Origin of the sequence: Bradyrhizobium sp. LMTR 3, from assembly GCF_001693485.1 — a bacterium.
Lineage (GTDB): Bacteria > Pseudomonadota > Alphaproteobacteria > Rhizobiales > Xanthobacteraceae > Bradyrhizobium.
This window is the reverse complement of sequence record NZ_MAXC01000012.1, coordinates 902,554-1,005,583: the sequence shown is the minus strand read 5'-3', so window position 1 is coordinate 1,005,583 and position 103,030 is coordinate 902,554. Positions and strand designations below refer to the sequence as shown.

82 protein-coding genes and 8 pseudogenes (1 of these 90 cut by a window edge) are annotated in these 103,030 nt (G+C 57.9%); 54 read left to right on the top strand and 36 right to left on the bottom strand.

The window, feature by feature from the left end:
* The 5 genes and pseudogenes from LMTR3_RS14045 to LMTR3_RS38905 all read left to right on the top strand — a co-directional run.
* Positions 1 to 114, top strand: a 114-nt coding sequence (locus LMTR3_RS14045) for a transposase domain-containing protein (RefSeq protein WP_065745549.1), incomplete at its 5' end; no start/stop codon positions are given.
* A gap of 996 nt (positions 115 to 1,110) precedes the next feature.
* Entirely contained in the window at positions 1,111 to 1,959 is an 849-nt protein-coding gene (locus LMTR3_RS14040) for an acyl-CoA thioesterase (protein ID WP_065745682.1), read from the top strand.
* Between the two features lie 315 nt (positions 1,960 to 2,274).
* On the top strand, positions 2,275 to 2,802 hold the full coding sequence (locus LMTR3_RS36400) for an isocitrate lyase/phosphoenolpyruvate mutase family protein (protein ID WP_084029594.1): 528 nt from the start codon (positions 2,275 to 2,277) through the stop codon (positions 2,800 to 2,802).
* A gap of 52 nt (positions 2,803 to 2,854) precedes the next feature.
* Positions 2,855 to 4,213, top strand: a complete 1,359-nt coding sequence (locus tag LMTR3_RS14030) for an LLM class flavin-dependent oxidoreductase (protein ID WP_065745547.1) — start codon at positions 2,855 to 2,857, stop codon at positions 4,211 to 4,213.
* A 219-nt stretch (positions 4,214 to 4,432) separates the two neighbouring features.
* Positions 4,433 to 5,337 (top strand): annotated as a pseudogene (locus tag LMTR3_RS38905) (IS3 family transposase); the annotation flags it as partial.
* Between the two features lie 297 nt (positions 5,338 to 5,634).
* Here LMTR3_RS38905 and LMTR3_RS14020 read toward each other — a convergent pair.
* Positions 5,635 to 5,970: a transposase gene (locus LMTR3_RS14020; protein WP_245319880.1), complete on the bottom strand. Its 336-nt coding sequence runs from the start codon at positions 5,968 to 5,970 to the stop codon at positions 5,635 to 5,637.
* Positions 5,971 to 6,323: 353 nt separating this feature from the next.
* Here LMTR3_RS14020 and LMTR3_RS37570 point away from each other — a divergent pair.
* A pseudogene (locus tag LMTR3_RS37570) lies at positions 6,324 to 6,626 on the top strand (integrase core domain-containing protein); the annotation flags it as partial.
* 693 nt (positions 6,627 to 7,319) lie between these two features.
* On the opposite strand, the gene LMTR3_RS14015 reads toward LMTR3_RS37570, so the two are convergent.
* Positions 7,320 to 7,640 (bottom strand): hypothetical protein, encoded by a 321-nt coding sequence (locus LMTR3_RS14015; RefSeq protein WP_141686595.1) that lies wholly within the window; start codon positions 7,638 to 7,640, stop codon positions 7,320 to 7,322.
* Positions 7,641 to 8,536: 896 nt separating this feature from the next.
* On the opposite strand from LMTR3_RS14015, the gene LMTR3_RS14010 reads away from it, so the two are divergent.
* The 7 genes and pseudogenes from LMTR3_RS14010 (at position 8,537) to LMTR3_RS39230 (ending at position 13,548) form a co-directional block, all read left to right on the top strand.
* A complete protein-coding gene (locus LMTR3_RS14010; protein ID WP_065745544.1) occupies positions 8,537 to 9,814 on the top strand; it encodes an aminotransferase class I/II-fold pyridoxal phosphate-dependent enzyme in 1,278 nt (425 codons plus the stop codon).
* A 629-nt stretch (positions 9,815 to 10,443) separates the two neighbouring features.
* Complete coding sequence (locus LMTR3_RS14005) at positions 10,444 to 11,232, top strand: SDR family NAD(P)-dependent oxidoreductase (protein WP_065745543.1); 789 nt, start codon at positions 10,444 to 10,446, stop codon at positions 11,230 to 11,232.
* Between the two features lie 140 nt (positions 11,233 to 11,372).
* Positions 11,373 to 11,840 carry a CoA transferase gene (locus tag LMTR3_RS39250; protein WP_245319864.1) on the top strand — a complete coding sequence of 156 codons (468 nt, stop codon included), beginning with the start codon at positions 11,373 to 11,375 and terminating at the stop codon, positions 11,838 to 11,840.
* On the top strand, positions 11,815 to 12,219 hold the full coding sequence (locus tag LMTR3_RS40000) for a CoA transferase (RefSeq protein ID WP_349643803.1): 405 nt from the start codon (positions 11,815 to 11,817) through the stop codon (positions 12,217 to 12,219). The genes LMTR3_RS39250 and LMTR3_RS40000 overlap by 26 nt, the downstream gene beginning before the upstream one ends.
* Before the next feature lie 46 nt (positions 12,220 to 12,265).
* Complete coding sequence (locus LMTR3_RS39240) at positions 12,266 to 12,574, top strand: CoA transferase (protein ID WP_245319862.1); 309 nt, start codon at positions 12,266 to 12,268, stop codon at positions 12,572 to 12,574.
* Positions 12,575 to 13,054: 480 nt separating this feature from the next.
* Positions 13,055 to 13,240: pseudogene (locus LMTR3_RS39235) on the top strand (CoA transferase); the annotation flags it as partial.
* A gap of 116 nt (positions 13,241 to 13,356) precedes the next feature.
* Positions 13,357 to 13,548 carry a hypothetical protein gene (locus tag LMTR3_RS39230; protein ID WP_245319881.1) on the top strand — a complete coding sequence of 64 codons (192 nt, stop codon included), beginning with the start codon at positions 13,357 to 13,359 and terminating at the stop codon, positions 13,546 to 13,548.
* Between the two features lie 206 nt (positions 13,549 to 13,754).
* Here LMTR3_RS39230 and LMTR3_RS13980 read toward each other — a convergent pair whose 3' ends face one another.
* A complete protein-coding gene (locus tag LMTR3_RS13980; RefSeq protein WP_065745538.1) occupies positions 13,755 to 14,006 on the bottom strand; it encodes a hypothetical protein in 252 nt (83 codons plus the stop codon).
* Between the two features lie 953 nt (positions 14,007 to 14,959).
* Between LMTR3_RS13980 and LMTR3_RS40235 the strand changes: the two genes are divergently transcribed.
* A complete protein-coding gene (locus LMTR3_RS40235; RefSeq protein WP_084029591.1) occupies positions 14,960 to 15,319 on the top strand; it encodes a radical SAM family protein in 360 nt (119 codons plus the stop codon).
* Positions 15,320 to 16,411: 1,092 nt separating this feature from the next.
* On the opposite strand, the gene LMTR3_RS13970 is transcribed toward LMTR3_RS40235, so the two are convergent.
* The 8 genes and pseudogenes from LMTR3_RS13970 to LMTR3_RS13940 all read right to left on the bottom strand — a co-directional run bounded on the left by LMTR3_RS13970 (position 16,412) and on the right by LMTR3_RS13940 (position 24,403).
* On the bottom strand, positions 16,412 to 17,020 hold the full coding sequence (locus LMTR3_RS13970) for an aminotransferase class IV (RefSeq protein WP_065745536.1): 609 nt from the start codon (positions 17,018 to 17,020) through the stop codon (positions 16,412 to 16,414).
* Positions 17,021 to 17,484: 464 nt separating this feature from the next.
* On the bottom strand, positions 17,485 to 18,990 hold the full coding sequence (locus LMTR3_RS13965; protein ID WP_065745535.1) for an alkaline phosphatase family protein: 1,506 nt from the start codon (positions 18,988 to 18,990) through the stop codon (positions 17,485 to 17,487).
* The gene (locus LMTR3_RS13960) at positions 18,990 to 19,829 is read right to left on the bottom strand and encodes an ABC transporter permease (protein ID WP_065745534.1); all 840 of its coding nucleotides are present in this window, start codon (positions 19,827 to 19,829) and stop codon (positions 18,990 to 18,992) included. Before LMTR3_RS13960 ends, LMTR3_RS13965 begins: the two co-directional genes overlap by 1 nt.
* A gap of 39 nt (positions 19,830 to 19,868) precedes the next feature.
* Positions 19,869 to 20,794: pseudogene (locus tag LMTR3_RS13955) on the bottom strand (ABC transporter permease).
* Positions 20,794 to 21,784, bottom strand: a pseudogene (locus tag LMTR3_RS13950) (ABC transporter ATP-binding protein). The pseudogenes LMTR3_RS13955 and LMTR3_RS13950 overlap by 1 nt, the downstream one beginning before the upstream one ends.
* A gap of 41 nt (positions 21,785 to 21,825) precedes the next feature.
* Positions 21,826 to 22,764, bottom strand: a complete 939-nt coding sequence (locus tag LMTR3_RS13945; protein WP_065745533.1) for an ABC transporter ATP-binding protein — start codon at positions 22,762 to 22,764, stop codon at positions 21,826 to 21,828.
* A 53-nt stretch (positions 22,765 to 22,817) separates the two neighbouring features.
* Positions 22,818 to 23,213, bottom strand: coding sequence for a periplasmic substrate-binding domain-containing protein (locus LMTR3_RS39225; RefSeq protein WP_245319861.1), 396 nt, complete (start codon positions 23,211 to 23,213; stop codon positions 22,818 to 22,820).
* Positions 23,204 to 24,403, bottom strand: coding sequence for an ABC transporter substrate-binding protein (locus LMTR3_RS13940; protein ID WP_245319860.1), 1,200 nt, complete (start codon positions 24,401 to 24,403; stop codon positions 23,204 to 23,206). Before LMTR3_RS13940 ends, LMTR3_RS39225 begins: the two co-directional genes overlap by 10 nt.
* 1,286 nt (positions 24,404 to 25,689) lie before the next feature.
* Between LMTR3_RS13940 and LMTR3_RS13930 the strand changes: the two genes are divergently transcribed.
* Together LMTR3_RS13930 and LMTR3_RS13925 are read left to right on the top strand one after the other, a co-directional pair.
* The gene (locus tag LMTR3_RS13930) at positions 25,690 to 26,532 is read left to right on the top strand and encodes an isocitrate lyase/phosphoenolpyruvate mutase family protein (protein WP_245319859.1); all 843 of its coding nucleotides are present in this window, start codon (positions 25,690 to 25,692) and stop codon (positions 26,530 to 26,532) included.
* Between the two features lie 377 nt (positions 26,533 to 26,909).
* Positions 26,910 to 27,819: pseudogene (locus tag LMTR3_RS13925) on the top strand (LysR family transcriptional regulator).
* A 506-nt stretch (positions 27,820 to 28,325) separates the two neighbouring features.
* Here LMTR3_RS13925 and LMTR3_RS13920 read toward each other — a convergent pair.
* The 7 genes from LMTR3_RS13920 to aepX all read right to left on the bottom strand — a co-directional run bounded on the left by LMTR3_RS13920 (position 28,326) and on the right by aepX (position 35,974).
* Complete coding sequence (locus LMTR3_RS13920; protein ID WP_084029619.1) at positions 28,326 to 29,681, bottom strand: aminotransferase-like domain-containing protein; 1,356 nt, start codon at positions 29,679 to 29,681, stop codon at positions 28,326 to 28,328.
* A gap of 199 nt (positions 29,682 to 29,880) precedes the next feature.
* Complete coding sequence (locus LMTR3_RS38540; protein ID WP_176721893.1) at positions 29,881 to 30,528, bottom strand: hypothetical protein; 648 nt, start codon at positions 30,526 to 30,528, stop codon at positions 29,881 to 29,883.
* 22 nt (positions 30,529 to 30,550) lie between these two features.
* A complete protein-coding gene (locus tag LMTR3_RS38535) occupies positions 30,551 to 31,447 on the bottom strand; it encodes a PLP-dependent transferase (RefSeq protein WP_176721892.1) in 897 nt (298 codons plus the stop codon).
* Positions 31,448 to 31,713: 266 nt separating this feature from the next.
* Positions 31,714 to 32,319 carry a CDP-alcohol phosphatidyltransferase family protein gene (locus LMTR3_RS13905; protein WP_065745527.1) on the bottom strand — a complete coding sequence of 202 codons (606 nt, stop codon included), beginning with the start codon at positions 32,317 to 32,319 and terminating at the stop codon, positions 31,714 to 31,716.
* A 7-nt stretch (positions 32,320 to 32,326) separates the two neighbouring features.
* Positions 32,327 to 33,127 carry a phosphocholine cytidylyltransferase family protein gene (locus LMTR3_RS13900; protein ID WP_065745681.1) on the bottom strand — a complete coding sequence of 267 codons (801 nt, stop codon included), beginning with the start codon at positions 33,125 to 33,127 and terminating at the stop codon, positions 32,327 to 32,329.
* A 1-nt stretch (position 33,128) separates the two neighbouring features.
* Positions 33,129 to 34,646, bottom strand: coding sequence for a pyridoxal phosphate-dependent aminotransferase (locus LMTR3_RS39995; protein ID WP_349643802.1), 1,518 nt, complete (start codon positions 34,644 to 34,646; stop codon positions 33,129 to 33,131).
* A 458-nt stretch (positions 34,647 to 35,104) separates the two neighbouring features.
* A complete protein-coding gene (aepX, locus tag LMTR3_RS13890) occupies positions 35,105 to 35,974 on the bottom strand; it encodes a phosphoenolpyruvate mutase (protein WP_065745526.1) in 870 nt (289 codons plus the stop codon).
* Positions 35,975 to 36,731: 757 nt separating this feature from the next.
* Between aepX and LMTR3_RS40230 the strand changes: the two genes are divergently transcribed.
* From LMTR3_RS40230 to LMTR3_RS37560, 5 genes are all read left to right on the top strand, one after another.
* The gene (locus tag LMTR3_RS40230; RefSeq protein ID WP_502686628.1) at positions 36,732 to 37,832 is read left to right on the top strand and encodes an FAD-binding protein; all 1,101 of its coding nucleotides are present in this window, start codon (positions 36,732 to 36,734) and stop codon (positions 37,830 to 37,832) included.
* Positions 37,833 to 37,900: 68 nt separating this feature from the next.
* Positions 37,901 to 38,194: a ferredoxin family protein gene (locus tag LMTR3_RS13880; protein WP_245319858.1), complete on the top strand. Its 294-nt coding sequence runs from the start codon at positions 37,901 to 37,903 to the stop codon at positions 38,192 to 38,194.
* Between the two features lie 205 nt (positions 38,195 to 38,399).
* The gene (locus LMTR3_RS13875; protein ID WP_065745524.1) at positions 38,400 to 39,152 is read left to right on the top strand and encodes a helix-turn-helix transcriptional regulator; all 753 of its coding nucleotides are present in this window, start codon (positions 38,400 to 38,402) and stop codon (positions 39,150 to 39,152) included.
* Between the two features lie 356 nt (positions 39,153 to 39,508).
* Positions 39,509 to 40,588 (top strand): cytochrome-c peroxidase, encoded by a 1,080-nt coding sequence (locus LMTR3_RS13870; protein ID WP_176721904.1) that lies wholly within the window; start codon positions 39,509 to 39,511, stop codon positions 40,586 to 40,588.
* Position 40,589: 1 nt separating this feature from the next.
* Positions 40,590 to 40,796 carry a hypothetical protein gene (locus tag LMTR3_RS37560; RefSeq protein ID WP_141686594.1) on the top strand — a complete coding sequence of 69 codons (207 nt, stop codon included), beginning with the start codon at positions 40,590 to 40,592 and terminating at the stop codon, positions 40,794 to 40,796.
* A gap of 467 nt (positions 40,797 to 41,263) precedes the next feature.
* Here LMTR3_RS37560 and LMTR3_RS13865 read toward each other — a convergent pair whose 3' ends face one another.
* The gene (locus tag LMTR3_RS13865; RefSeq protein WP_065745522.1) at positions 41,264 to 41,959 is read right to left on the bottom strand and encodes an outer membrane protein; all 696 of its coding nucleotides are present in this window, start codon (positions 41,957 to 41,959) and stop codon (positions 41,264 to 41,266) included.
* 1,360 nt (positions 41,960 to 43,319) lie between these two features.
* On the opposite strand from LMTR3_RS13865, the gene LMTR3_RS13860 reads away from it, so the two are divergent.
* The 7 genes from LMTR3_RS13860 (at position 43,320) to istB (ending at position 49,242) form a co-directional block, all read left to right on the top strand.
* Entirely contained in the window at positions 43,320 to 43,556 is a 237-nt protein-coding gene (locus LMTR3_RS13860; protein WP_065745521.1) for a hypothetical protein, read from the top strand.
* A 141-nt stretch (positions 43,557 to 43,697) separates the two neighbouring features.
* Entirely contained in the window at positions 43,698 to 43,937 is a 240-nt protein-coding gene (locus LMTR3_RS37550; protein WP_141686593.1) for a hypothetical protein, read from the top strand.
* The gene (locus tag LMTR3_RS39210; RefSeq protein ID WP_245319857.1) at positions 43,927 to 44,904 is read left to right on the top strand and encodes a recombinase family protein; all 978 of its coding nucleotides are present in this window, start codon (positions 43,927 to 43,929) and stop codon (positions 44,902 to 44,904) included. Before LMTR3_RS37550 ends, LMTR3_RS39210 begins: the two co-directional genes overlap by 11 nt.
* 49 nt (positions 44,905 to 44,953) lie before the next feature.
* A complete protein-coding gene (locus tag LMTR3_RS39205; RefSeq protein ID WP_245319856.1) occupies positions 44,954 to 45,607 on the top strand; it encodes a hypothetical protein in 654 nt (217 codons plus the stop codon).
* Positions 45,601 to 45,996 (top strand): hypothetical protein, encoded by a 396-nt coding sequence (locus tag LMTR3_RS39200; protein WP_245319855.1) that lies wholly within the window; start codon positions 45,601 to 45,603, stop codon positions 45,994 to 45,996. The genes LMTR3_RS39205 and LMTR3_RS39200 overlap by 7 nt, the downstream gene beginning before the upstream one ends.
* A 910-nt stretch (positions 45,997 to 46,906) precedes the next feature.
* A complete protein-coding gene (gene istA / locus LMTR3_RS13845; RefSeq protein ID WP_084029588.1) occupies positions 46,907 to 48,457 on the top strand; it encodes an IS21 family transposase in 1,551 nt (516 codons plus the stop codon).
* Positions 48,454 to 49,242, top strand: a complete 789-nt coding sequence (gene istB, locus LMTR3_RS13840) for an IS21-like element helper ATPase IstB (protein ID WP_065745518.1) — start codon at positions 48,454 to 48,456, stop codon at positions 49,240 to 49,242. The genes istA and istB overlap by 4 nt, the downstream gene beginning before the upstream one ends.
* A gap of 800 nt (positions 49,243 to 50,042) precedes the next feature.
* On the opposite strand, the gene LMTR3_RS13835 is transcribed toward istB, so the two are convergent.
* Positions 50,043 to 51,175, bottom strand: a protein-coding gene (locus LMTR3_RS13835; protein WP_141686592.1) for an IS3 family transposase whose coding sequence is annotated in 2 segments (ribosomal slippage) — positions 50,043 to 50,920 and positions 50,920 to 51,175 — 1,134 coding nt in all. Because the reading frame shifts where the segments join, the coding sequence is not laid out codon by codon here.
* A gap of 584 nt (positions 51,176 to 51,759) precedes the next feature.
* On the opposite strand from LMTR3_RS13835, the gene LMTR3_RS13820 reads away from it, so the two are divergent.
* The 8 genes from LMTR3_RS13820 to LMTR3_RS13785 all read left to right on the top strand — a co-directional run bounded on the left by LMTR3_RS13820 (position 51,760) and on the right by LMTR3_RS13785 (position 60,736).
* Complete coding sequence (locus LMTR3_RS13820; protein ID WP_065745514.1) at positions 51,760 to 53,529, top strand: DNA methyltransferase; 1,770 nt, start codon at positions 51,760 to 51,762, stop codon at positions 53,527 to 53,529.
* A 113-nt stretch (positions 53,530 to 53,642) separates the two neighbouring features.
* Positions 53,643 to 55,466 carry an ATP-binding protein gene (locus LMTR3_RS13815; RefSeq protein ID WP_065745513.1) on the top strand — a complete coding sequence of 608 codons (1,824 nt, stop codon included), beginning with the start codon at positions 53,643 to 53,645 and terminating at the stop codon, positions 55,464 to 55,466.
* On the top strand, positions 55,423 to 55,875 hold the full coding sequence (locus tag LMTR3_RS13810) for a sensor histidine kinase (RefSeq protein WP_141686591.1): 453 nt from the start codon (positions 55,423 to 55,425) through the stop codon (positions 55,873 to 55,875). Before LMTR3_RS13815 ends, LMTR3_RS13810 begins: the two co-directional genes overlap by 44 nt.
* A gap of 5 nt (positions 55,876 to 55,880) precedes the next feature.
* Positions 55,881 to 56,987: a hypothetical protein gene (locus LMTR3_RS13805; RefSeq protein WP_065745511.1), complete on the top strand. Its 1,107-nt coding sequence runs from the start codon at positions 55,881 to 55,883 to the stop codon at positions 56,985 to 56,987.
* A gap of 4 nt (positions 56,988 to 56,991) precedes the next feature.
* A complete protein-coding gene (locus tag LMTR3_RS13800) occupies positions 56,992 to 57,714 on the top strand; it encodes a hypothetical protein (protein WP_065745510.1) in 723 nt (240 codons plus the stop codon).
* 660 nt (positions 57,715 to 58,374) lie between these two features.
* Positions 58,375 to 58,692, top strand: a complete 318-nt coding sequence (locus LMTR3_RS13795) for a hypothetical protein (protein WP_065745509.1) — start codon at positions 58,375 to 58,377, stop codon at positions 58,690 to 58,692.
* Between the two features lie 438 nt (positions 58,693 to 59,130).
* Positions 59,131 to 59,466 carry a helix-turn-helix transcriptional regulator gene (locus LMTR3_RS13790; RefSeq protein ID WP_065745508.1) on the top strand — a complete coding sequence of 112 codons (336 nt, stop codon included), beginning with the start codon at positions 59,131 to 59,133 and terminating at the stop codon, positions 59,464 to 59,466.
* Positions 59,456 to 60,736: a type II toxin-antitoxin system HipA family toxin gene (locus tag LMTR3_RS13785; RefSeq protein ID WP_065745507.1), complete on the top strand. Its 1,281-nt coding sequence runs from the start codon at positions 59,456 to 59,458 to the stop codon at positions 60,734 to 60,736. Before LMTR3_RS13790 ends, LMTR3_RS13785 begins: the two co-directional genes overlap by 11 nt.
* A 1,228-nt stretch (positions 60,737 to 61,964) precedes the next feature.
* On the opposite strand, the gene LMTR3_RS37535 is transcribed toward LMTR3_RS13785, so the two are convergent.
* The 3 genes from LMTR3_RS37535 to LMTR3_RS13765 form a co-directional block, all read right to left on the bottom strand.
* Positions 61,965 to 63,416 (bottom strand): hypothetical protein, encoded by a 1,452-nt coding sequence (locus tag LMTR3_RS37535; RefSeq protein WP_141686589.1) that lies wholly within the window; start codon positions 63,414 to 63,416, stop codon positions 61,965 to 61,967.
* Positions 63,417 to 64,593: 1,177 nt separating this feature from the next.
* A complete protein-coding gene (locus tag LMTR3_RS38530; RefSeq protein ID WP_176721891.1) occupies positions 64,594 to 64,761 on the bottom strand; it encodes a hypothetical protein in 168 nt (55 codons plus the stop codon).
* A gap of 193 nt (positions 64,762 to 64,954) precedes the next feature.
* On the bottom strand, positions 64,955 to 65,287 hold the full coding sequence (locus tag LMTR3_RS13765) for a hypothetical protein (protein ID WP_065745503.1): 333 nt from the start codon (positions 65,285 to 65,287) through the stop codon (positions 64,955 to 64,957).
* 1,799 nt (positions 65,288 to 67,086) lie between these two features.
* On the opposite strand from LMTR3_RS13765, the gene LMTR3_RS13760 reads away from it, so the two are divergent.
* The 5 genes from LMTR3_RS13760 (at position 67,087) to LMTR3_RS13745 (ending at position 70,627) form a co-directional block, all read left to right on the top strand.
* Entirely contained in the window at positions 67,087 to 67,404 is a 318-nt protein-coding gene (locus tag LMTR3_RS13760; protein ID WP_084029585.1) for a DUF6894 family protein, read from the top strand.
* Between the two features lie 382 nt (positions 67,405 to 67,786).
* A complete protein-coding gene (locus LMTR3_RS13755) occupies positions 67,787 to 68,035 on the top strand; it encodes a hypothetical protein (protein ID WP_065745502.1) in 249 nt (82 codons plus the stop codon).
* A gap of 1,618 nt (positions 68,036 to 69,653) precedes the next feature.
* Positions 69,654 to 69,821: a hypothetical protein gene (locus LMTR3_RS38525; RefSeq protein WP_176721890.1), complete on the top strand. Its 168-nt coding sequence runs from the start codon at positions 69,654 to 69,656 to the stop codon at positions 69,819 to 69,821.
* Between the two features lie 141 nt (positions 69,822 to 69,962).
* Complete coding sequence (locus LMTR3_RS37530; RefSeq protein ID WP_141686588.1) at positions 69,963 to 70,196, top strand: hypothetical protein; 234 nt, start codon at positions 69,963 to 69,965, stop codon at positions 70,194 to 70,196.
* A 203-nt stretch (positions 70,197 to 70,399) separates the two neighbouring features.
* A complete protein-coding gene (locus tag LMTR3_RS13745; protein ID WP_065745500.1) occupies positions 70,400 to 70,627 on the top strand; it encodes a hypothetical protein in 228 nt (75 codons plus the stop codon).
* Between the two features lie 72 nt (positions 70,628 to 70,699).
* Here the strand turns inward: LMTR3_RS13745 and LMTR3_RS13740 are convergent, their stop codons facing one another.
* Positions 70,700 to 72,418, bottom strand: coding sequence for an outer membrane beta-barrel protein (locus LMTR3_RS13740; RefSeq protein ID WP_065745499.1), 1,719 nt, complete (start codon positions 72,416 to 72,418; stop codon positions 70,700 to 70,702).
* A 1,313-nt stretch (positions 72,419 to 73,731) separates the two neighbouring features.
* Here LMTR3_RS13740 and LMTR3_RS13735 point away from each other — a divergent pair.
* Entirely contained in the window at positions 73,732 to 74,010 is a 279-nt protein-coding gene (locus LMTR3_RS13735; protein WP_065745498.1) for a DNA -binding domain-containing protein, read from the top strand.
* Between the two features lie 294 nt (positions 74,011 to 74,304).
* Here the strand turns inward: LMTR3_RS13735 and LMTR3_RS13730 are convergent, their stop codons facing one another.
* The 11 genes and pseudogenes from LMTR3_RS13730 to nodD1 all read right to left on the bottom strand — a co-directional run bounded on the left by LMTR3_RS13730 (position 74,305) and on the right by nodD1 (position 88,107).
* The gene (locus tag LMTR3_RS13730; RefSeq protein WP_065745497.1) at positions 74,305 to 74,490 is read right to left on the bottom strand and encodes a hypothetical protein; all 186 of its coding nucleotides are present in this window, start codon (positions 74,488 to 74,490) and stop codon (positions 74,305 to 74,307) included.
* A 705-nt stretch (positions 74,491 to 75,195) separates the two neighbouring features.
* A complete protein-coding gene (locus tag LMTR3_RS37525; protein WP_141686587.1) occupies positions 75,196 to 75,615 on the bottom strand; it encodes a hypothetical protein in 420 nt (139 codons plus the stop codon).
* Positions 75,616 to 76,409: 794 nt separating this feature from the next.
* Positions 76,410 to 77,121: pseudogene (locus LMTR3_RS39190) on the bottom strand (PLP-dependent transferase); the annotation flags it as partial.
* 128 nt (positions 77,122 to 77,249) lie between these two features.
* Positions 77,250 to 77,675, bottom strand: a complete 426-nt coding sequence (locus tag LMTR3_RS13715) for a hypothetical protein (RefSeq protein WP_065745494.1) — start codon at positions 77,673 to 77,675, stop codon at positions 77,250 to 77,252.
* Between the two features lie 193 nt (positions 77,676 to 77,868).
* Complete coding sequence (locus LMTR3_RS13710; RefSeq protein ID WP_065745493.1) at positions 77,869 to 78,903, bottom strand: LLM class flavin-dependent oxidoreductase; 1,035 nt, start codon at positions 78,901 to 78,903, stop codon at positions 77,869 to 77,871.
* A 306-nt stretch (positions 78,904 to 79,209) separates the two neighbouring features.
* The gene (hisC, locus tag LMTR3_RS13705) at positions 79,210 to 80,301 is read right to left on the bottom strand and encodes a histidinol-phosphate transaminase (protein ID WP_065745679.1); all 1,092 of its coding nucleotides are present in this window, start codon (positions 80,299 to 80,301) and stop codon (positions 79,210 to 79,212) included.
* Positions 80,302 to 80,930: 629 nt separating this feature from the next.
* Positions 80,931 to 82,037, bottom strand: coding sequence for a branched-chain amino acid ABC transporter substrate-binding protein (locus LMTR3_RS13700; protein WP_084029583.1), 1,107 nt, complete (start codon positions 82,035 to 82,037; stop codon positions 80,931 to 80,933).
* Between the two features lie 1,221 nt (positions 82,038 to 83,258).
* On the bottom strand, positions 83,259 to 83,966 hold the full coding sequence (locus LMTR3_RS36350; protein ID WP_084029582.1) for a MerR family transcriptional regulator: 708 nt from the start codon (positions 83,964 to 83,966) through the stop codon (positions 83,259 to 83,261).
* 144 nt (positions 83,967 to 84,110) lie between these two features.
* Positions 84,111 to 84,323, bottom strand: coding sequence for a hypothetical protein (locus LMTR3_RS36345; protein WP_245319854.1), 213 nt, complete (start codon positions 84,321 to 84,323; stop codon positions 84,111 to 84,113).
* A 1,094-nt stretch (positions 84,324 to 85,417) separates the two neighbouring features.
* Positions 85,418 to 86,371 carry a LysR family transcriptional regulator gene (locus LMTR3_RS13695; RefSeq protein WP_065745492.1) on the bottom strand — a complete coding sequence of 318 codons (954 nt, stop codon included), beginning with the start codon at positions 86,369 to 86,371 and terminating at the stop codon, positions 85,418 to 85,420.
* Between the two features lie 791 nt (positions 86,372 to 87,162).
* Complete coding sequence (gene nodD1, locus LMTR3_RS13690) at positions 87,163 to 88,107, bottom strand: transcriptional regulator NodD1 (protein ID WP_065745491.1); 945 nt, start codon at positions 88,105 to 88,107, stop codon at positions 87,163 to 87,165.
* 400 nt (positions 88,108 to 88,507) lie between these two features.
* Between nodD1 and LMTR3_RS13685 the strand changes: the two genes are divergently transcribed.
* From LMTR3_RS13685 to LMTR3_RS13640, 10 genes are all read left to right on the top strand, one after another.
* Positions 88,508 to 88,936 carry a response regulator gene (locus LMTR3_RS13685; RefSeq protein WP_141686586.1) on the top strand — a complete coding sequence of 143 codons (429 nt, stop codon included), beginning with the start codon at positions 88,508 to 88,510 and terminating at the stop codon, positions 88,934 to 88,936.
* Complete coding sequence (locus LMTR3_RS13680) at positions 88,933 to 89,565, top strand: NodA family N-acyltransferase (protein ID WP_065745489.1); 633 nt, start codon at positions 88,933 to 88,935, stop codon at positions 89,563 to 89,565. Before LMTR3_RS13685 ends, LMTR3_RS13680 begins: the two co-directional genes overlap by 4 nt.
* The gene (gene nodB, locus LMTR3_RS13675; protein ID WP_065745488.1) at positions 89,562 to 90,221 is read left to right on the top strand and encodes a chitooligosaccharide deacetylase NodB; all 660 of its coding nucleotides are present in this window, start codon (positions 89,562 to 89,564) and stop codon (positions 90,219 to 90,221) included. The genes LMTR3_RS13680 and nodB overlap by 4 nt, the downstream gene beginning before the upstream one ends.
* Before the next feature lie 16 nt (positions 90,222 to 90,237).
* On the top strand, positions 90,238 to 91,581 hold the full coding sequence (gene nodC, locus LMTR3_RS13670) for a chitooligosaccharide synthase NodC (RefSeq protein WP_065745487.1): 1,344 nt from the start codon (positions 90,238 to 90,240) through the stop codon (positions 91,579 to 91,581).
* Positions 91,582 to 91,609: 28 nt separating this feature from the next.
* Entirely contained in the window at positions 91,610 to 92,233 is a 624-nt protein-coding gene (gene nodS / locus LMTR3_RS13665; protein WP_065745486.1) for a nodulation methyltransferase NodS, read from the top strand.
* A gap of 9 nt (positions 92,234 to 92,242) precedes the next feature.
* The gene (nodU, locus tag LMTR3_RS13660; protein ID WP_065745485.1) at positions 92,243 to 93,952 is read left to right on the top strand and encodes a nodulation protein NodU; all 1,710 of its coding nucleotides are present in this window, start codon (positions 92,243 to 92,245) and stop codon (positions 93,950 to 93,952) included.
* A gap of 9 nt (positions 93,953 to 93,961) precedes the next feature.
* Positions 93,962 to 94,876, top strand: coding sequence for a nodulation factor ABC transporter ATP-binding protein NodI (gene nodI, locus LMTR3_RS13655; protein WP_065745484.1), 915 nt, complete (start codon positions 93,962 to 93,964; stop codon positions 94,874 to 94,876).
* Positions 94,877 to 94,879: 3 nt separating this feature from the next.
* The gene (locus LMTR3_RS13650) at positions 94,880 to 95,668 is read left to right on the top strand and encodes an ABC transporter permease (RefSeq protein ID WP_065745483.1); all 789 of its coding nucleotides are present in this window, start codon (positions 94,880 to 94,882) and stop codon (positions 95,666 to 95,668) included.
* Positions 95,669 to 95,760: 92 nt separating this feature from the next.
* Positions 95,761 to 97,806 (top strand): carbamoyltransferase family protein, encoded by a 2,046-nt coding sequence (locus tag LMTR3_RS13645; RefSeq protein ID WP_065745677.1) that lies wholly within the window; start codon positions 95,761 to 95,763, stop codon positions 97,804 to 97,806.
* Between the two features lie 388 nt (positions 97,807 to 98,194).
* Positions 98,195 to 99,184, top strand: a complete 990-nt coding sequence (locus tag LMTR3_RS13640) for a nodulation protein NodZ (protein WP_065745482.1) — start codon at positions 98,195 to 98,197, stop codon at positions 99,182 to 99,184.
* A 622-nt stretch (positions 99,185 to 99,806) separates the two neighbouring features.
* Here the strand turns inward: LMTR3_RS13640 and noeE are convergent.
* A complete protein-coding gene (gene noeE, locus LMTR3_RS13630; RefSeq protein ID WP_065745480.1) occupies positions 99,807 to 100,769 on the bottom strand; it encodes a nodulation protein NoeE in 963 nt (320 codons plus the stop codon).
* Positions 100,770 to 101,563: 794 nt separating this feature from the next.
* Between noeE and LMTR3_RS36340 the strand changes: the two are divergent.
* Positions 101,564 to 101,763: pseudogene (locus LMTR3_RS36340) on the top strand (IS66 family transposase); the annotation flags it as partial.
* A gap of 434 nt (positions 101,764 to 102,197) precedes the next feature.
* Positions 102,198 to 103,030, top strand: the 5' end (the start) of a protein-coding gene (locus tag LMTR3_RS13625; protein WP_065745479.1) for an NEL-type E3 ubiquitin ligase domain-containing protein. 1,003 nt of this gene lie beyond the right edge of the window; the window shows 833 of its 1,836 coding nt (coding positions 1-833); the start codon lies at positions 102,198 to 102,200; its stop codon lies off the right edge, out of view.

Here is a 103,030-nt window from a genome sequence, read left to right as displayed (position 1 = left end):
CTCGCCTATCTCACCGACGTCCTGACCAAGATCGTCAACGGTCATCCGAACCGCGACATCGACCAGCTACTGCCCTGGGCCTACCGCGCTCAAGCCCTCAAAGCCGTGGCCTGAGAACGACGCTTACCTTGTTAGTGCCCGCTTTCGCCGAGATCTTCGGCCCCGTTCTGGCCGCCCTGCGATTCAGGGGTAACGCGCCATCACTGTCCTCTCCGCACTCTACGCCGGATCACACGTGCAGGAGATCGCAAACCTGCATCCGACCCTGCTCGGTCCTCGAGTGGCGGTACATAGGTTTTAGCCATGTCATCGAACTGACTGAGCGCCTTCGGTGGTCGCAATTCCACTCTCGATCTCACCCGGAACATGTCGGCATCGACGGTAGCGCGCAAGACATGGCCTTTGGTCCTCGCGTTGAAATTGAGGCCGAGCAGGAAATGGGCGGGGAGGCCCGTCACAACCACCAGATGCATTGCAGATCACGCAGCACCGCGCGTTCCCTTACATCACGGTTCTGCTGATTCGACAGCCCAAGACTCCACAGAACCTCGGGATTCCCTGTCGGCGTAACCTGCCACGTGAATAAACACCTGTCCGATGGTGTGAGGGCGCTCTGTTGCTAAAGTTTGAACACAAGAGGCGACTGTCGTGGCTTAACGCGCGTTGTTGTCGTGTTCAGCCTTGTCCAGGTGAAGACGTCTATGTTCGGAACTTGACACTAAGGCTTGAATATTACGCCGGTGCACCATGGAGTAGATGAATTTGTATCTCCTCAAGCAAGGCTCGCGGCCTTTTTTGGCACGGCGATTGCTCGGAGCGGTGACCTTTGCCAATTCGCGGCCTCGCGGTCCTGACCCAGGAGTCCAAAATGAAACCTCTCGATACATCCAAATCAATAGTATCGACGCAGCACTCCTGAGTGCGGCTCCGATAATTGAAGTTGACTGTTTACGTAACAGCGAAAGAGATGCAAGAGACGGGGCTCAAAAAGGGCCGTCACTGTCATTCCGGGCGGCTCAAAAGAGCAGAACCCTGATTCTGGAGATTTTCGGGTTTGTCCATGGCTGCGCCATGCCCACGAATTACGCCGAAGATAGCGAAAGCACGTTAATGTCCCACAGCCCGATCGACCTGCTCGCCATCCTTGACCTCGAACCAATCGAGGTAAACCTGTTTCGTGGCAGAAGCCCGAAGACAGGTTTGCAGCGGGTCTTCGGCGGACAAGTAATCGGGCAGGCGATGGTCGCGGCGTGCCTAACGGTCGAGAGCTGGCTGCCGCATTCGCTGCATTGCTATTTCATGCTGCCCGGCGACCCGCAGAGTCCGATCATCTATCGGGTCGAGCGTCTGCGCGACGGCAAGAGCTATTCGACGCGCCGCGTCACCGCGATCCAGCGTGGCAACGCTATTTTCTCAATTATCGCCTCTTTTCACGCTGAAGAGCAAGGGCCCTTCGATCATCAGGACAAAATGCCCGACATGCCGTCGCCGGAAAAACTCACGGCGGGGGAATTGTCCAACCGGCCGATATTTCCCGAATCGCCGGAATTCATCCGCGACTATTATGCGATCGAGTTGCGCCCGGTCGAGATCGGCCGTTATTTCGGTCAGAAGATCGACGATGGCCGCATTCATGTCTGGATCAAGATTTCCGCTAAACTGCCCGACGATCCGGCGCTGCATAGGTGCGCGCTGGCTTATGCCTCGGATTTCTCGTTGCTCGATGCGGTGATGGCGCGCCATGGCAGCACGCTTTTCGACGAGCGCTTGAGGCGGACAAGTCTCGACCACGCAATGTGGTTTCACCGCCCGTTCCGCGCCGACGACTGGCTGCTCTACGCTAGGGATTCGCCAAGCGCACAAGGCGGACGCGGTCTCGCGCGCGGGCTGATATTCAAGCGCGACGGCAGGCTGGTGGCGTCCGTCATCCAGGAGGGCTCGATACGCGAGCGCCGCTGAGCCTTAGAATGCAAGAGAGACCCTTAAGGTGCTTAGCGCGTGTCACGGATCTCAAAAGCGCACCGAGAGCTGCAGACTCAACGTTGATAAGCTCAATCAATGGATGCATTGACGTTCGAACGCCTGCGCTGCCTTGAGTGCTCACATGAACATTCGAAGGTCTTGTGGTGATCGGGCTCGGCGCGACTCCTGCACCATCCGCTAGGGGATGCAACAATTCGCGCCCTAGTCGACTACCAATGCTAGTAATTGACCTACATAACACATGCATGTCAATGATGAGCGGGCCGGCCAAGCGTAACCAAGGAGTTCGGCATGCAGCATGAACCACAATCTGTTGTCGCCTGCTGCCCTGATCGATGCGCGGCCTCGTCGCGTGCAGAAATCCTGTCCACTGAGGTCTGCTCCAACCGTGACCTCTCCTTTCTCATGGAAGCGCATGATAGGCTCTCCGGCGCGGTCACCGAGCGCGCCGATCTGAAAGCGCTCTGGACAACTAGCCTATCGATAACATGCTCTCATGGTTACCACAATTCGAACGAAGCGTCAGCCGACGAGCTCGTCGACCGGGTCGAGCGCATCATAGGTTCGACCGATCCGCGTGTGCTGGTTTATGGCTATGGCGACTTCGGAAATTTTGACAATGAGCGCCTCCTGGCACGCAAGCTCATCAGTCGCGCTCGTTGGAAACGAACAGCCTCGAGTTGGCCCGTATCGACCCATCGAGGCAGGCAATTCGTTTTCGAAGTCCGCTCGGACATCAATGGATCCAAAGATCACACTCGTCGAGATCTCTGGCGGCTGCAGAAAGTAAGGAGGCGGGCTGTTCTGTGGCACCAATGAACAGGCCCCACCAGCTGAGTCTGCGAGGATAGCTCGATAAGGGAGATACGGCATGCGGAGCAATGACGAAATGAAGCTCGGACTGTACCTCGTTCAGACTGGATATCACGAGGGTGCATGGCGCGATCCGAGCGCCCCACCGAATGGTGGAATTGATATCGACCACTATGTTCATCTGGCAGCCCTTGCCGAAGGTGCGGCATTTCACTTCGTATTTTTCGCAGATACCCCAAGCGTAGTAGAACGAGATAACGCAAGTATAGCTCGTGCAGGCCGAAACGATGGGTTCGAGCCAATCACACTGTTGTCAGCGCTTTCATCGAGAACGCAGAACATCGGCCTTGTCGCGACAGCGACGACGACGTACCAGCAGCCTTATCATCTTGCGCGCATGCTCGCATCACTTGACCACCTATCGCGGGGACGCGCTGCCTGGAACATTGTAACCTCGGGATTTAAATCCGAAGCCCCAAATTTTGGCTACAAGGAACTTCCAGATCATGACACGCGCTATGCACGAGCGAGAGAATTCGTAGAAGTTGTCAAGGGGCTTTGGGACTCCTGGGAAGACGGCGCTTTCATTCGAGACAAGCAAAGTGGGATTTTTGCTGATACATCGAAGCTACATTTGCTTAACCACCGAGGCGACTACTTATCAGTTAGAGGGCCACTGAACACCGCAAGACCGCCGCAAGGCTATCCCGTGTTGGTTCAGGCTGGCGCATCGGAGGCCGGAATAGCGTTCGCTTCAGAACTCGGCGAGGTTGTGTTCACCGCCGAACCTTCTTTGGAAAACGGTAAGCGATACTACGCAACACTCAAAGACAAAGCGCGCGCGCTTGGGCGGGAGGACGATCAGGTGCTAGTTATGCCGGGCATCGTCCCGATCGTTGGGAGGACCAAGCAAGAAGCGCTTGAGAAGCTTCAAAGACTACAATCCTATACGCACATTGACCTTCAAATTGAGACGGCCGATCGTTGGCTGGGGTTTGTCACCGACCTGCATTCGATAAATCTCGATTCATTGGTCCCTGCTGCGTTACCGCAGACGAATTTGATCCAGAGTCGTCAGAAAGTGCTCCTCGACCTGGCCGCTCGCCAGAAATTCACCTGGAGACAACTGATCCGCTTTATATCCGACAGCAAAGGCCATCTTATAGTTGTTGGAACACCGGACGAAATAGCCAACGCAATGGTGGATACATTTGATGAACGTGCGGCCGACGGATTCAACGTATTGCCGGCGACCGTTCCCGGAGGACTCAGGGACTTTGTTGAGCTCGTCGTTCCCGAATTGCGCCGACGGGGCAAATTCAGATCCAGATACTCCGGACGAACACTAAGAGAGAACCTCGGTCTCAAGCGGCCAATCAATCGGTTCACGCAGACAGATGTAAGCGGTCGTCCGTGAGAAAGTGCCGAGGCCGGTCAGCGAGATTCGACTCGGCCTTGGGTCTTGAGATTGCCGGCTTTCGGGGTCTGGAGGCTCGAAAGCTTACAATTCATTTGGACTGAAGCCGTTGGCGCGGCATGTGAGGAGAGGTGAGAACGGCTGCCTCCCGTCTGGGATGACCTTGCCCCACGACTTATTCAGGTTGAAGTTGCTCTGGCCCAAGACAGGGACCAGAGCATGAAGCGCAGCCGTTTTTCGGAAATGCAGATCATCGGGATTTTGAAGGAGCACGAGGCTGGTGTTTCGGTTGCCGATCTATGCCGGAAGCATGGCGTCAGTGACGCCAGTATCTAGAAATGGAAAGCCAAGTTTGGCGGGACGGCGGTCTCAGAGGCCAAGCGGCTGAAGACGCTGGAGGACGAGAACACGCGGCTGAAGCGGCTGCTGGCCGACGCCATGCTGGACAACGCGGCGCTGAAGGACCTCTGGGAAAGAAGTGGTGATGCCCGCGGGGAAGCGGAAAGCTGTCGTCCATCGGCGCGAGGCACTCGGGATGAGCGAACGGCGGGCGAAAGCCATCGGCTGCTGCCGCATGACCATGATACGAGACGACCCGGGCTGACGACGCCGGCCTTCGCCAGCCCATGACGGCGATTGCCCAGGAACGCCGCCGCTTCGGCTATCGGCGCCTGCACGTTCTGCTCAAGCGGGAGGGCTATCTGATCAACCACAAGAATCTCTTCCGGCTCTATCGGGAAGAGAAGCTGACGGTGCGCCCCGTGGCCGCCGCAAGCGGGCGATCGGGATCCGGGCGCCGATGACGATGGCACCGAACGACCGCTGATCGCTTGACTTCGTATCGGATCAGCTCACCAATGGCCGCCGCTTCCGCATCCCGACCGTAGTCGATGATTGCACGCGCGAGTACCTAGCGCTGCTGGCCGACACCTCGCTGTCGGGCACCCGGGTCGCGCGAGAACTGGAGCGGCTGGCGATGGAGCGCTGCAAGCCGAAGATCGTGGTCAGCGACAACGGCAGCGAACTGACCCAACGCCATCCTGACCTGGGCCGACCACAGCCGCGTCGCATGGCACTACATCACGCCGGGCAAGGCGATGCAGAATGCCTTCATCGAGAGCTTCATGTATAGATGGCCCCGCGGATGCAAGGGAATTCGTCATCATTTTGGATAACGGTCCGGTGCGTTCATGTATAGGGCCTGTTACTGCGACCGAAGCCATGGCTGATCCCGATGGAGATCGCGAATTGAGGCCTCATGAAGAGGGCGCGCTTGTTGCACTTAAAGCTCTTGGCTTGTTCGATCCAGCTCCGCCGGTTTCCATCATGCTGTCAATTGCTCTCACACGTGGCCAGGATACGCGGCAGCTCAAGCCGCGAGCTTAGGCCGATAGAATTCCGTCATCATCGCCCAGATGATCCTAGCCAACTTGTTGCAACGGCGATAGCGACGACCATGGCCGACGTCGTTCAAGCAGAGCTTCGATCCAACCGCCTCCGACCCGTGAGCGTGCCTTTGGGTACCGAACGACGTTACGTGCTCCGATGAAAAGCAGGTGCCTGAGATAGGAATCGCCCTGTTTCGTTATCCGGCCGAGTAGGTCCTTCCCGCCGGTGGAATTCTGCTTAGGCGTCACGCCCAGCCAAGCCGCGAACTCTCGCCCGCAGCGGAATATGGTCGGGTCCGCCGCGGTCGCGGCGAGGGCCGTGGCCGTTCTGGGACCAATGCCAGGAATCGAGGAAAGGAACTTCGCCATCGGATTTACTCTCTGGATGTGAGCCAGCTCACCATCGATAGCATCGACCTGCTGGTCCAATTCCTTCAGTTGGTTCACAAGAACAGCCAGTGCCATACGGGCAATGGCAGCTAGCGTCAGCCCCTCGCATCCAACAAGTTCACCAGACCGTCCCCCTTTGGTCCCACAATGATTCCGAACTCAGCAAAATGAGCTCGGATGGCGCAAGACGTTATGGTTCTCGCTGCATGGATGTGAAACACGTGTTTTGAAATATTCAACCTGACTGTCTGACTTCCATTGGTAAATTGCTCCTGTTGGTGGTTCCGTACATTGCCAGTATATCGCCGGCTCCGAGGGAGCGGGGACCCTCTTTGCGGGATGATTTGTTGAACGAGACGCAGTTCACGTCACTGGCCCAAGCCCGCGTCGCACTCGAATGCTGGCGGGTCGATTACAACGACGCGCCACCACACTCGTAGCTCGGATGGAAGACGCCGCCCGAGTTCGCCTTCACCTGCCATCCGCGCCGGGATCTGGCGCTGCGCTATGCCGAAGGCTCCGCGCCAGCTCCAGTAGCTCCCACCGCCCAACCGGGCAAATCCAACGACGGGGGAGCGGACGGCGCTCAGCGAGCGGCCTCGAAGAAGGTGTTCAGAACTCCTTCTGGGATCTGATCCTGGTGAACTTACGCGGCGACCAGCGGTCGACGAATGTACGGTCTGCGGGATATTCGGGGAGGACGCATTTTGGTGGGTCACCCTCTTCTCCTTCCTCTTTTTGGCACTCAACCGTGCCGGTCGAAATAGGCTGAACGCATCATAGAAAAGATACGCGCAAACTGCAGTCTTGACGTTGGCCATTTGTACGCCGCGGCCATATATGGCCGCTCGTCAATTCACTCAGCTGATCGCGGTTGGCGGCGATCTAGTGTAATTGCAAAGCGCTTCCAAATTCGCAGCGATCTGTTTTAATGAATGTGGTGAGCAGATCGAGTAAGCGCAGCCACTCGACCATCCTCTCCGCGCCAACACATCGGGTCACCAGCCTCATATTACCGATGGCCTGCAGATTGGCAGGAATATCGAGTTCGATTTCGAGGACATCTGGCTTCTGGATGATGGCCGTTCTCGAACAGCGCGTATTTGAACGCTTGGACGCGATTCACGAACAGGCCGTCGAAATGCCATTCTATTCGCGGTCGACCCAGACTTCATAACGAATCCTGCCAACAAAGACGGTCGACGCTGCGTGGCTGCACAAAGGAGGTTCGACGAGCTTCATGTTCCTAATCCTTCCATGACCTTCGAATCGTGTGCTCCTTGACCGGCCGTTCCCAAATCCAGGTAGCCATTTTCAAATGTGTCAGCCTACAGAATCCTCGACTTACCGCGATCAAACCCATCAAATACGAGTTCGACGGGAACGGCATGCCGATCTCGTAAGAGCAGCATCAGGCCACATCTCCGACAAACGTCGTAGGCGAGGTGACTTGAGTCTCTCCACCTCACGAATTCGCGGTCTTCAAATATCACGAGCATGGCGCGGCCTTCCTGAAGGTTCCTGAACCGCGAGACCATCGCTCGACCGGTTTCCTCGGGGCCGGAGTCTTCGGCCGACAGAAACGCCCGGAACGGCACGCTTTGCGTCATCTGAAGCTTCCGCTTGCGTCGAAGTTCAGCAAGACGCATGACCGTTCTCCTGTTTGAACGCTGTAATTAATCTCCTTCGATTCGCTGAACTTCGCCGCAACCGCGACATTGATTTTCGCCGCTTCGGCCCGGCCGAGCAGGAGCCGCATCATGGCGAATTGGCAAGCTTCATCGCCAACTCCTGAAACGATCCGCAGAGTTTGTCGACGACCGTTCCTTATTACCTTAGCAATCGGCGGGCCATCCGCGGCATGTGATGCGTGCCTTGCTTGACGAAAGAAGCACACGGCCCGCCAATTCCTGGGTTATGGCCTGCGGTCATTGTCCGCCTTCTCACATATCGGACATGCATGCCACGATGAAGATGGAGGAAGACGATCCCGGTCGCCTCTCGTACCGGGCTTGACCATTGCTTGAGGCCTAGGGCCCCGCGGTGTTCTCGCCTCGATCCGCTTTGCATTGGTGGCGCGTCATCCGGCATCAACGGTCCGGCGATTCCCATGCTGCCCCGCCGGAATGGCGGGGCTGGCAGCCGAGCCAAGAGAAAGTTGAAACCGCGATTGCGCTCGACATCGCACGCTTGGACATCATCCATGAGTAAGAGATATCAAGCGGGGCGCAGATTAAGGCGCGCTCAGCTACAGTTACCAAAGACTGCGCGGTCAGGCCACGAATTGACCGGCCATCTCGTTCGTGGCGCGGCTCCAACGGGAGGCGTCTTACTCCGCTCTGTCGCGCTATAGCCTGTCTGATTTGGTGGGTACCCAAGCGGACCTAGGCAGTGTTTAGTATGGTTGAAGCAATAGGGACCGATTCAGCTGCTCGTAAGCATTGTACAGAGCCACAACTGAGGCCCGGTGTTGTCAAGGCACCCCGTCGTGCCCACTCATCTAAGCGGTCGCTGCGTATGCTTGGCAGATGCAACGGAGAATGAAATGCAACAGCGGAACCCGTTTTCTAGTGGTGGTCGGCCGATCGGACATTTTCGGAACACCGCGTACATGGTCAATAAGAGCCGCCCGTACTTCGATGCAGCCCACGCGGCTGGCCTGATGGCCGTCCAGGGACGTTCCACGACCGGGCGCACGTTTGTTTTGGGGACTGGTCCACTTGGCAGCCGACCGCAGATTGTTGACTTCGTGCGATGCTCCTACCTGGGCTTGGACAATCATCCCGTCATCATCGCTGGCGCGATCGAGGCGATTGAGGCGCATCGGTCGTTGCACTGGTCGTGCGCACGAACGCGGCTCAATTTCGATCTTCTGGCAGAGCTTGAAGTAAAACTGTCGGAGATTTTCCGCTCGCGCGTGCTGGCCTTTTCCACTGTCATGCTCGCCAATCTGGGCGCCATGCCCCTTCTTGCTTCGGGCCAATTGACTGGTGGAAGGAAGCCGGTCGTCGTGTTCGATCGCATCGCACACATGTCGCTGGCCTATCACAAGCCGGTGGTCGCTGATGAAACGCGGGTTGAAACGATTGCGCACAACGACATCGACGCTCTCGAGCGTTTGTGCCGCGAACATCCAGTGGTTGCCTATGTATGCGATGGTGTTTACTCCATGGGTGGCAATTCGCCCATCAAAGAACTGCGCCAGCTCCAGGAACGTTATGGGCTTTTTCTCTATATCGACGATGCTCACGGCATATCGGTGTTCGGGCGCCAAGGCGAAGGATTTGCTCGCTCTCAATTTCCGCAAGTGCTTGGTGACCGCACGATTATAGCAGCTTCGCTGGCCAAGGGATTCGGCGCATCGGGCGGCATGTTGATGCTCGGGACGGCTGACCACGAGGCTCTGTTTCGACGATACTCCATTCCCTATGCTTTTTCGGTAGCGCCCAATCTGGCGGCAGTTGGCGCGGCGCTTGGTTCGTACAAGATCCACCGCTCGCCAGAACTCGGCGAACGGCAGAGGCGGTTGGCGCAACGGATCAAGACCTTTGACCGTCTTGTCGCAACTGCCGAGCAAGGCAGTTCACTTCCGATCAGAATGATAGCTATTGGATCGGAAGCCAAGGCGATTGCAATCGCAAGAGAGCTTCTCGATGTCGGCTTCTATACTTCGGTAACGTTCTTTCCGATTGTAGCACAAGAGAGAGCAGGGATTCGGGTGTGTATTACGGCCGATCATGAAGCCAGCGATATAGAGCGGCTGTGTGACTGCATCTTGGAAAGGGCACCGGACACAACCGCAAACACACGTACGACGTCCTGAGGTGATGAGGGCAAATCAATGGAGGGAATTCATGGAGCTGCCCGCACGACCCAACTTGCTATCACCTTATGCTGACAAGAAGGATGAAAGCGCGCCAACGTTCTTTGTTCGACTTCGAAGGATCTCCGAGCCGTTGAAGCCTCTGTACACGAAGATGAATACTCGTCCCGAGCGCACCTGTGTCCGACTGAGATACGCGCTCATTTTCGGTCTTCTTGCCCAAGGCAGATTTCTCGCGATCGTGGCATCGGCGCGACTGTTCAGAACTACTTTCACGCCATTGAGCGAAGCTCTTTCGCCGCCCGTTCCAGCCGATGCGCTACACGCAAAACGATGACCGGAGAGCTTGTAGCGGTACTCAAGCCGCCCGAATCGACGAAATGGTCAACCCTTCGCCTTCTCGAACGTTTGGCGTTCTTGACCGCAACACCGCTCTTATCGCATGTCCGACCGCTGCGGAGTCAAAATCTTCCACGTGAATATTTAGGCGGCCAGTGCGCTCGAAACCCCAGTGCTGCTTCCAGAATGAGGCACCGAGAACGACGATATTTCCATCTGAGTCGTGCCCTACTGTGCCTTCCCGGCGCTCTGGGCGAACTGGTTGCGCCGTTGGCGAACGTTTGAAGATCATGCTGAAACCAGGAAAACGCAGCCGCCAAAGCGACCGGCGCATTGCTCTCGTGACCGGAGGAGCACGCGGGATTGGACTTGAGATCGTACGTCGGTTCTTGGCCGATGGCCATCGGGTCGCTTTTGCAGCGACAAGAGCAGAAAACGTAGAGCGGGCACTTGATATTCTTAGATGTCCGGAAGATCGGCTCTATGCCGAGGCGATCGACGTAACGCGACAGCACGAGGTCGGAGCATTCGTTGATCGCATCCGGGCGCGTTGGGGCGAGATTGCGATTTTGGTGAACAATGCAGGCATCTCCCCCAAGCGGGCGGACCAGAACGCACCCTGGCTTTCGCAGACGTCCCTTGAGGAATGGGCGCGGGTCATCGATGTTAATCTCCACGGCCCCTTCATTCTCATACGGCTCTTGGCGCCAGCAATGATTGCGATAGGCTATGGACGCATTATCAATGTCGGATCGCTCGCGGGCCGTGCGATCCCGTTGATCGCAGGGCCGCATTATGCCGCGTCGAAGGCGGGATTGGTCGGATTAACCCGCGCTGCTGCGCGGGATCTCGCTCCACACGGTATTACGGTCAATTGTATCGCTCCTGGGCGGATTCTCAGCGATCTGACTGGGCCACCCGAGTCCGCGGTCAACCGCTCTGCTCTCAGGCGGATTCCAGTTGGCCGTTTCGGAAGGGCTGAAGAAGTGGCGCACGTCGTAGCCTTTCTGGCCTCGCCGACGGCGGGCTTTATCACCGGTGCAACCATCGATATCACGGGCGGCGAGTTCGCTGCCTAAGCCGATGCAGTCGCATTTCAGCGCGAGCCTGCGGGTCTGCGCTCGGTCCCAGTGCGGTCACCTGGCACCAATCGCAAACACCCGTGCATCGATGCCTGGTAAGCAGTGCCGCTTTGATGGTGGTCACAGGTTCATACAGCATGGCCGATGCTGTTCGGAAGCATCAGCGTGGCCGGGAAAAATGGACCCCTCGACGCGAGTGTTATCGCATCTGCAGGTCATCGAGATCGGTAGCTCGGCTGCAGCCAGCTATTGCGCGCGGTAGTTTGCGGATTTCGGCGCCGATGTGCAGAAAGTCGAGCGACCAGCAGGCGATCCATTTTCGTCGCAGCGCGCCACTTACAGCCGGCGGCCAGAGCGCTTGGTTCGCATTCCTGAACTTCAACAAATCGAGCATCATCCATGCCACCGACGCGGATGCGATCACACGGTTGACCGCACTGATCGAGAATTGCGACATTCTGGTCGAGGGCGGCGATGTTGATCCCGTGGATTGCCCATCCCTTGATATTGCCGCGATCCGGGAGCGGCGCCCCGGGTTGATCTACCTCGAAGCGAGCTGGTTCGGCCGCGAAGGGCCCTATGCAGGATTCGCTGCAAACGATTAACGGTCCGCGCCCTCGCCGGTCTCATCAAGCTGGTCGGACCGGTCGAGGGCCCGCCATTGCATGCACCGGATTTCCAAACCGGTGTCCTGGCCGGCCCGTGGGGCTTCATCGCCGCGGCCTCTTCGGCAGTCGCCGAATGCAAGGTAGCGAGACGCGGTCGTGGTCGCTCAATATCTTCGAGTCGAGTGTCACTTTGTCCGAGTACCAGATGTTCGAGGCGTTCGCGCGCGGCGACGTGATGCGGCGGATTAGGATTAATCCGTCTTGGCCGCACTTTCCGGTTAGCATCTACGAAACCAAAAAGGGATGGCTCGACGTTACGACAATTACTCCGGCACAATGGCGCGCATTCTGCGACGTGCTCGGCCTAGCCGAATAATACCTATCTCTTCGAGGATACAGAGAAGAAAGTACGCGGCGCAATCGTGCCCCTCCCGGCTTGGCGTAGAGGAGGGCATGACTGCTGGCTCGATGCAGCGGCTGACATTGACGCCGCCGCGCAGCGGCGGCAAAGTTCCGGCTCCTGGCGAGCAGCAGGCTTTCGCGAATACGTGAAGCCGTTTGACGGAACCACGCCTCGTTCGTCCGGCTACATCACCGAGGACCGGCAGCCGTTACAGGGGGCCGTCATCGATTTCTCGATGGGCTGGGCAGGCCCGTTTGTATACCCGCATACTGGCGATATCGGTGCGGACGTAGTCAAGATCGAAGCCATCCAGTATTCGGACTGGTAGCGCGGCGTTGACCGCGGCCTGATTACGTGAACGGCCAAATGTATGAAATGACGCCGCGCTTTTGCACCAAGAACCGGAATAAGCGCGGCATCACTGAGGCGACCGCGGGGACTCCGTATCGCCAGACGGCTTAGCAGGAGCTGATATTTTGTCGGCAATCATTCGGTCAATTTGCTGCCGAAGCTCGGGCTCGGCTACGACGTGCTCAAAACGCTCAACCCAAAGCTCGACATGATGTCAATGTTTAGCCTTCGGCACGAACAGCGTCCATCGCGATTGCCGGGCCTATGGCTCGACCCCTCGAGCAGGGCTCGGGGTTTCCGAGCATGATCGGAAAACGCCGGCGGGCGCCCCGCCCGTGATGAGCCACATTGCCTTCGGCGACGCCGTCGGCCGGCTGAACGGCTGCGCTGCAGTTCTGGTGCACTCATCCGCAAAACCGGGAACGGACAGTTCATTGATCTGGCGCAGGTCGAATGGATGATTCCGTTTGTAGCACCATGGATCACCGTTCACTCGATCGGCGGTATGGCGCCACCAAGATATGGCGATCGACATCCGCAGTTCGTGCTGCATGGCTGCTTCCGGTGTGCGGGTGAGGACAATTGCATCGTGATAGCTGCGACGGGTGCGGAGATGTGGCAGAGGCTTGCGATCCTTATTGGCCGGCCGGACTGGGCCACGCACGCTTCGCTGAAATCTGCGGAAGCTCGTCGCCGTATCAAGGATCCAATCGAGAGAGGGATCGAGCCTGGACGCTCACCCGCGATGCGGATCAGGCCATGTCCGAGTTGCAGGCTGCCAACGCTGCGGCCGGAGTGGTCCGCCTGCCAATTTACCTGCTCAACGATCTGCATCTCGGCTCGCGCGGATTTCTGCAGCAGGTCGAACGGGCTTTCATAAGATTGCATCCGCAGCCCTCGATTCCGATTCGCGAAGACGCGCGGCCCTACGTTTCCGCACAGCTGCGCTGACGCTAGGACAACAACCCAGAGTCTATCAGTGCTACTCGGGCCCTCCGAGGCGAGATCGTACAACTGGTGAGCGAGGCCATAATCGGTACGAAGATGCTCTCCGAAGAGGATCTCGCAACAACAAAGAAGGTGGCGTCAGACGTAGGTCCACGCTACGGCCCAGCACCAAAACTCAGCCACTTCACCCCCTCAATTGCGCCAACATATCAGGCCACACGCTTGGTGCCGGCGATCTCCGGATTGGCCGGAATATCGAGTTCGACCCGCGGCACCTCGACGATGGTTTCTGGATGGTGGCCATTCTCAAACAGCGCGTACTTGAACGCTTGGGCTCGGTTCACGAATAGGCCGCCAAAGATGCCGTTCTGTTCGCGGGCAACCCAGTTGCCATGACGATTCCTGCCGACAAAGATGGTCGATGTTGTGGGGCTGCACGAAGGATGTTCCACGAGCTTCATGACGATAATCGTTCCATGACTGTCGAGAGGGTGTGCTCCTCAGCCGACACTTGCCAAAATCATCTGTGGCTGTTCAAAGGTGTCAGCCTGCAGGATGGTTGACTTACCGCATTCGAATATTGTTCCATCGAACATGCCTTCGGGGGAAGCCATGCCGATCTCATGTATTGTTTATCCGACGTGCCGTTCGCAACCCTGAGCTCGATCTGATTCTTGAACATCCGGATCTCCGTTACGTACCGGCCTCTGGAGAGCTCTCACGATCTCTACTCGTCTCGAACCATCATGTCCCGAGTCGCTCCACTTGCAAATTGTGGCGCTTTTGTCGCGCGCGTTCGATAGTGAAGAATACAGCAAAGGGAAGGGAATCCTCCTACCAATTCTGAGGGAACCGCAAGATCACTCTCGCTTTACGCATTCGCTCGATCTTTCATCCTATTCATCATGAGACGGGAGACTGGGACAGCGTTGCGCCCACCGCCGACTTGGATGTGATCGTCCGTATGCGGCCGTGCGTGAGAGGGCCCACGACACTCTCGTACCGCTACTGAAGCGCGCCGATGTATCCGTCAGGATCGGCAACTCGGTTTTAGCCGGCGCGCCGGTGGCTGCTTTCAGGATTCGGAAGGACAGTACCAGCCAGATAGGACTAGAGATGGCGTGCCGCACGGATGAACTAATCGAAATCGAACGGCTGCTAGGAGGCGATGCGAGCCTGTTCGCAGAGCTCGCCGCCGCCAACTGCAGCTTGCTTGGTCGCTCTCTGCGTGCGGATCACCGCCGATCCGGTGCGCGCAGCAGGCATCGTGCTGGCGACTTTTTGGGACGTCGTAAATCGGCTGGGTGCCAGGGTGGGTGCGTGCTTCTGTTTCAAAGCAAACGCGCGGCATCGCGCCTCTAAGAACCGGTAGCATTGCGCTGCAGTCGCGCTTGTCCAAACTGTTGCGCCTTCAGTGTACAAACTCCGGAGGGCGCCATGCCTCTCGCCAAGCCGCTTCCCATTGTCTTTGACCGCAAAAAATCGTGTGTCGTTTTACTGCAATCTTCATTGCGCACATTGCTATGTTCCCGAAGAATATCGAGATCAATACAAGAGACGATTGGAGCCTTCGCAGTTATCTGTCGAGGAGATAACAGAGTTCGTCGACCTTCTCGTCGAGAAATATTCCTTAAGAAAGATCACGGTAGCCGGTGGTGAGCCGCTTCTCAAAATCGTGTTTCCGCGCTCCGCAGCCTTGATAGCCCATGCGAGCAAGCGAGGGCTTCACGTCCAGTTGAACACAGGGTGTCTTGGCCAGGTCCCAATTCCCTGATGTCGTCTCGATCTTCGACGATCATAAGAAATTAGTGTTCCAATTTAGCTTTGACGTGCAGAGAGGGACACCGTGGATCGCTTCTGCCGCAAAGCCAGGCGTTTGCGAATCTGCACTCCGTCGAGCTCGAGCGCGCGAGACGATGCGGATGACTTCTTTCGGACCCGCGCATGCAAGCCGGCGAGTGTCTCATGGCTACTCGATCTCCGGCGACAGGGCATCTGGTCTTCCGGCCATCGAAAGGACGTCCTTACGGCGTTGCAGGTCCACGCACAAAAGTAATCGTCTCGACCGACCCGAAGTGCCCATCTAGGTTATCTTCGCGCCGCCCTCGGTCTTGGCTTTGACTGCCTGGTCAACAAGCCCGTTGTTCTTCCCATGGAGTCGAATGGAGGCCCCGCAGCGAACCGTCTGGTTGGTGCGGCGGCGGAGCTCAAGGCGATCTGTAATCCGACTGGCGGCCGTTACGTCGTCATGGCGCCACGCCGCTACAGCGCAGCCTACCAGCTGATTGGACAGTATGCGCGCCGCACTCCCGTAATACCGGCACGCGGGTGACCTGTATTGGTATGGAGCATCACGAGGGCGTGTGGAACACGGAGGAGGAGGTCCTCTCTCGCGAAGACCATCCCTGCCGGTACAGGTATGAATGCTTTGCCATTCCGGTTATCATTACATCGACATTCTCTCCAGCCTCCTGGCTCACACAATGAAGACAATTTTGGAAGCCCGGCGGTCGAACTGGATGTCCACCGGGCGACGGCCGCCGACCAAGTAAGGCAGATCGGCCTGGATCCGGTGCGCAGGCTTAGCGACCCCGCGCCAGTCCCTGGACTGTTTCCCGCTCCACTGTTCTGGGGGGAGACGGATCTCGTCTCATCTGGAGCCGCACGCCATCATGGTAGCCGCGATACCGTCTGCCTGTTCCGGCTCGACCTTCCGCAGACCAGCGTATCGCTTCGAAACGGGCGGTGATTCCAACCAATGTCTACAATAAGAACGGCCGGTGCGTCCGAGACTCTTCGCTTGAACGTCGGCCCCTTCGTTGCGTCGAGGCTAGAACCTGAAGCGCCCGCATTCAGGCACTGAAGGTCATCTGCAATTGACCAGACATGCGCACATCACACTGTCGCGATCAACAGCAAACACGGAAGTCGATCCACCCTCGGTAATTATCCCGTTTTCGTGCAGTAGCGCTTCTGCCGCACCTTTCAAGGAAGCGTGTTGTTTCGCCAGGACCTGGGCAAGGAGAGACGTTGATTTGATATCTCTGCGTTTCCACCGCAAGTCATCAACGAGCTCTGTGGAGATACCTTTCTGCAATCGGTCTCCCGTGCACAAATGCTTTTCTTGAGTGAAACCAAAGATCAGCGGGGTAACACTCTGTCCAAATGTGAACTCCCTCTCGGCCGCACCTCGGGTTACCTGAACATAGACTATGCCTTCGGTAAGGCCATTCGAACAAACCAGTCGCTCGTGGAGTTCGCGCCACTCAGGTTTGGAAATCGAAAGGGGTAGGCCAATGTCATCAGCTGACCGAAAGAGCCGATCAATATGAAGAGCGAAATCAAGGAGTCGGCCACCGACAACAGCCGTTACTTCATAGATGCCATCGCCAAAAAGGAGCCCTCTGTCAAACAAGGATACTTTAGCGAAATCGCTGCCGAGAAACTCGCCGTTCAAGTAAATTGTTCTATTCATGACTGCCGGGCCTTATTGTCCAATTCGTCTAGGAGCCGCTGTGCTACGACATGAGGTCGGGACGGTCTCAACCGGCCCGGGTCGCAGTTCGAACTGCTCATGACCAGTAGGCCGCGCCGATCATGCACATCCAATGTCCGCGAGTCGCCCGCGCTTGCACCAGAGCTCTCCAAGTTGGACGACAATTCCGAACGGTGGTTCCCTGAGCGGGTGTCATGGTGTTCTTCCTTCATTGTAGGCGCTAGCCCTAGTTCCCCATCCTCATGATTTCACGGGACGCGGCAATCAGATCGGATACCTCGTTTAGACAACTCATTTTATGCAAGACATTCGATGGGGCGCAGTTGCGAGTGCGACCAACGTTCGAAGCCGGACCTTGTCTGCATAGTGAGGGGTTCCTTTATGTTTAAACCAAATTCCTGGTGGCGACTCGCAAAGTCAACACATTCGACAACAACCGTCTGTCACGGGGTGCCAGTGGCCCAACCGCCCTCGATGTAAGTGGCCATCCCTACCTGAACGCGGCGTAAGGTTTGGCGGTAGGCGGAGGTACTTGCTTCATGCACAGTCTCTACGATCGAAGCAGGCGCAACACCCGCCGCTGCCGCAAACGTTTCTGTAAGAACCCGTCCTTCCATTCCGTTTGGCGCGGCAATCCCTAGGAGATGCAGAATGGTCGGTGCGATGTCGCAGAGTCCCGACGCGATCTCTGAAATGCTGTCGGAGCGGAAAGCCGGCCCGGCAAGAATGCCGAATGAAGCCATCTCCCTCGGGTGTAGCCCGCCGTGGACTCCAAGACCGATTGGCGCGTCATTACTCCAGCTTCGGCCAACGAGACCGAATGGATCGAGTTGGTCGTCTGCGCGATAGGAGAACAGGATATCGCCAGACCGAACATGATCCATCATAACAAGCTGGCGCGCGAAACTGCCGGGCGCCACGCCGTCGAGCTCATTGTGGCCGGCGGTGAAGATCGGTCCGCACCAGGGCGCCTCGGTCATGGCCGCCACGGCCCGTCGAATGTTGCTCACGGACGGATCGGCCAGATAGATGGCGCCCACGTGTCCTGGAACGAGAACCGCGTCTACATCTTGCCCCGGGGCAGGGCCGCACCGAAAGCCAGCAGCTTTCAGGGTCCCTTGCACATCAGCATGCGCGTGAACCGTTACATGGCCATGATCGGAGAGCGCGACGAGATGTACGTTTTGCTGCCTGCCTTCCGTTTCCCACCACTCCAGCACGCGGCCGAATTGATTGTCGACCCAAGAGAGGGCTTCCAAGGTTCGCGTCTCGGCTGTTCCGCAATAATGAGACGAATTATCGGGCTCCCCGAACGACAGGATAGCGACGTCGGGCCGAAGCTGGGGCCAGACCGTGTCCAGCAAAGCCGACGTCAGGAAGTTCTGGGAGGCCAGATCGGGCGTGCCGTGAGGCGGCGGCGGTGGGAGCGGGCCGAGCCGAGCCTCAAGGGCCTGGAGAAGCGGCCGAGAAGTGGCGAGGCGCTTATAATGGCCAGAGACGGTGAAATGGCCCAGCAAGCGCGCCTTGTGATTGAGTAGGCAAGTGGTGCCGGCAGAATTCGAGGCGAACACCGTGAGCGTCTTGCCGTGAGCGGCAAGGATTTCACCAAGTGACGACACCCCCATGAGACGTCCGCCACTGGCGCTATCGAGCGCCTCAATGAGCCGATCATCGGCCGTATCGATATAACGCGAGGGCGCCGACGTGCGATCGAGATATTTGTTTCCTATCATGCCGTGGCGTCCCGGTGACGTGCCGGTAACCAGGCTCGGCATGGCGACCCGCGTTTCGCTCGGATACACGGTGCGGTGCCGAGCGAGCGTGATGCCGTTGCGCCGTAGCCTCTCAAGATGCGGCGTTGTGGCCGGGCTGATGAGATCGGGACGAAGCCCGTCGAAGCTTACCAGAATGACGCGTCGTTGTTCGGCAGGATTGGTCACAGAAGCCATCAGGATAATGTCTTGTCGAGTCGATCGCGCAGCCAGTCTCCGAGAAGTGAGATGGACAGCGTTGTGAGCGAGATGACTAGTGAGGGCAGCACGAGGATCCACGGCGCACGGGTCAGATAGTCGCGTCCGTAGCCGACCATGTTGCCAAGGGAGGTGAGCGGCGGCTGCACGCCAAGACCGAGGAAGCTGAGCCCACTCTCGAGCAGGATGATCTCCGGAAAGGCGAGCGTCATGGTAACGATCAGGGTGGAGGCGATATTCGGCAGGACATGGCGCAGATAGAGGCGCCATGGTCCTGCGCCGAGCTGGCGTACAGCCATCACATAGCCCTGCGCGGTCGAGCTCATAGCAAGCGCCCGACTGACGCGAGCATAGCGCTCCCAGCCGTGGAGGCCAAGAAGAGCTACGAACAGCGGCAGAGAATTACCGAAGAAGGCAAGTACTGCGAGCGCCAAAATGAGGAATGGCATGCTTGCCTGAAAATCAACGCACGCGAGGATGAGCTGCTCGACCCAGCCGCGGAAATGAGCGGCCAGAAAGCCCAGCAGGGTGCCGACGAAGGCACCAACCAAGGTCGCGCCGAAGGCAATGAGAAGACTCATGCGAATCGATATCAGCAGGCGCGCCAGCACATCCCTGCCCAGTTCATCCGAGCCGAGCAGATGTTCGACGTTGCCGCCGAAGATTATGTGCGCAGCGAGCCGGTTGCGAAGATCAAGCGCCGCGTAGTCGTAAGGAGCCAGGCGGTCGGCGAAGACGGCGATAGCCAGCATGAGAACCAGCCAGAGGATCGCGATCTGGACGGCGCGATCGCGCCGCCACAACAGTTTCCGCGTCATCGAAGGCGATGGGACCTGTCCAGCGGAGATGTCCGACATCTAGGCTCCTCCTGCCGGGTAGAAGGTATCGCGCAGACGCGGATCGAGCACGCCGTAAAGCAAGTCAACAGCGAGGTTGGTCACGATCATGGCAGCCGCCACGATGAGCAGGATGCACTGCACCACAGCAAGATCGCGGCTCACGACCGAGACGACGAGCAGGCTGCCCAGGCCCGGCCAGGAAAACACCGTTCCTGCGATGAGGTTGCCGACCATGAACCCGACGATGGTCACGACCGGAATGGCGGCATTGGGCAGTGCATGGCCGGTCACAACTCTACGCCATGGCACGCCCTTGGCGCTAGCAGTCCTGATATAGGGCTGCCCGAGCACCTCAAGCATCGCGCTAAGAGTGAAGCGGGCAAGAACGGCCGCGCCGCCCAGGCCAAGTGTGACGATAGGCAGCACCATGTGGCGCAAGTTGCCTGTTCCCCCTCGGAGGGAAACCAGCTCAGCTCGACCGCAAAGGCAAGTACGAGCAAGAGGCCAAGTACGAAAGAGGGGACGGTGAATCCTGCCACCGCCAGTGCCATGACCAGACGGTCCGAGAGTGTGTCGCGCTTAAGGGCTGCGTAGATCCCGGCCGGGATACCGAGCAGGAGATTGAGCAGAAGGGCTGGTACCGTGAGCATCAGCGTCACAGGAATACGCTCGGCAACAACCGTGACGGCGCCGCGCCCGTCGCGCATCGATTGGCCGAGATCTCCATGAACGAGGGCGAGAAGATATTTCGCAAATTGGACCCAGAGTGGCGCATCGAGACCCCAGGCCTTGCGAAAGGCCTCGACCGCCGCGGCGGGGGCTTCCGGCGAGAGCATCGCACGCGCGGGATCGCCTGAGGCACGCAGCACGATGACGGCGAAGGTGACCACCATGGCAATGGTGAGCAGCGCGCGCGCTAGCCGGACCGCAAAGAATCGCGCCATCAGATTGCGTCCTCAGTTTCCTGACCGAGGCCATTAACGATGTGGCAGGCGACCCGCCGTCCCGTTCCGGCTCAATCTGAGCTCGGGCACGATCTGCGCGCAGAGAGGGAGTGCTGCCGGACAGCGCGGATGAAAGGCGCAACCGCTCGGCCGCGCAGCAGGGTTGGGTGGATCGCCCCGTAGAATTGTGCGCTCCCGGCGATGCCCCGGTACGGGCACGGCGGAGACGAGCGCCCGCGAATAGGGATGCAAAGGATCCCGCAGGACCAAGTCGGACAAGCCTTCTTCAACGATCCTGCCGAGATACATCACAGCAATACGATCGCTGATCTGCCGCACCACGCGCAGGTCATGGCTGATGAAGATCATCGCCATGCGCCGACGGTCCTTCAGATCGGCAAGAAGATTGATCACTTGCGCCTGGATCGAGACATTGAGCGCTGAGACCGGTTCATCGCAGACGATAAGGTCCGGATCCGTGGCAAGTGCCCGCGCCAAGACAGCGCGCTGTCGCTGGCCTCCAGAGAGCTCGTGCGGATAGCGCGCGGCGTGATCTGGCCTAAGCCCGACATCTGCGAGCAGCACGTTAACCCGCTCCGCACGTTCGCTCTTGCAGCCGAGCCGGTGAATATCGAGAGGCTCTGCGATCTGAGTGCCAACCGTCAGGCGGCGATTGAGCGCTCCGAGCGGATCCTGAAACACCATCTGAATACGCGTTCTGAGACGCCGCCAGCGAGCATGGCCTTCGGGCGGCATAGTCTCGCCGGCAAAGTTGATGGTGCCGGCATCCGGCCGTTCCAGGCCGATGAGGAGTCGGCCGGTCGTGGATTTACCGCAGCCAGATTCCCCAACCAGTCCGAGCGTCTCGCCCCTCTCCAGCAAGAGAGAAAGACCATCGACAGCCCGAACCATGGCTGAATGACCGAACGTGCCATGTCGTAGGCGGTAGTGGCGGACGAGCCCGTCCGCCTGCAGGAGGGGCGCAGCCATCATGCGGCCACCACCTCGGTGGCCGCGAATTGACCTGCGAGTCAAGCGGCTTTGTGTCCACAATCAACGCTCACGGAAGAAAGCTCGACGGCCCATTGGGCGCATCGTTCGACCCGCAGCTCGCAGCGGGCAGCGAAGGCACAGCCTGATGGAAGATCGGCCGCACTCGGAACGACACCCGGAATCGCAGATAGCCGGCGCTGCGGCCTCTCCAGGCTTGGCAGGGCCCCAATAAGACCCCGTGTGTAAGGATGCGACGGGTGAGCAAATAGGCGATCGACGGGTGCCTCCTCCACGATCCTCCCGGCATAAAAGACGAGGACGCGCTCGCACACCTCGCCGACGATGCCGAGATCATGTGAGATTAAGACAAGTGCCATGCCTGTCTCGCGCTGGATCTGCTGCAGGAGCTCAAGGATCTGCGCCTGGATAGTGACATCCAGAGCGGTCGTCGGCTCATCTGCGATCAAGACATCCGGCCGTCCAGCCAGCGCCATGGCGATCATGATGCGCTGGTTCTGCCCGCCGGAGAATTCGTGCGGGTAGGCATCAAGTCGTCGCGCTGCGTCCGGAATGCCGACCTGGTCGAACAGGCGCCGGGCCTCGGCCTTTGCGGCATGCCGCTCCAGCCCGCGATGAAGCCGCAACACCTCGGCGATCTGGTCGCCCACCTTGTGGACGGGATTGAGCGCGCTTGCCGGATCCTGAAAGATCATGGCGATGCGGCCGCCGCGAACTTTGTCGAGGCAGGACGCTGGCGCACGAAGAAGCTCCTCGCCAGCCAGCCTCACGCTGCCCGCTGTCCGGGCGCGCTGCGGCAAAAGGCCGAGCGCAGCTAGCCAAGTCACAGATTTTCCGCAGCCGCTTTCGCCGACCATACCCACCGATTCGCCACGCCTGATGCTGAGGTCGACGCCGTGCAGCACCGGCAGGCCGTCAAAGGCGACACGCAGATCAACAATCTCGACGATCGGCTCCATCGGAGGCCTTTCAGTTCCTTGCGTGTCGCGGGATGGCGGATTGGTGGTGTCCGTCATCTAGCTCGTGTCCGGGACAGGGCTTGATTGAACGGGCCAAAGTTGAGGTCGAGCGTCAGCCCCGGCAACCATGGCACGTCGCGGCGCTTGCCGTAGAACTGGCCAGACACATGCAGAATCACGCAGGGTGGATCGACGTCATTGACGATCTCCAGCATGCGCCGAATGAGCGTCCAGCGCTTATCGGGTTCGACCGTGTCCTGAAGTTTCGCGCCCAGCACGAAGTATTCTTCGTTCCGCCAGATGCCGCCCCGCTTCGGCAGCGTGCCGTTCGGGCCATATTCGCGCCAGGGATGGCCGAGATGATCGAGAAAGAGCGCGGTGTTTGACGTGTCGTAAATCGCATGCACCGGCTGCCGCTGGATTTGGGCGAAATTCTCCATCACCTGCATTTTGACGTCAGGCCTACGGCACGCCACATCTCGATCATCGTCTGAGCGCCAGACACCTGATTGGGGTAGTAGTTGTTGAGCAGCCGATAAGTGATCCGCTCACCCATGTAACCTGCGGCTGCGAGAAGCTCCCTAGCCTTGTCGGGATCGTACGCAAGCGGTGGGAAATCTTCGATATAGCCCTCCCCATAGCTTGGCAGCTGATAACCATTGGGGATCGGGAGCCGATTCTCCCACAAGCTTTCCACGATCAGCTTGCGGTCGAGCGCGAGACTCATGGCGCGGCGAATCCGCGCATCCTTTAGTACCGGATCAGACTGGTCGAGGACGAGCGAGCGTATGTTCTGCACAGCACCGCCCAAAACCTCCAGATCGGGGCGCTTGTGGATACCTGCGAACTGGTCCGGCGGGATGTCGGTGATGAGGTCGAGCTCGCCGGCGAGCAGACCGTTCACGCGCGCGGAGAGCTCAGGAATAATCCGGTACTCGACACCATCGAATGGCGGGCGCCCGCCCCAATAGGCGTTATGCCCGGCCAAGGTGATATGGACATCGAGCTTGTGACCAACGAGCCTGTACGGGCCGCTGCCGACCGGGGCCGCCGTCCAGCGCTCCCACGAGCCTGCCGCCGTGAAGGCCTGCTTGCTGACAATTTCCGATCCCCAGGCGGCAAGGCGCTGCTCGAGGAGGGCGTCGCCGCCCTGTGCGTGCACGATGATGGTGTAGGGATCGACGATCTCCACGGTCCTAAGCCTATCGAGCGACTGCAGCGCCTCGGATATTCCGCTCCGTCCGGGTCCCAACAGATGATCGGGGCCGAGGCTGAACGCAACATCTTCGGCCGTCAGCGGACTTCCATCATGGAAGATCACGTCCTTGCGCAACGAGAGCCGCAGCGACTGCGCATCGATCCGCTCCCAACGTTCCGCAAGGGCTGGCCGCAGCGCCATGCCATGGGTGTGATCGAATGCGATGAGCGTATCGAAAAGCTGCGGCATAATGCGGCGAATGGCGGTGTCAGTCGCAATGGCGGGATCGAATGTGTTAGGAAATCCGGACATTCCGACTCTCAGTCGGCGACGCGAATTCTTTACGTCGCCCTCGGCGGCATTGATGCGCGTGCTGCCCAACATGCTTGCCGCAAGAGCGCCAGTCAGGGCTTGCCGTCGTGTCAGGTCGATAGGGGGCATCACTGTCTCCTGAAAAGAGTTGATTTGGCAGTGCCAAGACCGCCCATCTCGAGAAGAGAAGCACACGCATTATCGATCAATGCGGACGCTCAACTCGACCATTAAATCGCGTATTGCGCTTGGAAGTGCTCGCTCATATGCGAGACCTTAGAGGCTCGAATTGCTACGTCGGAATGACGATCATCGAAAAGTCGATGTGAGCTTGCGAACATGCGATGTGTAGCGCCGTTCACGCTGTCGCCGTCTCACGCGCGGCTCCTCGCCGGCGTGCAGGAACGCGCCTATACGGTCAATCGTGACCGCGATCCTCATGCGAATCCTCTTCCACTGGATGAGGCGCGCGGCAAAAAGACCTGACGGACGACTGCTAGGATGAGATCATATTTTTCGATCATTTCACTCAATAAGGCGATAGCCCGATTGGCTCGAACGTTTGAAAGCGATTAGAGGCTCTTGAAAACCCTTCTTCGGAGTGCGGAGGTATTCGGTCTTGGCTCTCGTTGCAGAACGGCTCAGCTCGTCCGCTCCTTTGAAGCGGAGCCATGACGGCTCGCGCCGCCTTGCTGTGCGATCAGGGCATTAATGTGAGCACACTTAGGCGGGCCGAGCGGATTTCGATACGCCGTCCCCGATTTGCGAGGGCGGCATCTGGGCTATCCACGCCGGCGGACGAAATACACACAGGCCGCAAGGATCGAGCCGCTCCGCGATGTCCAGGTGGTGCAAGACGACATCTGTCAAAGCTTACCTATGAAGGAGAGTTCGCTACGATGGCCGCAGTCGCGCGGGACTTGTATGGGCGCACGCTGTTAGTCAACGGGGTGTCCATGGCCGACGCAATGAGCGGGGCGCGGATTGATTATGGCGCAGGGCTTCTGGCGCTGAGCAGGGCCGTAAACCCGATCGAGGCCCAGACGTACTCGCAAAGCAGTTCAATTTCACAATGCGCTGCCATGGAGGTGGTATCCGAGGACGGGCGCAGAAGCCCAGCCAAGACGAGGGGCATCGTGCTACGTTCCCGACGGTGCGTTCTCTCTGCGCAGGTGTTATCCGCAAGCACACTCCGGAAGGAAGGTGATCCTAACCGGCTGCGATTTCGCCATGCATCTGCTCGCTGTCTTTGGCGTGGCAATTGTGCCCGGCACCATGGCCTGGCCGCATATCCGCATTTCCTATGCCTCGTCCGCCGGGGATCTCGCCCGCGCTTGCGACGCCCATCATTGCCGCCTGTGCGGCGCTGACCTGAAAGATCTCCCATGTCACCTGCCAAACGCCTCCGCGCCCGCATGGCCGAGACCGGCCTTGTCCACATCATGGCCGCACATAGCCCGCTTTCGGCGATCCTCGCAGAAGAAGCCAGATTTGATGGTCTTTGGGCCTCCGGCTTCGAGCTATCAGCCCTCTACGGGCTGCCGGACATGAGCCTCATCTCGATGACACAGCATCTCGATATGCTGCGGGCGATCGCCGGACGCACGACGCTGCCAATCGTTGCCGACATCGATACGGGCTATGGCAATGCGATCAATGTCATCCATGCCGTCGGGGAATACGAGCGGGCCGGTGCCAGCGCGGTCGTTATCGAGGACAAGACCTTTCCGAAAGTAACGAGTCTTGTTGCCGACGGGCGCCAGGAGCTGCTGCGAATTGAAGAGTTTCAGGGCAAGATCAAGGCCGCGGTCGCGACAAGACGGGACCCAGATTTCCTCGTCATCGCCCGCACCGAAGCTCTGATCGCAGGGGGCGGCGAAGCAGAAGCCCTGCATCGGGCGAAAGTCTACACGGATGCTGGCGCCGACCTGATCCTGATCCATTCGAAAAAGAAGGATCCCTCGGAAATCGTAAGCTTTTCGCGCGCCTGGACCGGAACGGTTCCGTTGGTGGTCGTGCCGAACGCTTACCCGGATCTCGATGCTGAGCGCGTCAAAGCGCTCGGCAACATCCGCATGATGATCTACGGCAACTACGGCATCCGTGCTGCTGCAACAGCCATGAAAGAGACCTTCCGCCGGATCATGGCCGACGGCGGCGTCCAGAACGTCCATAAGGACATTCTGCCGGTCGAGGAGATTTTCAGACTTCAAAAGATGGACGAGGTTAAGGCAGCTGAAGCTCGCTTCCTCCGCTAAACATCATTTCATCATAGCCGTGACCATCGAATTTCTAACGTAATAGATAGCCGCTTAGCTCCGCAGAGGCGCCATCTCGGCGCGCTCTTGATCGGAAAATTGAGTTAACGGCCTTCTCGTTTAGAAAGCCGCGGAGTGTCGACTGCAAGAAGAGCTATCGCGCCGACCGCTTCACTCGCGCCTTAAGGTGCGTCTCGGGAAAACGCTGTCAACGCACCGACCCTATCGGCTGAGGCTGGAATCCGATTTCGCGCGTGGAATATCGCTAATAAGCAGAAATCCGGCCTATACAATCGAATAATGTGATGGAACATCCATTCTGGAATGGCCTGCCAATGAAAGCTGGCGGAAATTTCAGGAAATTGCCCGAGCAGAAGATGGCTGCCCAAAACGATGAAGTGCCGCTCAACGCAATCCGAGCGTTCGTGATGATCGCGCGGGAAGGAAGCGTGACGCGCGCGGCGAGCGCATTAGGAGCGACCCAGAGCTCGGTCAGCCGCTACTTGGCCGTGCTGCAAGCCTACCTGGGGACAGACCTCGTGCAACGACGCGGTCGTCGGAGCGAATTGACAGAATTCGGCAGGCTTTTCGCGAATGCCGTCGCCGAACCACTAGATACAGTGTGCTTCACCGCCAAACGAATGCGTCGGCGGAATCCTCCCGACGCCAATCGGATTGTGGTTCGCACGTCGCTTTCGACCTTCGCATATTCTTTTCTAATTCCGAACCTTCAGGCATTCTCCGTTGAGATGGGTGGCGTAATTGTGGATGTGATTAGTTCCATTATCTCCGCCGACATCTTCCGATGATTTCGACATCTTGATTACGCGCGACCTTTCTGTCATCGAGCCGGCAGATGATTGGGAAATCTACAATGAGCAACTCGTCTGTGTGGGCGCGCCAAACCACGTAAATGGCAGAATGCTCTCAGTTGTTCGATTGATGCCGGTTCTGAACATCACATCGCGGCCCGACATACTGCCAACATGGCTACGAGCGATGAACCTGAGCCCGAGAGATATAAAGTCGGGTGCGCGATATGATCACAATTACCTTGCCCTGCCGGCGGTCATGACAGGAAAATGCCTTCTGGTAGTTCCCGAGATCATTGTCAGCGATCTTGTGCGCGCGGGCGTTCTGCATGTGATACCAGGATCGCGGACTCCCAGCGGCATGCAATATCGGGCTTATGCTGTCGATCGCAGTCACAACCCCGACATCGCTCGTGCTTTTTGTCGATGGTTGACGCGCCTTTGTAAGAAGGCCGCAATCCCGGAAGCCAATTAGTCGCATGTCTAGACGAAGTGCACACGCCGGTTCTAGGAAGGAGGACGCGCTAGTCAACACCGAACGAACTGCGCTATTCCGTGGCAGACGAAGGCCTCGCGGTAAGTGGACCGACCTGCTTTTCGTACGTTGCTGTAACGAACGCAAATGTTCGTTTCACTCTGTTCTCGGCGAGTAACGATGATTGTCTTCGCGAACTCCTATAGGGAGCTGCGAGGAATTGATCTCGGCTTCCCCCGAACGGCATCGCGGTGAGATGCTGCGCGAGTAACTCTTGAGCTCGGCGCTAAGATCGGCACATTGTCAAGTTATCTTGCTTCAAACTCAAGTAATCCTGCCAGCGAGCTCGGAGCCAAGTCAGCCTGCATTGATGCAAATTGCGAACGGTGCCGATTCAACGATCCTATCTAACGTTAACAATGAAGGTCTGTTGACAGATCGGTTTATCTAGGTAGAGGTCGATATTGCCGCTACTGCGGTGCTTTCCAATTGTTGATCAAGAAAAGCTATCTAGTGGCCGAAGCGAGATCGAAAAGATGTCTGATTTCAGAGTTGACCTTCCGCCCAAGTGGTTTGCAGTCCGGAGTCGCCGAGGTACCTTTGATTTGTCTTCTAGCGCAATGGCGGACGGGAGCTGGCGCGGAACGTTCGGCATAGTGTAAAGCCAGTTTCATCGCGGTCGGAAGGGAAGCCCAATTCGGAAAGCGTCTCGATCCGACCTGCGCGCGCGGTCGTGAGTCGTGAAATATGCTATTCGTGGACGAGGGCTTGAGGGCGATCAAAGCTCGCTCAAGGCTGGCACGGGTTTCCGGGCTACCTAAGACAATCCGAATGGCGTTCGGGGCGTTTTCCTCGTCAAGGGAGAACATGCTTCCGGGGCGAAGTTCTACCCCAGCCCTGGCTGCCGCGGCTATAAAGCTCGATTGTGTCCATCTGCGCGGAAGGGTCAGCCATATGTGTAGTGCCTCCGGCTTGGTCAGGTAAGTTGCACGAGCGAACAGTCTCGCCGCAATTGCCTGTCGGGCTGCCGCTTCACTGCGAATAGCAAGCAACACCTTTTCGGCAGTGCCATCAGAGATCCAGCTTTGAGCCACTGACGCAGACAGGGGAGCGACATGCCAGGTCGAGGTAGCGTGAAAGCGATCGAATGCACTTGCCACCGCGCCCGCGGACGGCGGCAAGAGATAGGCAATCTTCAAGCCTGGAGCAATGCATTTCGCCAAGCCTGCGGCGTACCAGGTGACGTCCGGCGCCAACGCACTAATTGAAGGCGGTGCTTCCTGTGGAAGGAACCTGTAAACATCGTCTTCAATGATCATGACACCATATCGTCTCGCGACATCGGCGAGCGCGAGGCGCCGCTCGCGCGACATGATCATTGTGGTAGGATTGTGAACCGTGGGCATAAGGAATAGAGCTTTGGGATTGAGTGTTTTGCACGCGTGTTCAAACGCGTCTGGCAACGCTCCGTCGTTGTCCATCGCTATGCCCTTGACATTGATATTCAAGAAGCCGGAAATCCGCCGCAAATCATAGTAGCTCAAGTTCTCGGTCAGCAGCAGGTTACCACTTCCTACCACGCATACTAATGTGATTAGGAGCGCGTTCTGCGTTCCATTGGTGACCAGGATACGATCAATTGAGGGCGCAACAGCGAAGCGCTTTGCCAGCCAAGTCGCTCCAGCTTGGCGATCAGCTTCCGTTCCGCCAAAGCGGTGATACCTCAACAATCTGTCGAGCTCATTTCGTTCAGCTAGCTCAACTAGCGTTTTCGATAATTTGGCACCCATCCAATCTGGCGTTGGAGGGGTGGTTCTTATAAGACTAATTGGCTCTCTTTGTTGCTGGGCATGGATGTTCATTTTGGTTTTCCGGGTAAGCAGAACCAGGTCTTCATGGACGTGCACGGGATCCAGCGAGGGCGCCTTCAACAGCCCGAGCTTACATCAGGGGGCGCGGGATCGATCTCGGCATTGCGCCGGTATGTCGGCGCGGATCGCTATAACGAGATGGAAAAGTCGTGTGTCCACGTTCTGAATGGTCATTCGGGTCTTCCCTGGTTTAGGGCGACAGCCTGCGGGACTGAATCATCTGGAGCGAGGTGGGGTCTTGCATGCCTTCCGCAAAACCATATTGACCTTTGAAAACCGGCCCGAAATGTTCTTTGGCGGTGCCGCCCAGCCGAACCTTTCCGCTGATTGAGCCGTCCCCCGCGAAATCGCCCTCGAACCCGTAGAACAGCGAAATCGGTAACTGCTCGTGCGCAGCCTCAAAGTGGACATGGCGGCCATGAACTTCACCAGATACAACTCCGGTGGAGGATCCTGTGTGATGAACGCCCGATATCAATTTGCCGTTCTGCTGAATGTTGATTTGGTGTGTCGCCGAACCATGAAGGAATTGCATTTCGACACACCAGCTGCCCGAGACATTGACTTCTGCAGGGAGGTTGGGGGTAGGTTGAGCTATCGACTGGGGGCTACGGAACGCGGTTGCCAAGGCGCGGCCGACGGTTTCCGCGTCATCCTCAGACAGATTCACGGGATCCAATATGATCGAGATTGGCGTAGACCAAAAATCGTGGATCAGGATCCGCGGCCGTTGTTGCAACAGGGCGAGCCTCAACTGTTCCGCACTAAACGGAATAACATCAGGGTCCCAGATGACCTTCAGTCGGATGGCTGTAACAGAACCAGGCCAGGAAAGCACTTCCGTCCTAACGCCCAGCAGGTTAATGTGAGCCGCAATCCGCTTTAAGCGCGGAAGCCACTGGTCGCGCTCTTCCTTTGCCGATCCAAAATTGATCCAGCGGTCTAGCGCGATTAGTGCGCCGACCACTTCCTCCTTGCCAACCTTCATTGACCGTCCGAATGCCTGGTGAGGCGCTCCAAATCCACCAGATAGCCTTACAAAGCCGTTCGCTGCCAAGCACGATAGCAGTGGATTGGGGCCCACGGATATATTTGCCACCTGCGTAAACCACCAGGTCGGCTCCATACTTGATCCAGCGATCCGGCTTTCCTGGTGAAAGCCCGGCAGCATTGACGAGAATTGGCACGCCGTGTGCGCGCGCCAAAGGCAAGAGTGACCTTATTGGCAATACCGACGCAGCTTCCATGCGACCCAGCATGCAGATCATCGCAACGCTCCCATCAAACGCCTGCGTCAACTCCTGTGTGCTACCAATGCTGACGATCTTGCCGCCCGCGGCGCGGATCGCCTGTTCGTATGAAAAACGCTGATCGCAGGGAATTAACACCTTGTTGCGCAGCCCCGACGTGTCCGGCAATCGCAACATCAGCTCCGGATTATTTCCGGCAATGCACGCCGCAGTGGCTAACGTTAGCGTTGATGCAGTGCCGGCGGTAATGACGCCCCATTCGGCGCCCGTGAGCTCCGCGAGCCTTTTGCCTGCGGCATCAGCGAGCTCATCCAAATCGACGAAAGCCTCGGCAGCGGCGTTCATTGCGGCGATGACCTCGTCGCTCGGATTGCTTGCGCCGTAAATCGTGCGGACACCAGCGCATTGGATAAATGGTTCAACGCCGACTTTTCGATAGATCCAGCCCCTCGTGTGGTCTCGTTCGGACGGATCACATGCATCTATAGAGTCAGGCCGCATATTCATGGCAGCCACCCCATTGCAAGTATGATGCATTCCCCAAAGGCTGATGACAACGACGACCAGGAAACCCGGCGCGAGCCGTCTCCAGCACTCGGGGAACGCAACGTTCTCGACAGCAAGTGCGACGAGGACACACGCGACAAGTTCCGGAAAATCGTGAACATGGGCCGACGAATCGGTCCGCAGCAGGAAGCCCTACCACGAGCCCGTTCACTCGCGCCGATCATGCCACTCTCCTTCGATCTCATCCGAATCTGCCCACGAGCTGCTCAGAGGGAGCGGCCGACTAAAGCGGCCGACGACGCGACGGCGAAAACGCTGATTGCTGCATACATCGCCATGTTCGGTGATGGCACACGAATAGAGGCCACGTGAGCGACAGCGAGCAGCAGGAAGCAGATATTAACAACGCCCACGAATCCTTCAGTAGGGATAAGAGGTCGGAGAAGGAATAAGAGGGCCAGTAGCGGCACGTCGTATGACAAGGGCACACCTAAGAAGCGCCCATCGGACGACCTGCCGAAATTCGCAAAGTAGCTGAGCCGAATTGCCGCGGCCACAAGTAGGGCGGTTGCGGTCGCCAGGGCAAGGAGGGAGGCGTGGCTGAGTTGGATCACAATTGCTGCGGGCAAAACGGCTCCGTAGATAATGTCGCCGAACCCGTCGAGGCTCTTTCCCATCTTCGCAACATCTGGATCACGATTCTTCGTGCGAGCTGCCACGACCCCATCGAGATGATCTGCGAGGACAGCCCAAAGCGCCGCCACCACGGATAGCTCAAGGTGCTCGGAGAGAGCGAGGAATAGGCTGACGGAAGAAAAAAGAAGGCCTCCGGTTGTTATGGCGTTCGCTGGATCCCAAAGGTATTTCAGCATTGGTGGCTCACCTATTCTGCAGCTCACAAGGCAGGCCGAAGGTGTTCGCTCCCGCGAAAATGCGCTCTGCGATGCGCAGATCTTCGGTGCTGTCGATTTCGTACCACCTGAGAGCGTCGCAACGCGCCGCTGCGAGCTGTAGGCCGCGCCGTTCCACCAGATACGCAAGAAGCTCCTCGATGTAGGCCTGAGCAGCTCCGGAGCCGATGATATCGTCCAGCCCTGGAACGATCGTTGCCCTGAGAGTCCGCGCCGAGAATCGTAGCAGGTTCATCGTCTTGAATAGTCGTGGCCCATCCGTGACAAGCTTTGCTGCGGTTTGCTTCATGCGGAAACCTGAGATGAGGCCGCTATCCGACAACAGAACTGCCGACCCTTCCATCAATTCAGAGAAGGGAGCAACTGCAGCCGCATCAGTCGCCTCTCCGATCATCAGGTAGCGCAAAACATCCTCCTCGAAAAAAACGTCGCCCTCGAGAAGAAAGCAGTCTCCGGAAAGAAGCGCGTCGCGCGCGAGCCACAGGGAATAGGCGCTCCCGGTACGGTGGAAGACGGCCGACTCGACATACTTGATTTCGAGCTCACCAAAGCGGCTGCCGCAGGCATATTGAATTGCGTCCTTCCGATAACCGACGACGATCGTCACCTCTTCCACGCCGACGGCTTCCAGATTGCGCAGAGCGTTGTGAAGGATCGGAGTTCCGTTGACTTGGACCAGCGGCTTCGGGCGCAGATTGGTGAGCGGACGCAAGCGGGAGCCGCAGCCGGCGGCGAGAATGACGGCTTTCTTTGGAGCATTGGTGGTCATTTCATCCCCTTTCATCATCGCAGGATTTTCCGCACCGTCGTTCCCGGACGGTGAGGATTGCGACCTGCTGTCTGGGGAAGGTTTCGAGTGTTTCGGATACAATCCGGGGGAGAGGCGATACCTGCGGCGTCTCGAATGCGGTGCCGGATATGGCGCGACGCCGGCTTGCGCAAGCAACGTGCTTAGATGTCGTCGGCTGTCCTTTTAGGCAACGTTTCGCAGCAGATCGGAAGGTTGAGCCAGGGACACAAGAGCGGCCAAATTGCCGAGTGTGTTGTGCAAGATCGGCGTGCCAAGCACTTCGAATAGCGGCTTTGGTCGGGTCTCGGTCAGAGACCGCTGGCGGGAGCCGAGTCCCCGCGGCAAGGGTGACGGCGTGGCTTGGAATGTCGGGCATTATGGTAACCTCTTTAAATGCAGGCACCTTGCCACTCAAAAGGTCAGTTCGTTCAGAGTTGCGGTCAGACGCCGCAAGGCTTTGTCGAGCAATTCGAGATTGATGCCATAGGAGAGTCGAACCCCAGCGGGGTCGCCAAAGGCTGTGCCCGAAACTGTTGCAACACCAGCGTCCATCAGCAACGTTTTCGCGGCCATGGGCCTTCGCGTGCCGCTGCAATTCACTGAGATCGAGATAGAAGTAAAATCCACCTTGGGCGGTAGGTTGGGGTACCGATGTCAGCGTTGAAAGCATCGAGAGGCGGAGCGCCCGCGGGTTGGCAACTTGGCGCTGCAACTGCAATTGGTATGCAGGACCGCCGCACTCGAGATAATGGAGCAGCGCATGCTGTGCAATGACATTGGGATTGGAGGTTGTTTGGCTTTGCAGCGCTTTAACCGCGCCGATGACCGCCTTGGGGCCTGCGAGATAGCCAATCCGCCAGCCGGTCAGGGCCAACGACTTGGAAAACGAATTGACGATCAAAGTACGATCGCGTGCCTGGGGCGCAACCGAGACGATCGGATTATGGGTATGTGGGGCGTGAGCGAAAGCCCCGTAGCATTCATCGAAGATGATCCAGAGATCGCGGTCCATGGCAAGTTGGGCAATGCCAGCAAGAGATTCGCGGTCGTAGATTGCGCCAGTCGGATTATTCGGCGTGTTGACCACGATCGCCTTAGTCCTTGATGTAACGGCCTTCACGAGATCCGTAAGCGTCGGCACATAATTACTATGCCGGGTCCCGATAAAGACCGGCGTGCCGCCGGCAATGACGATCTGGGCCGGGAAAGTAGTCCAGTAGGGGGCGGGGATCAGCACTTCGTCGCCCGGATTCAGAATAACCATGGCCGCATTGAAGAGCGCCTGTTTGGCGCCGCTCGTCACCGCGATTTCGTCCGCCGACCAGGGTTGAGCGGTCTCAGTGGAAATCCTGCGAGCAAGAGCATGTCGCAACTCCATCAGACCGAGCGTGTCAGTGTAGCGGTTGACGTTGCGATTAATTGCGGCGATCGCGCCCTCGCGCACCGAGGGCGCCAAGTCGCTCCACATTTCTCCGGCGGTCAGATCGATGATTTCCATACCGTTCGCGGCAGCTGCTTTGGCGGCCGTTCTCGCCGCAGCCGTGCCCGACAGATTTGAACAGAACTGTTCGTTGCGCCAACATCAGCGCTTTCCGTCGCTCCAATGTCGCCTATGGTTGCTGCTGTGGCGCGAGGTCTAGCGGAGTCCTTGGAAATGAGACCCCACAAATCAAAAAAGACGGATCATCGTCCGTTTCGGCCTTTCTCCGAGAGAGAAATAAGCTACTAGCTCTTCTTTGGAGACTAGGTGGCCATGGAGATAAGAGATCGGGCCGAGATACGGCAGCATGCACAGGTCTGGCCGAGTAAGAGCTGGGGCGCCATTTGATGGTACGCCCAATGCTAGGAGAGCAAACAAGTGCCTCGTTCGCGATTGCAGTGGAGCGTGACGATAGGGCAGGCGGTCGCATGGCAGCAGTCCGTCGAGAACGAGTATCGTGTTGTGTGGATGACAAGTTATTGCCGTGGCTCAGGGGGGTGGAGATATCGCGCTTCCGCACGGGCGAGTTCGTCGTACCTCAACAAATCGAAGACCTCATCGAGCGTCGCGATGTCTGGCTCAATGCCGGCAATGCCTTCCTCGGCGATAATGCGAGCGCAGACGTGCCGCATTGCCGCTATTGCAGCTCGCATGGAGTGGTTGGCCCAGATCACTGTGGAGATGCTGGCATCCCGATATTTAGAGACCGGTGTTCGATAGTATTTCGTTGGAACGATTATGACAGGTAGGCAGTTCTGCCAGGCACTCGCGAATGAGAGGATCTCGTCCGCGGTGCTCTTACGCGAGTGAATGAGGATCGCGTCGGCTCCCGCGGCCGCGTAAGCGCTGGCGCGTAGAATTGCCTCGTCCATTCCATGGCCGGCGATCAGCGCTTCGATCCGGGCCACGAGAACCAATTCGTCCGCAACTGTATCTTTCACTGCCCGCAGACGGCCGGAGAATTCATCGATATCGGCTAGGGGATGCAAATTGCCAACAAACGAGTTCATCTTCGGAAAACAGCTGTCCTCCAGCGCAATCCCGGCAGCGCCACGCTGACGGAGTTTGCGCGCCAAGAGCCGCGCATTGTTGAAATTCCCGAAGCCGCCATCGCCATCAACGAGCACGGGCAGCTCCGTCGAGTCCACGATGCGCTCAACCACGTCGACGAGTTGGTTCCAAGACGCTTCGTTGGCATCGCGGTAGCCGAGAGAGCAGGCAATCGACAGGCCCGACGCCCACAGACCTTTAAAGCCTGCCCGCTTGGCGATTACGCCGGAGAGCGCATCATGAGCTTCCATGAGGAAGGAGAGCTCGCGGTTGGAGCAAATCTCATGGCGCAGCATTTCTGCAAGTGAGGAGTCAGCGCATCGATCAGCGCCGTTGGCGAGAAAAGATTGTGATTGATCTTGCATGCCACTCCTTGCAGGTGCGTTGGACCGGCCGGACGTTCAGGGCTGCTTCGTTCAGTTCTTGATCGAGGCAAGCCGCTCCGGCAATCCGCAGCCCAACCGATAGGTGGCATGCTTCTGTCATCTCGATCAATTATTAGCGTTGGTAGTTGACTGGGGTCGCAACGTGTTGCAAGTCGCAATAGGATGCCGCGGGAGTCGAGGCTAAGCTAAGCCTTAACAATCACAAGATGTTCGATCGTTGGTGGCGGAAATTCAAAGTGCACTCGCTAAACCATCGGCAAACCTCATCAGATCAGCACTTCTTGGCTGCTCGACGTCGAGTACGATCCGACATCTCCACCTGCTCCTGGCGATGCGAAGCGTTGTCCAACGCGAGTGGGGAAAGGGTTTTGGTCCTCGTGAACGCTGCGGCCGCTCACCTTGTGTTACGCGCCCTCACGCAGATAAGGGAAGAACGTATCGCATCGTAGCCCGCGGTCTTCTTGATCTACATCAACTAATGTCGCGGCTGCTGCAAACGGCGATGTCGCATTTGCGACCATGTCGTAATTGCGTCTGATCGCCTACCGTGCCCAATCGATCGCCAATTCTCTCAAGCATTTGTCTTCACGCCCGATTCTCGCGAGCGCCGCAACTGGTACGAGCCTTGCTGTTCTCATCCAGGTTCTCGGAACTTGTGGAGTACCGCATGCACGGTATCGTCTGCATTAAGCAGGCTTCCAATTTCGCTCAGATCCGCGTGCGCGTCGTGGCCAACGACTCCATGAGCCACCGGGAGGTCGACCATTATCAACATCTACGATCTGTTCGCGCTGCGAGCAGTGCCGGAGCTAAGCGCCGAGTGCGGCGGCGAGATAACCGTGCTCATCGATGGCCGCCGAGCCCTACGCAAGGCACTGACCTTCGGCGCCGACCACATCGTGCGATCATTGTTTGCGTATTCGCCACGACGGCACCCTGGCGGGCAGCTATGCGTTGGCGATCGCAATCCGCAAGACTGGGAGGGAGTATGGCCCGGTTGATGTCATCTTTACTGACAAGCGGACGATCGACAGCGACACCGCAGAGGTGGAGCCCGGCATTGCCAGGCGGCCCGGTGTCCTGCAGCTCACCTACGCCGCCAAGACGGGGGCCGCGGATCTCTGCGCACTCACCAGCAAGGCGGAGCAGCACTCCATTCGTGCCGGACTGCGATTCCCCAAACGTCAATGTCGCGTATGCCGATATCGTGGTAGGCGAGGGTCTTGGGCTCCGATCGGCCGAAAATTTGCAAATGATGCGCCAGCTCGCGGCTGTGCTCAGCGCCAAATATGGCTGCTCAGGTCCGCTGGCGCAGAAGGGCTGGGCCACCTCCGCCCGGCAGAGCGGTCACACCGGCAAGATCATCCGGCCAGAGCTCTTTATCGGGGCCGGCAGTTCCGGCGGGATCCTTCATCGGGTCGGTGTCAAGGGCGCCGACCTGATCTTCGCCATTAGCATCGACAAGAACGCGCTGATCTTCGAACTCGCCTATGTTGGTAGTGACGCGAACCGGCTGCTGGCAACGCCGATGGCCGCCTTCGCGCGCGTCTGCGGCCGTATTCGTGCGTTCAGATCGCGAGCAAGAGGAAGCTGTCACGATCGAGGTAAGGTTCGGCGCCATCTTGGTCGGCGCCGGGATAGCCGGCATGCCTCCGTGCTACCTAGGGCCAAGTTGGACATGAAGGCGTTTCGGCCCAAGCGCGGCGAATTTCGCCCGCGCCCAGTGCCGCTGCACGATCCGGAAAAGTGGCCACCGGTTTTCGAATGAGATCATGCATAAGCAAGAGACTGAAGCCGTGTGCTCTATTCGTGGATACCAACTACGGAGACTGAAAGATGCATGTCGAGCTCTCAGTGAGCCTCGAAGAGAAGCTGTCTACAACCGCAATCACATCGATCTCGGTCGTTCCCATACCGGGGTCCGCGCGCACAATGCCGTCACCGCAGCTGCTTACGCTCGTGAAAGTCGGCCCCGCGCGTCGCTTCGAGCCGAAGGCCAAGTGCGACGTGGAGATCACCCTCAACGGCTGTATCGAATGCGATACCCACCTCATCGTTGGCGAGGCCTTTGGCGACACGAAGTGGAGCTACCAGTGCCACGGTTATGGTGTGCTGTTCTACCTTAAATGAGAGTGGCGCTGCAGCTGACGGTTTCGATTCACCTGCTGGGAGAGGTCAACGAATTCGGGAATAGCATTTGCCGAAGCGCGCGAGTGTTCAGGCTGGATGAAGAGCGGAGCAATGGCTTCGCTGAGCGAATAAAACTAGACTCCGCTTAAAACACTCAATCGAACGGCGCAATAGCGGCCTCTTGGCTGCCCTCGTGAGTCGCCACATGGACTTATTCAGCTTCATCGAATGCGCGAAGCAAACGCGCTCTATTAAAGCGCTGTTCGATCTTCTTGTGAGCTGTGCGAGCGAGGAAGGCTTCAGTGAAGTCGCTTACGGAGCGCTTACCTTCGCGGAGCCGCCTCGTCTACCGAGGTACCTACCGCCTACGGGGACCGTGAACTTCCCGCCAGACTGGTGCCGCCGTTATTTTGAACGCAATTACCGTGTCATCGACCCGGTGGTCAGGCGGACACCAACGCTTCCGGGGCCGTTTGTTTGGGACGAACTCGCCAAACTGGAACCCGGCGAGAAGCGCGTACTAGACGAGGCCAAAGAGGCAGGTCTGAAGCATGGCATGAGTGTGCCATTGTTTGGGGCATTGGGCCGAATATCGGTGGTATCTTTTGCATCTCCGTTCGACGAGGCCGATCCTCAGGATCGTATGAGTCACCTCAGCACACTGGCCCTGAACTTTCATCTTGCGTTTGCGGAGATCGCGCGGCCCTCGGATAGCAGCATTAACGGGAAACTTACCCTGTCTGAGCGCGAAAAAGACTGCCTGCGCTGGGTGGCAGAGGGAAAATCGTCTTGGGAAATTGGGAAGATCCTGAAGGTCAGCGAGAATACAGTCAATTTTCATCTTAAGAACGTGATGCGCAAACTGGGTACGACGAATCGCACCCAGGCCATCGTAAAAGCGATTCGCCTCAATCTCATTGAATTCTCGGCGGCGCCAGCGCTGGCAACTGGATGCTAACTGACCTGAGCGTGTGGCGTCCGCTCGCAGGATTCTCGATGGCATGACGATCCAATCTCGTTGAGAATAGCAGCGAGCTGGATGCCGCATCGGTATAATCACAAAAGGCCTGCGCCGCTCGCCCACGAATGGGCCGCCGCCAGTTCGTGGCTGTCGCATTTCTGGCACCGCACGGCTTCTGTCAGGTTCAAGACACCTAACGTTATCCGCTGGTCGCAATTGCTTTGAAAGTTAAATCAGCAGCTTAGCTTTTGCCGAGCGGCACTGGCACGGCGGTTGCTAGTAGATGCAGCCATCACTCGGGCAAGCGTGAGTGCGTGACATAAACAGGGACGATGCTGTGCTGTTTGGCGCCGATGAGAGGTATTGTGAAAAAGTTAGCGTGGGAGCTTCACCTTGTACGCAAGCTATCCGTTGCGGCCGTTGTAGTGTTGGCTTCGTCAGAGGCTAGCCCCGAAGATGATTGGATGAGAGCTGCTAGGCAGATTTTCAAACCGATCCCCTCGATCGTGCCTGCTGTTAAGGACAATCCGGTCACCCACGACAAGGTCGAACTCGGCAAGATGCTGTTCTTCGATCCGCGGCTGTCAGCCAGCGGGATCATCAGCTGCAATAGCTGCCATAATCTTGGTACGGGCGGAGTCGATGCCGGTCCGACCTCGGTCGGGCACGGCTGGCAGCAGGGTCCACGTCGGGCGCCAACTGTTTATAACGCGGTATTCAATCTGGCGCAGTTTTGGGATGGACGCGCCGCAGACCTCAAGGCGCAAGTTAAGGGACCCGTGCAGGCGCGTGTCGAAATGAACGCGACCCCAGATCATGTGCTCGATACGTTGAATTCGATGAGTGACTATGTGGTCAGGTTCAAGAAGGCATTCCCGAACGAGGCGTCGCCGGTCACCTTTGACAACTTCGCGAAGGCAATCGAGGCCTTTGAAGCGACTCTGATTACACCCGCTGCTCCATTCGATCAGTACCTTGAAGGCGATACGACTGCTCTCAATGATCAGCAGAAGGCAGGATTGAAGCTCTTCATTCAAACGGGGTGCTCCTCTTGTCACAACGGAATCAACGTCGGCGGACAGGATTACTTCCCGTTCGGCGTGATCGAAAGACCGGGCGCAACCCTGCTTCCGGCGTCTGACAAGGGCCGATACGCGGTCACCAAGGCGGCTAGCGATGAGTACGTTTTCCGCGCCGCGCCGTTGCGCAACGTCGCGTTGCGGGCCCCATACTTCCATTCAGGCCAGGTTTGGAGCCTTAAGCAAGCGGTTGGCGTGATGGGTGAAACCCAACTTGGCATCGAGCTCAGCGACAAGGAAAAGAACGATATTGTTGCGTTTCTGAATTCGCTGACTGGTCAGCTGCCTAAGATTCAGTATCCGAAATTGCCCACGCGTACCGACGCGACGCCGCGGCCCTCTTTAGGCAGATAGCATGGTTCTTCCCACCGTGGTGGGCATTGCGCTCTTTGAATGCAAAGGAACAAGGCGCAGGCATTCGGGTTCTGCGATGCACAAAGTCGAAAAGGCGGAGCAGGATGGCAGCGGGGACACGAAAGCAGTGCCCGATCAGGTGCCTGATGAAAGTGCAGCTATGACAAAGCATCTGCTAACACCAAGTCCAAAAGGCTATGAAGGCTGACGCATATGACAGGGCTGTTGATGTAGGCAAACAGTGGCTCGGCTTGGGCCTGAATCGTTAACAGACACAAACGGGTTTCGCTTGCCGTGTCTCCACGCGTTCAGCCCAAGAGATGCGTAAGCTGAACAGTGCGTTGCGGACCGCAGAACGGAAGTAGGCCTCGGGTCGAATGTCCGCGGAAGCATGGGAGGCGCTCTTGAACCGGGCAGACTGTCCGGCCGTCTGCGTGCTCATCCCCTGACCATGCATGGCCATTGTGCCGGGCCGTGTCAGGTTCGCGATTGCCATTTAGCCCCTCGAGTTTGGTGGTGATCACCTTGAACATAAAACGGTTTGCAAGCAGAAGTCCTTGCATATTCCCGGAAAATACAGAACGCGGTTAGGTGATCGTTCCGCGGCAGATGACTAGCTCGAAAAAAAAGCCCCGGCCCGACGGCCGGGGCTTTCGATCCGCCGTTTGAAAGAGATCAGTATCGGAGAACCGGCGGGCTAAACTTGTAATTGAGCCGCAGGGTCAGGAGATCGAAATCCTGGCGGATACGATCGGTCGCGACCACACCAGCGGCCGTGGTGAAGCTCACGTTGGCGTCCGGCATGAACAGGTGGTCGTACTCGACGCCGACCGACCAGTTCGGCGCAAAGCCGACCTCCACACCAGCGCCGACCGCTGCGCCCAAACGCGTATTGTCGGTGCTCGCCAGCTGCGCGCCGGTCAGCGTTGAGGTGACCTGATAGGTGTTGCTCGTCACCGCAGCACCGCCCTTGGCGTAAAGCAGAACGTTATTGGAGGTGTAGCCGATAAGGCCGGTGATCAGGCCGAACGCGTCGATCGTGCTGCGGTTGGTATTGAGCGGGAATGTGGTGCTAATATTGGAGCCGCTGAAATCAGCCCAGTTGCCCTGACCTTCGATACCAAACACCGCCTGGCCCATCTGCTGCCGATAGCCGATCTGGCCACCCACGGTGCCACCCGTTGCATCGCTGAAGCCCCAACCGCCGTTGATACCGATGTACAGACCGCTCCAGTCGTAGATCGCGGCCGCGACCTGCGGCGGTGGCGGCGGCGCCTTATAGACGGGCTGCACAGCGAGATCCGCGCCGAATACGGGTGCGACCGCGCCAAGCGCGAGGATGCTGCAAGTCACAAGCAACAAGTTCTTCATTTCCAGTTTCTTTCCTTTCGATGGCCCCCAGGCCGCGCGCGTCTTAGCAACGTCATCGGAGATTGCTGTAACGGCAGCGCAACACTCACTCGAAAGAAAGAGCTTGAAGCTCACGCTGCGTTAGGTTGTAGGCTTGGAAATCATGACCAAATGTGCACAGCGCAAAAGTCGATCGCGTATGGGAGAGATGCGCGTCAATGCCACCGTTGGAGAGAAGGGTGTTTGAATCGAAGCTCGCTGATAAAGGCGCGTGCGTAGGGCGAGAGCAGCGATGAAGCTACTCTCAATAGTGGAGAACGGACGATGTGCTCGAACTTCGCGAGTACCCGCGGATGGCAGTCCTCCAACCGTATACACCGCAGTCGCATGCGCTTATCATTTCAATTTCTCGGGCGAACCGGCGGTTTACGTGGCGCGCGCATCTTCGCAGATGATGGCCGTATGTTGACACATCTCTGCATCCGAGGACCGTCACGACCGATCATGTTATCGGGCTTTCTAATGTGACGGCGAGCCAGCACTAGCACTCCCGTTTCTCACGTTGACGAACATACAATGTGCGGCGCTGGCTGGAGAAGCGCGGCTAGGAGCGACGGCGCGCGCGTTCAACGCCTAGGCAATCTCCCTCAAGGACGTTGCGCCAGTCTTCTGCTCCTCGCGGATGATTGGAGGGACGTTGGCCGCAAACCGTTTAGCCGAAGCAGTCAGGGTCTCCACCGCGTTCCTGCGCACGTGGAGCCTTGGTTGCTAAGGGTCACCTCACGAGCCTTTTGCGGCCGCGAGTGTCTGAATCGTACGGCTGAGATCATCTTATCTCTTTCTCCGCTATCGCAGCGAACGGATGCAAGACCAAAGGGTCCACGTCCGGACCAAGTTCAGCGACCAGGAATGGTACCCTTGTGGGCCATGAGACCTGAGACGAAATGCACGTCATGTCCGAGCCGGTCCGAGCTTTGCAACGCCCACTTGGCACCGGAGTTTCCGTGCGGCTGCGGTGCCGCTTTGAGCTGAGGCCTGCGGTCGCGCGCGTCCGAGCCCTTGCCCCGTTTCCCTCCACGAACTCTCGGGTGATTATGTGAACCAGCAGCATTTTGTGACCGCCACCAAATGTTTCGGAGGCTTCGTCAGGAAATTCCTACATACGATAAGGGGCTGCAGGGGATATTTGATGTAACGGAGACACGCGTTGGGACTGCAACGGCCCGAGTGGAATGGTTGAGAAGGCACTATGGTGGGCCGCATAGCCTCACCGAACCCTACACGGACGTGGACTTGATCTTCCGTCCACCGACCTTCTGCCGAAAAAGTGGACGGGTCTAAGCGGTTTTTAGCTCCATCTCGATCTATATCAGATCCCGGAATGGAGTCGGGTTCGGTTGTACAACAACGTTTGAGAACGCCCACAGGACCGTTCTTCGCGAAGTACTATATCGGCATCATCCTTGGTTTGGTCGCCGAGTTTGCGTTCATGGGACCGTCTCCAAGGCTGATGATGTCGTTTTTCGCTGCACTCTGGACGGGTCGCAAGCAGATCGTTGGCTGGAAGTTCCAGCATGGATGTTCGACCGGACGGCGTGCCCTGACGCTGAGCTTTTGACAGCTCAGCCGTTTGTTAGCATCGATTCAATTGCCGCGCTTTCTGCGCTTCTCGATCTGGCGTTGAAGGCTCGAACGCCATCAGCTGCCCTGGTTTCTGGCGCATCCAAAGGCTCTCACGACCAGAATCGGGGAGCGACTCATGTCACGCCAGACGGCAATGCCAGGGAGCGGATACCGACACAATCAAAAACCGCGGTCGCAGCAGCAGATGGATCTGTTCGGGAGCGGCCTGTTGAACAGCGCCATCGGCGCGCCGGCATGGTCGGAGCTGCCGGCAGAAGCAAGGGCGGCCCTCACGAGCCTGATGACGCAATTGATCCTCGACTACGCTGCGGCGACGGCAACGCCGCGCGCGAAGGAAGTCGGTCATGATCTCTGACAAAGTCAGGCCTCATCATCTCGCGCGCAAGGCAATTCTTTACGTGCGTCAATCCTCAGCACATCAGGTGTTGCACAATCGCGAGAGCAGCGCGTTGCAATACGCCATGCGAGACCGGCTGACGGCGTTCGGGTGGTCAGAGATCGAAGTGATCGATGATGATCTCGGTCGGTCAGCCGCCGGCGGGGTACAAGGCGCAGGCTTCGAGCGAATGGTGGCGGAGGTCTGTCTCGGTAAGGTTGGCGCGGTTTGCGCCCGCGAGGTCTCGCGCTTCGCTCGCAACAGCCGGGATTGGCAGCAACTCATCGAGATGTGCCGTGTGGTCGATACCGTTCTGGTCGATCAGGAGACCATCTATGCGCCAAGGCACGGCAACGACCGCCTGTTGCTCGGGCTCAAGGGCAGCCTCAACGAGTACGAGTTGGATCTGTTGCGCCAGCGCTCGCTCTCGGCCCGCTACGAGAAGGCGCGTCGGGGCGAGTTGGTTGTGGCGGCGCCGGTGGGCTTCGTGAAGTCCGGCGACCGTTATGAGAAAGATCCGGATCGGCGTGTCCAGGAAGCGATCAAGCTGGTGTTCGACAAGGTCGAGGAGCTGGGCAGCGCGCGACAGGCGCTCTGCTGGCTCCACGAGTACAATCTCGATCTGCCGGTGAAGCAGACCAACGGCGACACGGCCTGGCGGCGACCGAGCTACTCCGCCATCCACCGGATCATTGAGAACCCGGTCTACGGCGGCGCCTATGCCTATGGTAAGACGGCTGTGGCGGCGGGATACGGCGCCGAGGGCGTGAGCGTGAAGATCCGCCGCAAGGCGCGGAACGAATGGTTGGCGCTAAAGCCCAACACCCACGATGGGTACGTGAGCTGGGAGAGGTCGAGGCGATCCGCACCATGGTCAGCAGCAACGTTCCCACCGGTCGGCATCACGGCGCGCCCAAGCACGGTGACGCGCTGCTGGCCGGTCTGATCCGCTGCAAGCGCTGCGGTCGCAAGCTCTCACACTCCGGTACTCCGGCATGAAGCACCATATCCCGCGCTACAGCTGCAGCCGCGCCTGGATGGACAATGGCGGCCCTCACTGCATCGGCTTCGGCGGACTGCGCGTTGACGATGCAATCGAGGAAGCGCTGCTTGGGGTCGTCGGTCCGGGCGCTATCGCCGCGGCAACCGCTGCCGCCAACGAGGCCAGCGAACGGCGGGATCAGGTGCGCGAGGCTCTCAGTCGCGACCTCGAAGCGGCGCGCTATGCCGCCGACCGGGCCTTCCGGCAATACGATGCCGCTGACCCCGCGAACCGGCTGGTGGCGGGCGAGCTTGAAGCGCGCTGGAACAGGGCGCTCGCTCACGCGGTGGAGGTCGAGGGCAAGATCGCCATGCATGAGGCGGCGACGCCCGCCCCCATTACTGATCCAGCCTCGCTCGGCGTGTTGGCCTCGAACCTCAAAACGGTCTGGGATGCGCCGACGACGGATACGCGCCTCAAGAAGCGCATTGTGCGCACCCTCATCCATGAGGTCGTGGCCGATATCGAGATGCGACCTCCGAGATCGTCCTCATCATCCACTGGGTCGGCGGCGTTCACAGCGAGATCCGCCTGCCCAAGCGCCGGCGCGGGCAGCGTAACAGTACCTCCGCCAGCATCATCGAAGCTGTGCGCCAACTGGTGCTGATCGCCAACGACGATCTGATCGCCGGCCTCCTCAACCGCAACGGCCTCAAGACCGGTAACGGTCATCGCTGGACGCGCGAGCGTGTCACCTCGATGCGCTCGAACTATCGCATCTCGGTGTTCAAGCCCGCCGAGGACGGGATCGAGCCCTGGCTAAACCTGAGCAACGCGGCAAAGCTCCTAAAGATTGCGCCCAAGACGCTCCGGCTCGCCGCTGAAGCCGGCGAGATCGCAGCCATCCATCCGCTCTCGGATGGCCCGTGGATCTTCGCCCGCACCGAGCTGTTAACAACTGCTGCTCAATCTATTGCCGAACGAGCGCGACAGAACCCAAGATACCCCACAGGATCGCATCCCAATCAGCAAAATCTCTTCTCTTCAACAACATAGACAGATGGGTGTTCTGATGCGCAGTTGTAGAAACTCTCGATGAAGGCGAAGATATCGTGCCGGGCCTCGGCGCGCTTCTTGTAGTTGCGATTGATAAACGAGCTCGGTCTGCGTGGTATGGAAGAAGCTCTCTCCATCAGGCCATTGTCGTAGCAATCGGCCCTTGCGGCTCATCGAAGCGGTTATGCCGGCACCCGAGAGAGCGCCGCGAAAGATGTGTGAGGCGTACTGCACGCCCGATCGGAGTGGTGGATCAGTCCGGCCGGCGGCCGTTGCCGCTGGATAGCCACGTCAGCGCCGCGGATGCGAATTCAACCTGCATGTGATCCCGCATAGCCCAGCCAAAGAGATCCATGACGGCCGCCAAATGGAGCCAACCCTCTGCGGTCGGATGGAGGCAATCTCGGCGAGCGAGACCCGATTCGCGGCTCGGCCATGAAGTGTCGCGTGCGATTAGGTTCGGCGCGATCGGCATGTCGTGACGGCTGTCGGACGCGGCGCGGTTGCACCATAATGGCGCGGATACCGTGCCGGCTCATCAGGTTCAGTCTTGCGCGGCGCAGCAACTGCGGAGCGATAGGTTCGTTGACGTCTTTATCAGTTTCTGCCCGAGCGGCGGAGCGTTTGACCGTCCTAAGTGCGGATCCGGCACAACGTGGGATCGCGCAAGAACATTAGACTGGCACTCACACATCGCGGCGTACCTAGACTAGGCCTTCGAAGCTGTGGCGGCCCGTTACGCCCAAAAGGCTGCCGCGCGGCAATTTGGGTGGAAGCGTAGCGTCAATCAGGATGAGAGAGCTTCGCCGGGCTCGGACGTAGGGAGGGCGTAGCCCGACCGGAGTTACGAGCCCGGCGTCGGCGCGATCCATAGGGGACCGTGCCGACTGGTGATCGCGGCCGGCTGGTTATGCAAGTGGTTCTTCCGCCAAGAGGAATCACTCGCGGGCCCGGCCGACACATCAATGATCACCAGATGAGGCTCTACATGAAGTACCGTCAGACCGATAGCTCGCCAGTGGCCGCTGCCAAGGCGTCGTTCAGTCCGTCAACCGCGTATCGGATCGAGAAGGATCCCCGCCTGCCATCACAGAAGATGGGTGGGCGCGGCCGTCGCCGGCCGGACCCGTTGGCCGATGTGTTTGAGACAGAAGTGGTGCCAATGCTCAAGGCCGCCCCCGGCGTGCGGCCGGTTGCAATCTTCGAGGAGATGTTACGGCGCCATCCTGAGCTCGGAGCTGGAATCCGCCGCACGCTGGAGCGCCGGATCCGCGCCTGGCGGGCGATCCACGGCGAGGAGAAGGAGGTCATCTTCCGCCAGACCCACGAAGTGGGCCACGTCGGCCTGTCCGACTTCACCGACATGGGCGAGCTGGGCGTCACCATCGCTGGCGTGCCGCTCGATCATCGCCTCTATCACTTCCGGTTGGCCTATTGCGGGTTTGAGCACGCCCATGTCGTGCTCGGTGGCGAGAGCTTCGTCGCTTTGGCCGAAGGGCTGCAGAATGCCCTGTGGTCGCTCGGTGGGGCACCGCGGGAGCATCGGACCGACAGCCTGTCGGCCGCCTTCTGCAATCTCGATCGCAATGCGAGGGACGATCTGACCCGGCGGTACGAGGACCTCTGCGCACATTACGGCATGCGGCCTTCCCGCAACAATCGCGGCATCGCCCACGAGAACGGGGCGATCGAGAGCTCGCATGGCCATCTCAAGCGGACGATCGCCGACGCGCTGCTGTTGCGCGGCACCGCCGACTTCGATGATCTCGCCGCTTATCGCGGCTTCATCGACGAGATCGTTAGCCGCCGCAATGCCCGCAACGCCAAGCGGATCGACCACGAGCGCGCCACCCTGCAGGCGTTGCCAGATCGCCGCACCTCGGACTACGAGGAGGTGATTGTCCGCGTGACGTCAAGCGGCGGCTTCACCTTGCGCAAGGTGTTCTACACCGTGCCGTCACGCCTGATCGGCCACCAGCTGCGGGTGCGCCTTTACGACGATCGTCTCGACGTGTTTGTCAGTGGCACTCATCTCGTCACCCTGCCGCGTGGGCGGCCGCATCCCAACGGCAAGCACGACCAGGTCGTCGATTATCGGCACGTGATCCATTCCTTGCGGCGCAAGCCGATGGCGCTGCTCAATCTGGTCTACCGTGATCGGCTGTTCCCGCGCGAGACCTATCGGAGAACCTTCGACTCCTTGCGCGAACGGCTGCCGGACAAGAAGGCTTGCCGGCTCATGGTCGATCTGCTCGCGCTGGCGCATGAGCGCGGTTGCGAGGCCGACCTCGCCGATCAGCTCGCGGCTGACCTCGACGCCGGCCGACTACCCGACCTCAACCGGCTGCGCGCTCACTTCGCCCCTGATCCCGCCCACGTGCCGAACGTCGTGGTGCAGCTCGCGCCGCTCGCCGCCTATGAGTGCCTCATCGGCGCCGGCCAGATCGGAGACGCCGCATGAACACGGCCAACACAGTCGACACTGGGCGCCGGCTACCGGCCATCAAGGTGCTGTGGCCACAGTTCGCCGAACAGTCCGACAAGGAAGGTTGGCCGGCGGCCCGCTTCCTCGCCACCATCGCCGAGCATGAGATCGCCGAACGCGGCCGCCGTCGCGTCGAGCGCCATCTCGTCGAGGCGCGGCTGCCCGCCGGAAAGACCTTCGACACCTTCGACTTCGAGGCCGTGCCGATGATCTCCAAGGCGCAGGTGACCGCGCTCGCCGCCGGCGACAGCTGGTTGGGCAAAGGCGCCAATCTGCTCCTGTTCGGCCCGCCCGGCGGCGGAAAGAGCCATTTGGCGGCAGCCATCGGCCTCGCCCTGATCGAGAACGGATGGCGCGTCCTCTTCACCCGCACCACCGATCTCGTCCAGAAGCTCCAGGTGGCGCGGCGCGAGCTCAACCTCGAGGCCGCCATCAACCGCCTCGATCGCTTCGATCTGCTCATCCTCGATGATCTGGCCTACGTCACCAAGGACCAGGCCGATACCAGCGTGCTGTTCGAGCTCATCAGCGCACGCTACGAGCGGCGCTCAATGCTGATCACCGCCAATCAGCCCTTCGGCGAATGGAACAGGGTCTTCCCGGACCCCGCCATGACGCTCGCCGCCATCGATCACCTCGTTCACCACGCCACCATCGTCGAGATGAACGTCGAAAGCTATCGCAGGCGCACCGCACTCGAACGCAAACGTGGCCCCGGACGACCGCCCTCGCACGCGACACCCAAAACTGTTGCTGATTGACGCTCCGCGACAATCAGAGCCAACAAAACTCCTGCGCGCGACAGTCGTCGCGGCAATCATCACCACGCCGCGACACTGACTCGCCATCCTGATTGTCGCGCGCTCCCCACCCAGATTGTCGCGCTATACAAAAGGCCGCCTCCGATGACCGAACCAAAGCCACCAATGACGCCAAGTTAGCCCGAAATGTTACCGTGCGTCCCCTCAGGCTCAGCGCCTACACCGCATAGGTTGGGCTAGACAAGTCACGGACACCCGCGTGGGCCTCCTCGCGTTGATGTCGACCGTGGGTAGCTCGACCGAACGCAGGAGTACTCTCGACCATCGGCGCGATTTGGTTCTGTTCGTCGCTTCGGGTCCTCGCGGTGTCTCAGATAGAAGCGGGTTTGCCATTGGTCCCTCGCGCTGGTCTCTTTGCGGATCTCATCGAGGGCAGCGGCCATGCGCCGCGCGCAAAAGGCCGGACATATGACCGCACCGTTCCAATGCGTGAAATCGACTGAAAAAGCTCTTGCCACGCGGGCTGTTCCACATATGGGGGCAAGGTCAGGTTGCTCCATGTCGAGCCGATAGAAGCACACCTGGGGCTGGAAAGAGTGGCTCGCCTGAAGGTACATTCTCACGTTTAACGCGACTGAGCTTCGATGATCTTGGGCCAGTCAGGCATACTTGGGCACTTATCCGCGCTGCAAGCAAAACGCACCGCCAATTCCTCGGCAATGAGCTTCTCGCCAATATTTGAGCTGGTCCCGCTGGTCTGAACAGACTCTCCGCGTCGATAAGTGGAGCCTCTGCCGGGATTAGGCCGCCACGCGGAGCGGCGGAAGGTTGAAGTAGGCTTGATCCGGGGTCATGTCGTCAAGGCTCGAATGGGGCCTTCGTCGGTTGTAGAAGTCGAGATACCGGCCGATCGAATGTCGCGCCTCGCCGACGGTTTCGTAGGCTCGCAGATACACCTCCTCGTATTTGACGCTGCGCCATAGCCGCTCGACGAACACGTTGTCCCGCCAGGCGCCCTTGCCGTCCATGCTGATCGCGATGCCATTGCTGGCGAGGACGCCGGTGAAGGCCGCCCCGGTGAACTGGCTGCCCTGGTCGGTGTTGAAGATCTCCGGCTTGCCGTGACGGGCCATCGCATCCTCCATCGCCTCGACGCAGAACGCCGCCTCCATGGTGATCGATACGCGCCATGACAGCACACGGCGGCTGAACCAGTCGAGCACCACGGCGAGATAGACGAAGCCACGGGCCATCGGGACGTAGGTGATATCCATCGCCCACACCTGGTTGGCCCGCTCGATCGCCAGACCGCGCAGCAGATACGGATGGATCTTGTGCCCCGGTTCCGGCTTGGTGGTGCGCGGACGGCGATAGAGCGCCTCTATCCCCATCCGCCGCATCAGCGTCTTCACGTGCCGGCGGCCGATCTTGCACCCCTGCAAAGCCAGCAGGCCTCGCAACATACGCGAACCGGCGAAGGGGAACTCCAGGTGCAGCCGATCCAGATGCCGCATGATCGCGAGGTCGGCGGACGACACCGGGCGCGGCAGATAATAAACACTGCCGCGGCTGATCTTCAAAACTTCCGCCTGCTTGGTGATCGACAGATCATGTCCACGGTCGATCATCGCTTTGCGCTCAGCAATCCCGCCTTGGTGAGCGCTCCTTCTAAAAAATCGTTCTCAAGCGTCAGCTCCCCGATCTTGGCATGCAGCGACTTCACATCGACTGCAGGCGCGGCCGGTGGTCCGCCCCCTGGTCCGAAAATCTCGGAAGCATTGCCCTCAAGCTGCGATTTCCACGCCGTAATCTGATTGGGGTGAACGTCGAAATGCTCCGCCAGTTGGGCTATCGTCCGGTCGCCCTTGATGGCTGCCAGCGCCACCTTCGCCTTGAAGGCCGGTGAGTGATTCCGGCGGGCTCGTCTGCTCATGGTCTCTCCTGATTCGCGGGTCAATCTTGCCCGCCGTCAGGCAGAAACTCCACTTAGCGTCCTGTGCAGATTTCCGGGGCCGGCTCTATTGGACCCGTCGAGCATTAGGATAGCGCACATTCCGTCGATGATGGCATGAGCCGTTATTGATTTTGTGTTGAGAGCACGAGCAGGGCAGGGGTTGGAGGTCGAGCAAACTACTTTATCAACTCTTGAAATCGCTCCTTTGCGATCAAGGCCACAGCTTTCTCATCCGCTCCACCTTGCGCCATCTCGAAGATATCTCTGGGGTGTCGTATCCAATCATCCTGTAAGTAACCCCATGCGCTACAATAGTGTCGCCGTCCCGAACCCGAATCTCCGTGGGGCTTATTGGCTTCGCATAGGCCACGAGGGCGCCGAATAATGTTACCACACCGGCAATCAGGATACGAGAGAGCATGCTCAACTTGGTAGACTCCATCTTTTGGGTGGCCGAAGTATTTGATTAACCTTATCGCCTAAAAAGAATCGTTCTTACGCCAAAGTAAAAGCGCTTGTTGGCAGGTTAACCGCATTCATGGACCCATTGCGGAGTGGGGTCTATGGCTAAGAGTTCGGTGCGCGGTACGGCTATCTCACCAAATAAGTTATTCTTCGGTGATAATTTGGAGGTGCTACGCCAGCAAGTCAAAGACGAGAGCGTTGACCTCGTTTATTTGGACCCTCCGTTCAACAGTCAGGCGCGATACAACGTACTGTTCAAGAGCCCGGTCGAAGACGTAGCGTCTGCTCAGGTGGGAGCATTCTTAGACTTTTGGTCATGGCACACGGGGGAAGCAGAAGCCGCATACCATGAGATGATGACCGATGTCGGTGGGCCCACGGCAACGTTCGTCTCGGCTCTGAGGTCCGCCCTCGGCGAAAGCGACATGATGGCCTATTTGGTCATGATGGCCCAGCGACTCATTGAGTTACGTCGCGTTCTCAAGCCGACAGGTTCTCTCTATTTACACTGCGACCCGACGGCGAGCCATTACTTGAAGATCCTCCTCGATGGAATCTTTGGGCCGGACAAGTTCCGGAATGAGATCATTTGGAAGCGAACAAGCGCCCACAACTCCGCAAAGCGATGGGGGCCCATCCATGATGTCATTCTCTTTTACAGTGCTTCTGACGAGTTCACGTGGGAGGACGTGCATCAGTCGTACGATCAGGAGTACATCAACTCTTTCTTTGTGCATGAAGATGCAGAGGGACGAAAGTGGCGACGCGCCGATCTGACCGGTGCCGGCACGCGAAATGGGGAAAGCGGCAAGCCATGGAGAGGCATCTCCGTGAGTGCAAAGGGACGCCATTGGGCGGTGCCCCATGGGGAACTTGATCGACTGGATGCGGCGGGAAGGATTCATTGGCCGCAAAAGGAAGGCGGTATGCCGCAGCGCAAGCGGTATGTGGATGAACTTCCAGGCATGCCCCTGCAAGACTTGGTGCTGGATATAAAGCCTGTTCACAATGTCGGCCAGGAGCGGCTCGGATATCCGACACAAAAGCCTGTGGGCCTTCTGGATAGAATCATTCGTGCCTCAACAAGGCCGGGACAAGTTGTCCTCGATCCATTCTGCGGCTGCGGAACAACCGTGCATGCTGCTCAGGCTGCTAAGCGGAATTGGATCGGCATTGATGTGTCGATTCATGCGATTCATGTGATCGAAGGACGATTGAAGGACGCCTTTGGCACCCCGAACGTACCGAAGGCCGAAGGCATTCCGGCCGACTACGCATCTGCGGCACGCTTGGCCCAATCGAATCCGTTCCAATTTCAGTGGTGGGCTAACTACTTGCTAGGGGCGCACCGGATAAACGAAGTTAAGAAAGGCGCTGATCGCGGGATTGATGGCGAGCTATTTTTCCCGAACGGTCCGGGCCGCGCTTACGGCAGAATGATCATCTCGGCTAAGGCGGGGAATACGGGACCGGCTCATGTGCGGGAGCTTCGTGGTGTCATCGAGCGCGAGAAGGCCGAGATGGGACTTTTCGTGTGCTTAGAACGTCCAACGCCATCAATGCTTCGCGAGGCCACTGCTGCGGGATTCGCTGACGTGGTTCATGGTCGTACACCCCGGCTTCAGATCGTCAGCATCGCGGATTGGTTTGAGGGAAAGAAGCCACGCCTTCCAGCCGTCGAGCAGATTCACAGCGCCGCGTTTGAGACGAAGAGCAAGGGCGCGAAGCGTCCAGACCCAAATGCACCGGAATTGCCACTCAGCTTTGTTGGGGGTAGAGCGGCGGTGCGCCCCGAAATGCTGACCCAGCACCTAAATCCTCTCACCGTTCCTAGCTCATTGAGGGCAAAGACGGCTAAGCTGGTTTAAGTCCTTGATCCGCAAAGTCAGCGTCGCTAGATTGCAAGCGGCGGCGCGGGGGCGCCATTGGTTGCAGAAAACGATTCGGTCCGTTCAAGCTTCAGCAGAGTGCGGTGCTAGTTATGGCTAAACAGGCCGAACTAGAACGTGGAACGCTGTCGTTTACAATCGAGAGCCGAATCTTGCGAGAGTTGGGCGAGCGCTTGGTTAAGCAGCCCGAGGTCGCGGTAATTGAGCTTATCAAGAATGCCTACGATGCGGACGCGACCGTCTGCAATATTAACTACGAGCCTGGTGAAGCAATCATAATTGCCGACAATGGTGGCGGCATGACGCTTAAACGGTTTGCCACCTCATGGATGAGAATCGGCACGAGCTCGAAGGAAGGCGTCAACGTGAGCGCCAAGTTTGGGCGCTTGATAACCGGCGAGAAGGGTATTGGTCGGTTCGCTGTACGTTTCCTTGGCCGGAAGTTGCAATTAGAGAGCATTTCCTTTGATCCAGACTTCAATCGTCGAACCAAACTTATTGCCGACTTCGACTGGCCGCGATTTGATCAGCACGAAGATTTGGGCAAGGTGAGCGTGCCTTACCGCCTCGAAGAGGCGCAAGAGGACGCCCAATCCGGAACGACACTTACGATTCACCAGTTGAGGGAAGAAGCGCAGCGTCTTGACTTGAGGCACGTCCGTACCGGCTCTCTCAGCATTCTCACCCCGCTACGTTCATTGCTCCGCGAACACAGCGAGCGGGAAGGCTCACGCGGCCGGCAGATTGATCCGGGCTTTAGCTTGAAGATTGGCCCGGAAGAAAACGATGACGAAAGCGACGTAGCCCTCGAAATATTGAACCATTTTGTGTTCAGGGCGCAATTGGAAGTGCATGGCAAGAAGCTTCGGCTGCGGGTCTATCGGCGAGGCAAGGAGGAGCCTTACTTCCAAGTTGACGACACGATCGAAAATCACGTGGGAGAGGTTTATTCAGACCTGCGATGGTTTCCCCGACGCGGTGGCACCTTTAGGGGCCTGTCGGTGGACGGCCGCGTGGCTCAACGTTGGGTGATCGAAAACGGCGGGGTCGCTGTTTTTGATCGAAGCTTTCGCGTTCAACCGTACGGGTCGCCATCGGACGATTGGCTGCAACTCCAAGCAGACGTGGCACGTAGGCGTAGAGAGCCGCGTTCTCCACTCGCTTTGAAGCATTTCCCCATGGCGGCGCAGGTCAAGTCGTCGACGGCTGAGAATTGGATGCTACGACTACCTCAGTCAGCCCAGCTTGTGGGCTTTGTTCAGGTCGATGCTCGTCATAGTCAAACATTCAGCCGAGGACAGACCGGGCTCGTAGCCTCAGCCGACAGAGAGGGCTTCGTTGAGAATGAGGCGTTCAACGAGTTGCGCCTGATGGTGCGCGGCGCCGTGGAGGCGATGGCCTATGGCGATAGGCGCACTCAGCAAGAGCAGGAAAAAGCGAAGCTTCGTGAGATGCTGGCATCGATACGGCGGGAAACTCGCTCCGCAATTGCAGAGGTCGAAGCAAATCCCCTCATAACTGCCGCGCAGAAGTCTCGCATCGTTTCCGCTCTTGCCGAGACGCAAGCTCTAGCAACGCGACATCAAGAAGCGACCTATGAACGAGAGCAGCAACTTGAAGTGATGAGCCTGCTCGGCGTGGTCGCTGGGTTCATGACGCATGAATTCGGATCAGCGCTGCGCGAGCTAGAGACGACGCACAAGGAGCTACTGGTCATCTCAAAGCAGCACCCAAAGCTATCGGGCGCTGCAGCTAGTTTCGCGACGCACATCAAAAATCTGCGGGAGTTTGTCACCTATTCCTCCGGCTACATTCAGGGCTCTAAAGCGAGACCCGGCAAAGCCGTATCCCGCGAAACCACGTCTTGCCCAAGTGAAGCGCATCTTCGGACGCTATGCAGAAGATCGAAACATTGAAGTGGAGATCGAAGCGGAGACCGACCTAGAAGCACCAATGGTGCCGCCCGCGCTGTACAACGGTCTCGCTCTAAATCTCTACACTAACGCGCTGAAAGCGGTCACAGCCAAGGCGGGCCGAAAAGCAGGCAAGATTTGCTTCCGAGCCAGGAATACCGATCGGTGGCATATCCTAGAAGTGCTCGACACAGGTATCGGAATTCCGAGCGCTCTGCATGAACGCGTGTTCGATCCGCTCTTCACCACCACGACAAACTCTGATCGTGATCCATTGGGTTCTGGCATGGGACTCGGCCTCGCGCTAGTTCGACGCGGAGCGGAGGCTTTCGGCGGCAAAGCGGAAGTCATCGCGGCTCCTTCAGAGTATTCGACGTGCATTCAGATCAGATTGCCTCTTAGTGAGAGTTAGGCATCATGGCTATCGATCAGGCTCCAGCGCCCGGCATTCTCCTCGTTGATGACAAGCAAGAGGTCTTGGACGCGCTGCAAGCGGCCGTTAAGAAACAGCTAAAAGGCACCGATGTTGAAGTGGATGCGTGGCTGCCGTCTGAGGACGACGGCGATCCGATTCAGAAACTCGATTCGCTAATTGGTATGAACACAGTGTTGGTCGCAACTGATTATGATTTGACCAGCAAAGTGCGGGGATTGTTTGGTCTAACGGTAGTCGCAAGGTGCCAGCAAAAACTGGTCCCTGTCGGAGATTTCTCACGGGGAAATATCGACGCCTTGCCTAAAGAGCCAAGCCTATTCGAGTTGAGGGTCCCCAATACGGATGAGGAGGGAGCGAGCTTCATAGCGTCCACGTTCCATGGCTTCGTTCGGATGTGGGACGCCCTCGAAAAAGACAAGTCTCTGATAGAGAAGAAGATGAGTTTGGCTGCGGTCCTCGCGAGCTTGCTGGGTAAGCCCGACTTGGAGAATCAGTTTGCCCTCTATATGGCCCGTTTGGGCGCTTCAAATTCCTCAATTCTTGAGCGCATTAAAGAGTTCGCTGGGCCGGCCGATCCTTCGTTGGAAGACAAGCGGCGCCTTCTTGTTTACGTACTCGGGCATGTCCTCTGCAATGCGATTTTAAAGTATCCAGGGCCCATCCTTTCGGCCAGCGCTCTCACTGCTTATTGCGCGACAGCAGAAGAGGAAAGTGCAGAGCTGTCGAAAATGTTCGAGGGGGCAGCCTACGAGGGACCATTTGGGCAGTTCTCCAAATTCTTCTGGCGCGACGGGGTTGATGAAAAGATTGAGCAGTTAAGCGATGGAATAAGCGTTCCCCGGTCTCACTCGTTTGCAGAGTTCAATCGACTCGTGATCGAAGAACGATTGGGGCGCCCTCTCTCGGATCACTCCTGCTCTCGCTGCGGCGGGAAGAATGGAGGTTTCTGGTGCCCGTTCACGCACCGTCCAGTTTGCATGCGCGACGATTGCTCAGTGCCAACTACGAGTTGGGTGCCGCAAGGTGCGCAATTGTGCCGAGTCGAAAAAGATTTCTATGAAGAATGGGCGCCGCTTTTAGGGCTTTAAGGCTATGAACAGAAGTGAAGTGCACGCGTTTAAGCGTGTGACGACTGAATGGACGAACCTCACGACCTCTATAGGAAGGATGTATCAATCCGGCGCAATTCGTCCCACAAACCCGAATGACATTTTCCAGCCGGTGGAAGGCAACGCGGCAGCGCCTAACGATGCAACATTCACCATCAAGCCGATTGTCTTCAACCTTCCGGAATTACCGGGCGGTCCTCAAAATCTCTTCATCGCTCTCAAAGGGTGGCTGTCCTTTAGTGACGTGCAGCCGGGAGCCGGACCGATGAAGACAAAGTCTTTCGGTACGGAGATGGGTTATTTTCGGCGAAGAGACTCTCGTCTAGAACACGTTTATGGCGTTCACTTCGACTTGGATGAGTCGAGGCCCGGCCACCCAGTTTTCCACGCACAGGTGTCGTCACAATTGCAGTTGGGAGAGTCAGTCCTCGCGCTCTATCGCTTGAAGGACGAGATCGTAAATGAGTTCTCGCCCAAGCTGGGCAACATTCGAATTCCTTCGGCGCAAATGGACGTATTCTCGGCTGTTGTGCAAATCTGCGCGGATCACCATTTCGCGCTCGGCGGAGCGGGGGCGCCCGTTAAGGCGGAATTCGAAAAGATACGGAAAACCAACTCGTTCTTCTTGGGCGCTGCCCACCGAATGCCATTTCTGAATTCCCAACCGGCATCGGACTGCTATCGCTCTGCTCATTGGTACGGCTAGCAAGAGCAAAAGCGGCATCGGCGGCTTAATGTTCGGATGGCTGGGCCGGCTGGTAGGTACCTCAGACCGACATATCGCGGAAGGGCTGCTAGGAGAACTATTGGAAGCCCTCGACAGTTGGGCGCCGAGTTGCTACGCAGCGCATAGCAGGGTGACTAAAAAGTTTGTAATTTCAGTGTCTTCGGCGGGCGCTCGGTGTTTCCCCTAGGGAGCGCCACTTAAGCCGTTTCGGGCGCGCCATTCTCCCGAATGCGTTGTGGTTCCAAAGAGCCTCCAATCGGAGGCGAAAACTTGCAATTATCAAATATTGCCGACGTTTCGCACGATGCGAACTCTGTCCCATAAGCTCGGAACGGAGCCGCCCTCTCTCGTTCAACACGACTAACAAAACGTACAACATTTCGTCCAGCGGGGTAAGTCATGCCTGACTTTCTTACGGCTCGGAATGGGGTGTGGCACTTTGTTCGCTGCCTCAGATCAGACAGGACGGAAAGCCATGCGGGGCGTCGACAAAATCAAACCGAGTTTGAGTCTCATTGGCAGAGACTTGCGGGGGCAGAAACGAACACCGCCGCCGTAAACCCATGATCAAACGCGGAAAGCGGCGCGCTCGCTGGTTTTGACCATCTGGATCACACACAACTCGTCTCGCTTCCACTCATGCAACAGTTAATGCGGCTCGAAACACAGCTGCTCAATGGCCTTGAAAATGATGCTGGTGCTCGAGCTGCCGTTTTGGGGACGCTAGCCCGCCCATCCTTCCCGCTTTCTAAGCTTTTTGACGAATACCAAGCGCTGACGAAGGATGAGACAGCAAAGCTTTCGCCGAACCAGCTTCGCGTTTGGCGCAACAGCCACATTCGGGCTGTGAAGGAGCTTGTCGACATCTGCGGGGACAAAGTTGTTACAGAATTGTCCGATAACGACGGGCTAGACTATGCGGAATGGCAGCGGAACGGCTCTTGCGCTCGGCGCTGAAATCCTTCGCGGAAGGCGACGCCCGATGGCGCACGGATCAAGAAGCTGCTTGGAGTTTGCGGTCGCGTCAGCTGAGGCAAAGGCAGAGCATCCGGATACGCTCTTGTTCCCGGCCGCCTTCGCTCATTAAAATTGAGATCGCACACCTTGGCTGACTTCGATACCGCGGCTCGGACTGGCAATGCCAGTTCGCGCCATGCCGTCGGCCACCGCGCGGCAGCGCCTGAAACCTAAACGATGGTGCGAGCGCTTCAGGCCCTGCTTACGCTCGATCAAGAGCGTGGCCGTCGTGAGGCAGGGGGGAACGTTTTCTTTAGTTGAGTGGTCTATAGATAGATCACGAACGCGGAAATGATCTATTTATAGACCATAAACTTGACATCGGTCCGGTTTATAAATAGATCATAAAGCCCCTTATGGCCTATTTATGGATCAGACGTGCCCAAGACCAACCGTCCTGTCTCACCCTATGCTGCGGATGCCGCGATCCGGTTGGGGCAGCTCATCCGCCGAGGGCGCATTGACCGCCACATGACGGTTGCTGCCTTGGCGGAACGGGCAGGGGTCTCGCGTGGCCTCATCCAACGCATCGAGGCGGGCGATACCGGCTGCGCCATTGGTGCCGTGTTCGAGGCCGCGGCGATTGTCGGCGTGCGCCTGTTCGATGCCGGCCAGGTGACGATGTCGCGCGACGTCGAATCCAACCGCGAAGTAATGGCCTTACTTCCCAAGGCAATCCGCAGCCACCGAACCGAGCCCGACGATGACTTCTGAGCAAAAACATACCCAAGCCTATGTATGGGTTTGGTTGCCGGACGGCACGCAACCTGTCGTCGCGGGTCTCCTGTCCGCGAGCGGCAAGCAACTCGTCTACAATTACGGGCAGAGCTATCTGCGCCGGAACAATGCCATCTCGCTTTATGAGCCGGAATTGCCGCTCCGCAGGGGCGTCCTTCCGCTCCTGAACGGGCTCAACATGCCCAACTGCATTCGCGACGCGGCACCCGACGCGTGGGGCCGCCGCATCATCATCAATCGCAAATTCGGCTCAGGCGGAAAAGATGTCGATCCCGGCAGCCTTGACGAACTGACCTATCTCCTTGAGTCCGGATCGGACCGTATCGGCGCGCTCGACTTTCAAGCGTCTGCGTCGAACTATGTACCGCGCGAGGGCGCGGAAGTGTCGCTCGATGAACTCCTGAATGCGGCAACGCTGGTTGAAAAAGGTGTGCCGCTGACGGCCGAACTCGACCGTGCGCTTCTCCACGGGAGCTCCATCGGTGGCGCGCGGCCAAAAGCCATGATCACGTCCGGCAACAAGAAATTCGTGGCGAAGTTCTCGTCCCAGAACGACCTCTTCGGCATGGTGAAAGCCGAATTCGTCGCCATGCGCCTCGCGTCCATCATCGGTCTCTCCGCCGCACCCGTGGCCCTCAAACGCGCCGCTGGAAAGGATGTGCTGCTTATCGAGCGCTTCGACCGTGAAAAAGCACAGGAAGGGTGGCGCCGCAAGTCAATGGTCTCGGCGCTCACGCTGCTCGAGCTTGACGAAATGATGGCCCGCTACGCGAGCTACGAGCAGCTTGCGACCGTCATTCGTCACCGCTTCACGTCGCCCAAAGAGACCTTGAAGGAACTCTTTGGCAGGCTCGTGTTCAACATCCTGTCCGGCAACACTGACGACCACGCCCGAAACCACGCCGCGTTCTGGAATGGTGCGGAGCTTACGCTTACGCCCGCCTACGACATCTGTCCGCAGAATCGGACGGGCGGGGAGGCATCGCAGGCCATGTTGATCATGGGACAGGAGCGTGCGAGCCAAATCGCGCTCTGCCTGAAAGCCGCGCCCTTGTTCCTGCTTAATGAGGGGGAAGCGATCCTTATCGCGACCGCGCAAATTGAGACCATCAAGGAACGTTGGGCGCAGGTGTGCGACGAGGCCGCGCTCAGCGAGGTCGACCGGAATTTCCTGTGGCGCCGCCAGTTCTTCAATCCTTATGCGTTCATCGACGCGCCCGAAGCTATCACGCGCCTCGTCGGTTAACTGGGCGGCCCGCGTATCTGATAAGGTGCGGCCCACGTCGTGGTAATCCCGCTGGCGCCTTTCTCTTCCCGCGAAGCCAAGAAGAACGAATTCCCCGACGCGCTCGCGCTGCTCTCCACTCGAAGACGGGGCGGCACGCAATGCGGGGCTACTGCTGGTCGTCAGCCCCGATCGCGATTGGCAGGACTATGCCGGCCAATCTGAGCTGCTGATAGCCGGTCTGCGATGTCGCGGCGGCCCCAGACTACTTCAATGGAGATGCGGCATTCGTCGTCGCGCGTTGCATGGCGCTGCTCGCGCCCGGGGAGGAATCCGAACTCAAGATTGATATCGAAGCTGCGATCGAATCCTTTGGAGACGTTCGATCCGGAAATCGACGGCTATTCCACGCTCGATTTCGAGATAGAAAACCTAGATTCTGCGCTCCAGTGGGGGGGGGGATGCTGTCGTTCGGCCGAAGATCGCCAAGGCTGACAAAGAGGTGTCGTATTCGTTTTGATGTTGACTACGATGGTCATTTTCTCCGCAACCTTCCGATATTCGGTTCATGATGGCGTCGAAATGGACGTCGTCGAACTGGGTACCGACACGAAGGAGAGCGAGCAGAAGATCGCATTGCAGGCGGTAGTTTCGATGGACCGACGCATCGAAGAGGAGCCTCGCGTACCAATCTAATAATTGGCCAACGCGAGCTGCAGGCGCGGATCCATGCCGGATGACACGTCGAATTTGAGCAATTTCAACTCGGAAAACTGGTGTTCTGTCGTCCTCGAAAAGTGAGTCTTTGCGCGGTCAGCCAACTGCTCAGGGTCGGCAGCAACGAGGGCAGGGCGTTAGCGGGACGATCGATGTTACCGGCGCAATTCGCACGGTCTGCGGACCGGCGACTACGGCAGCGACGCTGCCGCGGTCGTCTCCACTCCCATCCCTTGTTGGGTCCTCTTACCGAATACGAAGCAGCTATTGCAGGGAGCTTCTGACGGTCCGCGCAAAGAAGATAACCGAAGCACCGATCGATCGGCTCGACGCCATGCTGGCGCGATTGCAGCTTCCCGCATCCGCGACCAGCTTGACAGCCTGCTCGACGAGAGGGCGCGCCGGGCCTGCTTTCACGAGCCCTTGCATCAGCAAAGCTGACCACCTCGCTCCCAGGCTTGGGTTATGTAACGCACGGGGCCGCCGAGTTCTCCCCCGGAGAAGGACTGCAGGCTATGCCAGGCAAAACTGGTCAAATTGTCCTGCGGAGAAAAATCTCGTGCTCCAGGCCTGGCGGCCCAATAGTGGCCGTGTAGTTCACGCCCCGGAGAGTTAGAGTTTTCTCTGGCTCAAGCACACTTGGCAGCACGTTGTGTAAGCGCATTCCTTCTTTGAGGTCTTCCGGCGCCCACTGGTCCCCGTGTTGCCAGCCCGGAGGTGCATAAAACGACAAGGGTGGCAGCGGACCCGCTTCACTAGGCACGGGTTCATCATTCAGCAATCGCCGATGCTCACTTGGAGGCAATTGAACTGGATCGAACGCGAAGTGCTGTGGATCGACATTGAAGAATGGCGCCCCAGCGGGTTCATCATCTAGCAACTGCCGAAACTCAGCTGGAGGGAATTGCACTGCATCGAAGGTGAGGTGCTCTGGATCGATCAGCGGCAACGGCCCGGGCTCGGCACCGCGCTGTGGCTGAAGCTCCTCACGAAGCCGCTCTTCCAGTTCCCGAAGCTCCCCTGGATCGACCGAGACCGTCACCTGAGCCGGCTCATCATCCAGCAGTCGCCAAACTCTTGCTGCAGGGCTGTCAATGAACTGCTCATTTCGAAGATCTATGATGTTGGGCTGGCTCTGAAACTGCCGTGAGCTCGGGCGCACTTGCTGTTCGAAAGGCGTGGGTTCATCATCCGACAATCGCTGAAGCTGACCTTGAGAGAATTGAACTGGATCGAGCGTGAAGTGCTCTGGATCGACATTAAACAATGGCGCCCCGGCAGGTTCATCATCGAGCACCTGCCGAAGTTCAGCTGGAGGGAATTGCACTGCATCGAAGGTGAAGTGCTCTGGATTGACCAGCGCCAACGGCCCGGGCTCCGCACTCCGCTGTGGCTGAAGCTCCTCATGAAGCCGCTCTTCCGGTCTCCGAAGCTCCCCTGGATCGACCGAGATCGTCAACTGAGGGGGCTCGTCATCCAGCAGTCGCCGACGTTTTGGTGGAAGGCCGCCCATAAGCTGCTCATTTGGAAAATTTTTCAGCTTTAACCGACCCCGAGGCTTCCGTGAGCTCCCTGCTTCTGCAGATGCATCGGGATCACGAAACTTACGAAGGTGATCCAATGCTTTAGGTAAATACGCGCCGCGATTGTGTCCGGCCTTTCTTTCAGCCTCCAGCTCGTTGGTATTGAGGCCAACCATCGATAGACCCTTAGATCCGAGACTATTTGCGAAGCTGGCAAGATTGTTGGCGTACCGGCCTCCGGATGCCAAGTCCACCTCTCCCCTCACAAACGCGGCACCAATTGCACTCTCGATCAAACGCCGATCCTCATCAGACAGATGACGATACTCCGCACAGAGATCATCGGAGAGGAACGGGCGCAGTTGTTCGAAAGACACCATCTGCCCGGGCTGTCCCGCCTGCTCATCCTGGGCGATTGGCTGCGACACCTGCGACCAAGCTGTTATGTTGAAATTGTCCACACTCACCTCCTCAGGTCACCCGAAAAGTTCACAATTACCACGGCCAGCTTTCAAGAAGCTGACGAGCCACACCGCCTCCCAAGCCGTCCGATGAGCATGAAAAACACCATCATGGCCACTCATGTCATTGATTGACAGATTTTGACGGCATCAGTGGCCTGGCAATCCACTCCAGCGACTGGAAACAGCGCGTACGCGACTGGGAGCCGTTTGTTGCTGAGTTGACGCTCGCCCTACCGCGCCCGCGCTGCAATTGAGGTTAGCAGCGACGTGACGCTGCGCCTTCTCCGTCCTGGTCAGGCGCTATCCTAACTACGCGCCACTAACTTCAACGGTCTTGTATTCGGGCTGGCTTTCCAAAAGCTGACGAACCTGCCGCAAATTTCACCAAACGAGAAGCGGCCCGTGTGCCCGCTTGCGTCGAGGCTGAAATCGACGGCAACTGCTTGCCGCCGCTCGACCGTCAGCTTTGCCAATATTCGCCTGCTTCGCTCGCCATCGGCGGCAGCCGCACCCTTGCGATGGGCCGGAGGGTCGCTCAGCCAAGCTAATGTCATTCGGCATCCAGAAGTTGGACACCGATGAGCGCAGTGCCTCATCAAGAATGTTACCGGAGAACTGACCGCCAGGATTGGGGCAGCGATACCGAATTGGATGGGTGTCGCCGATGACAGGACGGATCAGCATGGGTGCGCGGTGCGAACTCACGGCGGCGGCGGTAGAGCACTATCGATCAGCAGGGCGCACAATAAGGGTCGCATATCGAGCAGCTTTGCGCGGTGACCGGCTGGCATCGCACGCACACACTTGGGGCGCTAGCCAGCCATGTCGCAATTTCGCCGGAGGCGCGGCAGCATCGAGGATCGACCTATGGCGTCGCCAGCAGGATAGGCTGATGGCGTGTGGGAGGCCTCTGATCGGATCTGCGGCAAGCGGCTGAAGGTAATGAGTCCGACATTGCTACCTTCGCTGGAGCGGCATGGCCGGCTCAAGCTCGACCAGGCCAATTGAACGCTGGTGCTCGGCGTCAGCGCAGCGATGATTAAACGCCTGTTGGTCGAGACCAAAATCGCCGCGGCCCGGTAAGCGCCGGGGTCGGTTTATTCGGCGGTGCGCCATGAAGTGCCGATCCGGACGTTCAATGACTGCTACGATCCACCACCGGGGTTCTGCGAGATTACATGATGGCCCATGGCGGCACATTGTAGCTGGCTCGTTCATTTAGACGCTGACGATGATCGACGTCGCGACTGGTTGGACAGATTGCCATGCCGTTGGTGTCGCGCGAGGGCGGCCTTGTCGTGCGGCGGTAGAGCGCGCACAGAGCCTGGTTTTTCTGGGTCATTGGCGGCGCCGAGGAGGCAATACGCCACAATTTTGAGCCCTTCACGCGCGTGGTTTGCTGGTAGCGCTCGTGTCGTCGGAGCTGGCCGGGTTGCGGAGGCGAGACGAGCGCGGGTTTCGAGCGAAGCCAATTCTTTCACGGCGCAAGCCCTGTGACGGTGCCACGAAACCAAGCTTCGATGGTGCAGCTCGCTTCAGGTCGCAATCGGCGCACCGCGTACTTGATCGCTATCGCTTTCGCTTAGGAGAGCCCGGTTGCCGTAGACTTCGGCGGTGATCTGTTCGAGATTCGCATGTAGCGCGTAGGTCTTGATGAGCGCGTTCGCGCGCCGCGTTTCCCCAAGTGCGGTGACGAACGTCTCCTCGTAACCATCGGTGGGACGCTGCCCGAATCGCGCGCAAATCTGGGTCACCGCATATTCGTCCCAATACGCCTTGATGATCTCCCACCGGTAATGCGCATGTGCGTTCGGGAGCTTGCTCTGCAGGAGCACGCCCGCGGAGGCCGCATTGAAGCGTTCTGTCACTTCGACATGGCGCGTTCATGAGCCAGGTGTGGAGTGCTTGCTCGTAGAATTCGTTCTCGTCTTAGCGGAAGCAGGACGCCGGCATTAAAGAGCATGTGGCTCTTAACTCTTTCGTCGCCCATGACGCTGGGGTCATGGCGACCTCATACGATGCCTTCCGACGGGGTGAGCTTGTGCTTGGTCTCGTAGCCGCGGTCGACCTCAAGGAGCGCCTGCGCTAGTCGGCGGCGATGGTGATGCCGTCAAGCGCGGCCAAGTCGATATAGCGGCTGAGAGTGTGTACATACGTCGCGACCAGGTTGCCAATGCGAGCGCATGCGAAGGCTGATCGAAATGTTCTCGGGCGCGGTCGGTGGCGGCATTTCAGCCGCCGGCTAGGCTGGGTTGATACCACCTTTGACCTTGCATCAAGAAAGCTGAGACCTGAATTCTAGGTCCAAATGACCAATTTTTTACGCAAAAGCAACGACTTGTCGCAGGCGGTTAATGCGCAAATCGCGGTTCGTCAACGTTGCCTGCCGATGACAGATGATCCTGATTGTTAGAATGAAAATCAGGTCATAGCGCGATGAAAGGTTGAACGAAATCGGGTTGGGGTAATAACGACATCAAGAACGTCGCGCGCCAGCGGCTGGATGAGCTGGACGGGCTCAAACCAGCCGAGCGGTTCCGCACGCCTCCAAAAGGTTGGATCAGGGCCATACGCGATGTCTTCGGCATGAGCGGCGCGCAATTCGCCGGCCGCCCGCCACCCCTTCGAGCACCTGAACCGAATCCCCGAAGCTGCTGTTTACCCTTGCGAAGCCCTGCCAGGCGATGTCAGTGGCTCCTGCCTCCACGAATACTGCGTAGGCGAAGATCTGGCGAGAGCGGTTTGATCATCGTAAGGGCTGGCCTCCGTCACCAGCCCTTACGATGAACCATGATTTGCCCCTGCAAGGGAATCCCTTCCCGTTCCGAAGAGAGGAAAATGCTCTAGGCGCGCCATGATGGTGAGGCAATGGGGCCCGCTTCCGAACAAGAATTGGATCGGCATGAGATCGCAAGCGGTTCAGTTAGTGGATAGGCGTCGTCTTACTCCGCCGAATAATGTCAAAAGCGACCGTTTGGTGGGTCGCAGCCGAGGCAGCATCGCTGTCGCTTTGCCCGCGGTCGGCCGCACGCGCATTCATTCCAGTCCGATAAATCACGCCGAAATTGGGATTCACCGGTGGCGATTGCGTATCTGGAGTACCGCCTGGGTATCGACGTAGTCGGTTTCTTCGATGAACTTCAGCGCGAAATATGAGAATTTCGCCTGATATATGCGTGCCCAGGGGAAATTGGCTGCTTTTTCTTCGTCATGACGAGGTAAGTTTTCGTTTGTGGACGGTGCCCCATCGAAGGGCTCGGTCGGTCTCCCGGATGTAGGCTCAAGCCGAATGATCGCACCCAGCAACTACTTCATCTTGGATGCAGAGCTGGATGCTGCACATGAAAGTCAAGCTCTTCGCGCCCCATCCTTAGCTGCCGCAAGATTGGCGAATCACGATGATCTTGCAACGGAACCTCACCTGTGCGCGCACAGTGAGTCAGCGACTCCGGAGTTCTAGTATAGGGTGAGGCCCAAAGAAGATGAAGATGCGCGATTGCCACGGACGCTTTGAGTATCGCCCAGCAGCGACAAGCTGCGCCGTCTGTGACGGAAAGTTTGGCATGATCAGGCACCGCGACGCTGTGCTCCAAGAAGTGCCTGGACCGCTTTAAGGCACGCCGGGAACGAGACCGCCGCTGGCTGTTTCGATTTGAGGCGGTGGGCGATGCAGCAACACCTCAAATGCGGCAGCAAGATCGATCTGGAGCTGCAAGATCTGTTCGACGGCACGATTCGTGAGTCGCCGATGAAGAGGTACTATTTTGATGTCCGCGACGGCAGCCAGTTCATCCCCGATGATGAAGGTGCGGAGCTGCCGAACATCGAGTCTGCTCGGGAAGAGGCGACCACTGCACTCTCGGAAATGGCCCGCGAATGGGTCAGAGGCAGACCGCAGCATCGCATAGCAGTTGAAGTTCGCGATGATCATGGCCCTTTTTTGGAGGCGAGCTTTAGCTTTGTGATGAAACCGTGCGCGACGTGAAAGCCATCGGTTGGGATCGAAATGCAATTTCGACGTCCGATTGACAGCCGAAATCGCGGGTCATCAGGCGCTTGCACAGAACCAAGACCTACAGCAGACATCAATCAACAAACGCTTCAGGCGCTTTCAAACCTCGATTTCACGGACAAGGGCGAATACTTCGTTGAGCAGAGATTCGTCACGATTCTGCTCGAATGTCTATTCGCCACAGGTTAATAGCATTGATCCGCTCTTTTTCTGGCTCACTAATCCGGTGTGCGGCCTAGCGGTCGTCATGCTTGTGTAGAGCGTAATCCACACAGCACCATAGTCTTGACGTCCTGCCTTGCGGACACGATCGCGAGGCTACCACCTGCCGCTGCAACGTTCGGATATTTTGACGATGGAAGCGATGCGGTTGGCGCCCGGCAAGATCACGCGGAACTACTTCGGCGGCGAAGGCATGGATACAGTCTTCAAGGAAGGCGTGGTCGAGAGGCTGCTTTCACGAGGTGATGGCGGCGACATGCTGAACACCGTGCACATCATTGAACGCAAAGGATGGACGCTGGCGCGTTCCTTGACTAACGCTGCCAAAGCAGAGGACCGCCCGCTGATTGACGACGTGCGCGGCATGGAGGATTCAAAGTGACCACGCTGGTCGAGCTCGGGCCGAGCGTGGTACAGCAGGCAGTGCGACAAGGACGAGGCGGCGCGTCGTCTCGGATGAGCCCTCAGAATAGCCCCTCAAGTCCATCGATGAACGACACAAGCCCTATCTCCGACCTGGGGGGCGCCGGTCCGGAGCTACCGATAGATTTCGGTTTTGGACTATCCAGAGGTAAGACCTTTGCTTAACCTGCTCGGGTAGAACAATTTATAGTCGTAACGGGTTGGGGGACACGGTAACGATTTTAGAGGTGCCGATGCGCGCGAGCGGATTGCGGCGGGCTCCGTTGACGCCGTTGAGCGGGGACACGGCACATCCTGTACCGTCTGTCCACGTCACCGCTCAGGAGGCGAGATATGAACGCGGCGCCAAAAATCGATCCCGTCGCTGCGCATTCTGACAGCGACGCTGTGTGCACTGGCTGAGCATGCAGTTGTCAAGGCAGATCGGTCCGGCAGACCTGAACCAGCGTTAAAGCATCTGTAGCGAAACCTTGTAAATCTTCTCGTCGTAATTGTATCTTTGCAATGCGATTCTGGATTCGAGGGGCTCGTCCATGAAGATGATGCGTTTGTTGCTTTGTGGATTCTTGGCTTGTCGGCTTCCTGCCTCGCGCAAGACATCATTGCGGTGTAAAAGGGCCTGATCCGAAACCGAGTGAGATCAAGCTCATTTCGTGGAATATCGCCGAATTAGCGACTGCAGTGAGGGTCTATGATCGTCCGCTCCGCTCGGAAGATGAATTCAAGGACTTGCGGCTCTATCGTGAATGCAGCGACGGCCACGTCTAGGCCATGCAGGAGATCGCGAGCCTTCGCGCGCTCGCGCGCGTTTTCCCACCATCCCATTACATTCTCTGCATTTCTGGGCAGAACCGTTGCGGACCAGCGTGACCTGGCGCCCGATTATCCTTTCAACCAGCTTTCGGATATCAAGCCGCAGCGCGTAACCGACCCGACCTCAGCCGTGAGTACTCTGCCGGGCGAACTCACCAATTCTGCCAGGCAGTATGTTGCTTTAGCAATCAAGCGATCTTCTGGCGTTTCACTCGGAGATACGAGGGACGTCGTGGATCTTGGGCCAAAAGACCCGGCAACACTCTGGACATTCTCGATTACGCACTGATTTACTTCCGGCGATCTTTCCGGCTTTACGTAAAGCGAGCCGGAAAAATTTACATTGACGGGTAGGATTTTCGTGGGTTTTCTACGCGCGCACGCCCGAGGCGAAAGCTGTGCCTTCCGTATTCGGCGACGCTTCGTGAACCTCACTACGCGACACAACCTCCCCAACCGGTCGCGGCGGCGCGGTCGGTCTTTTTGCGCATTGCGATGATCAGTGTCGAATTCAACGTTGCCGACTTTTAGCAGCGGGCGGCGGAGCTTGGCGCGGCCGAGGATCAGCTACGGTACATTCTGGCGCGCTCGCTCAACGATGCGGCAGAAAAGACGCGCTCGTTCCTGATCGAGCGAACATGGACGACGGCAGTCGAGGTCAAGAACCGCTCGTTCATCGGCGCCGCGCTAACGACCAAGGCGGGAGGGCGACCAAGCAAAGCCTATCCGTTGAGATTTACGACAAGCTCGGCCGCGCGAACCTGATGCTGCATGCGAAAGGTGGCACGCGGCGAGCGAAGGGCGCGAACATCGCGATCCCGTCATCGGTCAACGTGCGACGCACCGCGCGCGGCGCGGTCACGCGGAGCCAAACGCCGAAAGGGCTTGCCGACAAGGGCGTGCGGCGTGGCCGCTTCATCTTCGGAAGATGATGTACACACTGGACCCGGCGGTGCCGATCAAGCGCGACGTGCCGTTCTATCGCGACTTCACCAACACTATGCGCCGGGCCGTGTTGGAGCATTGCCGCGCAATGTCGCTCTCGCGATGAAAACGCGGCGGCGGATGCCGAAATGAAATTTCATTTCCATCACCATGTGAATCTCGAGGATGCACTCGCCCGGATGATCGTGGCGCATCTGGCCGATATCAGTGACCGTCTCGCCGCGCTTACTCGAACAGTGATCAAAATCGGAGAGAATAATTATGGTTGGCATCAAGGAGCTACAGGATCAGGCGAACGACACCTTGGCATCGGTACAGGCGGAGACCGACGTTGTCCACGCGGTGAAAAAGGTGGTCGATGATCAGAACGCGACGATCGACCTGTTGAAGAAACAGGTTGACGCGCTTGTCGCGGGCGGCGGCGCTAGCCAGGCCGATTTGCAAATGCTGTCGGACACGCTGCTTACGATCAAGAACCTAACACCTGGAATGCGGAGGTGGTCGCCGATGCCGTGGTGGCGGGCACGCCCGCGCAAGCCGGTGCGGCGAGCCCGCCCCCCCAAACGTGACGTTTCCAGCAATCGCGCGGGATCGGGTCGGCAATCGGCTCGATCCTGCGTACCTCGCGCAATGGCACGCATTCTACCGCGGCCTCATCGAGCGATACGTCGCTGGCGCGATGTCATGGACCGACGCCCACAATGCGATGGTTTCCCTCGGCTACCGCGACCAAGCGCTCAAGATCGAACTGCTCGAATTGGAAAAAGCCCGCGACCGGCAAGGGCACGGCTGATGATCCTTACTCGATGCGCGCCATTTCTTAGCGTCGAAGCGGCCCGGAGCTTGGCTGGAGGTTGTGATCTTTTCAATCGAACCTATAGGACGCCTGAAAGAACGTACCCCAGCGCTCCATGCTGTACTTCGCAGACTGAGTCATAGCGCTGTTTCGCGCGCCATCACAGACTGTGCATGTCACTTCGCTGTCCTTTTTGGTCCACATGGCCCAATAGCGCCCGCCGACACCGACGCTGAAATTCTTGGTAATGAAGTAGGACAACACGCCTTCGATCTGGACGCCTCCGCCACCATCCCCGCGCTGGTCGAAGAAGGTGGTCCCGTGGCGCAAGAGATGATTGTCGCGCCCTTTGAAATCGGTCCAGGGCAGGTAGGCGACATCAGTGTTTAAGCGCCAGCGATCGGTCAACATGGTTTCGGCGCTTAGGCCGACGCGAGGTGCATTCCACTGAGTATTCTGGCTGCCAACGACAGTGCCTGGCCTCGCCGGGCATGTATAGAAGGGGTTGGCAATCTGCGTGCATCCGATCGAGTCGGAACTCTGTTCGTAGTAGGTCCAGCCGATAAATCCGCCAACCTTGTAGTTGGCGCCGCGCAGGAACTCGTAACCTACGTCCGCGGTATAATACGTAAACCTTCCGTTTCCTTGCCCTGACGCGTTGTTGATATAGGAGAGATAGCCGGGGATACCGGGGATACCCCAATCTTGATTGTTAAGGTATCCTTTGTCGAAGCGCCCAAGGCCAATGTTGGCCTTTAGGAACACTCCCCATGGGCTGTCGACACGGCCAAATAGCTCTCCGGAAAGTCCGTCGAGACCGCGATAGGTCAGCCTTGAAAAAAGAACGTCGGGGTCTTCAATGCCGAAATAGGGCGTTACGCTGTCGTCCCATTGGAAGCGTCCCCGGCTGAGCCAGAGCCGCGATCCGCCTTCGAACGACCAACCGGCCGAATAAGCAATCGGCGGCGCGCCGGCAGGTGCTTTCGCGTACAGCGGTGCATCGGACCATTTCGCCGTCCACGGCTCGGCGCCAAAATGGTAGTTCAACCCGATCTTTCCGATGTGATAATTGCTGGACAGGCTAGTTGTGTTCGCCGGAACAATTGCGAGCGGCGGATCCTGCACCGTCGGAGGCGTTGCGACACTCGGTCCGGCGAAATGCAGATAGTTATACTCAGCTTTGACCGACCATGCAGGCGTAAGCGCTTGCTCGACGCCCAGCCCGATGATGGCACCGACGCGACCATAGTCGAAATGGGTTTTCTCCTGTGGCCAGCGGCCCATAAGCTCGTTGTTATTGACGACATCGCCCTGATTGTTTTGCCAAGCCACGCCTCCTTTGAGATAGGCCAGCGTGCGGCCCAGCGCGCCAAACGCGTAGCCGATGCGACCGGTCCCGGTGGCAAAGACGTTGGGACCTGCCGTGCAGTTTGCGCTCACGACAAAGCCGGAGGCCGCGAGGCAAGTATTTGTGCCGTCGGAGACAACTCCGCTGGCATCGAGTTCGACGCCAAACACCCAGCTGCTCTTCTGCCAATTGTAGCCGAGCTGGCCACCCGCGAGGAACACAGGCGTATCGACCACGTCGCCATAGATTGACGGACCATAGGGATTGCTGAAGGACGTCCGGCCATAGCCGCCGCCGACGTGCCCGCCAATATAGCCTCCGGACCAATCCCACACCGCCGGTGGCAGTTTCACTTCTGGCTCAAGGTCTGCCGCATTGGCTGCACCGCTTGCGACGAGCGCAATTGTTGTGGCTCCCAAAAGAAGAACTCCAGATCGCATCCAACACTTCCCTGTATTTCCTCGGTCCACAACCGAGCGCCCTTGAGTTATCGCCGCAGCAAACCGTCGGGGCGACCAGACGCTAACAGCGACGCGCGCCGAGTCCGTCCCGAAGATCATCGCACTGCGATTGGTGATGATGCCGTGAACAAAGCAAACTGCGTGCCGAAGTGAATTCGCAGGCTCTGCGGGCGCTTCGTAGCGGTGTAGCGTCAAGTTGCTGACATTGGTCTCAATACCGACAGTCGGCGCAGCCTGTGCCCGACAGTGGCCCGCTCGCGCGCTGAATGTGCGGGGCAGGCCTTCAGCATTTCATTCTACCATGCGGGGCGCGCGGTGACGTGTGCAGACTCCGGCAGGTGTGATTTCACTGTGGTGCGCGTCCTCAGCGTCGTCGCGGTGTCGTCGTTGATTTGAACTTTCACCGGGTCCCACCGATGAGACGAGCTTGCGCGGGTACGCGGGACCGCGGCCTTTTCGGATTTGGCGACGGCGTTTTCGGGCTTTGGTTTTCCGAAAATCCCCGATCACCGGGCCCGTAAACGGCAATACAGGCGGCAAATCATGGATGCTTTGATCGGAAAGCCGGCGGTGGAAACATGGCCCGTGACCGTTTACGGCCCTGCGAGCGCAATTCGCGCCGGCATCGTTTTTGTCAGCCCACGGGTCAAGGGCAAGCAAGAGGGGTGGGACCTATAGGCCACGCGAGGCACGGCCCGAGGGGGCTAGGACGCACCGCGCAACCCTCTAGAGGGCCGCCCCTCAAGACTGCGGTAGGGCCCATGCTGCGCGCTCCCCTACCGAATCATGAGGTGCCACACAGACGCAGCTAGGGCAAGCCGAGCATACATCCTGCCCCGGCTGTACGAAAAGCGGCCTGGTCAGCTTCTCGAAAGCTTGGCCGAGTATGAGGCCTGCTCAGGTGATCTTGGACGTGAGGCTAAGGGATGACAATCTTCGAAAGTGGGGCGCGTTCAATGACCGGTCGGGCCGACGCTTACCCCGATCTCCACCAAGAAGTCACAATCAGCCAAGCGCGGCGCTAGCCGGCCTAGGAAGCGAAATCAATCATCTGCTCGCAAAAATCCTGCGAGTATCCATCTGCAGGATCGGAAGCAATCGCGTGTATTGCGCTACGTGGTATAATACGCGGACAAAGCGATTAGCCCAGTGATGCGAGCGGATCGCGAGTAGTCTCATGACTAGCCCTTCTGAGGAATTTTTATGCTGGACTTGATCGCTTTCTGGCGGTTGTGTGGAGAAGCCCGCACACAGGGGACGAAATTCGAGCAACGGAGTTGTTGGTAACACTCATGAAGACCCCGCCACTCGATCCTGATGGCGCGGATTCAGCTCCGGATGATCCGGTGCTCACGGGCTACGATGAACAGCATCTTGTGACGTATTGGCGGCTTCTCGATGCCGAGACAAATGGCGCCGACTGGAAAGAGGTGGCTCGGATTGTCTTGCATATCGATCCAGATCGCGCGCCGGCGCGCGCTCGCGATGCGTTTGATAGTCACTTGGCGCGAGCAAAATGGATGGCTGATCACGGTTACCGCGATCTGGTGCGCGGCGGCGCGACGAAATAGAAAGAATCTGTCGATTAGAATTCGCAATTTAGAATGGATTTCTCCCACTGACAACGTGATCGCCTGTACGCATCACGCAATGCAAGAGTGGCTGGCGACCGTCGCTGATGTTGGCAGGGCAACGACAACTCGATAAGTTGTGAAGTACCTGAACGATGGCAACAACCTACGACAGACCGAGACGCGACTCTCTCACCTCGGCCGTGGTCCGCTAAACACGCTGGGATGGTCGAAGTGCTCATTCATCGGGGACTCTACAATCCTTCGAAACGCTGGTCGATCGCAGCACGGGCGTCAGTGATGATCATCTCTTTCGCGGGTCTCAGCGGTGCTGCGTCGGTCGCCCGCCGCCTTGGTCTCGAGCAACTCGTTCAATTTGCTACAGTACGCCTCCTGCAGCTTGGCAAGCGCACTGCATTTGCGGGCATACACTGCTGCCATCTGTCGAATCTCCGCCTCGATTTGTGAAACCTTGTCCATGATTTGCCTATTATTGTCTTTAGGTTGATGCACGGCTATACCGCGCAACCGTGTTAGCGACTACCGCGCTTCTCGGCACGTAGCTTCCCGGCGAGTGCGAGAGAGCCCCCTCGGGGCTGACCTGATGGATCTACGCGAATCCTCATCGAGAGATGGCCGCGCCTTAATGCCGCTCAAGGCGAGCAGCATTTGCAGCGAAGCGAGGTCCGTCACTACGATATCAAGCTTTCGCGCCATGCCCTCGATCTTGGGCGCGTGCTGGCGCTGCGGGACCGCGTTATAACGCCCCCGCTTGCGGGGTGATCGGCATCGTGAACTACAGCGTCCGGTCGCGAATCTCGAGCAGCAAGTCGGAAATTAGCATCAACTACCGCGCGAGCGCACGCGAAGCGCTCCTCGGCGAGGGCACGGCCCCAGCACCTGAAACGGCCGGGGTACTCATCGCCGGTGCGCCTCATGCTTCGCGATATAGTCTGGAATTCTCGCCCTCGCCAAGAGAAGATCTTCATCGAGCAATGCGTGCATCGCAACTCGAACGCAAGGTGAAATCGAGTTGTTAGTATCGATCATTTGCCGAAAGTTCTGAAATACACGATCGATTCTCGCGATCGAATCGCCTGCCGTGATCATTCGCTGCTCAGACACACGTTGATCCTCCTTCTCGTCGTCAGTAGTGGTTGGGATTGGCATTACTGCGTTCTTCGGCTAGCCGACGGGATCGTGGGAACGTTTGCTCAGCGCTCGAACATGATCGCGGCGCGCTTCGACGTAACGCGAGGATCCCGTTGCAATTATCGATGGGGTCGCGAGATGTCTATTTGAGCACGCCGCAGATCTCCTTGAGGATTGCGCAGTGTTGCTTAATCTGGATAGCTTGCCGACGCCGACTTTAAGCGATCTTCGGATCGGGCGATGAGCAGATGCTGTGAGGCGGGGCTCGTCTTCGCGCTTCTGCGCCTTGACGCGGTTTAACAGGTCGGAAACAGATTCGCCGAGCAGGTAGCGTCCATTCCGCCCGCGCTTGAAGTAGCGGTCGGTGACGAGCTTGATTAAGCCCGGATTTGCTGTCTTTTGCGACGCCCGCAGAGTCTCTCGACGAAACGTCGCTTTTGTATCTACGTCCATTTAGGTTTCGAGTCCCTGTTTGAAATGCAACTGCAGCTGAAGAGTGTCGCCTCTAAACATTCAGACGATGCGGTGGCGCGAGGCTCGCGCGCGATTTGATCTTTGCCAAAACCGCTGCAATGTATGTAAGAGCTGTCGATACTGAGCGCTCTGGCAAATAAAGGCGCCACTGTCAGTGGTACAGCCGCGTCCACATGAGCTTGCAAATTTCCCGCTCTGCGCGCGCGAAGTTGCCAACGTTGAAGTGAGTGCGCCGATACGCAGCAGCGCGTTCCGCTCGCGACCCCATGCGGGGTCTCTCGCGCTTGTACATTTCGTCGCGTGCTTGGCTGAGCGCGCCGCGCACGGCATGTCGGAGTTCCCCTTTGGTTCGAGGGAATGTGGTTTCGGTGGGCCGAAAGCTAGTTAGCAGTTGCAGCGCGCGAGCCTTGATCTCCTCGAAATACGGACTAACGCGCACTTACGGTTCTCCCTTAGCGAATGATGATGCTGCATTATGTTCCTGATAGCCCGGTTAATGGCATCGATATGGCAATCAGACTTCTGTGGGTGAAAAGGGCAGCCGTGGTGGCAGCTTGCCTTGCACGCATGCTGCGCAGCGCAGCTCAGGGTTGCTCGTAGGTCACAAGCAGTTCGTTAAAGACCGATATGTCGAATTGGCAGCAAGCCCAGCGGGACAGCATTCATGGGCGTCTGGCGGGCCCGCCCCAGCAGCCGCACGCTTGCAGCTATGCCTCGGTCACCGCGTGCGCGATATATGCAATTAGGTCCGGCGGATGTTCGATGCCGATCTTATAGCCCGCGGACATATTGGTCAGTGAATACAAGAGAGCTGCAGCACGTTCGATCCGTCGCCGGAACACCGGCCCTAGCAATGTATTGTCGCACGCGACCGGCGGGTGTCCCTGGGCCCGCCGGTCATTTCTGCGACGCGGCGGACCACCGCAATATCGACCAGTCCATCGGTGGGTTTGCCAGAGTTCCGATGAAAATAATAGCAACTCGGCCTTTGCGCACCGCGTCCCCGTCGCCAGCCTGACTCCGATTGCGTCGAGGCCGAGGGCAAAGCCGACGGCGCCGATCAAAAGGTTCGCAACCGTCTTCGCATGCAACGCTTCCGGTGCACAGTAGAGGGGGTTGAGAGTGCACAATCACGTGGCCATGGCTTGCCGAACGCGAGGATCGTCATCGCTATCACTGCCAACGGATGAGAACAGTGCGCAATTCTCTATGCGCTGTCCTCGACAATTTCGCTGTTGGGGTGATTGACCCGCGAATAAACCAGGCTACGTCCATTCCCTCGGGAAGCTCGCGCCGACCCGAAACGAAATCCAAGAGGTCCATCGCGTCTTCTGGGCAGTCCGGAAGGCGAAAAGGTCGAGGTCAGCAAGACCGGTGGTCTAACCGCTCCTTGCGATAATTGCGGATCGTAGCCGTAGTTCAGCATGTGCGTTTCGGACGCAGCATGTGATTGCCTATATGGATCTTCAACGAAAAACGTTTCATGGTCGCCTAAGCTTCGTTTTATAGATTCAAATCCTTACCCTGCGGTAGCTGCCTTCCACGGTGGTGGGGAGAATTCCGCAGCTTTTTGCGCGATATGCCAGAACATCGTCAGCGGAGGCTCTAAAAAGTCAACGCTGTTTCACCAGACTCCACTTCTTGATCACCGCCTCGCTCATCTGCTCGGCGTCGGCGCAGGCGATTTCATCGACCTTCACCGAGATCCTCTTACCGACTAGTGGCTTCAGCTGATTGGCTTGCGCGTCGCCAGTTGTAAGGAGCTGAAACATTACCGGTCCGGTCTCTAGCTTGCACAGCGCGTGCGGCTCGGGCAGCCGGCGCGGCGCGGAGATGATCTGGTAGGCGACCTTTTTGCCGTGCTTGGCATCGCGTATGCGCAATGCGTAGAGCTCGCCTGACAACACGTCGCCGACGTTGATCGGCGCGCCCCCGTTCAGCCCCGCGTACGCAGGCTCCTCCGCGCCGGCAGCTGCAGGAAAGCTCGCCATCAGAATGAATGCAAGGGCAAAGCCCATGGCGAATCGGTCTTTCGTCATTAGTCAGTCCTCGTAGGTATGGTTTAGAAAAACGTGTCGTTGCTGGATCGCGGCAACAGCGCACCTCGTTGACCCATGGACGTCGTGGTGAGCAAACAGGAGCCGCTGATCGTGAGCGCATGCTGCCCGCCGACGGTGCGGGAGGGGTCGGAGCGCTGCCACAACGCTTGACCTCTAAAGCCGGACAGGCAAATCATTGTCGGCCAAGTCCAGCCATGATTTCGGATTGGATTGCGGTTGCGGTGCACAGGGAAGCATCTAATGGCAGATTGCCAAATGCGAGTTGACAAAGAAGGTAATTGGCACCTGCCTCTTCCAGCTGATTTAGGAGAATTTGTCGCACAGAAGCTGGCGTTCCGACGACGCACAATTCGCTCTCGATTGCCGCATCGAAGGTCAGCGGAAGGTGTGGTGGTGTAGGGATGGCATTGAGCTCGTAAAGGAACTTAAAGCTCTCGAGCCATTGTGTGTAAGCAGATGCCGCGAGCGAATAGGCATCTGTCTCCGAACGCGCAATCACGACCATGCGAAGCAATCCAAGAAAGGGCATTTGATCGTTAGCCTTGCCGTTGGGCTCTCGATTAGCGCGGAAGGCGTCGGTAACTTTGCGCACAGCAGAGGAGGGGCCTACGCACGCGAGATTTGCGCCATTGGCTGCGGCCCAAGCTGCGGACTCGGGTCGATTTGTGGCAATCCATGTTGGCGGTCTTGGACGCTGATAAGTTTTTACCGTCAACGGAACGCTGTTTATCTCAAAATGTTGGCCTTGATAGGATAGCGTGCCGCCTTTCATAGCGCTGATGAGGATTTCGCTTGCTTCTTCATAGCGGCCTGGCGCCGCGTCAGCGCTGACGCCGTAGTAGCCCAATTCAAGCGGAAGAGAACCGCGTCCGATACCCACCTCAAGCCGGCCACCGCTCAACTGATCGAGCATACAGATCTCTTCAAACGCACGCAGCGGATGATAGAGGTTAAGCAGCATCACCAATGGCCCGATACGAAGTTGCCGTGTGCGCTGTGCGACGCTCGACAAGAACAAATTTGGCGATGGACCTCTCCCATGCGGCGTACAGTGGTGCTCTGCCACGTGATATGCAAAGAAACCGAGTCGGTCGTACGCCTCTGCCAGGACGAGGCGATCTGCATATTGTCGGGCGATGTCCCGGCCGTCCTCGTCTAAGTGATCGAAGATGCCGAAAGTTAGTTTTGAAGAAAAGACGTCTTTCACTGGATTGTCCCCAATTGTAGGTGAAGGCAGGAAGTTCGCTTGTTTTTCGGCATCTGAGCGGGTCAAAGACGCCGACGTCTCCTATTGTGGCCGCACATTTTGTGCTCCTCTGCTTTGTACTCACCGCCGATCGCGAGGCGATTGTCCGTCTCCCTTCGAGGCCTAAGCACCCGTTGCCAAGCGGATAGATCCGTTGCTACTGTTCGCCGCTCACTCACAACAGATCTTCGCCATTGGCAGCCTCGTGGTACGTTCGCCTGGGTAACGCAAAACCAGACTTTAGCGCGGCTCAACTGGCGATCTTCCTCACTTTAAGCTGTCAGAAATGTCACTGACGGCTCCCAGAAACGCATCCATTTGCGCTTTTGTCCCGATGCTCACGCGGATGCAATTTTCGAGACCGTTATCGGGAAGGAAGGCAACAAGTACTCTTTGCCTTTCCAAAGCGGCCTGCCACCATCTTCCGTCGTGTCCCGCAGGCACACGCGCTAGCACGAAGTTTGCGTGGGAGGGCGTTAAAGAAAATCCAAGTTGCGACAGTGCGGTCGCAACCCGCTGTCTTTCATGCCTGATGTGCATATGGTTCTCTTCATAGACGGCGCGATGCGCAAGAATGCTGATGCCGACCGCGTGCCCGATTACATTCATGTTGAAGACGCTTTGGATGTTACGAAGCCTTCCAATAAGCTGCGGGTGGCCGAACCCGAAGCCGACGCGAATGCCAGCGGCAGCATAGCTTTTCGAAAGTGTTCTTAAGAGCAGAAGATTCGGATAGCGGCTGAGGAGCCGCAGGCCATTATCAGGCGCAAAATCGACATAGGCTTCGTCTAACACGACGAGGCGGTCCGATTGTGCCAGGAGGCGTTCGATATCAGCGATAGGGATGAACGTTCCGGTCGGATTGTTCGGATTAGCCAACAGAATGAACTTGGCATCTTTTGCTGGTCCAAAGAGCAATTGCCCTATCGGCAACGACTGAGGATCGTTACATCCGATCTCAAGCAGTTGAGCTCCCTGCAACATAGCAAGTTTGCGATTGAATGAAAAACCCGGCGACAGCATTGCGACGCTGTCGCCCGGGGCAAGAAATGCTCTGTAGATGAGCCCTAGGAGCTCAGATGATCCATTGCCGGCAATGACATGATCGATCGCGACGCCGTAAGTGTTAGCCGCTGCTTCTCGCAGGCTAATGTTGTCATCTTCTGGGTACAGATACTGCCGCTCAAGCGCCGCAATGGCACTTTGCCATACGATTGTTGGCAACGGAAATGGGTTCTCATTCGTGTTTAGTTTGACGTAATCAGCGGCCGGCGCAGGCCGGCCGGACGGCAGAGCATCTAACTGTCTCGCTGCCTGCGAAAGAGAAGAGAGCACATTTTGTAGTTTGGCATCGGACATAGGGTACTCCCGTTGAACGCCGAGGGCGCTGGCAGTTGTCAGCATGCCGGTCGGTCAGTCCGGTAGATGGCCGGAGACAGAGTTCGAGTGTTTGTTGGGACAGCGAGAACGGCCGCCATCCAAAAGTCGCTACGGGCAGCTCGAAATGCCCAATCGTTTGAAGCTGGGATGAACCTGTTTCTCCACGCCACCCTGAAGAAGCCGAGAGAATAATCGTCGAGCGGATCAGGTGTCGTGCAGCAATCAGGAGCCTCGATCACGGAGTGGCATTGCTGTCATTTGTGCGTTGGCCGCAATATCACTCTGCGTTGGTCCGGGTACCAAATACTAGTCCGCAACGAGTCGTCCTCAAATCGCACACTGGAAGTTCGGCAAAGAGCTAAACAGAGGTTACGCAGCGACATCGGCCGAGCTGTTCCGTTGGGCATAAACTCATCCGTTGGTGCGTCGATGTCATTGGATAGCTCGACGACCAGTACCGCGAGCGCGAGAAACGACGCGAATACCGCGAGCGCGAGAACCGATCCGAGTAGCACGTCATATCCGGAATTACGTTTCATCATTTCCATTACTTCGCTGAATATCTAGGGCTGAGTATCTAGGCTCGTGTGTGCTCGCAACGATGAGTGTTACTCGACGGCTTCGACAGAGTTGTTATGCCACCGGTAGACGACAAAGCCGGGAGCGGCATTGTCTCCTTTGCTATCGAACCGGACCGGTCCGATTACTGTTTGGATTGGCTGCGAACGAAGCGCAGCTGCTACTTGCGGGCCATCGAAGGTACCGGCCCGCTTAACCGCTTCCGCCCATGCCTGAACGGCGGCATAGGCGTAGAGCGTGTAGCCTCCCGCTGACATGTTGGAAGACTTGAGCCTAGCTACGGCGTCCGCCGCTTGAGCATTCTTGGTGGAGTCGGGCATGAAGGTGAACAGTGTGCCGTTTGCTGCGTCGCCCGCGATCGCCGAAAAGTCGCTGGTCATCAACGGATCGTTCGCCATCACAGTGAGACCTGCGCCTGCTTGTGCGGCCTGACGCACAATCAAGCCGATCTCGTTGTAATAGCCGCCGATATAGGCGATCTGGATTCCGTCTCTTTTCATTCTTGAGACCAGGGCCGTGTAGTCTTTTTCGCCGGCCACATAGCTTTGTCGAATGACCTTTTCGCCTGCTTCCTGAAGGCGCGACGCAACCACATCGGCAATGCCCTTACCGGCGGTGCTCTTGTCGTCAAGGACCGCAATCTTTTTGTGCGGATAGTGTCGCAGGATGTATTCTGCTGCCACGACACCCTGTTGATCATCGCGGCCGCAAATCCGAAACACCGTCTTGAGACCACGCTCTGTTAGCTGAGGATTCGTTGAGCCAGGCGATATCTGAATAAGCCTCGCTTCGGCGTAAACGTCGGAAGCGGGGATAGAGGAAGACGAACAAAAGTGGCCAACGACCAACTTGGGCTGATCCGTCGTCAGCCGATTGGCAACTGCGACGGCCTGCTTGGGATCGCACGCGTCATCGGCGACGCTCAATATGACCTTGGTACCGGGAAGTAGGCCGGAAGCATTTAACGCATCGACAGCCGCAGTAGCACCATCGCGCATTTGTAAGCCAAGCGCCGCAGTACTTCCGGTCATCGGGCCGACCACGGCGATATTGACGTCGGCAGCGGGCGCGGTCGAAGCCAAAGCACAAGAGAGGACTGCTGCACTTGCAGCTGAAGTGATTCGAGAAATTGACACTTAGAGCTCCGGATGTTCGCTTGAGTTTGCTATCAGCCTTGCGTTCCTGCGCATGTGAGGGCGCCGCTTGGTTATAGATAACGCCAGCTTTGGATGCCTCAAGGCAGCGCATATGCCGCGGCCGGCAGACCCCTCCGGAGCTGCCGTGGCAGAGCGAAGCAACCATTGGTTCGGCTTCGAAAGACGCGACGATAAGCGGTGAGATACACGCCGAAAGTTGGACAGTTTCGGAATTCCAGCACGTCCGACGCGCTCCTGACGCTGCAATCGATCGAACACAGCAAACGTTTCGCATGTCCATCCCCGCGGCGGCGTCGCGTATGTTGAGTCTGCGGGTTCGTCGCCTGCATTCCATACTTTGTGAGGACCGGCGCCTGAGACGTCACATGCCGAACTCGGACCGAGCTCCCGTTCCTGTCCGGCAACGGCGACGTGAATACATCCCGCCCTGATCTTTAGTTGGTCGTCCTGTTTTAGCTGCAAGTATGCCGACGGTAGCACCGCATACGGCGCATAGACCGCTTTGACAATCCGCTTCTTGCGGAAGTGCTCGAGCCTTCTGACCGTCTCGTGACGCGTGAGCCTAGCAGCTAGAGACATACGTAATCCTTAACTTAACTTTTGGAGCAGCAACCGATGAGCCAACGACATGATGTCGAGTCGAATCGGTTTGCAGCGAAGCGAGATCCACGAAGTTAGAGAGCCGTTTCCGTGAGTGAGAGATAGATAAATCCGTCTTGTTCGGTTTGTCTGATAAAGCCTCTTGCGAGAAGCCCGACTAGTCGTAACGAACGCTGCGTCAGTATCCAGTACATCCCGCGATCACCCGGACCGGCTCGCGCCGATCAAGCACTTGCAAGGCCACGATGATCATCCAGTGCTTCGAGAATGCCGGAGCTCTCGCCCGGAAACTCTGAACGTACTGCAGGTCCATGCGTCCTCCCGCCTAGGCGGAGTTGTCCCTAGGTCGTATTGAGATCCTACAATTTGACGCCACGTAAGATTCAAGCCCCTTCAGGGGCTCGTCTCGATGAATTTGTCAAAGTCACGTCTGGACAAAGGAGCGTCGCTGCAAAACTTAGAGAAGAGCGACAGGAGTCCTCAACAATCTGACGCAAACCACAACCGGCGCGTCCCTGGCGCTAAAAAAGCTCAATTCATTCTCATAGATGGAGAACACAGCAGGGGCGCACGCATTATGCGCGGCAGGTTCAGCGCAGTTCATCCGTTCAAGGCGGCAAGTGCGCGGTCGAGATATTGCATTAGGCAGGGATCCCAGCCAGCCATACTGCGTGGCGCGCTCAATCGCGCAAGAACTTTCAGTATGGTTGAAACGGTCGAATCAGCTCCTGCAATTTCTGTGATCAGCAAGCGCGCTCTAAGCGCCACAGCATTTGCTCGTTCGCTGCAGGGATGCTCGTCCCGATCCACACAATCGCGCAGCTCGTCGCGGATCTTCCGCCACCGCTCCTCTCGATCTGAGTCTATGACGCATGTGCATGGGAGCGGCTGAGGGCGTTCTTCCTCGACCCGCGACATTGCATCTAGAGTGGCAGGTAGCTCATCTACACTGACTTGTAATTCACTATCGGTCGTCATGTTGCGCAAACGATCTCGCAACAGGGTTGCACGAGCGACTTGAAGTTCAATTCTCTCCAAATGCTTACGCAATAGGTCAGTAAGCGACGTTTTGCCCTCAATCGCTCTACGGATCTCGTAAAGCGAGAAGCCAAGCTCACGTAGCGCTCGGATTTGATGTACCCGCTTGAGGCCTTCGCGGTCGTACATGCGGTGACCGCCGTCGGTGCGTTCCGACGCACTTAGTAAGCCCGTGTGCTCATAATGATGCAGCGTGCGTACCGTTACCCCGGTAGCCTCTGCAAGCTCGCCAATGCGCCATCGACGCCTTCGTGGTGTAGGTTTTGTCATGGTTCTCTAATTTCAAGCCTACAACCTGACGTCGCGTGAGATTCAAGCTATTTCAATGGTCTACCTGAAACGGCTTCGAGTCAGGCGCAAGCGAAGCGGCTCTTCTGTCGCCAGCAACGTTGCTGCGCTCAGAGAGTCGTTTGATCAAGCAGCAGGAGCAATGGCGCCCATCAAGTGCATCAGCGACGCAAAGTTGGCCTCACCGGCTGCTGCACGTTGCAGAACAAGCGTGGCGATTGCTGTTCGATTTTCAGGAGTTCGCATAGAGGCCGGTAATGCCGCGACTGCTTCATCAAAAATCCTTCCCAAGACCGAGAGGTCTTCCGGATCGTAGACACCACTGTTTTGCTGCAACATTCGGCTCCATGATTAACGCTAAGGCGGCCGCACGTGGCTAAGACGTTTGGCCAAAAGAAGACAGGCCGCCGGCGTACAGCGACGAAGGTGCGGTATACGTTGAAGTGATGCTGTTGCGCAACACAGTCGCGCTTTGCTCCGCCTCAAGGCCGCGCGGGCGACCCGACTATCTTTTCTCGGAACATTTGCGAGCACCAAGTGCCTGTGCAGCCGGATTGGCGCGGCGAAGAAGACAATTTCCACATTCGGTGGGCCGCTATTCTAAGTCATGGCTGCAAGAAAGCGCGCAGCCGATACGAGCATCGGTCGGCAGCCAATGCGGATACAACAACGATAATCCAACTATCTTGCTCAGCTTGGCTCCCGCTGTCTTAATGTATACCAAATGCTGGACACGCAGATGGGCAATGCCTCCGAATAATCGATGCCAGTGCGCTGCGCGCATGTGGGCCGATTAGCTAGTCTCACTGTTCTTCGCAACCCTGCAGGCGAATGTCGAGTTCTGCTGATATCAGCGCACTTGCGAGTTAGTTGCGCAATTCGGTTGTCAGGAGCGCGTGCTCGCCGTCGCAGATCAGTCCTGCAACCGCTTCGATTTGCAGATGATGCGCTGCTGGAGGTGGGGAGGGAGTTCGGCCCGAGGGACCAGGCGCCCCTCAAAGGCATCAGCTCCGAGGAGAACGAATATCCAGCGAATGTAGATATCGGAGCTGACTTCGTGCCAGAACTGCCGCCGACCATGCGTAGGAAATGTCGTTGATCGCCTGGGTCGTTTGCATGTCGCGCTCCGTCTCTGCTGGACTGGGGCGCTATCCTCTCGAGCGAGCCCAACCGCTGGCGTGAGAAAATTGCCGGTGTGGCAGGTTCAATAGGCATTTGCAATGGGTCACTAATCTTCAACGCCGCAAATTGTCGCCATCGATCTCGACAGAGAATGGCGTCAAGCCGAGAGGAGCCTATGTTAAGCGCACGCGAGACGGCTGAGATATCGTCTAGATATTAGAGACATAGCACGCTGTGCGAATTCGCGCTTAGGATGAATAAGGCTCGGTTGGGGTAACCCGGATTGATGGAAGAGGAGGTGAGAAGACGCTTTAAGTGAATTTAGGGGCGCCTGCATGTTTCGTAGTCTCAGATGGAGGACTCATGCGGGACGCCTCTTCCAACAATATCTGCCGCATCCAGATGCTTGCCGGATCACTATTGTGAAAAGCGGGCCATTGGACAGCCTCGATAAACGTGGGAAGTGACCACGTAAGTTCGACGATCTGCAGGGGCATCGTGTTTTCGAAATGCTTAACCAGCCTTGATGGCATCATACCTATACGGCAAGTGTCCAATAGTACAGGCGGGATCATGGTAAAGCTCTGCACGACAACCTCGATGCGTCTGTTGAGACCGTGCTTGAGTAAGAACCATTCTTCAATGGAGGGCTTTCGCGTAAGCCCGAACTTGACCGCAACGTGTCCCATGGACATGTATCTCTCGAATGTAAGCTGCGGTGGTAGCTGCTTGTTCGTGCGGCATCCGACGCACACGAGTCTCTCCTCGAACAATGTCGCTTTAGGGTGTGCACTCGACATGAACAATTCCGGCAAGATAAGAAAATCGACTTCACCGCGCCGGAGAAGCTCGTCGGTCGCATCGGCGAGTGGCAGCAATTCGAAACTGACGGCGGGAGCTTCCCGTGCGACACGGTCCACGACCTTTCGAAAGAATACGATTGTCATGAAATCGGACAGGAGGATCCGGAAGCGGCGATCTGATTTGGCAGGGTTGAACACATCCTGGGAAATAATGGAGAGCTGGATGTGCAGCAGAGCCTCGCGAATAGGGGCGGCGAGCCCTTCGGCACGCGGTGTAGGAACCAGTTCCCGGCCTCTCATCGTAAATAGGTCATCGCGGAAATAGGCGCGTAGTCGGGCGACGGCGGCGCTCATGGCCGGCTGGCTCAGCTTGATGCTGCGTGCCGCCGCGGTGAGGTTACGCTCGGTCATCAAAGCATCGAGCGCAACAAGAAGATTTAGATCAAGGCCCTTAAAACGCATATCGTCTCCCGCTGAAAGCCTTCGCGTTGTAAACATTGAGCAACAATGGTTACTTCGATGAAGGTGCCAGTCGCCCCCCGCGCTAGGCTCTTTCTGGGCTACCCGCGCGATCGCACAGAAGGCTCTCGTACTCGTCGCAAGCATGTTGGTTGCGCAACGGAGGATGCGAGCGGGCGAGGAAGTCGCCCGCCGCTTGAAGTAGGGCCGTTGGTGCGCTCAGCAATCGCTCCCAGCGCTACATCGATCACTATGAACCGCTGAGAGTAGGGCGCGTTGCCTACCATTACGCCAATAGCGCCGCAGATGCGCTATCGACGCTCCGCGTGACACAGCTTTGCTCGTCGTTTGTGAGCCTACAACCTGACGCAGTGTGCGATTCAAGCAGTTTCGTTGGTGTAGCTGAACATCATTTCATTCGACAAAATGCGTCTGTCGGAATATCTGAACCACGTCGCGGGCACAGGTGCCAAATGCAGCCGCCACAATGGCGTAAAAGCCCTCCGCTGCACTCTTTGCCTAGTTCCAAGAACATCTTGCGGGGGCCTGGCAGGTGGCTGGCGCGAAGCAAGATTACATCGCTACTTGATCAGCGGCTGCTTAAGCGCGCCAATTCGGGCGCGCTGCGGCTGACATCGAATTGCAGGGGTTCTTCTGCATGCAGAAGTGGCGTACGTGCCTCTTGCAGGTCGGGCTTCCGAGACATGCGGGCATACGAGAGCGGCCCGAGCGAGCAGGTGATCTTGAAGCATCTGGATGGCCGAGACCAGGTGTTAAGAGGCCTCGAGCAAAACCTAGCAGCGCCTGCGATTTCGGGGGGGCTCACGCGGAGAAGCCATGCGGGCCGCCTCCTGCAACATTATCCGCCGCATCCAAATGCTTGCCGGATCAGTATTGTGGAGGGCAGGCCATTGAATGGCCTCGGTGAATGCGGGAAGTGGGAGAGGAGTTTCGACGATCCGCAGGGGCACCGTCTTTGCGAAATGCTGGGCCAACCTTGAGGGCATCGTCGCTATACGCTCAGTCCCCGATAGCATCGGCGGGATCATCGTGAAGCCCTGCACAGCGACCTCGATGCGTCTCTTAAGACCGTGCTCAAGCAAGAACCATTCCTCAATATTGGGCCTAAGCGCCTGCCCGAACTTCGCTGCAACGTGTCCCATTGATATGTATTTGTCGAATGTAAGCTGCCGTGACAGCTGCTTGTTAGTGCGGCAGCCTACGCACACGAGTGTCTCCTCGAACAGTGTTGCTTTAGGATGCGCGCTCGACATGAATAATTCCGGTAAGACAAGAAAGTCGACCTCGCCGCGCCGCAGAAGCTCATCGGGCTCATCGATAAAGGGCAGAAATTCGAACCGGACGGCGGGAGCTTCCTGCGCGACACGGTCGACGATCCTTCGAAAAAAAACAACTGTCATGAAATCGGAAAGCAGGATCCTGAAGCGGCGGTCCGATTCGGTTGGGTTGAACGTGTCGCGGGAAATAATGGAGAGCTGAATGTGCACCAGAGTCTCGCGAATCGGTGCTGCGAGCCGCTTCGCTCGTGGTGTTGGGACAAGCTCCCGGCCCCTCATCGTAAATAGTTCATCGCGGAAATAAGCGCGTAGCCGGGCGACGGCCGCACTCATGGCCGGCTGGCTCAGGTTGATGCTGCGTGCCGCCGCGGTGAGATTGCGTTCGGTCATCAGAGCATCGAGCGCGACGAGAAGATTTAGATCAAGTCCTTTGAAGCGCATAGCGTGGAGTTATCCATCCTTTGGATGAGTTCAATAAAAACAATCGATTTTACCAATTGTGCCGAATGGCGGATAGCAAAGCCGTCGGTCGGGACAAACAAAAAGTTCAGGCATATCAGGAATGCTTATCGATCTTTGCCCCGGCTCCGCGAAAAAGTCTCAGCTGCACCCCGAGCGCCGATCGAAGCGCATGTCCATTGGAGCCAGAGTTTTCAACGGGTTGCGCAAACTGCATCGCAATAGCTTAACGGGAGAGGCGTGCCGGAGGTCGCGTCGCCGCACACTACCGATAAACGTTCGTATAGCTTCTCCAACTGTTTCTATATTGGCCGTTTACCTCCGTAGAATTGGTTCAGCCCGCCAGTTCGCTCTAACGTCGCAACCAGTCAGGAGCTGCCGATTGAAGGCGCCAAATGCCTTTGCGACCCGGCTAAATCTATCGCGTTTCCATAGCAGTCAAATCGTGCGCAAAATGCAGGAGAAGTCCCCAGTGGATCTGGTGCGAATGGCACATGCGCTCGATGTAATCTCCGTCGTGGATAGCGATGCATCGGTCCGTAAAGCGCTGACAGGCGCACTCTGTTTGACAGGCGAAAATTGCGAATCTGTCCAGTGCGCAGATGAGTTCTCGCAATTCAGCCGTTCTCGCAGCACGTCCTGCTTGATCGCAAATGTTCAGTGGCCCGGAGTGGCCGGGCCCGAGCTATGCCAGCATCAGGCCGCAGCCAGCGTTTCCCATTCCCCGGTGAAGCCATTCATCGAAAGCGAACGGCTCGCGTGCATCAACTCCATCGTCAAGCGCCAGACAGTGCATGCGAGGCAATTATGAATATTGCCGTATCCAGCTCTACGGCAGGTGTGTCCATGCGCTCGCCGGTGCGGTGGAGGGTGGTCTGGGAAAGTGAACTGCGCCTCGCCGACCATATCGAACTCTCCGACTTCTTCCGAAAGACCTATGGTCCCACCGGGGAATTCAATGCCAAACCATTCGGAGACTATCGAAGTTGGGCCGGCGCGAGACCTGAGCTCCGTGTAATCGGCTACGACGCACGCGGCGTAGCGGCTCATCTGGGCGCGCTACGCCGCTTCATCAAGATCGGAGACGTCGATCTACTAGTGGCCGAGCTAGGATTGTACGGGGTACGTCCGGATCTTGAGGGACTCGGAATCACGCACTCAATGCGCGTGATGTATCCAGTACTGCAGAAGCTTGGCGTTCCGTTCGGCTTCGGTACGGTTCGGTATGCGCTGAAGGAACATCTTACAAGGTTGCTGGCCCGCCGCGGTCTGGCAACCATTATCTCCGGGGTCCGCGTGCGGTCCACCCTTGCGGATGTGTATCTGAAGTTATCGCCCACGCGCGTCGAGGACGTGCTTGTCCTGGTTCTGCCGATTGGACGGCCGATCAGCGAGTGGCCGGCTGGTACGGTGATTGATCGGAACGGGCCTGAGCTGTGACATACCTCGACCGCTTATGCGAAGTGCGCAGCGAATACGCTGACCGCACTGAAAGTCGCGGCGTCTATCTGACGTTTGACGACGGTCCCGATCCACTCTGCACTCCGGATGTCCTGGATGTGCTCGCGGAACACCGAGCGCCCGCTACGTTCTTCGTTATCGGGGCGTACGCGGCGGACCAGCCGAAACTGATCCGACGAATGATCGCAGAAGGGCACGAGGTCGCAAACCACACAATGACGCATCCGGACCTGTCCAGATGCGAACTCACCCAAGTGCAATATGAAATACTAGCGGCGAGCAGGGTCATCAAAACGGCGTGCCCCCAGGCAGCGCTGCGGCACATGCGTGCGCCTTATGGGATGTGGAGCGAAGAGGTGCTCACCACGTCGGCGAGGGCTGGCCTGGCCGCCCTGCACTGGTCGGTAGATCCGCGAGACTGGTCTCGTCCCGGCGTCAACGCGATTGTCGACGCTGTGCTGGCCTCTGTCCGGCCGGGTGCAATCGTGCTCTTGCACGATGGATGTCCTCCCGAGGAGTTGGGACGGGCTACTCATGCTCGTGTTCGCGACCAGACCGTCTTGGCGCTTTCCCACCTGATTCCAGCATTGCATCGCCGCGGATTTTCAATCCGCTCGCTTCCTCAACCTCACTAAACAAATCGACACACCCATGAATCTTCTTGCTACGACCAGCACTGTCGCTATTTCATTGTATGCGCTGCTCTCGACTTTCTATAAAAGCGCGCAGGTGCTTTATGCTCTACCGACAAACGTTTCATCGGCTTCGGATGACGTGGTCGTCTCCGACGCTTTGCCGAGCGTGGATGTCATCGTCCCCTGCTTCAACGAGGACCCGCGCACGCTATCGGCGTGTCTGAGATCCATTGCAGGCCAAGACTACATCGGAAAACTGCAGGTCTATGTGGTTGATGACGGGTCCGGAAATCTCGAAGCCCAAGCACCCGTCCACGACGCCTACGCTGAAGACCCGAGGTTTAGCTTTATTCTTTTGCGAGAGAATGTCGGAAAGCGGAAGGCGCAGATCGCTGCGATACGCAGGTCGTCTGGAGATTTGGTGCTCAACGTCGATTCGGACACGATACTCGCCGCCGATGTAGTCACGAAACTTGCACGAAAGATGCAAGATCCGGCGATCGGGGCGGCCATGGGTCAGTTGACGGCGAGTAACCGAAACGACACCTGGTTAACCCGGCTGATCGACATGGAGTACTGGTTGGCTTGCAACGAAGAGCGCGCGGCACAGGCTCGCTTCGGGGCCGTTATGTGCTGTTGCGGCCCATGTGCCATGTACCGCCGTTCCGCGCTCCTTTTGCTGCTAGATCAGTACGAAACGCAGTTTTTTCGGGGAAAGCCAAGCGACTTCGGTGAGGATCGCCACCTCACGATCCTCATGTTGAAAGCAGGATTTCAAACGGAGTACGTTCCCGACGCCGTCGCGGCAACAGTGGTTCCGGATAGGCTGAGGCCGTATCTGCGCCAACAACTCCGTTGGGCACGCAGCACTTTCCGTGACACCTTCCTTGCGCTGCGCCTGTTGCCCGAACTTGATCGCTATCTCACGCTAGATGTAGTCGGACAGAATCTCGGCCCGCTACTTCTCGCCGTGTCATCGCTAGCGGCGCTCGCGCAGCTGGCACTCACAGCCACAGTACCGTGGTGGACAGGACTGATTATCGCATCAATGACCGTGGTTCGCTGCAGCGTCGCAGCGTTTCGTGCTCGCGAACTTCGGTTTCTCGGCTTTTCTCTGCACACAATCATCAACATCTTTCTCTTACTCCCCGTGAAAGCCTATGCATTGTGTACATTGAGCAATAGCGATTGGCTGTCACGCAAGTCTGCAAACTTACCAAACGAGGGTGAAAAACAGGTCGTCATCCCAAACCCGATCGCTGGACCAAACGCTAAAATTGCTGGGTCAGTTCGCAGTAAGGATCTTTCGCGCCGTTCTTCGAGTTTCGTGACGTCAAACAGTATTTGCAGCGGCGAGTGACCTTGAACATTACGTAGGTGCACAAGCCGTGAGCCGGAACAAGAAATATCAATCGTTAGATCTCGAATTGGCGAGCGACGATCCGTGGCGGCTCGACGGTAATCCGTTCGAGCGGGAGCGTCACACACAAATGCTCCGGCTGTCGCTTACTCAAGGGGTTATTATACATGGTCTCGAACTCGGGTGCGCAGCCGGCGCATTCACAGAAAAGCTGGCACCCCACTGTCAACGGCTCACGGTGGTTGATGTTATGCCGCGAGCGATCGGTCGAGCGTGCCAAAGGACGAAGAGGTGGTCGCACATCACGTGGATAGCTTCCGATATCCAGGAGTTCTCGACCCCAGAGCTGTTCGATCTGATCGTCGTGGCGGAAGTTCTCTATTACCTCGACGACTTAACTGAGATACGCGCGGCCATCCGCAATCTGGTGCAGATGCTTGCGCCAGGTGGGCATCTGCTCTTTGGATCGGCGCGTGATGCCGCCTGCAGGCGTTGGGGGCACGCTGCTGGTGCCGAGTCGGTCATAACCATGCTCAATGAAACGTTGATCGAGGTGGAGTGCGTACAGTGCCAGGGTGAGTCGGCTGATGAAGACTGCTTGCTCGTCTACTTTCGGAATCCAGTTCGAGTGTCGATTAAATCCAATTGCTGAGGAGACACTATGCGCATCTGCGGCATCAAGCTGACGCATGACGGGGCGTTTGCTCTTGTGGAGGACGGACGGCTGGTCTTTTGCATCGAGCAGGAGAAACGGAGCAACAATCCGCGGTATCAAACCATCGACAATCTTGACGCAGTTGTTGTCGCTTTGGCGGAGCATGGTCTGGATCCGCAGGACGTCGACCAGTTCGTCATCGACGGCTGGGACGGGCAGGTCGAGTCGCAATTCCAAGTCCTCAGCGGGGTGGCACCCATCACTCTCAAAGGGGCGCCGTATGTTGAACGGAATGCCCACAGCCTTCTCACTTCGCGCGACGGCTTTAACCTGATGCTCGACGGCCGGGTCTTTCCTTATAAAAGCTATCCGCACGTCACAGGCCATGTGGCCTCCGCATACTGCACAAGCCCTTTTGCTAAAGCCGGACAACCCGCCTTCTGCCTGGTATGGGACGGCTGCATCTTTCCACGTCTCTACTACGTAGAACCCCGCGGCGCGCACTTCATCGAATGCCTGTTTCCGATTATAGGCCATGCTTATGCTGTCGCGGGCCATCACTTCGGACCTTATAGGCAGGCGAGCCGTACGAGCTGGGACCTAGGTGTTGCCGGCAAGCTGATGGCCTATATCGCGCTCGGGTCTGTTGATGAAGACATCGTGGCGGTGTTTCAGGAGCTCTACGAGGAGCGCTTTGCGGGCGACACGGAGCATGCTCGTCGTCATCGTGCGGACGTCAATAGCGAGGAGGCCTCACTGGAGGCTATGCACGACTTCTTCGACGCGAGCGAGCTCCGTTTGAAAGATAAGCTGCCCGAAGATGTACTTGCATCGTTTCATTGTTTCCTCGAGCGTCTCCTTATCCGCCAAATGGCCAGTGCTTTGGAGCGGCATTCGTGTTTTCCGGGGCCGGGCAATTTGTGCATAGCCGGTGGCTGCGGTCTCAATATCAAATGGAACAGTGCATTACGTGCGACTGGCCTGTTCGATGATGTCTGGGTGCCGCCCTTTCCGAATGACAGCGGCTCGGCAATCGGTGCCGCTTGCTCCGCAATGGCGGCGGCCAAGGGCTTCGTGCCGCTGCAATGGTCGGTCTACAGTGGCCCGGCACTAATACCCAGCGATGTGTCGTCCGAATGGAACGCTGCGCCATGCAGTATGCGTGAACTTGCGACCATCCTCGCGAGCAACAAGCCAGTGGTTTTCCTTGCCGGTCGCGCGGAGCTTGGACCACGAGCATTGGGTGGCAGAAGCATTCTGGCAGCCGCGACTTCGCCGGCAATGAAGGATCATCTCAACGACATCAAGCTCCGCGAACTCTTTCGGCCAGTCGCGCCGATATGCCTGGAGGACCGTGCGCCGGAAATTTTCAGCCCCGGAACGCCGGATCCTTACATGCTTTTCGATCACCAGACACGGGCAGAATGGTGGAACAAAGTCCCCGCTATTATACACCTGGACGGATCTGCGCGATTGCAGACCGTTCCCAGAACCTCTCCGCACAAAATCGCGGAGCTCCTCGTCGAATATGAAGAGCTCACGGGCATTCCGCTGCTTTGCAATACGAGTGCCAACCACCATGGACGTGGGTTTTTTCCGGATGCCGCGGCAGCCTGCCAGTGGGGACGCGTTGAACACATATGGTGCGACGGCCTGCTATGGACCAAAACGGTCGTAAGTGAACGATCGCCGGCCGAACGCCTTCTGTCAGTCTAAGATGAACATATGTCCACCGTAGCAATCGACCTTAGCTGCGTAAGGAAGTCGTATGGCGACAGAATCGTCGTCGACGGGCTGTCCTTTGCTGTCGCATCGGGAGAGTGCTTTGGCCTCCTCGGACCAAACGGGGCGGGCAAAAGCACGATTGCGCGTATGGTTCTCGGCATGGTAGCGCCAGACACTGGCAAGATGACCGTGCTCGGCGAGCCCGTACCGGCGCGTGCTCGCCTGGCACGTGCGCGCATCGGCGTGGTGCCGCAGTTCGACAACCTCGAACTGGAATTTACCGTCCGCGAGAACCTGCTGGTGTTTGGGCGCTACTTCAACATGAGCGCACGCGAGGTCGAAGCAGCTGTGCCAGCACTGCTCGAGTTCGCTCGCTTGGAGAGCAAGGCGGATGCTCGTGTCGGCGAACTATCCGGCGGCATGAAGCGGCGACTGACCCTGGCGCGTGCGCTGATCAACGACCCACATCTGCTAGTGATGGACGAGCCGACCACCGGTCTAGATCCGCACGCGCGCCACCAAATCTGGGAACGCCTGCGATTGCTGCTGGCGCGAGGCAAGACGATTCTTTTGACCACCCACTTCATGGAAGAGGCCGAGAGGTTGTGCGATCGGCTGTGCGTGCTTGAGGCAGGACGCAAGATCGCAGAAGGCGAGCCTCGCGCGTTGATCGATGAGCAGATCGGCTGCCAAGTGATCGAGATCTATGGCGGCAATCCGCACGACCTATCTTCTTTGATCAGGCCCTACGCGCGGCATATCGAAGTGAGCGGCGAGACGATTTTTTGCTATGCGCCGGATCCGGAGCAGGTGCTCGTGCAGCTGCGCGGGCGCGCAGGTCTACGCCTTCTGCAGCGTCCTGCGAATCTCGAGGATGTCTTTTTGCGGCTGACCGGGCGGGAAATGGAGAGATGAACGATGCGTGAAGGTTACGCTGCCGTCATGCCCGCCAACGCGTACAACTGGGTCGCTGTCTGGCGTCGCAACTGTCTAGCGTGGAGAAAAGTCGCGCTTGCATCCGTTCTCGGGAATCTCGCCGATCCCATGACTAATCTGTTTGGCCTCGGCTTTGGCCTTGGAGTAATTGTGGGGCTCATTGACGGCACTTCATACATCGCGTTTCTGGCTGGTGGGATGGTCGCGACTAGCGCCATGACCGCCGCCACCTTCGAAACAATGTATGCGGCGTTCGCCCGCATGCGTGCTCAGCGCACTTGGGAAGCAATCCTGTGCACACAGCTCACGCTCGGCGACATCGTTCTCGGTGAATTGGCATGGGCAGCCACCAAAGCCGTTCTGGCCGGAACGGCAATTGCAGTTGTTGCCGCGACCCTGGGCTACGCAGCGTGGGCATCCATCCTCTATTCGATACCAGCAATCGCACTCACTGGCCTCGTTTTCGCGAGCCTAGCGATGGTCGTCATATCCCTTGCGCCCAGCTACGATTACTTCGTGTTTTACCAGACGCTCGTCGTCACACCCATGGTGTTCCTATGCGGCGCAGTCTTTCCGGTGAGCCAGATGCCCAGCGCATTTCAGCGCGTGGCGGGCTTATTGCCGCTGGCACATTCGGTCGACCTCATCCGCCCAGTGATGCTTGGGCTCCCGGCCGGCGGCATTGGCCTGCATATCGGTGCACTGTGCATGTACGCGGTGCTGCCGTTCTTCCTCTCAATCGCGCTGTTTCGCCGACGCCTGATGCGTTAACCCGAGATTCCGCAGAAGCGATAGAGACATGATGGAATACCGCGAATTCGGCAGGCCAATTGGGCTTCGTGTCACGATAAATGGAGAATGAGATGTTCTGTCTAGGAGTGAGCGGTGGACTAGACAAAGTCTATGAAGATACACGTGAGCTATCGAACACATTTCTGCACGATGGCGCTGCGGTGCTCGTCCGGGACGGACGCGTGATAGCGGCCGTTGAAGAGGAGCGCCTCAATCGGATTAAGCACTCCAACAAATTCCCAAGCCGTTCGATACAATACTGCCTTGCAGCCGCAGGAATCCAACTCGGCGACATCGATCGTATCGCGTTCTACGCGACCGAAGCTTATTGCAACGCTATGCTCGAAGGCCTGTTCGGGTCCCAGCCGGACGTCTCGATTCCTTTGGATGCCAAACTGTTGATGCGTAGCTTACTAGCGCAGGAGTTTGGTACCGAGGTCGATCCGTCCCGTGTCTCTTTCGTAAGCCACCATCAGGCGCACGCCGTAAGCGCCTTTGCCATGTCTGGCTTCGAGCAAAGTCTAATCCTCGCGATCGATGGCGGTGGTGATTTTCTCTCCGGCCTCTTAGCTCTGGGGTCTGGAACCGAGGTTACCCAACTCGCGACCTTCCCGGAGAATAATTCCCTGGGGCTACTTTATCTCGAGACGATCCGGTGTCTCGGCTACGGCTTATTCGATGAATACAAGGTCATGGGCCTTGCCCCCTACGGGGATCCGGCTCCCTATCGCGAGCTCTTCGAGCAGTTCTACGAACTTTTAGACAACGGTGGCTACCGCGTCTACCTCGACCGAATCGGTCCGACCCTGCGCCGGCGCATCCAAGTCCGGCGAAAGGGAATGCCATTCACTCAGCAGCATCGAGACGTGAGTGCTTCATTGCAGGAAGCCTTGGAGCGGATCGTGTTTCACATTCTCCGGCATCATCGCAAGGCTACCGGCATGAAGCGGTTGTGCCTGGCTGGAGGGGTAGCCCACAACTGCACCATGAATGGTAAGCTGCTGTATTCAGGGCTTTTCGAAGACATCTTTGTGCAACCCGCGGCGCATGACGCGGGCTGCGCATTAGGCGCTGCACTAATGATGTCTCACGAGCTGGGCCGGCCCGCGCCACGTGAGCGGCTGCGGGAGGTCTACTGGGGTCCCGATCTTGGGAGCGAGCGCGCCGTGCAGCAGGAACTGGATGCATGGGGTGGACACCTTGACGTCGAACGCAGTGACGACGTGGCAGGTAGCGCAGCTGACTGGATGGCTAATGGCGCCGTGATCGGCTGGGTGCAGGGTCGTTCGGAGTTCGGGCCACGTGCGCTTGGCAATCGCAGCATTCTTGCCGATCCTCGGCCTGCGGCAAACAAGGACCGGATCAACGCGATGGTAAAAAAGCGCGAAGGCTATCGACCGTTCGCGCCATCAGTGTTGGAGGAGGATGCGAGCGAATTTTTCGACCTCCCCGACGATACGCGCGAATTTCCCTTTATGAACTTTGTCGTTCGCGTGCGCGACTCCAAACAAAGCGTGCTCGGCGCCATAACGCACGTCGACGGTACTGCGCGACTGCAAACAGTATCGCGCAAGACAAATCCCGCCTACTGGGAGGTTATTAATTCGTTCAAGAAGCGGACGGGCATCCCGGTTCTGCTCAATACGTCTTTTAACAACAACGCCGAGCCGATAGTGGAGTCGGTTGCAGACGCGATTACCACATTTCTGACGACAGAGCTGGATGGACTTGTGGTCGGGCCGTTCCTCGTCAAAAAGAGGGCGGCAACGTTGGAGGATTGGACTGCGCTCGCGGTTTCATTGCCACCTTATGCACGCCTCTATCGGGTTCGCGCTTACACAGCGCGAGATCGCCAGGAGACGGTGTGCGAAATCCGTACGGGGCACTCCAGCGGTGGCAGTGTGCGTATTTCACAGGATGCGTTCGACCTACTGATGCAGATCGAGGGCGAAGCCGTGCTCGGGAATCTCCTGGATACAATTACTTTCGATCCGGCTAGGCGTGAAGCTCTCGTGAAGGAACTGCGGGGATTATGGGAGCAGCGCCGCCTTCGGCTCCATCCTCCACATGCGGCTCGCGCGCATCAAGACTGCGATCAAATGCTGGAGAAAGCATAACGGCACCACGAATATGGTCTTGTGTAGGTCTCCAAATGCGGGGGCAGCTGGGCCCCTGAGCGGGCATATCCGGTAACTGGGCTCATGCTTGTAGCCTTGGGCGCTGCGCCAAAGCAGCGAGCTCAGAACGGAAAGCGTGGCACCAGCAGTTCTATTCGACATGGTACATGCCGGAAAGTGCTTCGAAGAGCTGTTGCAACAAGGCAGGTACGACTGAAATCAAGTATGTGGATCGCAACATTGTCGCGCGGCTCCTTCATAGTAGCGGGCTATGAAATTCTACTAGCCAAGTTGGCTCACGATCGCGGACGACAGCATCGGGCGAGGCCATACTAGAGTTTCCCTAACGTCCTTATCCATGCGGTATTCCCTTAACGAGGAAACATAAATGCTTGTTGGCAGCTCGATGAACGAGCGGTTCGTTGTTTCTCGGCGACGTACTGGTTTCGGTGATTGCCTGTGGTCCCTGGCGTCAGCCTGGCGCTATGCGCAGCGGACGGGGCGGACGCTAGCCATTGATTGGCGTGGCTCCTGTTATCTCGATCAAGCCTTCACGAACGCCTTTCCGGTGTTCTTCGAGCCAATTCAAGACATCGCTGGCGTACGGGTCATCTGCGATGACGAGATCAACCAGCTCTCGTTTCCGGGTCCTTTCTTCCCGTCCTGGTGGAATAGGCCATCCATCGACTGCGTTTACCGCCCAGACGAACAGATTTTCCGAGAACGTGATGAGCTGAGTGAGCTTTTCCAAGCCGAACATGATACTGACGCTAACACCGTGGTGTGTGATGCTTGTTTGATGTGGCGTTGCGATCAGGATGCCGAACGACAGATATTTCGGAGCATTAAACCAAGGTCTGAAATTCAAGCTCGGATTGACGCCATATATCAAGAGCACTTTGAAGGGCGCAGCATAATCGGGGTTCATGTTCGGCACGGCAACGGCGAAGATATAATGGGGCACACGCCCTACTGGGCCGATCCGGAGCTCGCCTTCCGGCAGGTATGCACTGCCATTGATACGGCCAAAGCGCTGCCACATCCAGGACCTGTAAGGGTATTGTTGTGTACGGACAGCGCGCAGGTGCTTGACAAGCTGTCGGCTGTGTTTCCCGATCTTTTCACGATCCCAAAACGCTTCCAGGCGGATCAGGCCGGGCCATTACATAGTGCAGCACTGGGAGCCGACGGCGGAATCTCCGCTCTCATCGAGATGTATCTTCTCGGGCGATGCGATACCGTGATTCGCTTTCCGCCGACTAGTGCCTTCACGCGCTATGCCCGCCTCTTCGCGCCACGCATTATTGAGTTCGATTTGAACGATCCGACTCGTTTGATCTTGATTGATGAATCCTCCGAACATCTCCCGACTTTGTGAAACTCGTAATCCGAACCCTCGTCGATCATATCGAGGCCCGTCGCATTTGCGCGGCATCGCCGTTCATACTGTCGGATGTCGTTTTTCGTTAATGTTCAGAAGGTCGAGCTGTTCGATCACCGCCGGTCAGATCGCACCCGTAGATCGCTCCCGCAGCAGAGCCCGCAAAGAGCCGCTCGGACGGGATCGGCCAGCGATCCCGGGCGTAAACCTCCCGAAGTCTCGCGTCAGGTCCTTCAGCGCTGTCTAAATCAGTTCGCGGATCGCCCGCAAGGGAACGCGCTGCTCCAACCGCCGGTAGCTGAATATGCCCTCTGCCCGCTAATCGTGCCCCACGGATAAGGCCGCACGACTTCGTTCCGCAATGTCTCGATGGCTGCATCGCAATCACGAATGGGCGTTTAACCCCGCAGCTCGATCGGTCTCGGAGGGCGGGAGTCCCTGGTTCAACTGAGCCGCCATCGAATTCGCCAGGCGCAAATTCTCCGCCATGTTGGACTTTGTTAGATGTTGCGCCTCCCGAACTATGGATGGGTCGAAAGCCGAGGAGGAGTTCTCTTCAGCTTGCCAGATAATGCTGTTTGGCCCACCCATTCCGCCAGATGCCGCACGATGTTCTCACCTAGGGGCGGCGCAAATCCCACCACGTTTGAAATACCTGACGACATTGTTCGGTTATAGCCCGACCTCTATCTACGATCCCGGCTTGCTGAACGTGCCGAAGTTCCTGCTCATACCCGAGCTCTATCAAAAGCTCGGCGCCGATTGCATCCGTAATTGCTTGCATCTCTTGGATGCTCAGTTCGATTTGCCAAGTGTGGACTGAGCGGTCATCGACAGCCTTTCTCTTTAGGATTTTTCGATCCCCGAAGCGACTGGACCGAAGATATTCCGGCTGCTCCATCGTCGCCGATGCAATGCAGTTTGGATCGTAGCCGAGGCCAGCGATCACGCGCCGGATTTCCTCGTCGGGGCTCGCCACCAAATGTTCGTACCGCACGGTCTGCGCCTGCGTCCGACCGCGGCGCGCCGCGAGCGTAGGTAGGCCCAGAACGAGATCTGCGAGAGAAGATGCGATGTCGGGAGGCAGGCCGAGCACAAGATCGGAGAGACCAGACAGGCTGGCGGGCGGCCAGCTTTCTGGCACGAGCGGGATGCCCCATGTCGATTTCAGTGAAGCGGCAACAGCGTAGGGATTACGGAATAGAAGTATGTGTGGCGCTTCTGGATAGAGAGAATCCAAAAAATCGAGCACCATCCAATAACGCGGCGTCTTGTCTATGAAGGTACGCTTGCTCGCTGCTGCCAAATATTGACCGTAAGCCGCATCGGCAAACGCACGACTGACGATCGTATGATCGATTCGGCCCAAAAACTCGGACGTTGCGTCCTGAATCAGTGATGCCCCCGCTGGGTGACGGTGGTCCACTCTGCCAAATGCCTCAAGTGCCAGCATTAACCAGGGCTCAGGCGGCGCCACAATATCTGGGTGCTGCTGGAGCAAATGCGACAGCAGCGTCGTCCCCGACCGCGGAAGGCCGAGGAGAAAGCAGACCGCAGGCAAATCGTTGGCATCTCGGCTCATGATTCCACCCTCTTATGCTTGGCAACAAAGCGAGCGGCCGCCCGAGCCTCCCTTTGTCCCGTTGAAAGAAATAAGGGCAGCCGTGCTGTTCCACATGTGACCGCGTGCGCAGCATTGTGACATGAGAAAGGACTTCGCCTGCATCTTCCGCATGATCTGAGAGCTATGGAATTTGGTCCAATTGGCGGGATCGCAGAAGCATTTGGCACGTGCAATCGGCAGCTCCCGATTGCTCGCAAAGCAAAAGCGAAGTCGAGAGTTCGTTCAATTGTACGTAGATACGCGGGTGATACAAAAAAGGTTGGAAAAGCTATACGGAGGTTTATCGGTGGCAAGTGACGCAGGAGGCGCCTATCGCGTCGAGCGGCGCAGCTTGCGGGGCCGCCGGAGAAGGTGGCCGCAATGGGCATGCGCCTCAGTTGATGCTCGCCCCTGCACCTGAGAATTCTTCTCAGGGCCACGGCGAAGATCTGTAGCCATCCTAGTATGCCTGAATTCAATTTGTCCAACTGACTTTTTGCTATCTGTTTCTTCCAATTTTTAAAATCGATTGTTTTGATGGAATGCATCCATGCGCTGGATAAATCCGAATCATGCGTTCAGGGCCTCGATCATCTAAATCTGCTCATCGCGCTCGATGTATCGCTTCGGTGGCAGCCGCTTTGTGAACTTCGGTCGTCTTTCTGAAGATCTGACCTTAAGTCTAGCTTTGAGGTCATATGCGAATGCTGGTGAAGGTATTGGGCGCCGCTCGCGTTTGCCCGTGCAAAGCCTCGGAAGACTGATCGCCCATCAGAATTAGGATCGCCAAGCTCGAGCGCCAGATCTACGGCCATCGATCAGAGCGATCATCGCGGCTGATCGACCCAGTTGGCGCTGACCTTCGAAGAGCTGGAAATTGGCGCCACTAAAGACGAGCTGTTTGCGGAGCAGGCTGTAGCCAAGACGACGAGTGTGCGCGGATTTACGCGAAAGGCGTCCCGAACGCCAGACCGTCACCAGTGTTTCTTCAGTAGACCCCATTGACGCTGCAGCTTCGAGAGTCGATGGGCTTTCACCGGCGCATTATGAGTCTTCCGAAACTCGTCAGTTTTTGGACAGGTAAGTCTTATAGCATTGAGATACTGTCTATCTGGACTGCGATGTCCGGCTTGATCTGCTGCAGAGGAGAGGGGGATGTATTGCTCTAACGAAACAACCCTGAACCCTTTCGTTAACCGTCGATTCCGTCTGGACGTACTGGTCTTGCTGCAACTGCCCTGTGGGCGAATGGCGCAGCGTGTTCGGCGGTTCTGTGGTTGCAACCGCACTCCGTGATCGCCTGCTTCCTCGTTAGTCGGTGATCACCATCCCTGGTGAGAGCTACCGGCTTCGAGAAGCACGGCTCCGGCGCATTCCCTTCATTTGGCTACCGAGGAGACGGCATCGATGAATGCAGAACGGGCCCAGCTTGGCGCTGGCACTCCTTCCGAGACTTCCGAATCAGAAACCTCCGAACCAGGGTCCCCGGCCGCGGCGCAGTGGGTCGAGGTCTTGACCGAGGCGGAGGCGTCCGCCGCCGACCCCGCCTCCTCGCAGGACCAGGTCCTGACGGGCCGGGCTGCCGAAGAGGGGCAGGGCGAAAACGAGAATCGGCAAGAGGCGGTAAGTCGAACGAGGGCTTGGCGGGAGGCGGGCGATGTCGATGAGCCGCTGGATCTGTCGTCCCTGTCCTTGACCGCCTTGTCCGCTCCCCTACCGCCCGAGCTCCGGCGCCTGAACGTCGACAACAATCAGCTGACCAGCCTGCCCGACCTTCCAGCCGATCTCCAGCGGCTCCGCGCCAGCAACAATCGGCTGACCAGCTTGCCCGACCTTCCGGCCGGGCTTCGGCGGCTCTACGCCATCGGCAACGGGCTGACCAGCCTGCCCGCAGACCTGCCGCTCGGGCTCCAACGCTTGAGGGTCGACAACAATCAGCTGACCAGTCTGCCCGATACTCTTCCGGCAACGCTTCAGGAGCTCGACGCCAGCGGCAACCGGCTGACCAGTCTGCCCGCCCTTCCAGCCGGGCTCCAGCGCCTGAACGTCGACTACAATCAGCTGACCAATCTGCCCGAGCCCCTCCCGGCTGAGCTCGAATGGCTCAGTGCTAGCCACAACCAGCTGACTAGCCTGCCCGAGACGATCCCCGCCGAGCTCCTATGGATCGGCGCCAGCAACAACCAGCTGGCCAGCGTGCCAGAGACCCTGCTGACGCAGCTGGGCCGTGAGTCCAGCGT

Coding starts and splice junctions, on each gene's coding strand:
- LMTR3_RS14040 (WP_065745682.1), top strand. CDS start 1,111: ATGTCCCACAGCCCGATCGACCTGCTCGCCATCCTTGACCTCGAACCA.
- LMTR3_RS36400 (WP_084029594.1), top strand. CDS start 2,275: ATGCAGCATGAACCACAATCTGTTGTCGCCTGCTGCCCTGATCGATGC.
- LMTR3_RS14030 (WP_065745547.1), top strand. CDS start 2,855: ATGCGGAGCAATGACGAAATGAAGCTCGGACTGTACCTCGTTCAGACT.
- LMTR3_RS14020 (WP_245319880.1), bottom strand. CDS start 5,970: ATGGCGAAGTTCCTTTCCTCGATTCCTGGCATTGGTCCCAGAACGGCC.
- LMTR3_RS14015 (WP_141686595.1), bottom strand. CDS start 7,640: ATGCGTCTTGCTGAACTTCGACGCAAGCGGAAGCTTCAGATGACGCAA.
- LMTR3_RS14010 (WP_065745544.1), top strand. CDS start 8,537: ATGCAACAGCGGAACCCGTTTTCTAGTGGTGGTCGGCCGATCGGACAT.
- LMTR3_RS14005 (WP_065745543.1), top strand. CDS start 10,444: ATGCTGAAACCAGGAAAACGCAGCCGCCAAAGCGACCGGCGCATTGCT.
- LMTR3_RS39250 (WP_245319864.1), top strand. CDS start 11,373: ATGGCCGATGCTGTTCGGAAGCATCAGCGTGGCCGGGAAAAATGGACC.
- LMTR3_RS40000 (WP_349643803.1), top strand. CDS start 11,815: ATGCAGGATTCGCTGCAAACGATTAACGGTCCGCGCCCTCGCCGGTCT.
- LMTR3_RS39230 (WP_245319881.1), top strand. CDS start 13,357: ATGTCCGAGTTGCAGGCTGCCAACGCTGCGGCCGGAGTGGTCCGCCTG.
- LMTR3_RS13980 (WP_065745538.1), bottom strand. CDS start 14,006: ATGAAGCTCGTGGAACATCCTTCGTGCAGCCCCACAACATCGACCATC.
- LMTR3_RS13970 (WP_065745536.1), bottom strand. CDS start 17,020: ATGAATAGAACAATTTACTTGAACGGCGAGTTTCTCGGCAGCGATTTC.
- LMTR3_RS13965 (WP_065745535.1), bottom strand. CDS start 18,990: ATGGCTTCTGTGACCAATCCTGCCGAACAACGACGCGTCATTCTGGTA.
- LMTR3_RS13960 (WP_065745534.1), bottom strand. CDS start 19,829: ATGACGCGGAAACTGTTGTGGCGGCGCGATCGCGCCGTCCAGATCGCG.
- LMTR3_RS13945 (WP_065745533.1), bottom strand. CDS start 22,764: ATGGAGCCGATCGTCGAGATTGTTGATCTGCGTGTCGCCTTTGACGGC.
- LMTR3_RS39225 (WP_245319861.1), bottom strand. CDS start 23,213: ATGCAGGTGATGGAGAATTTCGCCCAAATCCAGCGGCAGCCGGTGCAT.
- LMTR3_RS13940 (WP_245319860.1), bottom strand. CDS start 24,403: ATGCCCCCTATCGACCTGACACGACGGCAAGCCCTGACTGGCGCTCTT.
- LMTR3_RS13930 (WP_245319859.1), top strand. CDS start 25,690: ATGGCCGAGACCGGCCTTGTCCACATCATGGCCGCACATAGCCCGCTT.
- LMTR3_RS13920 (WP_084029619.1), bottom strand. CDS start 29,681: ATGAACATCCATGCCCAGCAACAAAGAGAGCCAATTAGTCTTATAAGA.
- LMTR3_RS38535 (WP_176721892.1), bottom strand. CDS start 31,447: ATGAATATGCGGCCTGACTCTATAGATGCATGTGATCCGTCCGAACGA.
- LMTR3_RS13905 (WP_065745527.1), bottom strand. CDS start 32,319: ATGCTGAAATACCTTTGGGATCCAGCGAACGCCATAACAACCGGAGGC.
- LMTR3_RS13900 (WP_065745681.1), bottom strand. CDS start 33,127: ATGACCACCAATGCTCCAAAGAAAGCCGTCATTCTCGCCGCCGGCTGC.
- LMTR3_RS39995 (WP_349643802.1), bottom strand. CDS start 34,646: ATGGAAATCATCGATCTGACCGCCGGAGAAATGTGGAGCGACTTGGCG.
- aepX (WP_065745526.1), bottom strand. CDS start 35,974: ATGCTGCGCCATGAGATTTGCTCCAACCGCGAGCTCTCCTTCCTCATG.
- LMTR3_RS40230 (WP_502686628.1), top strand. CDS start 36,732: ATGCACGGTATCGTCTGCATTAAGCAGGCTTCCAATTTCGCTCAGATC.
- LMTR3_RS13880 (WP_245319858.1), top strand. CDS start 37,901: ATGCATGTCGAGCTCTCAGTGAGCCTCGAAGAGAAGCTGTCTACAACC.
- LMTR3_RS13875 (WP_065745524.1), top strand. CDS start 38,400: ATGGACTTATTCAGCTTCATCGAATGCGCGAAGCAAACGCGCTCTATT.
- LMTR3_RS13870 (WP_176721904.1), top strand. CDS start 39,509: ATGAGAGGTATTGTGAAAAAGTTAGCGTGGGAGCTTCACCTTGTACGC.
- LMTR3_RS37560 (WP_141686594.1), top strand. CDS start 40,590: ATGGTTCTTCCCACCGTGGTGGGCATTGCGCTCTTTGAATGCAAAGGA.
- LMTR3_RS13865 (WP_065745522.1), bottom strand. CDS start 41,959: ATGAAGAACTTGTTGCTTGTGACTTGCAGCATCCTCGCGCTTGGCGCG.
- LMTR3_RS13860 (WP_065745521.1), top strand. CDS start 43,320: ATGGAGTCGGGTTCGGTTGTACAACAACGTTTGAGAACGCCCACAGGA.
- LMTR3_RS37550 (WP_141686593.1), top strand. CDS start 43,698: ATGTCACGCCAGACGGCAATGCCAGGGAGCGGATACCGACACAATCAA.
- LMTR3_RS39210 (WP_245319857.1), top strand. CDS start 43,927: ATGATCTCTGACAAAGTCAGGCCTCATCATCTCGCGCGCAAGGCAATT.
- LMTR3_RS39205 (WP_245319856.1), top strand. CDS start 44,954: ATGAAGCACCATATCCCGCGCTACAGCTGCAGCCGCGCCTGGATGGAC.
- istA (WP_084029588.1), top strand. CDS start 46,907: ATGCAAGTGGTTCTTCCGCCAAGAGGAATCACTCGCGGGCCCGGCCGA.
- istB (WP_065745518.1), top strand. CDS start 48,454: ATGAACACGGCCAACACAGTCGACACTGGGCGCCGGCTACCGGCCATC.
- LMTR3_RS13820 (WP_065745514.1), top strand. CDS start 51,760: ATGGCTAAGAGTTCGGTGCGCGGTACGGCTATCTCACCAAATAAGTTA.
- LMTR3_RS13815 (WP_065745513.1), top strand. CDS start 53,643: ATGGCTAAACAGGCCGAACTAGAACGTGGAACGCTGTCGTTTACAATC.
- LMTR3_RS13805 (WP_065745511.1), top strand. CDS start 55,881: ATGGCTATCGATCAGGCTCCAGCGCCCGGCATTCTCCTCGTTGATGAC.
- LMTR3_RS13800 (WP_065745510.1), top strand. CDS start 56,992: ATGAACAGAAGTGAAGTGCACGCGTTTAAGCGTGTGACGACTGAATGG.
- LMTR3_RS13795 (WP_065745509.1), top strand. CDS start 58,375: ATGCAACAGTTAATGCGGCTCGAAACACAGCTGCTCAATGGCCTTGAA.
- LMTR3_RS13785 (WP_065745507.1), top strand. CDS start 59,456: ATGACTTCTGAGCAAAAACATACCCAAGCCTATGTATGGGTTTGGTTG.
- LMTR3_RS38530 (WP_176721891.1), bottom strand. CDS start 64,761: ATGACCCAGAAAAACCAGGCTCTGTGCGCGCTCTACCGCCGCACGACA.
- LMTR3_RS13760 (WP_084029585.1), top strand. CDS start 67,087: ATGCAGCAACACCTCAAATGCGGCAGCAAGATCGATCTGGAGCTGCAA.
- LMTR3_RS13755 (WP_065745502.1), top strand. CDS start 67,787: ATGGAAGCGATGCGGTTGGCGCCCGGCAAGATCACGCGGAACTACTTC.
- LMTR3_RS38525 (WP_176721890.1), top strand. CDS start 69,654: ATGCTGCATGCGAAAGGTGGCACGCGGCGAGCGAAGGGCGCGAACATC.
- LMTR3_RS37530 (WP_141686588.1), top strand. CDS start 69,963: ATGAAATTTCATTTCCATCACCATGTGAATCTCGAGGATGCACTCGCC.
- LMTR3_RS13740 (WP_065745499.1), bottom strand. CDS start 72,418: ATGCGATCTGGAGTTCTTCTTTTGGGAGCCACAACAATTGCGCTCGTC.
- LMTR3_RS13735 (WP_065745498.1), top strand. CDS start 73,732: ATGAAGACCCCGCCACTCGATCCTGATGGCGCGGATTCAGCTCCGGAT.
- LMTR3_RS13730 (WP_065745497.1), bottom strand. CDS start 74,490: ATGGACAAGGTTTCACAAATCGAGGCGGAGATTCGACAGATGGCAGCA.
- LMTR3_RS37525 (WP_141686587.1), bottom strand. CDS start 75,615: ATGGACGTAGATACAAAAGCGACGTTTCGTCGAGAGACTCTGCGGGCG.
- LMTR3_RS13715 (WP_065745494.1), bottom strand. CDS start 77,675: ATGACGAAAGACCGATTCGCCATGGGCTTTGCCCTTGCATTCATTCTG.
- hisC (WP_065745679.1), bottom strand. CDS start 80,301: ATGTCCGATGCCAAACTACAAAATGTGCTCTCTTCTCTTTCGCAGGCA.
- LMTR3_RS36350 (WP_084029582.1), bottom strand. CDS start 83,966: ATGACAAAACCTACACCACGAAGGCGTCGATGGCGCATTGGCGAGCTT.
- LMTR3_RS36345 (WP_245319854.1), bottom strand. CDS start 84,323: ATGTTGCAGCAAAACAGTGGTGTCTACGATCCGGAAGACCTCTCGGTC.
- LMTR3_RS13695 (WP_065745492.1), bottom strand. CDS start 86,371: ATGCGTTTTAAGGGCCTTGATCTAAATCTTCTTGTTGCGCTCGATGCT.
- nodD1 (WP_065745491.1), bottom strand. CDS start 88,107: ATGCGCTTCAAAGGACTTGATCTAAATCTTCTCGTCGCGCTCGATGCT.
- LMTR3_RS13680 (WP_065745489.1), top strand. CDS start 88,933: ATGAATATTGCCGTATCCAGCTCTACGGCAGGTGTGTCCATGCGCTCG.
- nodC (WP_065745487.1), top strand. CDS start 90,238: ATGAATCTTCTTGCTACGACCAGCACTGTCGCTATTTCATTGTATGCG.
- nodU (WP_065745485.1), top strand. CDS start 92,243: ATGCGCATCTGCGGCATCAAGCTGACGCATGACGGGGCGTTTGCTCTT.
- nodI (WP_065745484.1), top strand. CDS start 93,962: ATGTCCACCGTAGCAATCGACCTTAGCTGCGTAAGGAAGTCGTATGGC.
- LMTR3_RS13650 (WP_065745483.1), top strand. CDS start 94,880: ATGCGTGAAGGTTACGCTGCCGTCATGCCCGCCAACGCGTACAACTGG.
- LMTR3_RS13645 (WP_065745677.1), top strand. CDS start 95,761: ATGTTCTGTCTAGGAGTGAGCGGTGGACTAGACAAAGTCTATGAAGAT.
- LMTR3_RS13640 (WP_065745482.1), top strand. CDS start 98,195: ATGCTTGTTGGCAGCTCGATGAACGAGCGGTTCGTTGTTTCTCGGCGA.
- noeE (WP_065745480.1), bottom strand. CDS start 100,769: ATGAGCCGAGATGCCAACGATTTGCCTGCGGTCTGCTTTCTCCTCGGC.